Origin of the sequence: Leptolyngbya sp. GB1-A1 (assembly GCF_039962475.1) — a bacterium.
Lineage (GTDB): Bacteria > Cyanobacteriota > Cyanobacteriia > Elainellales > Elainellaceae > Leptolyngbya_A.
On sequence record NZ_JAMPLI010000003.1, the window covers coordinates 115,343 to 230,685 of the forward strand.

Consider the following 115,343-nt stretch of genomic DNA (forward strand, 5'->3'; position numbering starts at 1 on the left):
GGATGCAGTTTTTGCCGTTACCGATCGCCGGATTTGCCTGTGCGCTGCTGCTCAATCAGAATCTCTGGATGCGCGATGATATTGTTTCATCGACTCCTGTAGCGTTCATCTATCCGTTATTTCTGGCGTTCCTTTACTTTTTACTGCGTCGATCGCTTATCCCCTTAATCATTGTGATTGTTTTGCAGGGATTATTTTATCCCCAGAGCGTCTTTCTTTCTGCGGGGCTATTATTCATTCGCCTGTGGCAATTTCGCGGTGGAATTGGATTGAATCGATCGCATTTAAGATTATCGATCGCCGGATTAATTGCTGCTTTTTTGATTCTGCTGCCGTATGCACTGCAATCTTCTCCCTATTCACCGATAATTACCGCAGATCAAGCCAGGCCATTGCCTGCGTTTAGTGAAACAGGTTGGTCAAAGTTTTTCGTGAATCATTTCACTGACTTCTGGCTGTGCGGTAAACGAAGTGGCATGATGCCCACCGAATGGTGTGATTTAGCCAGAGAAGGCAATGCGTTGGGATGGCTAGGAATTCCGCAGCTTTGGCTCGTTGTATCGCTGCCTCTCCTTCTAAAATTTCGAAATCGGTTTCCTTTCGCCAATCAGGTTCGATCGCAAATTGTATTGCTGCCGCAGCTTCTCATCGTATCGTTGGGCTGGTTCCTTTTAGCGCATCTGGTTTTGTTTCGGCTGCATCTTCCCAATCGTTATACCGAGCATAGTTTTCGCATGATCGCTGCTTTAGCGGCCGGTGTAGCGATCGTCATTCTTTGGGATTCCCTAATGCGTGTTCTGCTGGCTCGTAAACCAATGAACAGTCGAGTTCAGGCTGCCGTAGTTTCTGGTTTGTCTGTCCTTGCTACCGGATTGCTCTTTTTGTATCCCTATACATTGCGAATTGATAGCGATGCGTTTCCCGTAACGGGATATATCACAGGTGAATTTCCAGAACTGTACCGTTTCTTTCAACAGCAGCCCAAAGAGATTCAAATCGCATCGCTCAGCGCTGAAGCCAATCAGCTTCCCAGTTTTGCTCAGCGATCGATTCTGGTTGGCGGTGAGGGCTATTTGCTGCCCTATCACGTCCAATATTTTGAGGAAATGAGTCAGCGCACAACCGATCTGATGCAGGCGCAATATAGCCCTGATCTGAATCAGGTAAAGAATTTTATTCAGAAATATGACGTGGATTTTTGGCTAGTTGAGCGATCGTCCTTTGAGCCAAAATACCTGGAGGAAAACTCAATCTTTCGTCAGTTTCCAGCAGTTTCTCAGCAGCTTCAACCCGGCAATGCTGCCCTGCAACAAACTGCACGAGCCTGCACAAAGGCGCGAATTCGCCGCTTTCGAATTTTGGATGCAAATTGCATTCAGCAGCAGTCTTAATTGGGGCAACAGCGAATGCAGAGAAGCGAACCCTTGAAGTAGAACTTGCTGGTTTGCAAGCTGCTGCCTCAATGATTCGCCTCAATTTGTTTGTGAGTTAGTTTGATTAGACTGATCGATCGCCGATCGAAGATAATCCCACGTTGATCGCTCAGCTAAATTGCCTACGGCATCGGGTGAAACAGCAGGTCAGGAAAGAAGCGATTGAACTCAATCACGCTGGCTGACAGAACGACCAGGGTGACCGTTAGTGCCACGGGTGCGAGAGAGAGGTACTTGACGAAGTTTTGCATAGGATAGCTCCAGAGGAACGGAAGAGAGAATCAGAAACTAGCGCGGTCCGACGGGAATTTTGTTGTCAGCCTCAACGAGTTCACCCGTGGTCAGCTCTTTCAGGGCAGCTAGGGGCCAGGCGAGGGCAGACACAACACATTTGACGGCGAGCGGCACATCAATCAGAACTTCCTTCATTTCGGGGTTCTTGGTCTTCCGCACGTTGATCAGATAGGAGCGACCCGACCAGCCGATCAAGCCTGCAATGTACAGGAACATGATGCCAGGAATCATAAATTCTCCGGCGTGGCTGAGACGACCATCTGCAATCAGGTGAGGTAGACCGTCAGGACCGCAGAGTACCTGGGAGTTAGCATAAGCCTCGAAGCGAGCCTTTGCCTGAGGAGTCCGAGCCTGGGCAGCCCGGGCCTGGAAAGCCTGAGATTCGCTGCAAGGGGTAAGTCCAGCGATATCAGCCGAAGCAGGGGGCACGAACCCAACCCACAGGAATAGAACGACAACGAGAGCAAACAATCTTCGCATGGAGTTGTTTCCCTTTATTACAAAAAACAAAGAAATTTGTACAAATTGTTAAGGAGTTTGTACAAAGAAGATTAGCGTTTCAGTGCAATCATACTCTTCCAGGGAAACCTCGTAAAGTTAAGCTTTTAAAAGAACTTTACGCCTAAATCAAACCGCTCAAACGATCGATCGAAAACCCTACTGCCGTTTAGCCATTCGCCTTCACTGCCTCGTCTTCAGCAATTTTCTGTCAACGTTAGTTTGCAATTTTTAACTCTATATGTTTTTTTCGGAGCACATTCAGATCGTAATAGGTTGATTAATTTTTGCAAACAGATTTCTGCTTGGCTGCAAATTGATTAGGAGGCTAGGGATAATCCTTCATAATTTAGTTTGAGGCATCGCTTCAGACGACAATCAAGCATCATCAAGAACTCTCGCAAGGCTATGGCAACCGTTCTGGCAATCGAAACAAGCTGTGATGAAACTTCTGTCGCGATCGTGCGCGATCGGGAGGTGCTGAGTAACATTGTCTCTTCGCAGATTAAACTGCATCAGCAGTATGGCGGCGTTGTGCCCGAACTGGCTTCGCGACAGCATCTTGAAACCGTTAATTGGGTGCTCGACGCAGCCTTGCAGCAGGCAAAACTGGACTGGCACGCCATTGATGGTGTTGCTGCGACCTGTGCCCCCGGTCTGGTTGGTGCGCTGTTGGTGGGTGTGACCGCAGGCAAAACGCTGGCAATGCTGCACCAAAAGCCGTTTCTGGGCGCTCATCACCTGGAGGGGCATATCTACGCTTCTTACTTAAGCGAGCCGGACCTTCAGCCGCCGTTTCTCTGTTTGCTCGTGTCAGGTGGGCACACAAGCCTAATTCATGTGAAAGACTGCGGACACTATGAAACGCTGGGGCAGACCCGCGACGATGCCGCCGGAGAAGCGTTTGATAAAGTAGCGCGGTTGCTCGATTTGGGCTATCCGGGTGGTCCCGTGATCGATCGCCTCGCCAAAGCAGGAAACCCCGCCGCGTTTGCCCTGCCCGAAGGCAAAATCTCTTTGCCCGAAGGCGGCTATCACCCTTATGATTCCAGCTTTAGCGGCTTAAAAACTGCCGTGCTGCGCCTGACCCAAACCGTTTCACCAACTGCTCTCTCTGTGCCTGATCTGGCTGCTAGCTTTCAGGCGGCGGTTGCTAAAGCCTTAACCAAAAGAACGATCGCTTGCGCGTTGGACAATGGGCTGAAAACGATCGCAGTTGGCGGAGGCGTTGCGGCGAATAGCGGTTTGCGCCATCACCTGCAATCGGCAGCGGAGGAACATGGTCTGCGTGTGTTGTTTCCACCCCTCAAATTTTGTACCGACAACGCAGCGATGATTGCTTGTGCGGCTGCCGAGCATCTCGATCGTGGTCACGTTTCCCCACTAACGCTAGGTGTTCAATCCCGGCTGTCGCTGGGGGCGGTAATGGATTTGTATAACGAAGCAAGCTAAGCCGAGTACTTTTCTAAAACTGCCCGAATTTCAGCAACCGTCACATCGGGCTGCTCAATCATGGCGAGATGACCGCAATCTGAAATTTCGCTGACATTGTGACCGCAAAACTCAAAAGAGGGATGAAAGCTTGCCAGATGGCGGACGTATTTCGGCTCCATCACCGTGTCTTTTTGTCCGGTAATAAAATGAACAGGCTGCTGAAGCTGAGCAACTACCTGGGGAAGCTGATGGACTTCGGCTTCGGTCGTCGAGTCGAGCAAGCTCCTGAGGGCAGCTTCTGCATTGGCTACCAGCAGGTCTTGCAGACGTTGCTTAGCCCACCGTCGGGCGATCGGACGATAAACATTAATTCGGGTCAGAAGCAGGTCGAGAAACGGCAGATAGGACAACCAGCGCGGACGAAACTTGACTAACTGTTCTCCCGCCAGGCGAAACCGCTCAAACTCTTCCTTCAGATAAATCCCGCCCCCTGCGTTCACGCAAACCACACCCTCGATTGTGTCAGGCGCGAGATGGGCTGCCCATAGTGCGATACTGCCACCCAACGAATGACCCACAATCCAGGCTTTTTTAATTTGCAGTTCCGCCAGCAGGTGAACGAGATCCTGAGCATAGGCAGCAGGGGTATAGCGATTTGAGCTTATCTCAGCCTGATCAGCCGCTGTCTGATCGGGTAGGGAAACCGGGACAGAACCGCTTGCCCCACTGCTTGCCTCACGATTTAATGTTGGGTGATCAATCGCTACTGAAGTGGGACTTGCCACACTAACGGCTGTTTTTTGAACCACGGTTTCAGGCACGGGTTCGGTTAAATCGAGTTCGGTTAAATTTTGAGGCAAGGCTTGGGCAGCAGGCGCGCTGTTAGGAAAATTTTGAGAATGACCGAAACCTCGCAGGTCATAAGCAAGGCATTGATAGTTTCCTGCTAGCTGCTCAATCACAGGCTGCCAATAAGCCCGGCTCAGTAGCCAACCATGCACAAACACCACAATTGGCATATCGGTGGGTGCATCGGTGGGCGCAAATAGCTCGTAGGCATGGGGAAACCCTAGAACATCAACAGTTTTGACCATACGATCGCAGTATCAATTGCCTTTTAGCACAGCAAACTGCCCAGAGCGATAACGCAGTCCGGCTTCGATTTGCTCTTCTGTCTCTATCATAGGTTTGCTGGGAGCCTGTTTCCAAGTTTTAGCTTCCCGCTCAAGTCAGAAATTACAGAAAGGAAGAGCGTTAATGCGGCGATCAGGAACCGAATACGCGGCTCGTCGGGTACGAACGATCGCGGTTTAAGCCTCCTCAGCCTGCCCGGAAGCTTTTGTCGAATCGACACTTGCCTTATAAGCTGCCCAGCCGCCCAAATGGGAAATATCGGGCCAACTGTACTGTTCAACAAGTTCATGGGGGTAAAGCATTGCCGTTACCACTGCTCCGCTCTCCAGCACAACATCGCCGGGATACATATTGGGCGGTTCGGTAGAAACCAGGTATTCATATTGCTCGGAGCTAAGTTCGTAAAGCTCCCCCGGTATAGAGATGCCTCCCTCTGCTACCTGATAAATGGCAGGATGCCAGCCGTTTTGTGCTGCATGAAGGCGATACAGGGGTTGAGTCTTCGCTTCACGGACGAAACGAGCAGACTGTAGATTTTGATGGTCTGGCTGTCCCCGCAGGGCAGAACCGCAAATGAAGACCTGTTTCGGCTCGGAGCTAGGTTGGGTCATGGATGGTTCAAAAACTGCTGATAAGCGTTGCAGCATTTAACCTAAACCGATCGCCTACCCTCTGGCAAGAACTAAATCGAAAGCGTTTTCCCAGGAGTGAGGGGCGAAAAACGGTTGTCTGAAGCCCGTTTCATCACGCTGCTTCTGCCTTCTCGCAGCACACGCAGAGGATAACTTCTCTCTTTCGATTTTGGCTGCAAATTTGTCTTATCCCCCAGGGGAGAGGCAGCATTCAAGCAACTTGTTTATCGTTATCACTTGAAAGGTGATTAACAAAAAATAAACACAAAAAACAATGGACAACATTCAAGACTTGATTGTAAAGGCAAAAGATAACCTGCCCGATGTTACCCCCACGCCCCCAGAATTTCATTCCCAAGCCACCGCTTATGAGCTGAAGTCTCGTTTAGAGTGGGGAGAGCCGGGTCTGACAATTCTGGACGTGCGGGACCACGACGCATTCAACGATTGCCGTATCTTGGGCGCAATGACAATGCCGATGGATAAAGTACCAGGATTGGCAGAATCAACCATCCGCAAAGAGCGGGATCTTTATGTTTATGGCAATGACGATGAGCAAAGCGCACAAGCGGCTCAACTGCTCCGTCAGGCAGGGTTCCAGCATGTTGCGGAACTAAAGGGCGGACTTAAGGCATGGCGCGAAATCGAAGGTTCGATTGAAGGAGTTGCATCAAACGAGTCTCCGGGTCCGGGTGCTTACAATGTGGTCGAGCGGCTGAAAGATTTCGCTCAGGAAAAGGCACACGAAAAGCCGATGCAATAATTGCTAAAAGCGCATTCCTGTCGCGGAGAAGGTTTGACTCGAAGTAATCTCATGATGTTGAGTACGCTTCTGGTCAAACTTTCTTTTAAGGCATATTCATTCAATTGATTCTCAATTTATTGATTGGTTGAGTTCTCATTCACCTGTGAGAGGCACGATCGCGTGTCTCTTTTTTTGCTCTGTCTTGTATGGTGTGTCCTGTCCTGCACCGAAGCTCTGCAAAGAAGGATTTTTGAAAAGTTGTAAGTTGTCGATGTTGCCCTGAATTTCCCATGCCTAAATCCCTGATTAAGGGGGGACTGTGATTAAGGGGAACTGTGACAACCGGAACCAAGCGAGGTTCTGCCAGAATGGCTACGGTGGACGAATTACGGCTCTGTAAGCAAAACGAGCTTGCCCATGAGCGAACCCATTTCCAGTAATCGATGGGCGGCAGCGGCTTCTGCAAGCGGAAACGTTCGATTCAGGTAAATCATGAGGTCCTTCTGGTCGATCAGGTGGGCACACTGCCGCAAAATTTTTGCCTGATCTTGCTGCGCCTGGGTCATGCCCCTCAGCATGGGGGTTAGCATCAGTTCGTAGCTCACGCGCAAATTTCGATCGCGAGCTGTTTTCCAATCGGTCTGAGAATCAGGGGCGAGAATTGTTACCACGTCTCCATAAACCGCAGTTTGGGCAAAGCTTTGAGACAGCACTTGACCGCCGATCGTATCAAAGGCTAAATCCACGCCTTCGCCGTTTGTCCAATTCAGCACTGCCTCGATTGAGTCAGTCTCCCGGTAAAAAATGACGTGATCTGCTCCAAGCTGCCGCACAAACTTTGCCTTTTCCGGCGTGCTGACCGTGGTACAAACTGTTGCCCCTGCCAGCTTTGCCAGTTGAATTGCCACATGACCTACACCTCCCGCCCCCGCATGGATCAAAACCTTGCGCCCTGCTTCCAACCGCGCCCGATCGTATAATGCTTCCCATGCTGTAATCAGCACCAGGGGAGCCGCTGCTGCCTCTGTAAAGCCGATCGAGCTGGGTTTTAGCGCGGCAAATCGCTCATCGACGATCGCAAATTCCGCATAGTTGCCAGGATGCCCTCCTAAGCCACCGTTGCAAAAATACACTTCATCGCCTACGCGAAACTGCTGTACACCAGAGCCAACTGCCTCGACAACTCCTGCTCCATCACAACCCAGAATGGCGGGCATTTGCTCTGGGTAGAAAGTGCCGCGCTGCCGCAGTTTGGTGTCGATCGGGTTGATGCCTGCTGCCTTGAGACGAATTAGCAGTTCCCGCGCTTGCCGAATTTGTGGCGGTGGTACGTCGTGTACCTGCAAGACTTCGGGACTACCAGGGGAAGTCATTAGAATGGCTTTCACAGCTTGTTTCTTACTCGTCCATTTCAGGATAACGGAGCCATTTTAGGTTTAGAGGAGTCCAATACAAATTTTTTGATGACGAATTTGTAATAAAACGAAGCTCTATTCAGTCTATTCGGTCAACAGATGAGATCTGAGTTGGGTCAAAATTGCTTGCGCTCGCGTCCAGAGAATTGAACCACCTGCTGCTGGCTCGACCGTATGCGAAGCTGTTGGTAAACGACGAGCCAAGGTCGTCCCAGAATCTGGGGAGTGAACGGTGCTGGTGTCTAAACCACCGTACCAAAGGTCTACGGGAATTTTAATCTCCTCTAGCTTCATCGTCCAGGGGCTGAGCGCATTGACCAGATCCCGTACATAACCTTGTGTTCCCTGTGCAAATCCCCCTTGCAAACAATGCTGATATGCTCTGCCAAATGAGTCACTGAGATAAAGCGATCGATCGCACGCTGCACTCATTTCAATAATGAGATGCCATAACCCTTCTGGAGTTGCGATTTGCGAAAAGTATTGCTCAAATGCTGCTGCATCCTGTTCAATTTCCGCAATCATTCGCGAAACATCAGAATGCAAAAGCGGTCTGATTTGGGGATGGGTTAGCTCATCCTGCCCTGATACGATCGCGATTGCCTCGACTAGCCCTGCTCCTGCCAGCGCAAATGCAAAAGGTGCGCCTTGAGAAAATCCTACGGCGGTAACGTTCATGAGGTGATGTGCCTCAATCAATTCCTGGATATCTGAAACCCACGACGATAGTGTTTTGGTGGGGTGAGCATCGGATGCACCTAAACCAGGACGATCAATGGCAATAAGTTTTAAACCAAGCTCTAGGAGATAATTTGTGCCAAATCCCAGTGATCCGCTCATCCCAGCTCCGGTGCAGAATAAGACAGGCAATCCTTCAGTCGCTCCCCATTCCGACCAGGCTAGTACACGACCATCGCGAAGCTGCATTCCGGTTTGCCGATCGGGAGGTGTAATCAATACGTTCATAACATTTACCCATACTTAGCGATATCAAACAGAAAGGTTATCTCATCGCTTTGTGTCGATCGTTCACGTTTAGCAGGGAAATTTGTCCTTAGACGCAATCAGGGCAGAGCGGCGAACCAACTCTACCCCGGTAGCGTGATCTGAAGCGAATTGGGAAAATTCTTGAACGTCAACGATGCGAAGCAGCTCCCCCTGTGGGGTAATCGAGACTGTGAAGACTGAGGGGAACCATCTCGCCGCTGGTCGTAAGTCCCAAAAGCATTGGCTCCTGGGGTTTAATGAATTGACCCGTGAGGGCACATCGTTCTTCCTGAGTGGCTTGCGCCTGCACTGTGATGCGAATGTCCGATCGCGATAAGACAGGCTGAGCATCGCCGGACTTCTGATGCACATAGTTCCACAAAATGTCGCGGATGAGGGCTTGATAACCCTGGTTGCCGGATAGTTCTTTCAGTTTGTCTTTCAGTTCGCGCTCTAGCCGAATGCTCGTCACTTCCATTTCTGTCGTTGCGGTGCGATTCAGCGTGTACATGCTTTTCTTCTCCAATTATGTAGACATCATCGTAATACAAGTGTAGTATGTTATCTGAAAGATGCAAGTTTTCCTCCTGCGAGGTTTAGCCATGATGAACGCATTGCTCTCGATCGCTCTGGTTCAGTCGCTCGTTTTCGCGGCAGAGATGCGGCTAGCTCTGCGTGGCGACGATTTCGATCGTGAATTTAATCATGGCGAGAACCTGGACGCACAGTATTGGCTCTATCCACTGTTCCTATCGGGGCTGCCCCTGCTGCGACTGCGACTCGCACTACGATTTGCACCACTATTTTTTACCCGATTTGAAGCAGGACTGCTGGAACAGCCAGAAAGTCATTTATTCAGGCAAAGCGGGAGGGCAAGATGGCAGTTATTTGCTGGATCAACACCCTGTTAAATCCTCAATCTGAGTTTTAATCCCCCGCTTCTTACGGATTTTTGGAGGCGGGGCTTGTTGCTGTCTAAATCGATTGCACTCATCAGTTGCCTCAATACCCCCCCATATCAATTCACTCAATCCAGTAAACCCGCAATTCCGAGTTACGAATTACGAATTGGTATTCCGTCTCCAGTTCTGCTGCAATTTCGATCTGCAATTTCGATCTGCAATTTCGCTGCTGAAGTTTTTGCTGAACTCTTGAACTGCCCCGGAGTCTTTTGGTCATGCTGAAATTGACCTATACCGAAACAGGATTGTACCTGGAACTTGTGCCGGAATCGATCGAGGAATGGCTACACCTGCGGCTGACGCTCTCCCTGCGAACCAGCCAGTGCTTTCACCTAGAGCCAGGAGCCGCCTCATTTCTGCTGCCCGCCAACCTGCAAGGATTAATCCGCTTGCATCGCCTGATCCACCGCACCGAGCAAGAAATTACTATCACGCCTGCTGACCATCGATCGGTCGAAATCAGCCTGCGGGGAATCTGGATTGCGTCTATAGCTCACGAAGCCGAAGGCGTTTTTGTGATAGCGATCGATCGGGCGATTGAATCGTTGTTGTTTGAACTATGGCAAATGTCAGAAATGGAAATCTCTCCGCTCAAATATTGAGAGGGATTTGAATCGTAGTTTTGTCTTGAATTTCTTTGATTGTCTACTGTGGAGGTGGCTTGAACTTTAGAAGTTAGAAATTTTAATTGATTAAGGGATTGTTTGAGAAATCTTAAAGGTTCTATATCGTTCTCTAAATCCCCTGGCTTTCGGGGGACTTTGAGAATCCTGAGGAGGGCTACGTTTCCCAGGGTTAGGGGGTTAGGGAGTGGTTCGCCTGATGAATGTTACTTCTCAAACATCCCTAACATTGATTAGATGCAAATCGCTCGTTTTCCCTAATGGCTGTTAGTATCTGTTCGTAGGCAATGTCTCCTACTTTCATCGGAAGTAATGCGTTTATTTCCTGGAAGTAGGACATTCAAGATGAAAGGTTTAATTCAGCGATCGCAATCTGCCGAAAAGTCAAATCATGCTTATATCAGCAGAGCCTTAACCCAGGAAGAATTTCCGCTTGCCCAAAGGCTAGTTTATCAAGTTTTTGTTGAGGAGATGGGTTGGGTTCCTGAGGTAAACAATCCCTCTGGAATTCGGTTTGGAACCTGGCAGAATGATCTAATTTTTGTGGATGACTATGACTCAGCTTCTCAGTGGTTTGGCACGTTTCATCACGATCGCCTGATTGCCTGCTGGCGGTTTTGTACTCCGTTAGACGATCGCTTTGAGCTAGAACGCTATCATGCAATTCCAGCTCTTCTAAAACAATCAAATAATCTAGAAGTGACCCGATTAGTCATTCATCCTCGCTATCGTCATACTTCAAGGATTTTGCTCCACCTTGCTCGTTCAACCTATCAGCAAATCTGCCAAACCTTTGACTATGTGTTGACGGCAGTTGCCTTTCCTGATCCCGGTAACCTTTATCTCAAATTGGGACTCAAAAAATTAGATTTACCCTCTTTCAAATATTCACCGTCTGATGTTTCCGAAGTTTCGCTGATCACGCTTGATTTAAAAGATAAGACCACATTAGTAAGTGGTCATTCTGATATTTATCAGTCCGATCGGTCGCACTCCTTAAACTGATCAAACTGATCTCCCTGTACTTTTCCAGGAGAAACCAATGCTAACCTTAACTGCTCGCCCCTATACTGGTCAGGCTGACCTTCAGCCCTTGACAAATTTGATTAACCAGTGCGAAGCCGCCGATCGCGAAGAGGAATTTTCCACGATCGAAGAAGTTAAGCAAGAGCTTGGTTCTCCTGGCTTCGACCCAAGGCGAGATATGCGCCTCTGGGAGGAATCAGGAGAAATTCTGGCAGTGGCTCAGATCTGGCTTCCCCAAGCAGACGATCCAAACCTGAGCGGCTACCTCTGTCTCTATGTGCATCCCGATCGTCGCTATCAGGGATTGGAGCCAGAAATGATCGCCTGGGCAGAAGCGCGAATGCGGCAGGTAGGGCAGATCCGCCAGCAGGAGTCGATTTTGCGATGCGGCAGCCAGGATATTTTTCACGATCGCATTGCGATTATCGAAACAGCTGGTTTTGTGCTGGAGCGGCAGTTCTTCACCATGCGGCGATCGTTGCTTGATCCCATTCCCGATCCGGTTTTTCCTGTCGGATATCAACTATTGGACGGGTGCGATGAGCTAGACGAGGCCGCTTCCGTGGAGCTGTACAACCAGACCTTTATCGACCACTGGAATTTTCATCCTTTAACGATCGAACAGTTGCAGCACTGGTTAGCAGAGCCAAACTATCGTCCTGAACTGGATCTCGTTGCCGTTGCCCCTGACGGAACCTATGCGGGCTTCTGCTTCTGCTCGTCTCAGTCCGAAGCGAACAAACACCAGCCACAGCCAATTAGCTGGGTTAACGCTCTGGGAACGCGGCGCGGCTTTCGCCGGATGGGGTTAGGACGTGCCCTGCTTCTTGCCGGACTGCATCGCTTGCGATCGATCGAAATGGAAATCGCTCATCTGGGCGTGGATCTAAACAACCCCAATCAGGCACTTTCGCTCTATGAGTCGATTGGCTTTGAACCAATTAAAACCTGGCTGACTTACAGCAAGGCGATTACCTAATTCTCAAACCTTTTCTCGATAAGACTAGAAACTAGAAGACGGCTCAAGCCGCTGCAGCGTGACTACAAACAAAGTCAGCAAACCGCTTCATCAAATCCGGGTTTCGCCAGCCCTTGCTGGTTTCCTGCATCATAATCTCCAGTGATTCTTGGGGACTAAAAGCGGGTTTGTAAGGGCGCTCATGCGTCAACGCGTCATAGATATCAATGAGTTGAAACACCTGCGCCAGAAAAGGAATCTCATCACCCCTTAACCGATCGGGATAGCCTGACCCGTCCCAGCGTTCATGATGATGGCGAATGATTGGCGTTACGCCCCGCATCGTCTGCAGCGGCTGGCAAATTTGCTCACCAATTAAAACGTGCTGTCGCATAATTTCCCATTCGGCGTCACTGAGCTTGCCAGCCTTCAGCAAGACTGCATCAGGAATACCGACTTTGCCAATGTCGTGCAGATAGGCTCCCCACGACAAGTCGCGCACTTCGTTGCGAGGAAGCCGCAAAAACTCACCAAAGGCTTTACCCTGCTGCACCAGTCGCTCGCAGTGGTCGCCCGTGTTAGGGTCGCGACTCTCGATCGTCCGGGCGATCGAAAACAGCACTTTTCCCGCATGATCCAGGTCTTCGTTGAGGCGTTTTTGATGAATCAGCGACTTCACTCGTGCAGATAGCTCTAGCTGATCAAAGGGTTTGGAGAGGAAATCATCTCCGCCTGCTTCAATACCTCGAAGCCGGGCGCGTCGATCGTTCAGAGCCGTCACAAAAATTACGGGGGTTAAGCGTGTATGCTCATCTTGCTTAAGCTGTCGGCACACTTCGTAGCCGTCCATTCCCGGCATCATCACGTCTAGGAGGATTAAATCGGGATTGGCTCCTGCAAGGCAATTGAGAGCAGCTTGCCCATTTTCAGCTTCTAAAACCTCGTAGCCTTCAACTGAGAGTAATGCAACCGCAGTCGTTCTGCTGGAGGGGTGATCGTCAACAACCAGAATCTTGGGTCTATCTGAATCGAAGCGGTTCACAGGAATGTCTCACTTACGAATATAAACAGTGAAGAGTGAGGGTAGACAACTTCTTCAGCGTTCTGAAACGCGAGTTGGTGCTGCACAAAATTTCTCTTAGCGTTTAGCGGCTTTAACTTTTGTATCTTCACCAGTATGTTCAATCAGGATAGGTAGAGGATCAGGTTTTTTACTGATATCGCAGTACCTCATGGACACCGTCAATCGGCATAACACTGAATCTCGTCTAATATCGATTCACATTGAGGATGATAGTCGTCGATTCAAGCCTACCTTTCCAAAAAACAAAAACTAATTCTCGCCTAACCTGTAGCTGAGGCAATCAGGCTGAACTAATTCGACGCAGACAAAACAAAATCAGGACAAAACGAAATCAGAACAAAGCAAACGATACTGCAGAAGCAGTTTAAGTCTTAAACCTATCAGATAAATTCTATCAAATAAGTAATTAACACTCCAACCGCTAAAGCCCGTTAGACTCCTGAGAGCAATAAATCTGCGTCAACCTTTGCATTTCTATTTCCCTCGCTGAGAGTACACAAGCAATCCTCAAACTAAACCTTCGTAACAGGCTGCTCCATGTCGAGCTTTATTGATAAAAGGGATGCAGAGTAGCTCTCCTTAAGCTTTGAAGTACCCTTTTAGAGTACCCTTCTAAGTACACTTCAACCAAACTGAAAACCCCTCAGATCAACGGACTCGGAGGGGCGATGTAAAACTTTTGAGGCTGATCAAACAACCTTATCAGACCAAAATTGGCGATCGTCCCAGAAGCAAGCTTAGAAGAAAGCAGGCTGATGACGGAGCAGGCTGAGGAATTCTTCGCGGGTCTTTGAATCTTCCTGAAAAACACCCAGCATCGCGCTTGTCACCGTCCAGGAACCGGGTTTTTGCACACCGCGCATCGACATGCACATATGAGTCGCTTCCATTACGATCGCTACGCCTTTGGGTTCGAGGATTTCCTGCACTGCTTCTGCGACCTGGCGCGTTAGACGCTCCTGCACCTGAAGCCGCCGCGAATACATTTCGACAATGCGGGCAAGCTTGCTCAGACCAACGACTTTCTGGTTTGGAATATAGGCAACGTGCGCTCTGCCCATAAACGGCAGCATATGGTGTTCGCACAGGCTAAAGAAATTAATGTCGCGCACCAGCACCATCTCATTGTGCCCTTCGTCAAAGATGGCTCCGTTCACCAGTTCTTCGAGCGATTGCTGGTAGCCGCTGGTGAGAAACCGCATTGCCTCAGCCACCCGCTTTGGCGTTTTCAGCAATCCTTCGCGCTCTGGGTCTTCGCCAACGCTGACCAGCATATCGTGCACCGCTGCCATCATTGTTTCTTGAGCACTTTCTGGGATCGGATACAGCTTTGCCTCTTCACCAGAGCGAGTGGTGCGATCGGGACGAGTCGTGACGCGAGTGACATTGTTAGCCGAATCCGCCACCGTTGAATCTTTTGCTTGGGGAGAGGGACCGCCGTTGAAACCGTTAGAAGAAGCAATAGTCATAGTTCAGTAAGGGTAGATCTCAGAATCAAATTAGATGTCAGAAACAAATCAAAAGGGGTGAAAGAGGTTTTACAAAGCTCCGCCACTGGGCATGACGGTGAGTTCCTCCACCACTGCACCGGGCGGCAGTAGGGCAGCATGCAGAATGGTTTGCGCCACCACATCGGGCGTGAGCATTTGGGTGCGATCGAAATCTGCCTGTACCGTCTCTGTATCCCAAATCGGCGTGTTGGTTGAACCTGGACAAACCGTGACGACCCGAAGCCCATTTGCCCGCTCTTCTGCCGCCAGGATTTTAGAGAGGGAAATCAGTCCCGCTTTGCTGACGCTGTATGCGCCCCATCCGGGAAACGCCTGATAGCCAGCGATCGATGCCACATTGATCACCATGCCCCCCCGACGCTGTCGCATTCCGGGCAGAATGGCTTGAATGCACTGGAACACGCTCGTCAAATTCAGGTTGATCACCTGCTGCCAGTCCGATAGAGGGGTATCGATCAGGTTTCCCGTATAGCCCATTCCAGCATTGTTAACCAGAATATCGATCGGCGTTTTGTGATCGATCGCTTCAAACTGAGCTTTAATCGAATCAATCGCTGCCAGATCGATCGAATAAGCGTCAGCCTGAACGCCCAGCTGAGTGACCTCATGGGCAACTGCATCTAAGGGACTCTGGGAGCGACTTACAAGCACCAGATCAATTCCGGCTTTGGCAAATAAAAGCGCAGTTGCTCTGCCAATGCCACTACTTGCGCCCGTGATTAAAGCACGTTGATGGGCACGTTCAGGAATTTGAGCGGTCATGAAATTTTCCAAATACTTGCAGAAGGAGCGAGCGAAAAATACCTGCTAGAGAAATATCTAGCGAAGCCGTGGCGGATAAACCCATTTTGGAGAAGAATCGGTTAACCCCAAGTCAGATGCGCTTATGCAAAAAGCCGATTGCCTTGAAAAAGCAGGTTCACAGATGGAACATTGAATCTGGGAGCTGGAAGAAGTACAGTGCTGCGCCAGAAATGGACGGGGGACAGAGACTAAACTGATAAAAGATCAAAGAGGTGCAGGCAGATCGCGATACTGCCTATCCTCCTAAGTTTGAACCAGTTAACCTGCGTCAGCAGCAAGGTTTTATGTAAACAAATGTTACATAAAAATTATAGCATTGGCGGTCGGGTGTTCGCAGATCGATCATCACTTTTCCTATGAATTCCTTCCGCAGGTAGGTGACTTTGAACGTTCATCGTTGATCTTAGACGATTCTTGCAGTGCAATTCCAGGTCGAGCAACTTTCGTCCGATAAATTTCCTGATATGTTTCACAGTTTTGCCTCAGCTAAGTGCTAGAACAAGGCTCAGGAATTGTGCTAACTCAGGTTGAGCATTGATCGCATTAGACAAATTAAGCCGATTCCTGAAATTGACCAATTTGGCGAAACTTTTGATAGCGGAGTTCACGTCGCTGATGCGGGGTCATTTGGCTTAGTGTTTGGAGATTATCCAGCAGAGCATGCTTCAGTGTGGCAGCGGCAGCAAGCGGGGCAGAATGCGCTCCCCCGATCGGTTCCGGCAAAATTACATCTAGAATGCCGAGTGCCTTCAGATCTGCTGCGGTAATCTTCAACGCTTCAGCTGCTTGGGGAGCTTTGCTGGCATCTTTCCAGAGAATCGCCGCGCAGGCTTCAGGACTGGCAACGGTATAGACCGAATGCTCAAACATCATGAGCCGATCGCCCACGCCAATGCCCAGCGCACCGCCTGATCCGCCTTCGCCAATCACTGTACAAACGATCGGTACTTCCAGGCGAAACATTTCTCGCAAATTGACGGCGATCGCTTCTCCCTGTCCCAGCCGTTCCGCTTCTAAGCCTGCATAAGCTCCAGGCGTATCGATAAAAGTAATAATCGGCATTCCAAATCGATTGGCGTGATCCATCAGGCGCAGTGCTTTGCGGTAGCCGCCTGGAGACGCCATGCCAAAGTTGCGGCTGACGTTATCTTTGGTGTCACGCCCTTTCTGGTGTCCCAGCATCACTACCGGACGACCTTCTAAGCGAGCAATGCCGCCTACCAGTGCGCGATCGTCGCTGCCTGTGGTTCGATCGCCATGTAGCTCCATCCACTCATCGCTGATTGCCTGAATGTAGTCCAGCGTACTGGGACGACGGGGATGACGTGCCACCTGAAGCCGCTGGGCGGGAGTTAGACTGCTAAAAATTTCCTGCCGAAGCTGCACCGCTCGTGCCTCAAGCTGAAGAATCTGATCAGACACATCGACATCATTTTCTTCTGCCAGTTCCCGAATCTGGGCAATTCGTGCGTCCAGTTCTACCAGGGGCTTTTCAAAATCGAGCAGGATGGGTTTGCGATCGGTGCTGACCATGTGAGGGAGAGGGGTGAAGGGGTGGGAAGATAGGGGGGTGAGAGGATAAGGGGCACTTCAGGAGGGAGTGCTTGCTAGAGCTTAGGGGAAGTTTTGCTGGAAATCTCTAAACAATAGTTTACCTTACGGTTCGCACCCTTCACGGCTCCAGTTTCAGTCGTTTGCCTCATGGTTTATTCAAGCGGCGTAGCTCTTTGAAGGCGCGATCGTCCAAGTGTGTAAAGCTAATGGAACGATAAGATCAAAACTGTTCATTCCCGATGGTTCAATTATGACGGCGGCGGTTGCACTCCATAGTGTTTATAAGGTCTACAACAACGTTCAGGTGGTGAACGATTTGTCTTTGACGATCGCACCTGGCGAAATTTTCGGCTTGCTCGGCCCCAACGGAGCCGGGAAGTCCACGACGATTCGGATGCTGACCACCCTGACGCAGCCCACTCAAGGCGATATTGTGGTGGCGGGCTATGATGTGGTGCGGCAGCCCTTTGGCGTGAAGAAACAGATTGGCGTGGTGCTGCAACAGCTCAGCGTTGATCAAGATTTGACCGTCTGGGAAAACATGGAATTTCATGCGCGCATGCACCATTTGTCTCCGGCAAAACGCAGGCAGGAAATCAGCCGCTGGCTGGACTACGTGGAGTTAGCCGATCGCCGTGATGCGATGGTAAAAACGCTATCAGGTGGAATGAAGCGCAGACTGCAAATTGCCAGGGCACTGCTGCACGAGCCGCAAATTTTATTTCTGGATGAACCCACGGTTGGACTCGACCCGCAAACGCGCCGCCGTCTCTGGGAAATCATCAAAGGACTAAATCAGCAGGGCATGACAATGCTGCTCACCACGCACTATATGGAGGAAGTCGAGTATTTGTGCGATCGCATTGGCATTATGGACAGCGGCAAGCTGATCGAGCTGGGTACGTTAGAAGAACTGCGACAGCGACACGGGGAAGGACTGGTGATGAAGCAAAATGGCGATCGCTGGGACTATCAGTTTTTCCCGACGCTGGACGAAGCGAAAACTTATCTAGAACACCAGCCCGACAAAACAGGGATGATGATTCGCCCCTCTAACCTGGAAGACATCTTCGTCGAACTCACCGGACGCAATCTCGACTAATTCACCACTCAAAAAACTAGCCATCCTCTCTTTATCTTTTACCTTCCGAGTCAGTTTTGGTCAGGGCACAATTTCTTTTGCTCATTTATCCCTTCACCCCACCCCTTCCTATCCCCTCACTCACCCTCTTGCCAGAATCCGCTATACTCATCAGGCAAAATCTGTTTCTCCTTGCGCCAGAATGCCTCGCCTTGCCGCACAAATAGAAGCGATTCTCTACCTGAAAGCTCAACCCCTAACGATTGCCAAAATCGCAGAATATTCTGGGTGCGATCGAGCACAGATCCAGGAAGGCATGATTGAGCTAATGGCGGACTACGCCCATCGAGACAGTGCGCTGGAAGTGGTTGAAACGCCAGACGGATACTGTCTTCAGCTCCGGGAAGCTTATCAAGGTTTGGTGCAAACGCTGATTCCGGTTGATTTAGGGCGGGGGGCACTGCGAACCCTGGCGGCGATCGCCCTCAAAGGTTCTATCAGTCAGCCCGATTTGGTCGAACTGCGAGGTTCAGGTGCTTATCAGCACGTTCAGGAATTAGTGGAGCTGGGCTTTGTGCGGAAGTGGAGACAGTCCGACGGCAGATCTTATTGGCTTCAAGTCACGGACAAGTTTTATCAGTATTTTCAGGTCGACCAGTTGCCCCCGCTCTCCGACTCTCTTTGATTCTTGGCTCCCTCTGCTTCCGGCCCCTTCTGCTTCCGGCCCCTCTCCAGATCCGTATTTCTTCCGGCAGGACTTAGCAAATCGAAAATGCTACCTTAAGACTACTAGGCACAGGAGCAGGTAACAATGGCACAATAGATCGACAAGACCGCAATAAATGTTCAAACAGTTGTAACTTAAAATTGAGGCTTGCTATGGTGTTTAACCCTGACGATTTTGAGTTCTTCGGTAGTGATACTGGAGAGGGTCAGGCGAATCAACTGTTGAAGTACCTTCAGCACCAATCTCCTGAGGTTCTGGCGCGAGTCGCTCGATCGGTTAGCCCAGAAATTAAGCAGATTATTTCTCAAAACGTCCAGGGCTTGGTTGGCGTTCTGCCTTCGGAAGCCTTCAACGTGCAGGTCACAACCGATCGCGACAACCTCGCAGGTCTGCTGGCATCGGCAATGATGACTGGGTACTTCCTGCGGCGTATGGAACAGCGCATGGAGCTAGAAGCCAGCATCAAAGGCTCAATTTCGATGGGACTTGACCTCGAAGACTAAGGCAAGACCCAATTTTCATGGGTTCGGAAAGGCGATCGGGCGAACCTGAATAGTTTTTGTTTCATTGCCACGCTTGACCTCAACCGAGACAGAGCCGCCGACTTGACTGGTCTCGATTTGTTGCTGCACGTCTGAAGATGTGGCAACGGGTACATTGTTCACTTTAAGGATCACGTCGCCCGGACGGATTCCTGCTGTCTCAGCAGGGGCGCTTTTCACGACCTGAATAATCATAACGCCCTGCGTATCGCTAATTTTTAGATTGAGTTCTGGGTCTTCGTTAATCCGATCGCGTAGATCTGATGTGAGATCCACCATTTGAATCCCCAAATAGGGGTGCTGAGCCTGTCCTTTGTCAAATAGCTGCTGAGCAATGCGCCAGCCTGTTTCGATCGGAATTGCAAACCCCAAGCCCTGCGCGTTTGCTCGAATTGCAGTATTGATGCCAATTACTTCGCCGCGATCGTTGAGCAAGGGTCCGCCAGAATTACCCGGATTGATTGCCGCATCAGTCTGAATAAATCGAACGCGCCGATCGGGAATGCCCACTTGAGAACTCGATCGCCCCGTTGCGCTGATAATGCCTGCTGTCACCGTATTGTCTAAACCCAGCGGGTTGCCAATGGCGATCGCCCACTGTCCCGGAATCAGGGTTTCTGACTTGCCCAGCGTCACCGTAGGTAGGCTTGCCGCATTGATTTTAATGGCTGCAACGTCAGTGACCGGATCGATGCCCACCACTTTGCCGTCAAGCGTGCGTCCGTCTTTCAGCGTGACCTTTACGGTGCTTGCCCCTTCAACCACGTGGGCATTGGTAATCACTCGCCCGTCTTGGCTGACAATAAAGCCCGACCCCGTGCCCTGTTCAATCCGATCCTGAGGCGGGATAGGAACGTCTTCGCCAAAGAATCGTTTGAAGAAGGGGTTTTGCAGCGCGTCGGGAAGCTGAGACTCGACCGATCGTTCAGAGTCAATCCGCACCACGGCAGGACCCACCTTTTGCACAGCATCGGCAATGAAGTTTTGATTGTTGCCAATCGGCAGGGGAACCTGAGCGACTGCCTGAGTTTCCTGAAACAGCACAGGTGAATGGGTTGGTGCTGGGGATGCAGCAGGTTCAGTCGGACGAGTGACCGATCGCATATAGTAGGCACTTGCCCAGCCTGCACTGCCCCCGATGGCCAGCAAGACGGCATAAAATCCCACGTTCTTCATTGACAAGCCCATATTTCGCTGTTTCGCAATCCGCACGGCTCATATTCTCCCCCAATACTAACCAGAATCGCTTGGGAATTGGTAATGGCAATTCAGCTAGCCGCAACCATAAGCAGAATTTGTCAGAATTGAGTCAAGCTTGTGTGGAAGGATAAGAAACTTTGGTGGGTGTCTTGTTTTTTAGGAATTGGTTGGCGATCGGGCGGCAATTCTCCTGGGACTGCGTCAAGCGATTACCCCTTTGGGGAACAGCGAAGCGACCGATTCCCTTTCAGGAGGAAGTGCTTCGCATTGGCTCGATCGGTATTTTTCTCACCGGGTGGCTCAGTGGGGGGGATACGTTAACTCAGCCTGTGAAAGCTCAAACCTTGACCGTTCCCACCCCTTCTGCTTCGACCTGTCCTGCACCTGCCCTATCGCAGCTCAACCGCCATCGCATCCAGTCCGGTGAAACGCTAGAGAGCATTGCTGCCCGATATAACCTGATTCCGGCGACGCTGATCGGCTTTAATCCCCGCCTGCGGAACGGCTCTGCCCCTGTCGGAACCGAAATTGTGATTCCGCCCTACAACGGCATTCGGGTTGATGTGCCTACCGGAACCAGCCTGCGCGACCTTGCCAGACGCTACAACGTGCGCCCGGATGTTTTGTTTGAAGTCAACGGCTGCCAGACTGCTCCCAGGACTGTCTTTGTGCCAGGGGTCAATTGGTCGCCTAATCCGGTTCCGACCACTGCCAATAGCCCGATCGATCGCTATCCTCTGCCATCGGTTGCGCCGATTTTGACTCGCTATGGGTGGCAGCTTAGTCCGGCAAGCGGCAGGGTGGTATTTCAGAGCGGCGTGAATTTAGAAGCGGCAGTGGGAACCCCGGTTTATGCGGCAGGATCTGGGACGATCGCCTTTGCGGGAAATCAGGCAGGCTATGGAAATCTGGTGGTGATTAATCACAGCCAGGGACTTCAAACCCGATACGCTCATCTGCAAAGGATGAATGTGCGCGTTGGTCAAACGGTTCGCGCAGGTACGACGATCGGTACGGTGGGGTATTCGAGCGGCAGCTCAGTCGGCAGCTCAGTTGGCAATTCGGGAAGCAATTCGGGGCAAAGCCAACCTTACCTCACCTTTGAAGTGCGATCGAATTCTGATTTAGGCTGGGTGGCGCAGGATCCGGGAAACTATCTGCGGCAGTTGCGATCGGGCGGAAGACGGTAATCTTCTGTAAAAAATAAAGCAACAAATCAAAAAGTAAGGTGAGCAATGCCACCCTATCCTTAAAAGCGTCCAATTAAAGAATTTCGCTAATCACTGAACTGATACATGCCGCCATTTAGATCACACAAATTAACCGCAGCATGTTCAATCGATTCGCTGTCCTCAAACACGCCCTTAATGCCGTATTCGCACTGAGTGCGATCGTCGGCGATCGTCACTATTATGCTTTTTCCTGACCCCAGGACATCAAGCCCCAGAATATCTTCCTCCCAGCTCTCCACATCGGTTGGAGACGCGTAAAATTCCATCAAGGTGTAGCTGGTAGCGTTGTTTAGCGTAAACTCACGTCTTCTGCCAGAGCACTTTTGGCACCGATCGCCACCAAGGGCAGTGCAAAAACCATTGCAGCAATTGCCTATATCTGAATTTTAGAAAGCACAGCAAATCTCCATTTGCTTAAAACGACTCTTGATTAGCTTTCCTCCAGGAGCGATTGGAGTCTGACGAAAACCGGATTCTCTCTACAAGTTCCAGGTAAAGTTTGAAACTTGAACTCTTGATCTGCTCAGCATATTTTCAGAAGAAACTTTTTTAGACCGCCTGCAAGAATGCTAGCTTTCCTTCTTGATCCCGCTCCCAGAACGATAGAGCAGCCTTGAGTTCCACGGACTTCTCGTCCTGCTCCCCTTTGCCTCCTCAATTCAATCGAGTGGGAGAAGAGGCTGCGGGATAGCGGAGGTCAGTTCAGGATGGCTACTTCGCTCTGCAATTTTTGCCGCAAAAAAGGGGCGGCTGCCCCTCGGCTTGTTATTGATTAACTGATTGTTCAATGATCTGCTGATTGATTGGTTAACCGATCGGTGTGACCGATTGCTAACCATTCGATCGTCCTACAGCGTCAACGACTGCGGATTAGTTTCGATTAGCTTTGCCAGGTCTTGCAGGAATGCGGCTGCGTGTGCGCCGTAGATAATCCGGTGATCACACGTTAGATTAACCTGCATTTGCGTCTTCATGCCAAATAGTCCATCCGATGTAGCGACCATTTGTGGACGAGAAGCCCCCACTGCCAAAATTGCTCCCTGTCCGGGTGGCAGGATGGCATCAAAGCGATCGACCCCAAACATCCCCAGATTAGAGATCGTGAAGCCGCCTGTGCTGTATTCGTCGGGCTGAAGCTGCTTTGAGCGCGAGCGATCGACCAGATCTTTCCACATCCGCGACAGCGAGTAGAGGTCAAGCTGATCGGCGTTTTGCAGCACGGGGGTAATCAGTCCACCATCGGCCATTGCCACTGCGATCGCGACGTTGATCGATGAGCGATAGTTGATACCCTGCTCGGTGTAAAAGGCAGTCATGATCGGGTGCTTTTGCAGCGTGACAGCAACCGCTTTTGCCAGCAGAGCCGTCATAGTAACGCCCTTCGATTTCACCTGCTTATAGAGCTTGTCTAAATTGTCTGTTGTGATGGTGTAGCCGACCCGGAAAACGGGCACTTGCAGGCTTGCCATCATGTTTCGCACCACAGCATTTTGCAGCGTGTTCAGCGGCACAACCTGGCCGGGCGCAGCAGGAGCGACAGGAGCGGGGGGCACGATCGAAGCTTTGGCGGCAGCGGGTGCGGGCGGAGCCATGGGTGCAGGAGCCACGGGTGCAGGAGCGACAGGTACAGGGGAAACTGGGGGAGCCGGAGGAACCGGAGCAGACGTTTTCCCGGCTGCCGCTTCGATATCTTCTGCCACAATCCGCCCATAGGGTCCGCTGCCTTGCAGTCCTGCCAGGTCGATCTTGAGTTCCTTGGCAAGTTTGCGGGCGCGGGGTGAGGCGATCGTGCGTCCGTTGCGGCTGGGCGTACCGTTGCCGTTTGCAGCTTCCAGCGGTGCAGGAGAAACTGCGGTTGCTGCTGCCATTTGCGCCGGAGCATCTGCCGTGGCTTCAGCCGGAGCAGCGTTTGCTGATCCTTGCTGTTTTGCCAGTTCGATTTCCGCTTCGGTTTCTGCAACCAGGGCGATCGCAGCTCCGACGGCGGCTGACTCTCCTGCCGGGACAACGATCGTAGCAAGGAAGCCCTCATAGAACGATTCCACGTCCATGTCTGCCTTATCTGACTCGACAATCACCACGGTTTCGCCTTTTTCGATCTTGTCGCCAGGGGATTTTACCCAGGACACAATCTTGCCTTCCGTCATCGTCGAACTGAGGGCAGGCATAAAAATTTCGTTAATCATGGCTATACGTCTCCGCGAATTTCCTCAACAATGCCGTCGCGCAGCAGCAGTTCAACCTGCATTTTGCGGATCAGGTTGTCGCCCGTTTCAACGCGGAAAAAGCCCTCAATTTGTCCGGTGCTGACTTCCTGATCCAGATCGAGCAATTGCACCTGCTGAAGTTGCTGCAAAATCTGGTTTTTCTTACCGAGCAGGTCGCTGCGCCGCTGATTGATTTGCACCTGCACGTTATTCACCTGCTGCACCACAACCGGGTCAGAAGGGTTAGTGCTTTGTCGCTGAATTTCACCGATCGTCCGCTGCCCGTCAATCTCCAATTGCTGAAGCTGACCATCTAGCTGATTGATCTGGGCTTGCAATTGCTGTTGGGTATCTTCCTTCCAGCGCGGCGTGACGACCACCTTCACATTAATAACTCGTTTTAGAAGCAGATGGGGTTTGGAGATTTCCATGAACGCAGGCTAGGAGAGTAGGTTTTTCAACAAGCTTTTACGCTAGAGCGGCTGTGCCGTCAGTCCTTCCTGTGACAACAGCCCATTGTTTATTTTCTATGAGAATGGACGCTTAGTGAAAACTTTGGGTAAAACCACCAAGCCGATCCTCTAGAAGCGCATCAATCAGGAGATGAATCACGTAATTTCTCAGGTACTTGTTGGTCAAGCCTGGTTGCCGCCGCCCGTCCTGAAAGCCCTGTCTCTTATTCTGCAATCTTAATTTTGCATTGTCCTCCACGAATGACAAGGAAGGAAGCAGGACACCGATGCGGCAGGACTTCCAGCTTGTTCTCTAGCAGAGGAACCACAAGAAGGATAAGTTTTCGTAAAGCTGTAGAAAACACCCAACCTGAATAATTTTTCAGACTGAAACCATTCCAAATTCTGATCTGCGTCCTGTTCTAAATTTCTAGTGTAAAATCGCACACCGAAGTCGTGAGACTACTGAAATCTTTTCTAGATGAGAGCTTCAAAAGGTTCTGCAGGAGCCATGAATTACGAGGGGCTGGGCTGCAACTGTACCTGAGCTGAATGAAATCTCGATGAAGTCTCTCGACAGACAAATTTAGAACCAGATACAAAGGGGTTAGTGTTTCTTCGCTACGGCTTCACAGCAGGGTGAAGTCATTTACTAAGTGTGACGTGACGTGCACTTTCAGTGGTTTCAGCCGGACTGCTGATGAGGCTAGCGTTAACCCTGTTTGAGAAGGCATTTACACCACCTCTTTGAGCTGAGAAAACAAGGCAGTCGGGAAAGTCTTAGCCATCAATATCACGACTAACTCTTAACTTTGCTTTAGTTCAGTGCAATCGCCCGGGAGCTTATGTTATGAACCACTCAATCAGCCCACTCAGCAAAGCCGCAATTATCTCAGCGATTCAAGAACTGGTGCCGCCCGGGTCGCCAGAGCTACAGGAGCCAGAAACTATCGCTACGCTACAAAGCCTAACTGCCCAGCTCATTAAGGCATACCAAGCCGATGGCATGCTGCAAGGTGATCCCTTTGCAGAAGTGTGGCAGCGCAGCATTTATCTGTATGAGGCAGAAGTGCGCGAGCGGCTAACGGGAAAAACGGTGCTGGTGACGGGGGGTGAGGGATGTGTCGGTGGAGCGTTAATTCAAAAACTGACGAGCCTGGGTGCAAAAAAGATTATTTCTGTAGACCATGCTCGCAAGGCTGGATGCTTGGTCAGCACTGAGCCGGAGCACGCGATCGCCACTGAAGTTCCGGTAGTTTACTATGTGGCTGACATTCGCAACCTGCCTGGCTTAGAAGCAATTTTTGCAGCCGAGCGTCCTGAAGTGGTGTTTCACCTGGCGGCTCAGCGGCTTCCCTGGTTGGCAGAAAAGCAAATCCGTGAAACGGTGACGACAAATATTCTCGGTTCACAAAATATCATTCAGCTCTGTGAACGATATGGCGTTAAACACTGCATTTATTCTTCAACCGGGAAGGGATCGCGATATTACACGGCCGAAGTCTACGCCGCCACCAAAAAAATGACGGAGTGGCAGTTTGCTAAGGCATCGCGAGAAGGGCATACCTGCTACGGGATGGTGCGGTTTACCCATATGCTGGACAACAGCTCGTTCTGCGAGTACTTTGACCAGAAACTTCAGCAGGATGCAATTGTCAAAGTTCATGCGCCGCACCGCTATGTGGTTGGTCAGAATGTGGGTGAAGCAGTCCATCTGCTGTTGAACGCGATCGCGCTATCGCAGCCCGATCGCCTGAAATTCTTCCTCTGTCGGAATCTGGGCTGGCCCGTCGAAACGCTCGAAGTTGCACTGCACAAAATTCTTCAGACGAGTCTTCAGTCTGGCAAAAAAATTCCGCTGTACTTTCAAGGGCTGGTCGCTGGATACGAAGAGCCGTTTTTTCGGGGTCAAGTAGATTGGAGCCAGCCTAGCGAGGTCAATACGCTGATCAATGTGATTGAGTGCCAATGGCGATCGATCGATGCCTCAGGAGACATGATTGTGTCAGAAATCGCTCCGTTTTCAGCTTCGATACTGGCAAAACATTTGCTGCTGCTGCGATCGCTAACAGACAATCTGGAAACCGCAGAAGCCGACCTGCGGCAAGGATTAGGCGACGCAATAAAAGCGATTGCCACTTCCACTTTCCAACAAGCTCCCCCTGCCCGATTGCTGAATATCTGGAAATGGGGCTTTGATCCCAGATATTGGTCGTCTGACAACAATCAAATCGATGCCTATCATCAAGACTTGCTCGATTTGCTGCTGAGCGGTCTGTTTCGACGACTCAACAAAATCGAAAATCTAACCCCCTGCGTTGATGCAATCACTCAATACATCGATCCTGAGGCACTCGAGCTGCCGTTTCGACTAGCTGCTTAGCCAATCAAGATACAGACCCACTGATGCCATGGGTGGCAATTAAACGAACATCTCGTCGATCGTCTTACGATAGCGATCGACCACCACGTTTCGGCGAATTTTGAGCGTTTGGGTTAGCATTCCGTTTTCGATCGTGAAAGGTTCCAACAGCAGGCGGAAGGGTCCGATGCGATCGTCTGCTCGATAGCCGGGGCGATTTTTGACTTCGCGGTTGAGTTCCTGCCGGAAGAGTTCCTGCACAGGTTTGCTGTCGAGATCGATTACCCCTTCTGGAGAGCTGTTTCGCATCGGTTCGCCTCCGCTTGTAGGGGATTCACTCGGAAGCTTGAGCGCGAGATTTTGATTGACTGCCCACAGATGCAGTGCGTCCAGGTTGGGCACGATCAGCGCACCCAGGACTTTTTGATCCTGTCCGACCAGCATCATCTGGTCGATATAAGGACTGCGAAGACAAACATCCTCGATCGGCTGTGGCTCAATATTCTCGCCGTTCGTGAGGACGATCGTATCTTTAGCGCGTCCGGTGATAATCAAATCGTCAAACTCTGTGACCACACCCAGATCGCCCGTGTCGAACCAGCCTTCTGAGTCGATCGCCTTTGCCGTTGCCTGGGGATTTTTGTAGTAGCCCTGCATCACCTGATGTCCACGAATGAGCACCAAGCCCTGTTGACCGATCGGCAGGATGTGGCGCGTTTCCGGATCAACAATGCGAGTTTCGGTATGGGGAAGCGGTTCTCCGTCTGCGCTGCGCAGATTGCGCCAGGGACGACGCACATGGGTAATCGGTGAAGTCTCCGTCAGCCCGTAGCCGCCCAGGATCGTAACGCCAATAATTTCGTAGAAGTCCTCCAGGTGTTCAGCGATCGATCCTCCGCCACTTACCAGGAAGTTGACTTCGCCACCCGTTGCCTCCCGAATTTTACGGTACACGAGTCGATCGCCTGCTTGATGCACGACCCAGAGAGCTGCCATTTGCAGTGAAGCTTTTAGCTTTTCTCCTATGGAAGGCTTCAGATTGTCGAGACACAAGCCCTGCACAAGGCGGCGGGCACGGATGAAGCGATCGCTTTTCTCCAGGAAAAACTTGACCAGATTTTGCTTTTTGATCGGCTGTTCGCGAAATTGCTTTTGCACGCCTTCGTAGATCGATTCCCACAGACGCGGTACCCCGACCATGTAATGGGGCTTCACATCTTTTAAGTCTTTTTTAACGGTGCGGATGCTGGTGTAGGTCTGAGTGCAGCCGTGAGACAGCACGAAATACTCAAAGGTGCGCTCGTAGCAGTGCCAGATCGGAAGAATGCTGAGGACTCGTTCGCCGGGTTGGGGCTGCGCGACCTGATAGGCTCCCATCACCTGCGACAAGAGATTGTGATGGCTGAGCATGACTCCCTTTGGCTGACCGGATGTGCCAGAGGTGTACATCAGGGTTGCCGTCATATCACGACTTAGGGCAACGGGCTGAAGCGGATGGGATTTGCCCATTTCGATCACTTCACTGAACGGAATCACCCGCAGATTTTCCAGCTCAAGCGTTTCGTCGGACAGCACAATCACAAACCGCAAAGGCAAATCTGGGAATCCTGCCGCAATTTTGCCTAGCGTCTCTTTGTCCTGCACGACCAGCGCAACGCTGTCGCTATGTTCCAGGATAAAAAGGAGTTCTTCGCGATCGGCTTGTGCCCCCCGAACGGCATTCACCACCCCTGCTAGCATCATGCCTTGATCAGCAACTAGCCAGCGTGGACTATTATCCGAGAACAGCGCGATATGATCGCGAGACTGAATTCCTAAAGACTGTAACCCTGCCGCAAACCACTGAATCTGCTGATACAGTTCCCCATAGGTTAACTCGATCGCAAGCTTGCCATGGGGATCTCGCAGTGCGATCGTTCGAGCAACATCGGGCGACTGGGTGACAATTGCCCAAATGTCAGGCAGAGCAGAAGCCTTGCTGTAGTCAAATCGGTCTTGAAATGTGGGTTGTATTGCAGCAGCTGTCATCGTCATCACCCTCCTGGGACATCGTTTCCCTAGCTTCTCTTTAATCTCCTATAATCGGCGAGAAATGTAGACAGAAACTCAGCTGCACATCAAGATTGACAATTGAGATGCCCCAGCAGCGCAATAGACTTGGCACAATAGATACAGCCAAAGCAATACATACAGCCAAAGCAATAACGGGAAAAGTTTGAGCGAAAGGAGTTTAAGATTATGCCCAAGGCAATTTGGAATGGTTCAGTTTTAGCGGAAAGCGATCGCTGCGAAAAGGTAGAAGGCAACTTTTACTTTCCACCCGACGCGATTAAGTCCGAATACTTCAAGTCGAGCAACACCCACACTACCTGTCCCTGGAAAGGCACTGCCAGCTATTACACGATCGAAGTAAACGGACAGGAAAACAAAGACGCTGCCTGGTACTACCCGCAAGCGAAGGATGCTGCAAAGAACATCGAGGGTTATGTGGCTTTTTGGCGCGGAGTCAAGGTCGAGGCATAGAGCCATCAGGACAAATAGAAGACGCAGGATGGGCTAGGCAAACTGTAGTAAATCTTTACTGAATTACACCGGCTCCGGTAGCCTTATCCTGTCTTCTATTCGCTTGCTATTTGCTTGAGAGACGGCAACATTGACCCTCGCTCTTAGATACCCTGCGAAAGCCAAAACACGGAACTATCGAGTTAATACTTTCGAGTTAATAATTGGCGTTTTGTGGAAAATCGTTCAATGCAATTGGTGCAGTAGCCTAGCAACGTGAGGAAGTCTGAGTGATGGATATCGAAATTGTTCCTTGCTCTGCTGAACACCTTGAGAAGCTGATTGAGGGGCCTGATGCGTTTCAAGCTGCTTACGGATTTCAGGTTGCCAATCGCTATTTACCTTTCGAGGGGGCACTTCAATACAGCCTTAACAGTATGCAGGCTTCAGAGATTTGGCATCCGTGGCTGCCGTATCTGTTTCTCTTTCAGCCTGAGCGGGTGTTAGTTGGGTTTGGCGGCTTTAAATCGGTTCCTGATGCTCACCGCACGGTTGAGATTGGCTACTCCGTTGCCCCAAGCTATCAGGGTAGAGGGTTTGCAACGTCTGCGGCGCGCCAACTTATTGAAATTGCGTTTGCCTCTGCTCTGGTTGACTGTGTTTGCGCTCATACCCTGGCAGAGCCTAATGCTTCAACAAGCGTATTAGAAAAGTGTGGAATGACCAAAGTTTCAGAGATTATCGATCCTGAGGACGGACCCTTATGGCGGTGGGAGATTCGCGAGAATAGTAATCCTGCTGCCCCTTGACTGTATGAAGCCGGGTTAAGCGGATGAGTTGAGACCGGATGGCGATTGGCAGGCATTGGATAAGGCGTTTCAACGGCTTGGTTGCGACACAAAAAAGGGCATAGCTAGCTACGCCCCAGATTATTTTATGAATTAACTTAGTAAGGCTAAGCCGTAACCAGTTCTGCTTGTGGACGCTTGCTGTTGCGAATCCCCTCGATCGCCTCAGCGTAGTCTTTTGCTCCGAATACCGCAGAACCCGCGACGATCGCATTGGCTCCGGCTTCTAGCACCTGCCAGGTATTGTTGCCTTTTAGACCACCATCGACTTCGATCCAGGGATTCAGGCCCCGCTCATCGCACATCTGACGCAACTTGCGGATTTTGGGCAGCACATCGGGAATAAAGCTTTGTCCGCCGAAGCCGGGGTTAACGCTCATGATCAGCACCAGGTCGCAAATTGGCAGCACATACTCGATCAGTTCGAGCGGCGTAGCGGGATTCAACACCACTCCGGCTTGCTTGCCCAGTTCGCGAATCTGACCCAGGGTGCGGTGCAGGTGGGGCGAAGCGTTGTGCTCGGCATGAACAGAGATGATGTCTGCGCCCGCTTTGGCAAAGTCAGCCACGTATTTTTCGGGTTCGACGATCATCAGGTGAACGTCCATCGGCTTTTGGGTGTAGGGGCGAATCGCTTCTACAATCAGGGGACCGATCGTGATATTTGGAACAAAGCGACCGTCCATTACATCGACGTGAATCCAGTCTGCGCCAGCGCGATCGACTGCCTGAATTTCTTCACCGAGCCGACTAAAATCTGCCGATAAAATCGAAGGGGCAATAACGGTTTGGCGGGGTGCGGTTTGGGTCATGGCTTGCTTTAGCTCTCTCCTGCGTCCGGTTTTGTACTCAGTTTAACAAAGCGTGTTCCCAGTCTTTTCATCTTTATTAAGTTGTTGAGGCATAAATTCATCACGGCTTCATCACATTCTGAGCCATGCAAAAGGCAAACTCGATCGAGGAAAGCGGTTCCGCGATCGAGCCTTAATCATCTGAGATGCACGTGAGTAGGCACGTAAAGAATAGGAATTCCATCAGCAGCCTTTCTTAGCAACCCTTCTTATGGAATGAGCAGGGTGCCCGACCGCTTCAGTTTCAGTAAGACGAATTCAGTAAGACGAAAGCTCTGTTATCGGGGTGAAGAAGAACGCCTGTGCCACAAAACGCCCATTGGCACTGGAACACTCAATCGATCGAATGTATCGTCCCTAGAATTTGTATTCCCTAACTGATGCGCTTTTCCAGATATTGACCGATCATCTGCTGCTCTCCCTCATGGGAAATGATCGTTTGGCGGGTGCGATACTGGCTGCCCACGAGTTTTAGCTCTTCCTCGAATTTGGAACCTTTGTATTCAGTGCGGAGGCAGAGCGTATTGGGGTTAATGAAGTGGTAGTCAGCAGTGACAGGCTTGGGGGTGGCAAAACCTCGATCGCGATACAGAATCGACCCGAGAGCGCCGAACAGCGTGTGACCTCTGGACTCTCTACGCCCGTTGGCTGAATTCGCTGCATCCCAGGAAACTTCTGCGCCGCAGATAAGGGCGGTTTCGTCGGCAAGCTGATGAAGCTGTGCAAGCTTTCGCAGTTCCGGGCAACCCTGCTCCAGGAAGCGAATTTGGATAATGCTGACCATCTCCTTTGTTTCTCCATCAGGCAAGGTGTAGTAGCGACGCTCCGATCGCCACTGTCCTACAGATTTGCTGAAAAACTCTGCAATCAGGGACTCGTCGATTGCCGATGAAGTCAGTAAGGAAGCAGTCACAGTATCACTCCTTGCAGCTTGAAATTAACCTGAGCCGGACGCGGGATGATGTAACACCCTTGTCACACTTCTTAATATAAATTAAGACAAGTTTACCTTGGTAGCTAGAAATACAAAATTCAACTCTGGGTAGGCAATGAGCATCAGCAAGCTTTTCAAAAACTCCCTAAATTGTGTTCGATCGCGCCCTAATCTAGAGGAGCCTGGTATGCCTGAATTTTTGCAGTCCTGTTTTTGCAGTCCTATTTTGGTTTTACCCGCTGGTTTTAGCAGCGACATCACTCTATGCGGGTATTCCTTTGGGGCATTAAATTCTTAGGTTAAATTCCACCGGTTTTTGCTGAATTTCTCCTGCTCAAATCAATCTGGCTTAAATACTGCTGCACCTGCTGGAGAATTTGCTTGCCCTGCTTAAACGACATTTGCTTAAGCGCGTCTTCGTAAGGAAGCCAGCAGTAGTTTTGAATTTCTTCCTGTTGGCGAATCACGGTCGTGGATTTTACCCAGGCGGGGAAATAGGTCACGGTTTTGTCGACTGGTTGTTTGTCCTTAAAAAAGCGGTACTGTTCTACAAACGAAACCGATTCGATCACTTCATAAGCCGAGATTCCTGTTTCTTCTTCAAACTCGCGGCGAGCAGCGGCGATCGCGGTTTCTTCGGCTTCGGCGTGTCCTTTTGGGAAGCCCCAGTGTCCGCCCCAGTGCTGAATCAAGAGAAATTGGTAGCCGTCTGGCTGCGGCAAAATGGGGACAATTCCAAAGGCGGCATCGGTGTGCGGTAGGTTGCTCATAGATTCGATCGGTGATGAACGAAGGGGATAAAAGAAGATTCTGTAAAGGGGTAATGCGTTAACTTTATTGTCGGTTTAGGGAAACATCATAAGATAGGAAAGGTCAGTAAATTTTGGGGTGCAGACGTTTCTATCGCCTCAATTCGTTAAGTTTTGACAGCGTTGACAGTAATTTTCATGACTTCGACCCGCCCCCACCGCTCTCAGCCAATTCAATATGCCTCGGCGACGATCGATCGTGCCGATCGTGCTTTGCGATGCTCTCCCTTCCGGCTCAAGCTGTTTGCCACTATGAAACATCAAAGTGTCGAACTGCGCGCCATTGCTGGACAATCAGGTGTTGAGCAAGGATACACCCGCCAGTCGATCGCTGAACTATCTGTCGAGAATAATTTGCTGTGGCTAATTCAAGTCGGGCTGCTGCGGCGCGAGGTAGATGGGCAAGGGTTAACCGATAGTTTTAGACTCACCCCACTCGGACATTTGCTGGCTGAAAAGTGGCAGGATCAGGGTGAAATTGCGCCTGCGAGCGGGGGCGATCGATTTATGAATATGGCTCAACGCTGGCTCCACCTACCCGACTGGCTGCGTTAGACGTTTCGGTTCGCGATTTTTCAGGTCTAAGATTGAGGCGATCGAAAAAATCTTGATTCTGGCTCAGCTCTCAGTTTCGTCTGCTTCCATTACTTTCCCTTTTACTGCCGGAGGTTCTCCATGAAAGCAATTATGGTTGTCGGAACTACATCCCATGCTGGGAAATCTATGCTGACAACCGCACTTTGCCGGATGCTGACGCGGCGCGGCTGGCGAGTGGCTCCCTTCAAGGGACAAAATATGGCGTTGAATGCCTACGTGACTCCGAGCGGCGGCGAAATTGGTCATGCGCAAGCCGTTCAAGCCTGGGCTGCGGGAATTGTGCCGCGAGTGGAGATGAATCCAATTTTGCTAAAGCCCCAGGGCGACATGACTTCTCAGGTCATTCTTAAGGGGCGAGTTGCCGGACGAGTGGGAGCCGCCGACTACTACGACCAGTTTTTTGAGGTGGGCTGGCAGGCGATCGAGGAGTCGCTTCAACGGTTGGGCGAGGAGTTTGACTTGATTGTGTGCGAGGGGGCGGGCAGTCCGGCAGAGGTGAACCTGAAGCATCGCGATCTGACGAATATGCGGGTTGCCAAATATCTCAATGCTTCGACCATTCTCGTGGTGGATATCGATCGTGGCGGAGCCTTTGCCCACATTATCGGTACGCTAGAACTACTGGAACCCGAAGAGCGAGCACTGATTCGTGGCATCGTAATCAACAAATTCCGCGGACAGCGGGAACTGCTGCAATCCGGCATTGACTGGCTGGAGAAGCGCACGGGCATTCCAGTGATGGGGGTGATTCCCTGGTTTGAAGAAGTGTTTCCGGCAGAAGATTCGTTGTCACTGCTGGATCGTCCCGCTCGGAACAGCAATGCTGATTTGATGGTGTCGGTGATTCGTTTGCCCCGAATCTCGAACTTCACAGATTTTGACCCGCTTGAATCGGAAAGCTCGGTGAATGTGAAATATGTGACGCTGAAAGAATCCCTTGGTTATCCCGATGCGGTGATTTTGCCTGGATCGAAAACGACGATCGCCGATTTGGTTGCAATGCAGCGCACTGGAATGGCAGAAGAAATCCAGAACTACGTCGCGGCAGGCGGCACGCTTTTGGGCATTTGCGGGGGCTTTCAGATGATGGGCAAACTGCTGGCAGACCCTGAAGGACTGGAAGGACAGGAAGGACGATACAAAGGCTTGGGACTTGTGCCGCTAAAGACGGTGATTACTGGACAAAAAGTAGCCCGTCAACGACTGGTCACGTCTAATTTTCCCCAGCCCGGACTGCCCGTAGCAGGCTACGAAATTCACCAGGGACGCAGCCACCTGGCAGAGTCAGACGGCGAAGGCAACGAACCCGTGTTTAAGCCGCTGTTTGAAGACCAAAATCTCGGTGTGGTTGATACCACCCAGTCGATCTGGGGCACTTACCTGCACGGCATTTTCGATAACGGTCCCTGGCGGCGAGCCTGGCTGAATCGACTCCGGCAGCAGCGCGGTCTAAAATCTCTGCCCACGGGCATTCCCAACTATCGGGAACAGCGAGAAGCGATGTTTGATACACTGGCGAGTGCAGTGGGTCAGCATCTTGACTTGAACCCGATTCTGCAACACCTCGACAAGTGATTATCCTAATTCTTGATCTTGGCAGTGTCTTTGCAGTGGAAGAGCCCTAATGAGCGTACAGGTGCGTTTCTTACCCGATGATGTAACCGTAGCCGCTGAGGTGGGAGAGCCGCTGCTTCAGGTTGCCGATCGCGCCGGACTGGTCATTCCCACAGGTTGCCTGATGGGGTCGTGCCATGCCTGCGAGGTTGAGCTAGAAGACGGTCAGCCCATTCGTGCCTGCATTAGCTCCGTGCCTCCGGGACGGGCAGAACTCACGATTAGTTTATTTGTTGATCCGACTTGGTAAGGGGTTTAGCAAGGAGAAAAGGAGAAATCATTGAGCGTTGGGCATCAAGCGGCGATCGGTTTAGGTAGCAATTTGGGCGATTCAGAAGCCACGCTGAAGGATGCCTTAAGCAAGCTTGACTTTATTCCGGGAATTCACGTCGCAGCTCGATCGCACCTGTACCAAACTGCGCCGATCGGTCCCCCTCAGCCCGACTATCTAAACGCCTGTGCCATCCTCTCCACCTCGCTTGCTCCCGAAACCCTGCTGCACACCCTGCTTAACATCGAAAAACAGTTTGGGCGAGTCCGCCGCGAACGTTGGGGCGCAAGAACCCTCGATATCGATTTACTGCTGTACGACAATCTGACCCTGACCCTCCCCCAACTGCAAATTCCCCATCCGCGTATGGCTGATCGCGCCTTTGTCCTGATTCCCCTCGCCGAAATCGCCCCTAACTGGATAGAACCTGTCTCTGGAAAGACGATCGCTACCCTCGCCCAGCAAGTCGATCGATCGGGCGTCCAGCAACTCGCATAACCCCTGCCAAAGCTCGACTCAATCAAAGGCAAGCCAAGCGCTGAACTCCCTTCCCACCCCCTCCCCATTCACTCACGCCTCCACCCCGATGCTCGAACCCCCCGATCGCCTGCAAGACAAACTCTTCTACCGTGGACGCAAGTTTAACTTTGAAGTAGCGCGGCTCAGGCTGCCCAATGGCGCGATCGGCGACTGGGAGTGCGTGCGGCATCCGGGCGGTGCGCTGGCAGTTCCCGTCACACCAGAGGGCAAACTGGTGCTGGTGCGGCAATATCGCTTTGCGGCAGAAGGCAGATTGCTTGAATTTCCAGCGGGCACGATCGAACCGAATGAAGATCCCTTCACCACGATTCAGCGAGAGATTGAAGAAGAAACGGGCTATCACGCCGATCGCTGGCAGAAACTGGGGCAGTTTTATCTGGCTCCGGGCTATTCCGACGAGATTATCTATGCGTTTCTGGCGCAGGATTTAAAAAAGCTCGAAACGCCGCCCAACCAGGACGAAGATGAAGACATCGAAACGGTGCTGATGTCGCCTGAGGAACTGGAGCAATCGATTTCAAACGGAGAACCGATCGACGCGAAATCAATTTGCAGCTTTTTCCTGGCGCGTCCCTTCCTGTCGGTCTAAGGTCTGCCCGCTAATCCCGTGCTATCATTCCTCGCATCTAGAATTTTGTTCTGTGGGTGGGGAAAGATGGGCATTGATTTACTGGGTCAGGTTGCGGTTTTAAGTGGGCTGGCGATCGTGCTCAGCAGTTTGCCAGGCGCTGCCATTGACCTGAATGAACGATCAAATCCGAAATCGTTCCAAATTGCCCAGGCAGGCGAGACCAACTGTCGCCAGACCAATACCGTTGCCGGAGTTTACCAGCAGCCCGACCCCATCAGCTTTTCGCAGGGAGTCCTTCCTGCCGGACAAACTGTGCGCCTGGAAGTTATCGGAACCGGAACGGGCTGGAGCCGCATTCGGGAACCGATCGTAGGTTGGGTCGAAGCCCGCTATCTCACGCCCCCGACTCCCTGTGCTTATCCCGTTTCGGCTCAGCCTGAGCGATCGGTTCCAGCCCGTGTGACGCAAGCCAGTGTCAATCCAACTTCATTCCCGCAAGTGAACCCAGCGCAGCCTGCTGCCACCCGATCGCCCGTTAATTCTGTCACCCCACCGAACTTCCCACAGCCCAACCTACCGCCTGGACGATCGCAAGTCACCGTCCCGCCCCTTTCTGCTGCTCCGCAGAGCTTTCCGCAGCCCCAGGCTTTTCCGCAGCCCACACCCCAACCGAATAACCAGTCCAATAATATTGCGGTTCGTCCCACGGTTCCGCCTCTGCCTGCGATCGTCTCTCCTCAGCCTGTTCCAACCGGGAGGGCGATCGTGACAACCACGTGCGATGTGCTGCCGCGTGAAGGTTTAGTGGTACGCCGACAGCCCGATCTGAACAGCACAGGTGTTTCAATTATTCCTGTGGGAACCTATAACTTTCAGTTTACGGGCGCAACCCAGACGATCGGCAGCCAGCGTTTAGCTTATATTGTGGCTCCAGCCGAAGGGTGGATTCAGGTACTTGCAGGAAATGGCGGTTCAACGCTGGGAGGCGGACGCTGTGGCTAATGCTTCTGGCTTAGCAGCTCCAAAAGTGGTCGTTGTGGGAGCAGGCTGGGCAGGTCTGGGCGCAACTTATCATTTGGCAAAACAGGGCTATGACATGACCTTGCTGGAAGCGGGAGCCTATCCGGGTGGACTGGTGGCAGGCTGGCAAACCCCCGGCGGGCGATCGGTTGAAGCCGGAATCCACGGGTTCTGGTATCCCTATCGCAATATTTTCTCGCTCGTCGATGAATTAGGCATTCAGCCGTTTACAGAGTGGACGCGATCGTCTCAGTATTCGCCTGCTGGGTTAGAAGTGGAATCGCCCATTTTTCAGCAGGAACCGCGACTGCCCACACCTTTGGGGACGTTTCTCTACACCAGGTTTAAGCGATTGCCGCTGGTCGATCGTCTGTCTGCGCTGCCCTTGCTTTATGCTCTGGTAGATTTTGATAACTCAGATGAAGCCTGGCGACGCTATGACGGCGTGACTGCCCGTGAACTGTTTAAGCAGTTTGGCGTGTCGGCGCGGCTATACAAAGAGTCATTTGAACCGATGCTGCTGGTGGGTTTGTTTGCCCCCGGAGAGCAGTGTTCGGCGGCGGCAGCGTTGGGAATGCTCTATTACTTCATCCTTGCGCACCAGCCCGATTTCGACGTGGTCTGGTGTCGCGGCACCGTGGGCACAACGATTTTTCGTCCGTGGATGGAGCGAATTCAGCAGGCGGGCGGCAGGGTGCTGACCAATCGACGGGTCAGTGATTTGATGCTAAACGAGGAATCAGATCAACCCAAGGTGAAGGGCATCATCTGCGGCGAAGAAACCTTTGAAGCCGATGCGGTGATTTTTGCCGTAGGCGTGACGGGAATGCAGAAAATTGTCAGCAACAGTGCAACTCTGCGACGCTTCCCGGAGTTTTGTAATTTGATGAATCTGGGAGCGATCGATGTCCTGGCAACCCGGCTTTGGTTCGATCGCAAAGTGAACGTACCGCTGCCCTCAAATGCCTGCTTTGGCTTTGACACAACCACAGGCTGGACATTTTTTGATCTAAACGCCCTGCACGACGAATTTCGGGACGAGCCAGGCAGCGTAATTGAGGCAGATTTTTACCACGCCAATCAGCTTTTGCCTCGCAGCGACGAGCAAATTATCGCCAAAGTGCAGCGCGACCTGGCAACCTGTGTGCCCGAATTTGCCCAGGCAAAGGTAATCGACAGCAGCGTGATTCGTCTGCCCAGAGCCGTCACCCACTTCGCCCCCGGAAGCTACCCGAATATGCTGCCCGTCACCACGCCGATCGCCAATCTCTATATGAGCGGTGACTGGATTGTGACGCGCCACGGCTCCTGGTCGCAGGAAAAGGCGTATGTCACCGGACTCGAAGCCGCCAATCAGGTAATCGATCGTTTTCGTCGCGGCACAGCGGCATCCATTCTACCTGTGGAACCGGACGAACCCCATATTCAGCTTGCGCGCAGCGTGAATCGATCGATCCGCGAGGTCAGTCAGTCTTTGCTGCCTCAGTTCTGGCTGCCTTAATTCTTGCTGTCTTATCGAGGAATCTAGAGTGGGGAGTCTAAGCCGCGACCGATCGAAGAGGCTGTTTCAAGACAATCGACTTACCCCTGCGAAACTGATGCTGGCTGAACGGCTTCCTGTTCCCACGATCGTCTTGCTTGAATTGCAAGCTGTTTTGCTCGAATCGTGCCGTATTTTTGAATCGAAAACTTGACGCTTTTGCGATCGGCTCCGCTGCCCCAGCACGCCTGCCAGTATTCGTATTCGTGTCCTTTGCGGAGCGAACTGGTTTTGCTTACGCCCACATAACCGCTTGTATTGCGAACGGTTTTTCGTCCGGCTTGAGAGACTGCGGGAAACTGCTCCAGCAATTCTTGATAGTAAGTTTGGGCGGCTTGCTGTGCTTTATTCTGTCCGCCATATTTACTGTCAGAAAAGAACTTTGCAACCTGTTTTCCCTGCCGTTTTAGCCTCACGTAATAGCCAAAATTATTTTTTTCAAACTGGTCGATCCGACTAATGCCCACCGTAACAATTTCACTTTTTAATAACACGTTTGCAGCTTTCATCCTATCGCATTGATCCAGGCCTTGTTGGGTTTGGCTGAGTGAGGCGTGAGCCAGAAGCAGAATGAGTTCGCGATCGCCTGACCTGTGTTGTTTAGCGATGGGATGCGTTGCAGTCTGTGCCTAACCTAGTTCGCTGTTTGAATCGAATTGTTGAATGGCAAGGTTTAATATCCCGCTCGGAAATCCAATCACTGCTGCCAGCAAAAACTCGCCTGCCACCCGCGCACCGCTTGCCAGCAAGCCATTATCAGATTCTCTTGCATAAACATCTGGATGCCTGAATTATCTGCGCGCCCCTTGAACCCTTGATCAGCAGCTTGAAACCATTCTCTAAACAATCACCTTGACTGCCCCAGCACAGGCTTTTGCCCGTTCTCTTGCCTGATCGATTGTTTCTCCCAGTGCCAGCGCAACTCCCATGCGGCGATTTTTGTGGCATTTCGGTTTGCCAAACAAACGTAGTTTGCTAGTCGGCACTTTCAGCGCATCCTGGACTCCGGTGAACTGAGGATTCTCGCCTGCGGTGTCTGCCAGAATCACGGCTGAGGCTCCGGGTTGAATTAGGTCGATCGATCCGATCGGCAATCCGGCAATGGCGCGAACGTGCAGCTCAAACTCCGAAAGATTCTGGCTGATCAGGGTGACCATGCCTGTGTCGTGCGGGCGCGGGCTGACTTCGCTGAAGTACACGATTTGTTCACCGCTTGGATCGCCTTCGATAAATAGCTCCACACCGAAGATGCCATAGCCGCCCAGGGCATCGGTAATTTTAGCGGCAATGTCCTGGCACTGTTTCAGCGTTGCTTCCGGCAATGGACAGGGCTGCCACGATTCGCGATAGTCGCCGCTAATTTGCAAATGACCGATCGGCGGACAAAAGTGAGTGCCATCGGTCGCCCGCACCGTGAGCAGCGTGATTTCGGTATGGAACTGAATAAAGCCTTCAACAATCACCCGTGCATTTTGGGTTCGTCCTCCCGCGTGGGCATATTCCCAGGCAGGGATAATTTCGGCTTCGGTGCGAATGGTGCTTTGTCCCTTACCTGAGGAACTCATTACGGGCTTCACCACACAGGGCAATCCCAGAGCGGCGATCGCGTCCTGATACTCGGCTTCGGTTTCGGCAAAGCGATAGGGAGAGGTGCGTAAGCCCAGGTCTTCTGCTGCCAGACGGCGAATGCCCTCCCGGTTCATGGTGAGATAAGTGGCTTTTGCGGTGGGAATGACGCGCCAGCCTTCCTGCTCCATCTCGATTAAAGTGGCGGTGGCGATCGCTTCAACTTCTGGCACAATCAAATCGGGCTGCTCCTGCTCGATGAGCTGACGAAGCTGATCACCGTCCAGCATCTTCATAACGTGCGATCGGTGGGCAATTTGCATTGCGGGGGCGTTCGCGTAGGCATCGACTGCAATGACCTCGATTCCCAGCCGCATCGCTTCGATCGCCACTTCTCGCCCCAGTTCTCCTGAACCCAGCAGCAGCAGGCGTTGAGCAGAGGGCGTGAGCGGTGTGCCCCAGGGTTGCCAGGGCAGAGCAGATGGGGATGGGCACATAGAAAATCTCGCGAAAGAAATTACAGATAATAAATGGCTCTATTAATCAATTTACAATTCCATTGGCAAGACTGAATCGAATTTCGAGATGTTGCCTGCAAAAAAATTGTTCAATTTCGTTCCACTTCTCAGAAATTGAGTTATCATCTCGCCAGAAGTTCTCTATATGTTGAGCCAAATTCCGGTTTGTAAAATCTGCGGTTTGAAACGTTATTAAATCGCTCAGGTAGCTTTACGGCGGAATTTGGGGTTTGCCGGGTCTAGTTTTCAGAACTTCACAAGTAGCGATCGAGTCCAAGAAGTCCAGAACAGGTCTTCCAGTTTCAAGGTTTTTATCTTGATAGGAGGATCAATTTCTGTCGTCATTCATTTTTCGCAAAGGATAGGACGATCTAAAGTGATTTAGATTGGGTATCCTGGATTAGCATAATGGTGGCTCAGAGTGGGTTGGACTGTTATCTAGTTTTGTCCTTGAGTTGACTTCAACTCATCCTCTCGGTATTTCTGCTTTCTTATTAAGCGATACGGATAGAAACGGTGGTTAGTAACCTCAAAAGTCTATTTTCCAAAAAAACAAAAGGAATCGGGGTCGAGTTAACGCCCGATCGCGTCAATGTTGCGCGGCTAAAGAAGAAGGGGCAGGGCTTTCAGCTAACCACCCTGGCTTCTGCAGAAGTGCCAGAGGGCGTGTTTCAAGAAGGACAAATTGTTGATTCGGCAGGCATGGCAGAAATTCTTCAGTCTTTGCTGGCAGAAAGCAAATTGAAAGTCAAACACGCTGCAACGGCAATTCCCAGCGGGCGGGACACGGTGACGCGCATCATTCCGGTTCCGGCTGAGCTGGACGATCGCGAACTGCGCGAAATGGTGTTGAACCAGGAAGCGGGATTGTATCTGCCGTTTCCCCGGGAGGAAGCTGACGTAGACTATCAAAAACTCGGCTTTTTCGTGGACGAAGATGGCATTGAGAAGGTGCAGGTCTTGCTGGTCGCAACCCGTAAAGAAGTAACTGATTCCTATCTCGATACCTTCCGGCAAGCGGGGCTAATTGTGGACGTGCTGGAAATCAGCAGCTTTTCGCTGATCCGCACGATTCGGCAGCAGTTGCGCCAGTTTTCGCCGCAGGAAGCCGCCGCGATCGTCGATATTCAGTTTGAAAACACCGAAATTTCGATCGTGGTAGATGGTGTACCGCAGTTTTCGCGCACTGTGCCGATCGGGACGTACCAAGTGCAAACGGCTCTGAGTCGGGCAATGAATCTGCCGCCGTCGCGCAATATCGATCTGCTTCAAGGCATGACGATTCCGATCGTGCCGATGGACAGTATGGGCACAACCGCTCCACCTAAGGGCGGTATGAATCCGGGTACGGCATCAATGCTGCGCGTTCTGGGCGAACTGGCAGACGAACTGCGCCGATCGATCGACTTTTATCACAACCAGGGCGAAAACATGGAAGTGGCTCAGCTCCTCCTGGCAGGACCAGGCGGGGCGATCGGGCAGCTTGATGAGTTTTTCTCCCAGCGGTTGAGTCTACCGACAAGCGCGGTTGATCCGGTGAATGCCCTATCGCTCGAAGTTGAGCAGGATATTCCGCTAATGCAGCGCGTGGGGCTGGGGGTCGTTCTGGGTTTGAGCTTACGGGAGGCGTGGTAAATGTATAGTCTCGATATCAACTTTCTTAGCGATCGCTCCGAGCGGCAGGCGGTCAAAGGTGTCCAGCGACGGGCAGTCGTGCGGGATGATCCGCGTCCAATCTACATTGGGGCAGCAGTCGGCGTTGCGTTGCTGGCACTCACGGGTGGAGCCTGGCTGCTGCTGCAAAACCAAAACCGTACCCTGGAACAACAGTCTGCTGAACTCGACAATCAGCTCGCCGCCCTTCGGGTGCAGCAGGGGGAAGTCAACAGCATTAATCAGCAGGTGCAAGCAATCGAGGCACAGAACCAAGCGCTCGCGACTGTGTTTGACCAGATTCGTCCCTGGTCTGCCATCTTGCAGGATGTTCGCTCACGGGTTCCTGGCAATGTGCAGATTCAGGCGATCGAGCAGCTTGAACCCGCACCCCCTCCGGCTGCCCCTGCGCCCAGTCCGAGTCCGGTAGCCAGCCCAAGTCCGGGAGCCAGTCCACAAGCCAGCCCTGTGCCTCAGGCAGCACCGCCCCCTGCTTCGGTTGGCGTGCCCAGAGTGCGAATTACTGGACAGGCGCGATCGTTTAATGATGTGAATGACTTTGTGCTGACGCTGCAACGATCGCCCTTTTTGGACAGCGAAGATGTGCGGCTAGTTGGTTCGCGGCTAATAGACAACGCGACGCAAATCGAGTTTTCGGGTCAGGGCGGCGGAGCGGTTACTGTGGAGCTACCGCAAGTGGTGGAATACACAATAGAGAGCAATCTGACCAGTTTGCCTGCGTCAGAGCTGCTGCGCGATTTGGAACGCACGCTGTCTGTAGGACTGGCTTCAAGAATTCAGGCACTTCGGGATAGAGGAGTTTTGAAACCATGACCGTTGGCGGAGATTTTATTCCTACAGAAGGTCGCGATCTGGAAGGACCGTCGTACCCCAAGGTGTTTGGCATTAGCCTCACGCCTACGGTCGGCGGTATTGCGCTGGCAGTTGCGGGAGCAGTCGGGGCTTATTTGCTCTGGGCGAATCTGGTGCAGCCTACGCTCGATCGTAACCAGCAGCTTCAGACCGATATTCAAAGTAAGCAGCAGGAACTTGCCAACTTGGGCGATGCTCAGCAGCAGATTGCTCAGGCGAGAGAACGGCTGCGATCGGCTCAGCAGCTTCAGGCAGATGTGCTGGGGCTATTTGCCACCGAGGAAAGCCTGGATACGCTTTTGCTGGATGTGAACGAGCGGGTGCAGTCTGTGAATGCGGGAATTCAAGACCCGGATCGACGGGCAAGACTTTCTCGGTTTAATTTTTTGCCCGATGCTTCCGGTCCGGTCACAGATGGCTCCCTCGGTGCAGCGGTGAATAACCAGCTCGAACGGCGGGTGTATGATGTCCAGGTTTTGGGGTCGTTCCCGCAGACGCAGTCGGTGATTCGCAACATCGAGCGGCTTCAGCCCTTGCTGGTCGTGGATAACTTCAGGTCCGAACTCGATCGCAGCACCCAGCGAATTGTGCTGAGTCCGCAAGGGCAAATTGTCCCGGCAGGGCAGCCCGAAACCCGCGTGGAGACTGGCTTCCGGCTGGAGGCTTTAGTGCCGATTAACCCACCTGGAGCCGCAAGAACTGCTCCGGCAGCGGCAAGCCCTCCAGCGCAGTAAAGGCTGTTTCCATTGCAAGAGCCTGAGGTGAAGTATCCAGATTAAAGGAAGTCGTTCCTAGAGGATGGTTAAGGAGTATGAGCGGTGCTGCATTGTCCCTAAATTTCCCTTCGGTGGGGGCTTTGAGAGTTGGGAGGAAGTCGGGTTTTCCCAAAATTAAAGGTCTGGGGGCAGCTTGAACCGCAAGCATGACTTTTCAAATCAAATATCCTCCGGGTCTGTCGGCAAGTTTAAGTGGATTTGCTTGCTATTGTGCGGGTTCGATTGTGTGTTTGATTGTGTGTGTTTGACCAGGGCATGACAGTTTTGTTTTCTTTCCAGTTGACCCATTGCCCGAAGGAGGAGTGAATCGTGAATCGGCATTATCAGTTTGGTGGAATTTTGGGGGGAAGCCTCCTGACAGGGGCAGCGATAATTTGCGTCTCGGCTCAGCCCGCTCGTGCGGCGGCAACCCAGATTACAAATGTACAGGTGAATCAAACCGATCGCGGAATGCAGGTAGTGCTGCAAACCCGTCAGGGCGATCGACCTCAGGTATTCACTGTGAATCGTGGCAATGCCCTGATCGCAGACTTAATTAATACTCAGCTCAGCCTGCCCGACAACAGCGGCTTTGTGCAAAACAATCCGGCTCCCGGGATCAGCTCGGTCAGCGTTGCCCAGCTTGACACAAACAGTGTGCGAGTTACCGTCAACGGCGGCAGCGGCACCCCCAATGGACAGATCAATCAGGGACAGCGTGGCATTGTGCTCAATGTCAATGGGGTTTCCGAAGGCAGCTCAGCCAATGACACCAGCAGCTCAACAGCGACGGCAATTCCCGTTCCTGCGCCTGAGGTGGCTCAAGCTCCGGCTGCTCCGGCTCCAGCTGCTCCGGCAGTTCCTCTCCCGAATGCGCCTGCGCCTGATGTGCTGGTTCCCAATCCTCAAGTGACGATCGAGGGAGTTCCGGTGGTGCAGCCCTCGCGTGAAGCAGCCCCGCCTTTGCTACCCAGAGCGGTTGCGCCGCCATTAGGCGATATTTCGGTTTCCAGTACAGATGCTGCCCCCGAAGAAATCAATCTGGGCACATCCGAAATTGTGCCGCGTCTGGTGCTGCGCGATGCTCCGGCACGGGAAGTTTTATCACTGCTGGCAAGGGCTGCGGGACTCAACGTAGCTTATCTTGATCAGGCAGTTCAAGCGCAAGGGCCGGGGCAAGCTGCGGCTCCAGCCGAAGGAGGGGGCGCACCGCAAGATGTGCGGATTTCCCTCGATATTGAAAATGAGCCAGTCCAGAATGTGTTCAACTACGTGCTGCGCGTCGCGAACCTACAAGCTAACCGTAGCGGCAGAACCATTTTTGTGGGAACGCTGCTTCCGGCATCTGCCCGAAACAACATTATTCGTACGCTGCGCCTGAATCAGGTCACAGCTGCCGCTGCTGCTTCTTTCCTCAGTGCTCAGGGTGCAGAAACCCAGCGGGTGGTTGAGTCCACGACTCGGACCGTGCAGGGTGAAGGCGCAAACCAGATTGTCACAAACAACACAACAACTCAGATTATTCCTCTGGCAGCAACGGCGGGGGCAGGTCCACTCCTGCTGAGAGGGTTATCGGTACTAACTGATGAACGGCTTCAGGCTGTCACGCTGGTGGGGACGCCCCAGCAGGTACAAGTCGCCGGGTCACTGCTGTCTCAGCTTGATTTGCGCCAGCGTCAGGTGGCAGTCAACATCAAAATTGTGGATGTCAACCTGGCAGCAACGGATAACCTCAACACCAGCTTCTCGTTTGGCGTGGGCGATACCTTTGTCTTGAGTGACGGGGGCAATGCCTTTATCAACTACGGCGGCAACAATCCGCCTAATGCAGCAACCGCAGGCAGCAACGTGCTGAGTCCACCCGCGATTCCTAACCCGTTTGCGGGCGGCAATACGTTCCTTGATGTTGATCAACCGGGTATCCGCATTCCGGGAACGACACCGGGAACAATTATCATTGATGAGCGAAACGGAACTGTGCGCCGTGTAGCAGCCGCAGCCGCAGCCGAGTTTTTGCGTCGTGTTGGCGGGGTTTCGACTGATCCCTTCGAGACTGGAATCACCGATGTTGAACTGGCAGAAGATACGGTGATTACAATCGACGAAGACGGCAACGCCAACGTTGAGCGAGGCGAAGTAGGAACTGCCGAATCGGGATTACCGTCGTTCTTCCGCTATCCGACGCGATTCCTGGCGAGCTTGCAAGCACAGGTTGTCAGCGGCAATGCCAAAATCCTGACCGATCCAACGCTGGTAATCCAGGAAGGACAGCAAGCCACCGTCAACCTGGGACAGGAAGTAATTTCCGAAACTGAAATTGAGCGTGTGGACACGCCCAGCGGCACAAGGGAACAGGTCAACATTATAAAAGCCGTCGCAGGACTCCAGCTCCAGGTAAATGTCAGCCGTATTGACGATAACGGGTTTGTCACCCTGGCGATCGCTCCTACTGTTTCGGCTCCAGTTGAAACGCGGCAAGTTGGAGATGGGGAGGTAACGCTACTCTCAGTACGGCAATTAACCTCCGGTCAGGTACGAATTCGAGACGGGCAAACCTTGATCTTGTCCGGTATTATTCAGGAAACCGATCGTACTTCCGTCAGCAAAGTACCAATTCTGGGCGATATTCCGATCCTGGGTGCGCTGTTCAGACGAACCAACCGCAACAACACGCGTCAGGAAGTGATCGTGCTGCTGACTCCACGTGTGCTCGATGATTCAGACTTCTCTTCTTTTGGCTATCGCTATACGCCTAGCCCAGAAGCCGATGAGATTTTACGCCGACAGGGGGTTCAGCTTCCCTAAGGCAACTCCGTTTCCCTTGAATTGAGAGTTAGGGGCGGTTCGGGCAACAGTCGTAACCGCTCAAACATCCTCTAAACGATCACGAGTTGATTTTCTGCCTCCGGTAACGGATCGATCGACTCGTGATTTTCAATCAGAAAGGATTAAAAGGATAAGGTCGATCGGTGTAATTCCTTCTCGAAATGATGCAAAACTTATTCCGCTCTGTTTTTGCTCAGGAGTGAGCAGCACGGGCTTCGCAAGACTTCTTCCTGATGGTAAAAACGTGAATTTCATAAGTATTTGTACACAGTTTTGCAGCTTTCTGCTGTCATAACCCCGTCGATCGGCAGGAATTTTTTAAAAAGTGCTTCAAATCTACATAAATTAAAGGTTTGATCGATCCATATTGGGGATCTTGCATTTAGAATAAAGCATTGAAAATTCGAGTTAACAAGGGTTTCAGCGATCGCTGTCTGATTTCCTTCTCGAATTCCACCGATTAGATCAACGATGCTAATTCGTGAGAGTCTAATCATTAACTTCGCTGATTACCATTGCAAGGAGATAACCATGAACAAAGGCGAACTAGTGGACAAGGTTGCAGAAAAAGCAAACGTCACCAAAAAGCAAGCTGATGCAGTTTTAACGGCTGCGATCGACTCCATTATGGAAGCAGTTTCCCACGGCGACAAAGTCACGCTAGTCGGCTTCGGTTCCTTTGAGCCACGTGAGCGCAAAGAGCGGGAAGGTCGCAACCCGAAAACCGGAGAAGCGATGCAAATCCCGGCAACGAAAGTGCCAGCATTCTCGGCTGGTAAACTGTTTAAGGAAATGGTGGGCAAATAACCCCACAAGCCGCGAACATCGTGCAACCATCACGCCGGATACCCGGACACGGGGGGAACTTAACCTGGGCAGCATCCCTGGCAGGCTGTTCCCCTTCTGAGATTTTGGATTTTTCTGCCAGCATTAATCCGCTCGGTCCACCTCAGTCTGCGATCGTCGCCATCCAGTCCAGCCTCCGCGATCTCTGCCACTATCCCGATCCGGGCTACACCTCCTTGCGGCAAGCTCTCGCAGCCACCCACGGCCTTTCCCCCGATTGGGTTCTCCCCGGCAACGGCTCTGCCGAGTTGCTGACCTGGGCAAGCCGCGAACTGGCAGAACTCAACGCCACCCATTTGCTCACCCCTGCCTTTGGCGACTACCTGCGGGCACTCCGGGCATTCGACGCCAAAATCGTCCCCTGTCCCATCGTCCTTCCCTCGTCCTCCGAACCAAGCAAGTCTGGCAAAGCGTTTTTGCTCAAAATCCAGAACGAACAGCAAACCTCGCCTCTACCGCCTACCCCCTCATCCCCTCTTCCCCTCACGCCTTCACTCCCCCATTCCTCCACCGGGCTTCTCCTCAACAACCCTCACAACCCCACTGGGCAACTGTTCGACCAACAATCCCTGCTGCCCCTGCTGGAACATTACGCGCTGGTCGTTGTGGATGAAGCGTTTATGGACTTTTTACCGCCGGACGAACAGCAAAGCCTGATCGATCGCATCACCGACTTTCCCAATCTGGTCATCCTTCGATCGCTCACCAAGTTTTACAGCTTTCCGGGACTGCGATTTGGCTATGTGATTGCTCACCCCGATCGCCTCGATCGCTGGCAGCAGTGGCGCGATCCCTGGTCGGTGAATACGCTAGCGGCGGTAGCAGCCGAGGCAGTTGTAACGGATGTTGCATTTCAGCAGCAAACCCTCGACTGGCTCCCGATCGCCCGAAACCAGCTTTATCGAGGACTGGCTGACCTGCCCGGTTTGTCTCCGCTGCCCGGTGCGGCAAATTTTTTGCTGGTCTGGTTCCAGGGGTCTACGATCGAATTGCAGCGCCAGCTTCTTCAGCAGCACAGAATCCTGATTCGCGACTGTACAAGTTTTCCTGAACTGGGCGATCGCTTCTTTCGCGTTGCGGTTCGCACCGAGTCTGAGAATAGACGATTGCTCGATGCCCTGGCTCAAGTGCTGCCTCATTCTATTTAGAAGTAACTGGTTTAGAAGTAACCGGTTTAGAAGTAACTGTCGTTCTGCCCCATCCTGCATCTTGATCTGCTCATGGCTGTAGACTATGACCTTGTGATTTTGGGCGGTACGACCGTTGCCCGATCGGTTGCCGCGCTTGCCTGTCGATTTCAGGCGCAGGTTGCTTTAGTGGAGCCACAGCCGCCTCGAGGGACTGATAATTTTCGGATGCTGTTGAGCGAATGGGCAAACCTGAGCTATCGGATAGAGCAGTTGCCCCGATCACAAGAAATGCCCCACCCTGCTCGGCTCACCTCCCCCCCCGAACTGCTCAACCTTGCTGCTCAAACTGCTCCAATACTGACCGAAACGCGAATGATCCAGCAGCAGCAGTCCCTCGATCAGCTTGCGGCGGCAGGAGTAGACGTAATTGTGGGGCAGGGTGAGTTTCACCGACTACCGCGCCTGGGCTACCGGGTGAACGGACGATCGCTCTCATCGCGGGCCTACCTGCTGGCACTGCCCGGTCTACCGATCTATCCTGCAATTCTTGGACTGGACGGAGCTACTGTTTTAACGCTGGATGCACTGGCTGAGTTTAAGGGAGAAACGCTGCCCAAACGAATTACAATTCTGGGAGACGACCCGCAGGCGATCGAATTCGCCCAGATCCTTCAGCGGCTTGGCGTACAGGTGACGCTGATTCAATCACGGTTTTTGCCCCAATTTGATCCGCAAGCAGTCCGGCTCATCCAGGCGCAGCTTGAAGCCGAAGGAGTTTCGCTCTTTACCGGAGTCAGCATCGAACAGGTTCAGACAACGAACTCTGGCATTCGGCTCTATGGACAGGATGCAAGTGGAAAAGCGCACTGCATTGAAGCAAATCTGCTATTGCTAGCAACAGCAAGACGGCTCGATCTGGCGCACCTGAAGCTAGAAGCGATCGGGGTGAAGTGGGCTCCAGACGGGGTAACAGTTAACCGTAGACTCCAGACGACCCATCCGCGTGTTTATGCCTGCGGCGAAACTCTAGGCGGATTCGCGCTGCCCCAGCTGGTTCGGGAAGAAGCCGATCTCGTTCTGCATAATGCGCTGTTTCTATCGCCGCGAAAGGTTCAGTCTCACCTTGTGCCCCGGACGCTGTTTACTGATCCGCAGATTGCTCAGGTGGGCATGAATCAGATAAAAGCCAGACGAACTTACGGCAAAGCGGTGCGGATCTTGACGACTTCGACCCAGACGATCACCAGAGCTTATCTTCAAGAAGAAATGGCTGGCTTCTGCACACTTATCCTGCGGCAGGACGGTAAAATTCTGGGGGCAACGATCGTTTCACCTCAGGCAAGTGAATGGATCAGTATTCTGACGCTGGCAATGCAGCAAAACTTGTCGATGGCGCAATTGGCGCAGCTGCCGATTCCATCCCCCACGTTTGCAGAGATGCTTCATGCCCTGACTTATACCTGGCGATACCAGAGATTAACGACCGGACAGCGCACCTGGCTCGATCGCTATTTTGATCTCCGTCGTTCCTGGTCTTCATAAGTCATTTTTTGAGTCACATCAACGGATTTTTCTCAACCCCTTCAACGGCGTCATCGCTTCGCCACACGTATAAAGGAACAACCTGCTCACACGTACTTCGAATAGCAGCATAGTGGGTATTGTGTTTCGGGCTCGGCTAAGTTTCTATCTGGCTAAAGTAATGCGATCAGCGCAAAACTAAAGCTCAGCTTCTTTTCTAGAGAATCAGCCTATTTTTTTCTGAATATTGATTAGTTCTTTCAATTAAAACGGCTTGAAATCTATACCTAAAATTCTCTGATGAAGTGAGAGTATCAGTTCTGCGAATCCCACTGAAAAAGTAGTCTAAGAGTTCAGCATATTTGCCGCTTTACGTCCTGTACCAAAAGGTAGAGAATGATAGATAAGCTTCCCTAACTGGGGGAGTAATTTAGTCATCAGTATGGCTACCTTAGAGTAGTCACCGTACCGCAATCCAGTCCACCTGATGAATCTTCACGAAACCCCGATGGCGCAGTTACTTGGTCAGCTTCAGCAATGGGAAACCCGCCGTACAGAGGCAAACGCCTTCTACAAGCAGGGAAAATATAAAGAATATCTCGATCTTTCCAGACAAAATCTCCGCCTTTCTAGAGAGATGCAAGACCGCACCAGAGAAGGTCATGCGCTCAACGATGTTGGCTTAGCCTACATTCACTGCTGGCAGCCTCAAAAGGCCCTTGAATTCTTCTATCAGGGACTTTCACGCACTCAGGAACTGGGCGATAACCAGGGCGAAGCAACGAGCTACTGCAATCTTGGCTCCTCCTACAATCATCTCGGACAGCTATCGTTGGCTCTAGAATTTTTTAGCCGAGCACTGCCTATTTTCAAGAGCCTGGGAGACACGCAGGGCGAAATCTCGACGTTGAACAATATTGCTCTGATTCATACTAAGTTGGATGAGCCGAAGCGTGCCCTGCTGTTGCATTATCAAATTCTGGCAATGCGTCGAATGTTGAGCGACTTCTCTGGTGAAGCGACTACCCTCAACGGCATTGGTTTTGCCTACACGGCAATGGGCAAGTCAGAGCAAGCCCTGGGCTTTTTCCAGGAGGCTCTATCGATCCAGCGGGCAATCAAAAACCTTTCGGGCGAGGCGACTACTCTCAACAACATTGCCTCGATCTACAGCGATATGGGTCAACCGAAAGAAGCACTGCTGTTGTATCACCAGATTCTGCTGACTCGCAAAGAAATGCGCGATCGATCGGGCGAGGCAAATACGCTGCACAACATCGGCTTTACCTACAGTCTGCTGGGCGAACGCAAGCAAGCACTCAGCTTCTATAACAAAGCCATTAACCGCTTCCGGGATTTGGGTGACTGTTTGGGCGAAATCTCAACCCTACTCAACATTGGCTCGGTTTATGCCACGATGAACCAGAAAGAATGGGCACAGTCCTACTACAAAGATGCTCGTAAGTTGAGCGAACAAATTGAGCACAAGCCTCTTGTTGAGCGGGTTAAACGCTTAATGGATGCGCTCTAAGGGCTGGAATCTCTTCAGGGTAGACGCGGTCTACCTTACCTAAACTTCTGATTCGTTATTAGTTTCATAAAATTCGTCTCATCGAGGTAGGTTTTGAGCCTACCTTTTTTGTTTTATCTCAGAGTTTTATCTCACAGTTCTGTTTCACACTTTTGATTCACGTTTGGTTTGGCTCACGGTTTGTATCCTGACGATCGCCTACGCTTCAGTTCCTCGATCGCGTTTATGCAGCCCGATTTATCCGTGTACTGACAGACTTTTTGCTACAAGCCCTCTCGCGTCCTTAGTAGTTCTGTGGCCAACCAGTGGTTCTGCGGCAAACTGCACTCAACTGCGAAACCTGTTCCTCTGGGGTAATTGCGTCTTGAACGCTAGCATTCTCGTATTGCCGTAGTTCCGCTGAGATAGTTAATTTAGTCTTGATAAAAATAACATTAACCAGGCGCATCCCTAGATTGGGGTAATGGGCATTCTAATGCTGTCAGTCTGCATCTTAATTCCTTGCTTGTATCCCGCGCATGATTCCCGTTTCTTCTGTTTCGACAGTTCCTACTTCCGGTCATGCCAGTGAAGCTGAGGCAACTAAAGTATTGCAAGCTTTAGCGCAAGACTCACAAAGCCTCCGGTTCAAAAAGCTGCTGATTTATAGCTGCACTGGAACCTGGGAGAGTGACACAGCTCGATTAGAGGCAGTTCAGTTTTCCGATTTGCTTCACACCCTGCGATCGCTGGCTCCCACTTGGCAGGAACTGCAAACCCGTCTAACAGAGGCAGCACATCATCTCAACAGACCAGCAGAGTATATCCTGGTTGCCCATACCCTCCTCGGCTTGCTGAAACCCATTTATCTGGACGCCGTGCTCATTCCTACGGTAGATCCTCAAATTTACGAGGCGATTGCCCAACAGCTCACGATCGATCCAGAGCCACTGCGCCTGAAGAAACTGCTCATCCTCGCCTGTACTCATCAGTGGGAGTCCGATCGAAAAACAATAGAGCAAACACCGCTTCTGCCGCTTATCCAAACGCTGCACAGCCTGACGCCAACCAAAACAGTTCTTTGTGTTCTGCTTGAGAACGTAGTGAAAACGCTGAGCAAATCCGCCCAATATCGCTTGCTTGCCGATCGTTTGATTCAAGCTTTCCAGCCTCTTTATTTCGACTCTGAAACCGTCGCAGCAGAACCAACGGTTTTGGAGGACACTCAGGCGGAGTGCTTTGAGGAGGACGCAACGAGCAGCTTGAATTCTCGCTCTGGTAGCACAAAATTTTCGACTATTGCAGAAGCAACAGCCGCACTCTCCGCGTTACTGCATGAACAAAACAAGCGATCGAATGGTGGATCTTCTGCGATCGCAGGCAAAACCCTGGCTTCCTCTAAGGGAAGTGACTTGCAGGGAAGTGACTTGAAGCCATCGAACCTGAGGTTGAGTGAACGATTTAGTCTGCGACAGAGCGTTGTGCAGGCAAGCAATCCACTTCGCACAAAAATTTTGCTGTTTTCTTTGCTGCACGAACCCTTTCAGCTACAGCAGCACGAAGGCATCCTGAAAGACTACGATCTCGATGACCTCCTGAAAATGACAATGCAGACCTATCGTCAGGCGGCTTACCTCAACACTGCGCTGGGTCAAATTGTTAAACAATTGCCTAATCCCCAGGCTTATCAGCCATCAATCGATGCATTGCTACAAGCAGTCCAACAGTTTTCGTCTGGCTCATCTGCTCTGCCTGCGAATGGTGATGCCTCAGGAGCCACTCAGCCGGAGTTTTCCCAGCTTACCAGTCCCCTGCCCCATACTGCGGCTCCCACTCAGACTGCTCCCACTCCATCTCCATCTCCATCTCCATCTGTCTTCCCTGACGGCGATCGGCTGAGATGATCAACCCTATCACCGAACCAACCTATGAATGAAGCTATCAAAGCAGCCGATCTGCTCAGGCAGTATGGTGTAGGCAAAACGAACTTTAATGGGGTACGGCTGGCACTATCGGATTTGGCTGAAGCGGATTTGATTGGGATTGATCTCAGCCAGGCAGACCTCCAGCGTACCGTTTTGCGATTTGCCTATCTCAACCGAGCGAAGCTGAGCAAGGCAAACCTGACTGCCAGTAAGCTGAGCGGCGCAAACCTGACCCAAGCAGAACTTACAGGCGCGATTCTCAAAGACGCTGACCTGCATGGAGCCATTCTTGCAGGAGCAGACCTTCGCAGTGCGGATTTATCGCTGGCTAACCTGCTGGATGCGAATCTACAGAATGCAGATCTACGAAATGCTCAGCTTGGCGGCGCAAATTTAACCGGAGTCTGTTTGCGCGGGGCAAACCTGCGCCAAGAGAATCATCGCTACACGGTGAACCTACGCGGAGCTACGCTGAGAAAAGCTGATTTGCGCGGCGCAAACCTGACCGGAGCGGATTTGTCGCGAGTTGATCTGCGCGGCGCAGATTTAAGTGAGGCAATCCTGCGCGGAGTTGATTTGAGCAATGCTGACCTGACTGAGGCAAATCTACACAATGCTTCTCTGACCGAAGCCAATCTGACGCGATCGATTCTACGAGGTGCATCGCTGATTAATGCCCGTCTGGAGCGATCGATCCTGGTTGAGGCAGATATGGCAAGCGTCAGCCTGCAAGGGGCATTGCTAGCAGATACCAAACTGACCAACGCTCATCTGGCAAAAGCAAATCTCACTGCCGCCCGTCTACCTCGCGCCGACCTGAGCCGTACTAATTTCTGGCAGGCAATCTTGTGCGAGGCCCAGCTTGTGGACGCCTACCTTGCCAGAGCGAATCTGATGCAGGCGAATTTAGCAAATGCCAACCTGACCAGAGCCGAGTTAAGCAGCACCAATTTGCAAGGGGCAATTTTACAGGGGGCAACAATGCCGGACGGTAGCCCTCATCCCTGACATTATTTATCACCCAACTTTCGGGAATGGGTATTAAACTTCTACAATTACTTAGCTTAAGGAAAAGTCTATGGATTTAGTACACTAGATCTATAGATAAACAAATCACTCCAGTTAAAAATATGGTTGCTTATACCCTTCCAGAACGCCCCGATCTAATCTTTTCTGTTCGTGGCAAAGATTCCGAGAAATCCCGTCAGCAGGCGATGGAGCAGCTTCACCACCGGATTGAGAACGAAGAGATCCCGGCTGATGCGTTCCCCAATGGGGTAGATCCTTCGGACTTTATTGAAGTTGATAGCAGTAAAATGAACCAGCCGCAAGCCTTAGACGAAAACAACGAAGTGCTGCAAGCCGTCCAAACCCTTTCTAATCTGGCACTGCTTAAGATTGACCTGGAAAAAGACCGGCAGGCTGCGCTCGAAGTGTACGACGTGATCAATCGCTTACTGTTTGGCAGCGAACCCGTTGAGGAAGAAGAGATTGATAGCCTGAAGCAGGGCTTCAAAACGCTGAAAGTTTTTGCACAAAATCACATTAAGCTGCAATCTTCTCTTCCTCAGGCAGAAGCGGCCCGCGATTTGCTGAACCAGGCGCTCTACGGCGAATCTGCTACTGTCGAAAAGTCAAATCCCAAGACGGCTAAAGCAGATAAAGCAGCGGATAAAGCAGATAAAGCAAAAGGCGACAATAGTCGAACTTAAGCAAGGATGAACTCTCTTTGACCCATACGGCAGCAGAAAAACGGGCATTGCTTGCCCAAATTGCTTACCAAGAAGGAAAGGTAGGGCGGCAGGGCAATGAACAAAAAGCTGGAGCAGAAATCGAGCGATACCTGAATGTTTTTCGAGCAGAATTCAACGCGATCGCTTGCACCACAAAATATTCTGACAAGACGATCGGTTTTGATTGGTGCTGTGCTTTTGTTTACTACTGCTGTCTTCAGTCAGGCTTTTCTCCGCCGATTCAGCCCATTCTCGATCGTCGTTCAACGCTGGGATTTGTCAGCCTGTGGTACGAATGGGCAAACTTTCTCGAAAATCAGTTCTATTGCTCAGCAAACCGCTCTGACTTTGAACCCAAATCAGGCGATATTGTGCTGTTCGATCGCCTGCTTGAACCCGTTGCGCTCGATCACATTGGGATTGTGGTAAAGCGATCGGGAGAAATCATAACTGCTGAAGGCAATGTGAATAATCGATCGGGGATTTTTCACCGACCTTTTGATCAGCATATCAACGGATACATTCGGCTAATTTAGCGCTGATGGTTTTTAGCGCTGATGGTTAAGGATTAGGCGGCACAATCTCCGTTACCACTCGCCCACCGCTGACCACCACTGTCCGGTTTTGCAATCGACCTACTGCTCTTGGACCACGTACCGTAGCAGGTGGATCTGCCTGGTTGTAAACGACATTGCCTTCTGCCACGAGCTGCTGGGTGGGGATCGTCCAGACCAGGGTATCGGATGCCAGATCAGAGTCATTGCGCTGCCCGATCGCCCGAACATTACCCGTAAAGCGAGCCACTCTTGGTTCTAAGTCCATTCTGGCGCGATCGGCAGTCAGGGTAGTTTGCTCCTGCTGATGCACCACGGTCACGGGCTGATCGGCTTCGATCGTTTGCCGTTTCAGATTCCAGATCAGCGAGTTGCCTGTTACCAGCAGGGGCGGATCGACGGTGAGCACACGGGCATTTTTGCGAAGGGTAGCGACACGGCTGCCGATTAGCACTTCTGCGGTGTCTCCGTTTGCCTGATCGGTAACTTGTGTATTATTGGCAATGCGCTGCGCCTGGACGGGGCGATCGCTCACCAGCCGATCCTGCTGCATTAGCCATACCATCTTCTCTCCCTGAAGCTTGAGCTTCGGTTCGTCGCGTGTTTCCGCAAAAATATTGCCCGATAGCTCAACGCGCTGCTGTCGTCGCTGAACTCTGCCCTCATTTGCGCTGAGGATCAACTTTGGATGGGTTCCGCGCAGGTTGCCGCGCACAATCATCAGATCTTGTTTGGGTCGCCACTCCAGCTCGTTACCGCGCATCACTGCTCCACTCTCAACATCGGTTGCAACGACATCGCCGCGCAGAAAAATGCGGTTGCCATCCTGTCGAATTTCCCCTTCTTTTGCCTGAATCTTGTAGGCAGGTTTGCCATCTTGATACAGTTCACCGCTCGGACTCTGAACTTTTGCGAGCTGCTTATCGGGCGTATAGACTGCCTGTTTTGCCCTCACCTTCCAGAGGGTTTGTCCTTTTTCATCGGGCTGCTCCAGCGTAATGTTGTTAAACGTGAGGTTGGGATCAACTTGCTGCGCGGCGGCTGTGTCTTCTGCCAACCGGTTTGCGCCGCGGCTCTCCTGCCGACAGCTTCCCAGCCCAAGCAACACCAGCAGCACACAAGGCAGCCCGATCGTCTTTATCCAGCCCATGCTTTTTTGATCCCAGACTTTGTTTTGATCCCAGGCTTTGATCTCAGGCGGCATTGCTTATGCCATCCAGCATCTTGCCCTGGCAATCTGAATGTAGCAGACGCTTGTCCCGGGAAAAAGCTCCCAGAATTCTCGTGCTACGGCTCAAACGATGGCTTGTCTTCTGGCTCCTCAACCAAGCCAATGCCACTGAGCGGACGATAGGTATAGCCCTGGCGCGGCGTTTTTTGAATGTCTTCTTTGATCGAGTCAAGGTCAATATAGCGATCGGCAACGTTAATCAAACTGTCGCTGGTCATCGATCGCAGGCTCACTACCTCAACTCGCACTCCCCGATAGCTCACCGCATCCACGGCATACGCCAGATCGCCATCGCCGCTCACCAGAACCGCCGTATCGTAGGAACCCACCAATGCCATCATATCAACGGCTATCTCGACGTCTAAATTTGCCTTCTTGGAGCCATCTGGAAGCTGCACCAGATCTTTAGAAATCACGCGATAGCCGTTGCGCCGCATCCACAGGAGAAATCCCTGCTGTTTTTCATTTGTACGATCGACCCCGGTGTAGAAAAACGATCGCAGCAGCCGTGATCCCGCCGTCAAACGACAAAGCAGCTTGGTGTAATCAATCTCAATGCCAAGCTGGAGAGCGGCATAGAACAGATTAGAACCATCGATAAAGATAGCAACTCTTCCCCGATTTTCTAGAACCTGTTCCGGTGTGAATATAGAATTGTTTTCGCCATGATGGTTATTGTTACTGAACATGATTTGTTAAACCTCAAAAATTTTATTAAGGGGAAATTAAATCAGCTAAATTCTTAATAAGTTACCTGTAAACAGGCGATCGTTCCTATCCTAAAACAGAAAAATCAAACAGCGTTCTCAGGCAGCTCTAACCGCTGAAAAACAGGTTGCGCTGCACCAAGCTCCTGCCCTGGCGATAAAATGCCCCATTGAGAATGCACCGCAAAAGGCACAACGGTTCCAGTGTCTTTTTGATTGAAATCAACCTGGTAGCCAAGCTGCTGATAAATCGCGTTGCTCAATCCTGGAATAATCGGTGACAGCAAGTAGGCACTAAGGCGAACTGTTTCCAGAACGCTATAAAGTACCTGCTCAACTTCGGCTTGTTTGCCCTGCTTGTAGAGCGTCCAGGGAGCCTGCTCGTCAATGAACTTGTTGCTCACGCGAACCAGCATTAGAACGGCTTCGCACCCCTGACTAAAGCCCAGCCTTTCAAAGGCTTCCTGCACTTGCTGTCCTAACCCCTCACCCTTCGATCGCAGCAGGTTATCTTCTGGAATAGCGGCGGGATCAAGTTTAGGGATCTGTCCATGGCAGTATTTTTGTGCCATTTTCAGCGTCCGATTGAGCAAATTGCCCAGGTCGTTTGCCAGATCTGCATTCAGGATGTTGATAAAGCGCGTTTCGTTGAAGTCGCCGTCGCGTCCAAACTCGATCTCCTTCAGGAAGTAATAGCGCACGGCATCAGAGCCATAGCGATCGGTTAGGGCAACAGGGTCGATCGTATTCCCCAGGCTCTTGCCCATCTTTTGCCCGTCCTTAGTAAGGAAGCCGTGCCCAAATACCCGATGGGGAACCTCTAGCCCTGCCGCCATGAGCATCGCAGGCCAGTAGACCGCATGAAAGCGCAGAATATCTTTGCCGATTAAATGGGTATTGATGGGCCACCATTTTGCCAGCGCGTTTGCCAGCGTCGGCGCGTCTTCGGGTTGTAAGAGTGCGGTCACATAACCCAGCAGCGCGTCAAACCAGACGTAAATCACATGGCTAGGGTCTTCAGGAATCGGAAAGCCCCAGTCAAAGTTGACCCGCGAGATAGAAAAGTCTTGCAAGCCGCGCTCGACAAAGGCAAAGACCTCGTTGCGCCGACTCTCAGGCTGAATAAATTCGGGACGATCGCGGTAAAGCTGCTCTAGCTTACCCTGATAACTGGACAACCGGAAGAAATAGTTTTGTTCGTCCCGCCATTCGGCTTCTTTATTGGTATGGATGGCGCAACGATGACCCTCCAGCAGCTCTCGCTCCTCTTTAAACTCCTCACAGGAAACGCAGTACCAGCCCTGCTGCCGCCCCAAGTAAATGTCACCCTGATCCCAGACGCGCTGAAAGAACTCTTTGACGATCGCCTCATGCTTGGGGGAGGTTGTGCGAATAAAGCGATCGACCTGAATATTAAGCCGTTCCCATAGGGAAAGGAAGCTTTCAACAATTAAATCGCAGTGTTCTTGAGGCGATCGTCCGGCGGCTTCTGCGGTGCGCTGGATTTTCTGCCCGTGTTCATCCGTTCCTGTAATGAGCAAGACAGGCTTGCCTAGGAGTCGCTGAAACCGAACTGCAACATCGGCAGCGATCGTTGTATAAGCACTGCCTATATGAGGAACATCATTGACATAATAAAGCGGAGTTGTAATGGCAAAGGGAGCCTGAGGGTTTGTATTAAAGGTCATAAATTAAAGAATACCCTGAAAATATTTATCAAATATACCCGACGGTTGTTGTGATTCATCCCTAATTAAGGGAAAGCTGCTTGAGTCTTCTCAGCAGGTCAAGATCTTTGACTAAAGTTAAGCCTACAAGTAACAATTCCTGCTTAAAGTTCTACTTTTACTAAAAGTCGTAAATCAAATGTATGTTACTTCTACAATTGAACAATTAATGTTTCATCGGTCTTAAAGGGCATTTTTCCTGAGTAAAGAGCCGTTATTTTGGATATGAATTGTTTTTCATCTTTTCAGTTCCAATACCGTTATTTTCCTCAGAGAATATTAACTGCTAGCCTTTAACTTGCAGATGGGAAAATTCCAGGAAGATTCTGCATAAATCGATCGATCGAATCTAAGCGTCTGATTAAGCGAGTCTGATTGAGCCATGTAAGGGCTGCCCGAACCGTTCCCTAAATTCCTCAACCTTGAGAGGTGAACGAAGTAGCGGTTTGGTAGCCTGTCTTAAGTTGGAATTGGGAAAATGTAGTACGGTTGATCCTTCTAAAACAATTTCTAAGCCAGGTCACGATACCAAGGTAGCATTTGCTGTTCACATAAGTTTACTCAATCCTTAATCATTTAAGATTTGTTCGCTGACTCAAATAGAAACCTGCCCTTGACGAGCTGCTCCGGTTTAAGCAGTTTTTCAATCTATCTCCTGTGCATTGCAAGGTGTAAAGCAAGCTGTGCTGCTCCGCTTGATCGAACTGCATTCATCCTCTAGAAGTCGCTCATTAGGCTGAATCGCGATCGGCGAAATCCGTCCCCTAGTTGAGGGCATTAGCTCATAGGTTGCGTCAGGATATGAATTACAGAAGCTGCTTTTTGCCAAAGTGGTCGCGGTGGGCAGCACCGCTCTTTCTTTAGTTGCTTAATATTACAAGAGTTAAATCAAGTCCTCCTGGAGCATGATGTTTAACAACCCACTGCTGATCTCTCAACAGCTGCTCAATATGCTGGGGACACGCGTCTTCTTTTACCATCGCGATCGTGTTCCGCAAAATAGTGCTGTTCTCGTCGTCAGCAATCATCGTAGTTTTCTAGACGCCCCTCTGCTGATGGCAACGCTAGATCGATCGGTCCGGTTTGCCTGCCATCACTATATGGGTCAGGTTCCCTTGATGCGTGAGTTTGTGACACGGTTAGGATGCTTTCCCCTTGATGCCCCCGATCACCGTCAGCAAGGCTTTTTTCACCAGGCAATTCAACTACTTCAGTCTCAGCAGGCAATCGGCATCTTCCCCGAAGGAACTGAACCAATGGTGCAGCACACTGATCCACATCAGGTGGGTAACTTTCAGCGCGGATTCGCCCATCTTGCCCTGCGTGCTCCAATTCAAGATTTAGCCATTCTGCCTGTGGCGATCGCCTCTCAAGACGAAACCAATAACGTTGCAGTCCCGCTGAAGCTGCTGAGCTGGTTCGATCCATCGGAACCGCTGTTTGACCAACCTGGATGGCATCCAATGGTGATTTATCAAAAAGTAGATGTGATTGTGGGGCGTCCCATGTGGGTGACTCCTGCTCAGCGGGAAAGCTACCAGGGAAAACAGGCGAAAACTGTTGTCGCTGATTTGACCCAATACTGCCGTGAAGAAATCGATCGCCTGTTGCACTAATTTGCTGCATTAGCTTAATGTCGCCTATGACGGACACTCAGCCCCACGCCTATTTCCGTACACCGACTCGACTTAATCCCAGCGCACCCCTATTTATCTTTCTACCCGGCATGGATGGAACCGGACAGCTTTTCCGCGCTCAGGTGGCTGGGGTTGAGAAAGCGTTTGACATTCGGTGTTTATCAATCCCCGGTGATGATTTGACAGGATGGGAACAGCTCGCGGAACAAGTCGTCACGCTGGTGAAAGCGGAGAGAGAGCGAAAGCCAAATCAGCCTGTTTATCTTTGCGGCGAGTCGTTTGGCGGCTGTTTAGCGATTAAAACGATTCTGCGTGCGCCTCATTTATTCGATCGGCTCATTCTGGTCAATCCAGCTTCTTCGTTTAATCGGCGTCCATGGGTGTACTGGGGTTCTTACCTGAGTCACTTGCTGCCTGAACACACCTATCAGCTCTCGACGCTGAGTTTTTTAACAATCTTGGCATCGCTCGACCGAATTCTGCCTGAAGACCGGAAGGCGTTGCTGGATGCAGTGCGATTTGTGACGCAACAATCGTCCATTTGGCGACAGTCGCTACTGCGCGATTTTTACGTGAGTGAATATCAGTTTCGTGGCATTATGCTACCAACGCTTGTCGTTGCCAGTGCCCAAGATAAGCTATTTCCCTCGGTCTCAGAAGCCCGTCGCTTAGTCAATCTGCTGCCCAATGCGGAAATGATTGTGCTGCCGGATAGCGGTCACGCTTGCCTGCTCGAAAAAGATGTGAATCTCTATGAGCTGATGCAGTCTTCTCGACTCATACAGCCTCCCCAACCGACGCTTTCGAGTTAAAAACTCAAGCTAGAGGTTAAGCTCAAGCTAAAACCTAGTCTGGAACTACAGCTCTGCAAACCGATCGCTTGCTTCAAGCAGCGCATGGCAAATACCAGGTTCCGTCATGGAATGCCCGGCATCGGGAATCATGATTAGCTCGGATTCAGGTAGTGCTTGATGCAAATCCCAAGCAGACATTGGCGGACAAACCACGTCATAGCGTCCCTGCACAATCACAACTGGCAGATGTCGAATTCGATCGCACTGATCTAAAAGCTGGTTTTCCTGTTCAAAAAAACCCTTATTCACAAAGTAGTGGCACTCGATTCGGGCAAAGGCATCGGCAAACTGATTCTCGCCAAATCGCTGCTGCAAGCCCACATCGGGCAATAGCTTACTGGTCGAAGCTTCCCACACTGACCAAGCACGGGCTGCCTGCTGGCGAATCTCGCGATCGTCGCTGGTGAGCCGCTCATAGTATGCCGTGATGAGATTGTGACGCTCTGTGGGGGAAATTGGCTTCAGGTAAGCTTCCCAGGCATCAGGAAAAAAGTAACTTGCACCCTCCTGATAAAACCAGGACAGCTCCTTTTGTCGCAACAGAAAGATACCTCGCAGGATCAACCCCTTACAGGCTTCAGGATGAGTTTGACTATAGGCAAGCGATAGCGTACTGCCCCAACTGCCGCCAAACACTACCCAGCGATCGATGCTGAGATGCTGCCGCAGTCGCTCAATGTCGCTCACTAAATGCCAGGTTGTATTCTCACGGAGTTCTGCATGGGGCACACTGCGTCCACAGCCTCGCTGATCAAACAGCACCACGCGCCATTTCTGAGGATTAAAAAACCGACGGTGAATTGGATCAATACCGCCCCCCGGACCGCCGTGTAGAAAGACAATCGGCTTACCGTTAGGGTTGCCTACTTCTTCGTAATAAAGAGTGTGCAGGTCAGAAACCTGGAGTGTGCCAGTTGTGTATGGCTCGATCGCAGCATACAGTTCACGCATTGTTCCCTCTGATCAACCCATACGGCTAGTCTACCGGAAGACATTAGCCTGTTTGTAGAACTTCAAAACTTCATGATTTGCAATCGCTCGCCCTGCTAAAGGTTCAGCCACAATTCCCTTAAGGCAAAGCAGTGCAATAATAAACCTTGAGCGATCGACCGATGCGCCTGCTGCTACCCTTTGCCTGCTGCCTTCTTGAACTTCGACGCAGCCCTGAGAGTATGTTTAGAATCAGAGTATGTGCTACTCGCCCCAACGCTGCCCAATGCAGATCTTCCTTTGACCGCAGCCTATGAGCTTTGTTGAGTATCAACCGCATCAAATCGTGTTTCTGGAGTGTGAAGAAAAGCGTCTGTATGCAGAGGTGATTCAAACGGTGATCGATCGACAGCTCTGCTGGGCACGTCCTTTGGTTATACTTAGCCGAGGCTTCAGTGATGCAGAACACCCCCTCTGGGACAATTGGCAGACAAGCGAAATTGCCTTGGAAATGCTGGTTGACCTGCGGCAGGAATCTGATCTGCTGCTGCCCCTGTCCTGGTTTCAGATGGCAGTGGATACTGAGGTGATTCCAGTTCTGGCAAAGCTCAGCGGGTTAAAACCTAAACCTTATTCAGCCTCGGATGAAGCGATTGTGCAGCATCACTATCCTTCCGCCCAAGAACAGCTTCAGCAATTTATTCGGGCACTTTGCCTTGCAAATCAGAATCATGCAAATCCCGATCGGGAAGAAACAAACAAGCAATAGACTGCGGATATGGCAACCCTCAGAACGACTTGCTTTGCAAACCAGTTGAATACAAGGCGATGACCTGAGGAGCAGGCAGCCTCTGCTAAGGGCTCGGAACCAACCGCACCCTTCCAGCATCCATCTCCGCCATTAACAGCTCCAGTGCTTCATAGTCCACATCAGAGATGTAGCCCAGACGAGTTAACTCGTAGTTAATCTCATTTTCAATATCGGGAGTGAGCTGCTTAATGTGCAATGCCTTTGCAACAAGCTGGCGAATTACGTGGGTTGTTTTCATTATTAGAAAGTCCTGCGTTAAGTAGGAAAAACCAACCTCTGGACTTCATTGTCATGAAACGCCGCTGCAACTTCGATGATCCAACGCTGTCCACTTTGTGATTTAAATCACGATATGCTCTTTTGCAAAGCACTATACCAGGAGAATAACAGATAAATATTTATTCTGTTATTTGGGCTAAGGTATCAAGTTTGTTTAAGTGAGTAATCTTCCTGTTGGTAGATGTACCTTTAACCACTTCCAAATTAGTAACTATGGTTACTTCTAAAGTTCTTTATCTGCTGGAATACACCTAATCGATCTTCATCCACTATTAAGTCGTGATGAAGCTAGCCTGGCTAACAAACAGCTTGGCTTAATTTCCCATTTCCTGATTCTCCCTTAAGCGGCATTTCTCAACCCTTCCACAGGTGTTGGGTGTTGAGTTGCACCAGATGTTCTTGGTGTGACAAGTAATGTTACAAAGGGAGAGTCAAGATAAAGTACGGACAGCTTTTGTAACTATCAATACATCAGCACAAGCGTGATTCTATCAGGATTTAATCTGAAATCCTGTCAGTTAAAGATTCTGCAAATTTCTCCTTCCAGGCTAGTATGCAAGAAATTTTCAAGGTTATGGTCTAGTACATTCCAAGAGCCAGCTTCGAGTCTCAATTCAACCATCTGTAGTCAGACAGGATCGAATGATGCACAGCACCCTTACATACTCTCGACAGGTAGTTGTTCAGCCCAGTGGCGACATCAACGTCAACAATGCTGAATCCTTGCAGAAGCAGCTTGCAGCAACCGTAACCGCAATCGAATATTCACACTTGTTAGTTGATATGACTGGCGTTAAATCCCTTGATAGCGCAGGGCTCATGGTTTTTGTTTCGACCCTGACCCTAGCGCAGCAGCTTGGTAAGCAGCTTATCCTATTTGGGATTTCTCCCTCTGTACGGATTGTTTTTGAGTTAACCCAGCTCGATCGCGTTTTTGAAATTTTGGACGGACAATCCTTGGTCGAGTTGACGGCTGCCTGATAAAGCGGTTTGAGGTTAAACGATCGTTAAGTTTGCCATTCACAAGCCCTTCTATCCTTCGTGCATCTCCGGTCACCTGCAAGTCAGTTTGTCATTCGCAGATTGAGTCGTTCGATTTTTGTTATAACGATTTCTGCTAAACGACTTCTGTTAGACGACGAGCTAAGCCTGAATCCGGTATAGTGAACAGGAAGAGAAGGTCGATGCGAAGCAGTTCCCCTTTTGGGGTGACGCGCAGCGATTTTCTCAATTTCTCGATCGTCACTCCTTGTCTTTACCGTGGCAGTTGCAGTTGAACAGCTATTAACGCCCGAAATCCTAAAGCCCGCTCGCTACCTGGGCAATGAGCTGGGAGCGGTTCACAAACCTTGGGAAGCCGCAGCAGTCCGATGGGTGCTTACCTACCCGGAAATTTATGAGGTTGGTGCTTCTAACCTAGGTCACATCATTCTCTACAGCATTCTCAATGCTCAGCCTCGGCAACTCTGCGATCGTTCCTATCTACCTGCGCCCGATCTGGCAGCAAAACTGCGCTCTACTCAAACCCCGCTATTTGCAGTCGAGTCACGCCGATCGCTGACCGATTTCGATGTCTTGGGCTTTAGCCTCAGCTATGAGCTGGGAGCAACCAACATCCTGGAAATGTTGGATTTAGTAGGCATCCCTCTCACCTGGAAAGAGCGATTACCTTCTCGGGGAACTGCGAAGCAACCTGCTAATCAGAACCGATGGAATGTGGAGCAGGGCAGCTATCCGCTTATCTTTGCGGGCGGACAAACGGCAACCTCAAACCCGGAACCTTACGCTGACTTTTTTGACTTCATTGCGCTGGGCGACGGGGAGGAACTGCTGCCGGAGATCGGTCTGGTACTGGAAGAAGGTAAGGCTGCGGGACTGAACCGCGAAGAAATCTTGTTGGATCTGGCACAGGTTCCCGGTGTGTACGTGCCGCAGTTTTACGATATGGCAGCCGATGGCTCGGTGCATCCCAGCCGTCCTGATGTGCCCGACCGGGTTTTGCGGCGGGTGGCAACGCCTTTGCCTGCCTACTCGATTGGTTTAGTGCCCTACATTGAAACGGTTCACGATCGTCTGACGATCGAAATCCGGAGGGGCTGTACACGGGGTTGTCGCTTTTGTCAGCCGGGGATGCTTACCCGTCCAGCCAGGGATGTAGAGCCGGAGCAGGTCATAGAGGCGATCGAGCAGGGAATGCGGGCAACCGGATACAACGAGTTCTCGCTGCTGTCTTTGAGCTGTTCTGACTATCTGGCACTGCCCGCGGTGGGCGTTGAGATTAAAAATCGGTTGCAGGGTGAAAATATTTCGCTGTCACTGCCTAGTCAGAGAGTCGATCGCTTTGATGAAAATATCGCCAATATTCTGGGCGGAACGCGGCAATCGGGGCTAACTTTCGCGCCGGAAGCAGGCACGCAGCGAATGCGAGATATTATTAATAAAGGGCTAACTAACGAAGAACTGCTGCGCGGGGTTAGAACTGCCTACGAGCAGGGTTGGGATCGGGTTAAGCTCTACTTTATGATTGGCCTACCGGGCGAAACCGACGCAGATGTTTTGGGCATTGCTGAAACGATGCGTTGGCTTCAGCAAAAGTGTCAGATTAAGGGTAGAAAGCCGCTTGGCTTTAATGTCACCATCTCAAACTTCACACCGAAACCTCACACGCCTTTTCAGTGGCACTCGGTCGCAACGGCTGAACTCATCCGAAAGCAGAAACTCCTTCAGCAAGAGTTCCGCACCATTCGGGGAGTAAAAGCTAACTTCACTGACGTTCGCATCTCGGCAATGGAGGACTTTGTCGGGCGAGGCGACCGGCGTTTGGCGGCAGTAATTCGTCATGCCTGGGAGTTAGGAGCCGGGATGGACGCTTGGTGGGAAAGTCTCGATCGGGCTTTTGCTGCCTGGACGCAGGCGATTGCTGCTTCTGAACTCACCTGGAAATATCGCCAGGTCGAAAACGGGGAGTGGAACGTTTTTGGGGATGCGGGTTCATTGCAGGCTGAGCAGACGCTGAATCAGCCGCTTCCCTGGGATCATTTGGATTCAGGGATTGATAAGCAGTGGTTGAAAGAAGACCTTCAGCGGGCATTGGAAGCTGCGATCGTTCCAGACTGCTCGTTTGAGGGCTGCTCCCACTGCGGTGTCTGCGGTCTAGACTTTGGACACAACATTGTCGTGCCGCCGCCGCCCATTCCCGCCTTTCAGGGGCAATTTGTGCCGAATCAGGAGCGGGCGCAGCGAATGCGCGTTCAGTTTGGCAAACTGGGCGACATGACGCTGGTAAGCCATTTAGACCTTGTGCGTTTATTCGATCGCGCTGTGCGGCGGGCTGCGATTCCGGTTTCTTTTACGGGCGGGTTTCATCCGGGTCCGCGTATCTCGATCGCCAGTGCGTTACCGCTAGGTGCAAGCAGTCTGGGGGAAATTGTGGATTTCGACCTGACCGAAGCCATGAACCCGGCAGAGTTTCAGCAAAAGTTCGGTGCTCAACTGCCTGCGGAGGTGCCTGTATTTAGCGTTGAGTCAATCGCCCTCAATGCGCCTGCGGCAACTCATGCAATGGAGCAAGCAGAATACTGGATCGCGGTTGTGCCTCTCTTTGAAGAAGCTGAAACACAGCCTGGGGGAGCGTCTGACTGGCACGGCTGGATTCGAGCTGTTTTGGAAGCGGAAAGTTTGTGGGTCGAACAAACCACGAAATCAGGTAAGCAAAAGTCAGTTAATCTGCGGGAACGGCTCTTTGAACTCGAATTGCTCGATCGATCGATTCCGGGACTGCGGCGGGAACAATCCCTTGAGGATGCTGTAATCCTGCGTTTTGTGGGAAGCTGCCGCAATGATGGAATTCTGCTGCGTCCAGAACATCTGGTGCAAATGCTGGAGCAGGTAACTCAACAATCGTTTCGGCTTTTGCACATTCATCGGTGTCAGCTTTTCTTGATGGATGGTTGAAAGGTTAAGGATTTCTTGACTTTTGCAATCCTGCGTACAGCAGTTGATCGAAGACCGCGGATTCAATCGACCGCGTGTTGGGTTTCCTCAACTGCCGGAAAAAGCCTATTTTGCAAGAAGGACTGCTAGTTAAATTCTCATTCCAGAGAAATCTTCCCTTTTTGCAACTTCCGCCCTTTTCCATTTCCTAAGCTGAGTATTTTCCAAAAAACGTTGAACATACTGATGCGTGCATTGACGATCGCGCTATAATGCGTAACTAAGAGAAGCCGTAGCGAATCGAAACCTCTTAGGGTTAAACTCAGGGTTAAAAACGATTCGAGCGGCACCAGACCCAGAGTAAAGTCTGCTTCTGTAAAGCTTTTCACTCCCTTGCTCACGTAAGATCCTGCTCCTTTCAAGCAGATTCTTCCGTACAGACACCTTTCACTCAGGTTTCTTCTATTCAGGCATTCAAGATCGGTTGTTAGTTCTCCAACTGATTGGGTGTGCTGATTTCTCATCAAGGCTTCTCCTGTCAAATCGATCGCTTTTGGCAGGAACTTCATAGGTATTTTGCAGAACGGCTGCTTGCTGACGCGGCGTTCTTTGATTTATTCCAGCGAAAGTAGCATGACGGAGCCAGTGCTGCCAAGCTGCCAGACTTTGAGGAAATTGAATGTCAAAACAAATTGTTATCGCTGAGCAGCACCGCATTGCTGCTGTCTTTTCAGAAGATCAGATTCAAGAATTAATCGTTGCAAAGGGAACCCATCAGGTTGGCGATATTTACCTAGGTGTTGTGGAAAATGTGCTGCCAGGAATTGATGCAGCCTTTGTCAACATTGGTGATAGTGAACGCAACGGGTTTATCCATGTTTCCGATTTAGGTCCGCTACGGCTTCGTAAGGCGGCAGGCTCGATCACAGAGCTGCTTGCGCCTCAGCAGAAAGTGCTGGTTCAGATTATGAAAGAGCCGACTGGAAACAAGGGTCCACGGCTGACCGGAAATATTAGCCTTCCAGGGCGCTATCTGGTACTAATGCCGTTTGGTCGAGGCGTCAACCTTTCCCGACGCATTCGCAACGAAGCAGAACGGAATCGGCTTCGCGCATTAGCAATTCTCATTAAGCCCGCAGGAATGGGGCTACTGGTGCGAACTGAAGCTGAAGGAATGCCCGAAGAAGCAATTTTAGAAGACCTGGAAGCTCTGCAAAAACAGTGGGAAAGCATCCAACAAGAAGCGTTGTCCTCTCGTCCACCCTGCTTGCTTAACCGAGATGATGACTTTATTCAGCGGGTGCTGCGAGATGTGTACAGCGCAGATGTAAACCGAATTGTTGTCGATTCGCATACCGGGCTGAAGCGTGTTAAGCAACACCTGACGAACTGGAATGGAGGACGATCGCCGCAAGGGATTTTGATTGACCATCACCGTGAACGTACCTCAATTTTGGAATACTTCCGAGTCAATGCGGCAATTCGGGAGGCTCTGAAGCCAAGGGTCGATTTGCCCTCCGGTGGCTATATTATTATCGAACGTACTGAAGCCCTAACGGTAATTGACGTGAACTCTGGCTCGTTTACCCGATCGGCGACCGCAAGAGAAACGGTTCTTTGGACGAACAGTGAAGCGGCAACTGAGATTGCACGACAGCTCCGCCTTCGCAACATTGCTGGAGTCATTATTGTCGATTTCATCGACATGGATTCGCGTCGCGATCAGTTGCAGGTGCTTGAACAGTTTAATAAGGCACTGCGAGCAGACAAAGCCCGTCCTCAAATTGCTCAGCTCTCGGAACTGGGACTGGTCGAACTAACGCGTAAACGTCAAGGACAAAATATCTACGAACTGTTTGGGCGCACCTGTTCTCAGTGCGGTGGCTTGGGTCATACTGTTCATCTACCTGGCGAAACAGAAGTTGCGCTGTCTGATCCGCTCGATCCGGTGCGAATTCCTGCGACAGCCGAATCCCGTCCAGTCGCCCGCGATACCTGGGAGCGATCGGCTGATGATTCCGATTTAGATCCAGCTGCCGATTTGCAGGAACTAAACTTAACTAATCATCCTGACTATCGGGAGCGAAGCCGCAGCGATCGGGGTGATCGTAATGACCGCAATGACCGGGGCGATCGAGGAGATAATCGCCGTCGTCGTCGGGGTGGGCGAGTCAAGGTCGGTGAACCAACGTTGAAGCCAACCGTTGGACGGGTCGAGCCGGAGCTAGATCTGGAGCCTGCTCCTTTGGAAGAAGTGATCGCAACGCCGATTCTAAATAGCCGAGACAGTCGGGACGGTCGGGAAAACCGAGATAGTCGGGAAAACCGAGAGAGCCGGGAAAACCGAGATAGCCGAGATAGTCGGGACGGTCGAGAAAACCGAGATAGTCGGGAAAACCGAGAAAATCGCGGCGTGCGAGAGCGGGACAATCGCTCGGAAAAACTCGATCGCAGTCGGGTTTCGCGCCGGGAAAGACCCTTGGCAGAACCACCCCAGGTAATCTCAGTCGAAATGACCCCTGAGGAACAGGACGTTTATGCTCTAATGGGCATCTCGCCCCTAGTACTTTCAACTGAGACGGTGAAAGATCTAAAGTCTACGGTCGTTGCAGTCACACTGCCTGGACAGCGAGTTCGTCAGGACCCCGCTAGCTTACGCGAAGTCAGTTTGCCGGAGCAACCAACGATTCCTGAAGCGGTAGCTCCACCAGCAGAGCAAGTTTCGGCTGATTTGGACGAGTTGCCAGCAGTACCAGAAGCCTCGGTTTCAGAAGTTGAGTCGAATGGATACACGGCTGAGTCGGCTGAATCTGACGAAGGGGGGTATTCTGATCTCAGCCTGGATTCAACTCGTCGCCGCCGTCGCCGTCGCTCTTCCCTGGTTGCGACTGATGACCCAAGTTCGGATGTCGGCTAATTCTCTAGAGAGTTCTGCACTACAGCTCAATCTACTGCTGCCAGACTTGGAGGCTGCTTCTGCTCTGGGTCTGGTTGCAGGGGTGGATGAGGTTGGGCGAGGAGCTTTATTTGGTCCTGTAGTGGCAGCAGCTGTAATTCTCCCGACTGATCAGCTCGATCGCCTTTCAGCAGCAGGGGTCACAGACAGCAAGCAACTGTCTGCCTTTCAGCGACAGGAACTTGCAGTGCAAATTAGAGCGGTGGCAATTGATTGTCGAATTGGGATTGCCTCAGTGCAAGAAATCGATCGACTCAACATTTTGCAGGCGACGTTTCTCGCGATGCGTCGCGCAGTCGATCGGCTCAGTCCGCAACCTGACTTGTGCCTGATCGACGGAAATCACTGTGTGCCGCAGCTTGTTTTACCGCAGCAGGCGATCGTTAAAGGGGATCAAAGATCGCTTGCAATTGCCGCAGCCAGTATTGTGGCAAAAGTCTGGCGGGACACACTGATCCTACGCCTTGCCGCAAAATATTCCGGCTATGACCTCGCATCTAATAAAGGTTATGGCACCGTTAAGCATCGGCTTGCGCTTCAGCAGAAAGGCGCATCGCGTCAGCATCGACGATCGTTTAGCCCTTGTGCTGCATCAAATCTATCCTTGGAGCAACTTTAGGGCTAACGTATCGTAATCACTAAGAGACAGAATTTTCGCGTTGCCTCAAGCTTATCCCAATTCAGGCTTGCTGCCGGCCATGGGAAATGGTTCTCCGTTGGGAGCCAGAGAATTAGGCGAGTTGTGCCAAGTTTCCCTGCCTTGCTGCGCTGCCCATTCCCGATAGTCCACTAAAAGCTGATGCATTAGACGCTGTTTCACAGTTAGCAGAACGCTGTGAAGCAGACCATTTCCAGTTGCTTCTAGGATAGGCTGGGGGGTAAGCATCAACGGCGGCGGTACATCCACCTGTACTTGCAGATTAGCTCTGCCCCGTAGATAAGTCACTTCGCCGTCCTGTTCGGGAATCAGCACTCCAGTAAGATTCAGGCTGAATCGCTGGTTGATGTATTCAATCCCACGAATTTCGCAAGCGATCGATTGCACCCGAATACTGCCATCTGGTTCTGCCCAAACTTGCAGGTCTACCGTAGGCTGGAGCGTTAGCATCAGAAAGCTTAAAGGACGCATTTTCAGCCGAAAGCAATCTTGCCTCAACATTTGAATTCGGCTTGGATCAACCAGAGCACGAACAAGTCGCTGCGGCTGACGCAGATAATGCTGAAGCGGCACGGGTTGGTTAGGAACAGCTAACTCAACCGATTGAGAATCAGAAAAACGGGCAAACATGGGGGATAGATGGGTAGACGAGGGAGTGAGGATAAGCTGTGACCGTTACTTTACTAAAGTTTAAAGTTCTTCCCGAAAAGCAACCTTGCTCTTAGGCAGTATATGACGTAGCAATGGTCATTCTGGAATTGCCTAAGTGAATGTAATGAGATTACTTTAACTTTCTTTACTAAATAGCGCTGAGGAACTCATACTGTTCTCGACTTCAGCGATTAAGATCAGCAAGATTTGCACGTAGCTCAGTTAGAATCCATGCAACACAAAAGAGGGCACAGCGAGCGCACCCTCCTTGATGAATAACTAGATTCAGGTCGTCGGCTTAGTGAGGCACCTCTTCGCCGTTAAGCGTTTCTTCGCCCCTTTTGAGCCTTGCTGTAACTCATCGCTTAGCCCTTGCCTTAACGAAAGACTTAAGACTTGGGTGTCCTTAGCCTCCTGCCACTGCTGGAACGATGCTGACTTCATCACCCGTTTGCAGCGAGGTGTTCTGTCCATCCAGGAACCGAATATCTTCGCTGTTGACGTAGAAGTTAATAAAGCGACGCAAATTACCCTGCTCGTCACAGAGCCGGGTTTTGATGCCGGGAAAGCTCTGCTCCAAAGAGTCAAGCAGTTCGGCGATCGTTTGTCCTTCACATTCGATCGTGGCTTGGTCGGCAGTAAATTTTTGCAGCGGAGTCGGGATCAGAACTTTAACAGCCATAGTTATTTTCAAAAATCTCAGAAATCAAGGTCAATCATAAGCCTTTATTATCAGGCAAAACTAGACAAGAACCTGCTGCCATTCCAGGCGATCGAGGGTTCGAGACCGCTCCAGTGCCCGCTCGAAACTATCCAGCTTGGGTTCGATCGTCAGCGGCTCACCAATGTAGCCCTGTACCGCTTCCTGAGTCTTCAGACCGTTGCCCGTAATGTAAACCACCGTGGTTTCTTCGGAGTCAATTTTGCCTGCTTCGACCAGCTTTTTCAAGGTAGCGATCGTTGTGCCACCTGCGGTTTCAGTGAAGATGCCTTCGGTTTCTGCCAGAAGCTTGATGCCTTCTACGACTTCCTGATCATTCACCGATTCAATATTGCCATTCGTCTTGCGGGCGATATCCAGCGCGTACACGCCATCTGCCGGATTGCCGATCGCGATTGATTTAGCAATGGTGTTGGGCTTCACCGGGGTAATAAAGTCGCGCTCCTCGCGGAATGCTTGGGCGATTGGAGAGCAGCCTTCAGCCTGGGCACCGCTAAACCGGACAGTCTTATCTTCGACCAGTCCCAGCTTGACGAATTCCTGGAAGCCCTTATAAATCTTAGTGAAGAGTGAACCAGATGCCAGAGGGGCAACAATGTGATCGGGCAACTGCCAGCCCAACTGTTCAGCGACCTCATAGCCCAGCGTCTTGGAACCTTCAGAGTAGTAGGGGCGTAGGTTGATGTTTACGAAGCCCCAGCCATGGGTATTTGCAACTTCCGAGCAGAGGCGATTCACCTGATCGTAATTGCCGTGAACTGCTATCACCGTAGGACCATAGATCAGCGTACCCAGCACTTTTCCAGCTTCCAGGTCGGAGGGGATGAACACACAGCAGTCAAGTCCGGCATGAGCGGCGATCGCTGCCGTCGAGTTTGCCAAATTTCCGGTGCTGGCACAGGAAACGGTCGTAAAGCCCAGTTCACGCGCACGAGTTAGCGCAACCGATACCACCCGGTCTTTGAAGCTCAGAGTGGGCATATTCACGGCATCATTTTTGATGTAGAGGTTTTTGATGCCCAAACGACGTGCTAGACGGTTTGCTTTCACCAGCGGAGTAAAGCCAGTGCCTACATCAATCGGGTTGTCAGTAGCGACGGGCAGCAGGGGACGATACCGCCAGATAGATTTAGGTCCGGCTTCGATTGATTGCCGCGTCACAAGCCGGCTCAGCGCACTGTAGTCATAGGCGACCTCCAGTGGACCAAAGCAATATTCGCAAACGTGGAGTGCTTTAGGTTCGTACTCTGCACCGCACTCTTTACACTTCAGAGCCGTAAAGGTAGCAGCGGTTTGGGTGGGGTCGATCGCCTGGGTCATGAACTTCTTCCTCTCTAAATGCGCTCTCTTGAGTCAACTCAGCAGATCAATAAACCGTTAGCCAATCAAACCCTGTCGCGTTTTCTGACCAACTAAAACGGATGCTATCACAGGCGAAAAATACCGTCAAATATACCCGACTATTTTTGTCGGGTTTGATTTGGGATAATTCAGGATTGCTTCGGGATTGATAAAGCGATATTTAACCCCCACTTACGGGCGGAATGAGGACAAGTTCGTCGCCTTCCTGCAAAACGGTCTCCGGTTCCACAAACTGAAGATTTACGCCGAAGCGAGTCAGACTGCGCCACTGTTCTAATTCAAAGTGTTCGCTGATGAGTCGATCGCGAACCTGCGCTACGGTTGACTCTGTTGGAAGTTGCAGCACCAGTTCCGAGGTTCCATAGGCTTCTTGATAGGCAGCAAAGAGCTTGACGATTACTGTAATTGAGGTGCGATCGTTCATTGATATCTGGTCTCCAACTTGATTTCAACCCTGGCATACTGAATAAAGTATCCTGCAAGCTTCTAACAAAAAGCTCTTATGCTCGGCTCCTTTCAGCAAAGTACACTGCGGATTGAACTCGATGCCTCAGCGCAGCAAATCCACGACAGTCTGCTCCTTCCGGCTCAGTTTCGTCGCTGGCTTTCTCCCCAAACGTTTTCACAGGGGTTGCCTGAAACGCTGCATTCAGGACTTTCGTTTACAAGCTGGATTGGTCCAGTTGTGATTCAGCATCAGGTTGATCGGGCAGCCCCTAATAGTCTGCGCTTTTTGCTAAGCCAGGGGATTGATGGTTATCACGAATGGTATTGGGGGGAGGGCTGGGTGCAGTCGCGCCTTGAGGGAGTTTCGCTGCTGCCGCTGAATTTGGGACAAACGTTAAGCCTGCTGCGCCTAAAACAGTTTCTTGCAAGCTGAATTCACGCTTCAGGTCAGCAAAGGAAACTATCTCGGCTTAACGACCAGTACCGAGCAACTTGCCTCTTCAACGACCTGGTTGCTCACCGAGCCTTTGAGAATGCGCGTCATTCCTGTCAAACCTCGACTGCCAATGACAATCAAATCAGCGTGATGGATATTGGCTAAGCGCACAATCTCTTCCGCAGGTTCGCCGCGCACAATTTCGATTTCGCTTTTGCAGGGCAGATCTGCTTGATAAGCCTGCAATTTTTCTAGCGAATGATAAGAAATTTCTTCCGCGTCAACCGGGGGGCGATCGGCTGCGATGTCAGGATTTGCGTCAGAGTTCACTAAAACATGCGCCAGAACAACATGAGCATCCTGCGGTAGGGAAAGCTGATGAAGTGCTTTAATGACCAGTTCCGATAAGTCTGAACTATCGAGCGCAACTAGAATTTTGTTCAGCATGATTCTTCAGCCTGGAATTTCCCAGAACGATCGCTTGCCTGTCCAGTGTCGCGGGTTCAGCCTGAAAATTCAATCAACTTTGACCAAAATCAACTTTGACCAGAATAAAGCTTAAGCGTCCCGTGCTCCTATCTACCCTTCCTGATCGCCTGCATCCTTTTGAACTCTGAATCGTACTGAGTCTGCGTGCGAAGGCAGCCCTTCGGCAGTTGCCAGCGCATCGATCGCCCCTGCCACGTTCTGGAGTGCCTGCGGCGAGTATTGAATCAAGCTGGAATGCTTCAGGAAGGTTTCGACGCTGAGAGCAGAGGCATAGCGGGCAGAACCGGAAGTTGGCAAAGTGTGATTGGGTCCAGCAAGATAATCGCCAACGGCTTCAGGGGTAGAATTGCCCAAGAAAATTGCTCCCGCATGGCGAATATACTCCAATAGGCTCCAGGGGTTTTCGACTTCCAGTTCCAGGTGTTCTGGAGCGAATTCATTAGATAGTTCGGCGGCTTGTTCGAGGGAGTCTACGACAACGACCAGACCGTAGTGAGCGATCGCCTTTTCGGTTAGCAATCGGCGCGGGTGGTTGAGCAACTGCTGCTTCACTTCGACCACAACATTCATTGCCAGATCAGTATCAGTCGTGAGCAGAATTGCTGCTGCCATTGGATCGTGTTCTGCCTGCGCCAGCATATCGACTGCGACGTGGACTGGATTGGCGTGACCATCGGCAATGATCAGGACTTCAGAGGGACCCGCGAGGGAGTCGATACCAACCGTGCCGTAAACCAGCTTTTTCGCCAACGTCACGTAAATATTGCCCGGCCCCGTAATCACGTCCACTTTGGGAATTGTTTCGGTTCCGTATGCCAGTGCGCCGATCGCCTGTGCCCCTCCAACACGATAAATTTCCTGTACCCCGGCTTCCTGTGCTGCTACCAGAACGGCAGGGTTAATCGTCTTATCTGGGCGAGGCGGAGTCACCATTGCGATGCGGGGAACCTGCGCGACCTTCGCCGGAATGGCGTTCATAATCACCGTGCTAGGATAGGAAGCCCGTCCCCCCGGCACATACAGCCCCGCACGATCGACCGGCGTGTAGCGTTTGCCTAAAACGACCTCATTTTCGCCAAACTGCACCCAGCTTTTGGGCACTCGCTGGCGGTGAAAGGCTTCGACCTGACGACAGGCAAGCTGGATTGCTTCCAGCAACTCTTTGGAAACCTGCTGATAAGCAGCTTCTAGCTCCGAGCCTGTGACCCGCAACTCTCCTGGCTCTAGCATGAGTTGGTCAAATTCTTCGGTGTAGTGCAGCAATGCCCGGTCACCCTGCCGTTTCACTGCCTGCAAGACTTCTCGAACGGTTGCCTCTTTATGAACGACCTGATCATCATGAGTGCGATCGCAGATCCGTCGCAGTTCGGTGAGTGCTTCAGCCCGCTGATGAATGATTCGCAGCATCGCCACAATGGGTAAGGATAGAAAGCCTGGAACTGCCTGAGGTTGACACGGTGGGTTTGCGATCCCCAGAGAACCGCAGATGCAACCGCGAACCTGACTGAACCGATTATGTCTTCTAGCTTAACCGGATTTTTAGAGGATATGTGTCTAGAAAGATGCGAGTTTAGCCTATGTTTATGGCAAATGCTTTGCTAAGATGGTAGATCGCTGGAATGATGCCCGCCTGAGATTCTTGGTCTCAAATTTGTACTGTCTAGAAGTTGAAGTGGTAGATAGCTGTGGCAAATATTAAGTCTGCAATTAAGCGCGTCGAAATCGCGGAGCGCAACCGCCTGCGGAACAAGTCCTATAAATCCGCTGTAAAAACCCTGACGAAGCGTTATATCGAGGCTGTGAACAAGTACACGGTGGATCCAACGCCTGAAGCAAAACAGGAAGTGCAGCAGCGGATGTCGGCTGCCTACAGCAAAATTGACAAAGCCGTCAAGCACGGTATCTTGCATCCCAACAATGGCGCACGTAAGAAGGCGCGTCTGTCGAGAGTGTTCAAAGCAAAAGCAATGGCATCGACCGCGCCAGCCACCGCATCGACTGCATCGGCTTCCTGAATTTAGAAGGGCAATTACCTTAATTTAGAAGGGCAATTACCTTTCGGGGGCGGCGGAGCGATCGGCAAAAAGCCAAATAGTGCTACTGAATTGCGGCATGGCTGTCTTGGGGCGGCGAGCTAGATACAGTGAGCTAGATACAGCAAGCTAAATTATCAGTGACTCTTGGGGAATGGGCTCCCGTCTGTTCAGTCCTACAGAGGGATACCTATTGCACGGAGCGGGTAAGGACATCTACCCCATAAAAAGGGTTACTGGTTGCAACTGCTGTTCTTTAAGATCAAAATTTTGCCCTCATTTTGTCGCTCGGCAACACCCAACAGGTCAAAAGTTGACAGGTTAAAAGTTGGAGCCAATCAGGTTATTGAATCATGCAGTTAATCGACACCCATGTTCACCTTAACTTTGATAGCTTCCAGCCTGACTTAGAGGAAGTCGCCCAAAACTGGCGCAAGGTAGGCGTTGCCCAACTGGTTCACTCCTGTGTAGAGCCTGCGGAATTTGAGCAGATTCGGAGTATTGCGGATCGCTTTCCCGAGCTCTCGTTTGCAGTGGGTTTGCATCCATTGGATATGGACAAATGGACTCCCGACACAGCCGATCAAATTCGGTCGCTAGCTCAATCTGACCCCCGCGTAGTTGCCATTGGCGAAACCGGGCTAGATTTCTACAAGGCAGACGATCGATCGCAGCAGGAGCTTGCATTTCAGGAACAGTTAGTGATCGCCCGCGAACTCGAGTTGCCGGTGATTGTTCACTGTCGTGATGCAGCTGCTCCAATGACAGATTTGCTGCGCGAGTGGGCAAAGTCGGGGACGATGAAAGGGGTGATGCACTGCTGGGGCGGAACGCCAGAGGAAACGAAGTGGTTTCTCGATCTGGGGTTTTACATTAGCTTTAGCGGCATTGTTACCTTTAAGAATGCGACCCAGGTGCAGGAGTCGGCTCAGCTGGTGCCGAACGATCGCATTTTGGTTGAAACCGACTGTCCGTTTCTGTCTCCGGTTCCGAAGCGGGGCGAACGCCGGAATCAGCCCGCCAATGTGCGGTATGTAGCGGAGCAAGTTGCCCGGTTGCGAGGGGTGTCCCTGGAGACGATCGCTGCCCAAACCACTGAAAATGCTCGTCGTCTGTTTAAGCTGCCCATCCTTGAATCTTCGGCGCAAGTTCCCATCGTTATGTCATGATTAGAAAATTTTGTGGGATTCTCAGAAAGAGTACACAAAATGATATAGATCAGCCATAATGGTGTTTGGGACATTAGCGCAATTGAGGTTTAAGGTCAATCCCAGAGCTACGGTTTTTAGTCCTTCTAAAGTTAATTTTCTGGCTAAGCCCGTCTTCTGATTGTTTCAATTATCGAACCCATTGTTTCGAGTTGTTTCGAGCCACTCTGTTGCTAGCAGTTGACGAACTCCATTGTTTAAGTTATACTTCCCCTGCCTTAAAGCGCAGTCTTTTCATCTCCCAGGATTGAACCTCCGCTGGAACTCTACACAATTCATCAATCAATATCGACTCAAGTGAGTGTCGTTCAGTCTTCGGTTTGAGGACTGAAGTTTTTTCGTTAATAGCTTTGCTCAAGTACCGCTGTGCTAGGGGCAATCCCGGCCGCGACCCATCTGAGGAGACGCATGAGTAACCTGACCCAAACTGCACCCACCTTTACCCTACCAGACCTGATCGAAATTCAACGGGCGAGCTTCCGCTGGTTCCTGGAAGAGGGTTTAATCGAAGAGCTGGACAGCTTTTCACCAATTACAGACTATACCGGGAAGCTAGAGCTACACTTCCTCGGCAAGGACTATAAGCTGCGTCGTCCCAAGTATGACGTAGATGAGGCGAAGCGTCGAGATGCGAGCTATGCAGTGCAAATGTATGTGCCGACGCGCCTAATTAATAAAGAAACGGGCGAAATTAAGGAGCAAGAGGTTTTCATCGGCGATTTGCCCCTGATGACCGATCGCGGAACCTTTATTATCAATGGGGCTGAACGGGTCATTGTTAACCAGATCGTTCGTAGCCCTGGTGTTTACTATAAGAAAGAGATCGACAAGAACGGTCGCAGTACCTTCAATGCCAGCCTGATTCCCAACCGGGGCGCATGGCTGAAGTTTGAAACCGACAAGAATGACCTGGTGTGGGTGCGAATTGACAAGACCCGCAAACTGTCGGCGCAAGTTCTGCTGAAGGCACTTGGACTTTCGACCAACGAAATCTTCGATGCGCTGCGTCACCCTGAGTATTTTCAGAAGACGATCGATAAAGAGGGCGACTTTAGCGAAGAAGAAGCTCTGATGGAGCTGTATCGCAAGCTGCGTCCGGGTGAGCCTCCCACCGTGTCTGGCGGTCAGCAGTTGCTCGACTCTCGCTTTTTTGACCCCAAACGCTATGACCTGGGACGAGTCGGACGCTACAAGCTGAACCGTAAGCTGCGCCTGAGTGTGCCGGAAGCGACCCGGGTTCTCACTGCTCAAGACATTCTGGCGGCAGTGGATTATCTAATCAACCTGGAGTTTGACACCGGGAATACCGATGATATTGACCACCTGGGCAATCGTCGGGTGCGATCGGTGGGTGAACTGCTGCAAAACCAGGTGCGCGTCGGCTTGAACCGTCTGGAGCGGATTATTCGAGAAAGAATGACCGTTTCCGATGCAGATGCCCTTACGCCTGCCTCGCTGGTGAACCCAAAGCCGCTGGTGGCTGCAATCAAAGAGTTCTTTGGCTCGTCTCAGCTTTCGCAGTTTATGGATCAAACCAATCCGCTGGCTGAGTTGACCCATAAGCGCCGTCTGAGTGCCCTTGGTCCGGGTGGTCTGACTCGTGAACGGGCAGGCTTTGCGGTGCGCGACATTCACCCGTCGCACTACGGTCGGATTTGCCCGATCGAAACGCCAGAAGGTCCGAACGCAGGTCTGATTGGTTCGCTGGCAACCCACGCTCGCGTCAATGCCTATGGCTTTATCGAAACGCCGTTTATGCGTGTGGAGAACGGTCGTGTCCGTCGTGATATTGCTGCGCTCTACATGACCGCTGATGAAGAAGATGATCTGCGGGTCGCTCCAGGCGATATTCCGGTAGACGAAGATGGCTACATTCTGGGTGAGCAGGTTCCGGTGCGCTATCGTCAGGTGTTCACAGAAACAACGCCCGATGAAGTGGATTATGTGGCGGTTTCCCCGGTGCAGATCATTTCTGTGGCAACCTCGCTGATTCCCTTCCTGGAGCACGACGACGCAAACCGCGCCCTGATGGGTTCAAACATGCAGCGTCAGGCAGTACCCCTGCTGCACCCAGAACGCCCCTTGGTTGGAACTGGACTGGAAGCGCAGGCAGCCCGCGACTCTGGAATGGTAATCATCAGCCGCGTGGATGGCGAAGTGGTGTATGTGGATGCCAACAGAATCCGCGTTCGCGCTGCCAGCAATGGTAGAGAGCATGAGCATACCCTGCAAAAGTACCAGCGATCGAACCAGGACACCTGTTTGAACCAGCGTCCGATCGTGTTTGTGGGCGATCGAGTTGTTGCAGGGCAGATTCTCGCTGATGGTTCTGCTACCGAGAAGGGCGAACTGGCACTGGGACAAAACGTCACCGTTGCCTATATGCCTTGGGAAGGCTATAACTACGAGGACGCGATCCTGATCAGCGAACGCCTGGTCTACGACGATGTCTACACTTCGATCCACATTGAGAAATACGAGATCGAAGCACGGCAAACCAAGCTCGGACCCGAAGAAATTACGCGGGAAATTCCGAACGTGGGTGAAGATGCTCTGCGTCAGCTCGACGAGACGGGAATCATTCGGATTGGAGCCTGGGTAGAAGCCGGAGACATCCTCGTCGGTAAAGTTACACCTAAGGGTGAATCGGATCAGCCGCCGGAAGAAAAGCTGCTGCGAGCTATCTTCGGTGAAAAGGCGCGGGATGTGCGGGATAACTCGTTGCGCGTGCCAAACGGTGAAAAAGGTCGTGTGGTAGACGTGCGTGTGTTTACCCGTGAGCAGGGCGATGAGCTTCCTCCGGGCGCAAACATGGTCGTGCGGGTTTATGTGGCGCAGAAGCGCAAGATCCAGGTGGGCGACAAGATGGCAGGTCGTCACGGCAACAAGGGGATTATTTCCCGGATTCTGCCGAAGGAAGACATGCCTTACCTACCCGACGGTAGTCCGGTAGATATCGTGCTGAACCCGCTTGGTGTGCCATCGCGTATGAACGTGGGTCAGGTGTTTGAGTGTCTGCTCGGCTGGGCAGGTCATAACCTGGGGTCACGATTCAAGATGATTCCGTTCGACGAAATGCACGGCGAAGAAGCATCGCGTTTAACCACCCACGGCAAGCTGAGCGAAGCCCGCGAAGTCACCGGACAGGATTGGGTCTACGACCCAGAGAACCCCGGCAAGATCCAGGTGTTCGACGGACGCACAGGTGAGCCGTTCGATCGCCCCATTACCGTCGGCAAGGCGTATATGCTGAAGCTGGTGCACCTGGTAGACGACAAGATCCACGCTCGTTCCACGGGTCCGTACTCGCTGGTGACGCAGCAGCCTCTTGGCGGAAAAGCGCAGCAGGGCGGTCAGCGATTTGGAGAAATGGAGGTGTGGGCACTCGAAGCGTTTGGCTCTGCCTACATCCTGCAAGAGCTGCTGACCGTGAAGTCCGACGATATGCAGGGACGCAACGAAGCTCTAAATGCGATCGTCAAAGGGAAGGCAATTCCGCGTCCGGGCACCCCCGAATCGTTCAAGGTGTTAATGCGCGAGCTGCAATCGCTTTGTCTTGACATTGCGGCGCACAAGCTGCAAACCCAGGAGGACGGAACTAGCCGCGACGTAGAAGTGGATCTGATGGCAGATGTCGGCAATCGCCGCACCCCGTCCCGCCCCACCTACGAATCGATTTCGCGCGACGAAATGGAAGAAGTCGAGGAGTAAGGTGTCTGGGGCATAGCGTGGGGGCAGTAGGTGAAGGAATCGATATACAGGTTCGACACCGAACTGCCCTTATGCCTCGCTTATCTGTTGAAGAAGTGCCAGAAGCACAAGCAATAAATCTAAGAGGAAGGAATAGCGATGCCAAAGCTAGAGCAGCGATTTGACTATGTGAAAATCGGTCTGGCATCTCCAGAAAGGATTCGTCAATGGGGCGAGCGCACGCTTCCGAACGGCATGGTCGTCGGAGAAGTAACCAAGCCCGAAACCATCAACTACCGGACACTAAAGCCGGAAATGGATGGTCTGTTTTGCGAACGGATTTTTGGTCCGGCGAAGGACTGGGAATGTCACTGCGGTAAGTATAAGCGGGTGCGTCACCGGGGCATTGTGTGTGAGCGATGCGGCGTAGAAGTCACTGAGTCACGCGTTCGTCGTCACCGCATGGGCTACATCAAGCTGGCAGCTCCCGTAGCTCACGTTTGGTATCTGAAGGGCATTCCTAGCTATATGTCGATTCTGCTAGATATGCCGCTGCGGGACGTGGAGCAGATTGTTTACTTTAATTCCTATGTGGTGCTGAACGCAGGCAACGCAGAGAACCTGAGCTACAAACAGCTTTTGACGGAAGATCAGTGGATTGAGATCGAAGATCAGCTTTACAGCGAAGATTCTCAGCTCACCGGAATTGAAGTCGGCATCGGGGCAGAAGCACTCCAGCAGCTTTTGCAGGATCTCGAGCTGGAGAAAGAAGCGGAACAGCTTCGCGAAGAAATTGCCAATTCGAAAGGGCAAAAGCGTGCCAAGCTAATCAAGCGACTGCGGGTAATCGACAACTTCATTGCTACCCAGTCGAAGCCGGAGTGGATGATTCTCTCCGTGATTCCGGTAATTCCGCCCGACCTGCGCCCGATGGTGCAGCTAGACGGTGGACGCTTCGCGACCTCTGACCTGAACGATCTGTATCGTCGTGTAATCAACCGGAACAACCGTCTTGCCCGTCTGCAAGAAATCCTTGCGCCGGAAATCATTGTCCGAAACGAGAAGCGGATGCTGCAAGAAGCGGTGGACGCGCTAATTGATAACGGACGACGCGGACGCACAGTTGTGGGCGCAAACAACCGTCCTTTGAAATCCCTGTCGGACATTATTGAAGGGAAGCAGGGTCGTTTCCGCCAAAACCTGCTCGGTAAGCGGGTGGACTACTCTGGACGATCGGTAATCGTAGTGGGTCCTAAGCTCAAGATCCACCAATGTGGTCTGCCGCGTGAAATGGCGATCGAGCTATTCCAGCCGTTTGTGATTCATCGCCTGATCAAACAGGGTCTGGTGAACAACATCAAAGCCGCGAAGAAGCTGATCCAGCGCAACGATCCGCAAATCTGGGACGTTCTGGAAGAAGTGATCGACGGACACCCCGTGATGCTGAACCGCGCTCCAACGCTGCACCGTTTGGGGATTCAGGCATTTGAGCCGATCCTGGTAGAAGGACGCGCCATTCAGATTCACCCACTTGTTTGTCCTGCCTTTAACGCAGACTTTGACGGCGACCAGATGGCAGTTCACGTTCCCCTCTCACTAGAGTCTCAGGCAGAAGCACGGCTGCTGATGCTGGCTTCCAACAACATTCTGTCTCCGGCAACCGGTAGACCGATCGTGCTGCCAAGCCAAGACATGGTATTAGGCTGCTATTACCTCACTGCAGAGAACCCGAATGCCGTACTGGGAGTGGGTCGCTACTTCTCCAGCATGGATGACGTGATCATCGCCTATGAGCAAAAGGTCGTCGATCTGCACTCCTATATCTGGTTGCGATTTGACGGCGACGTTGAGGATGACGGCAAAGACCGGGAGCCGCAGGAAATTCATCGTGGTGAAGACGGTTCAGTTACCGAACTGTATACAGATCGGCGCGTGCGGAAAGATGCAGAGGGCAATTTGCTTTCGCAGTATGTTCGCACTACACCCGGGCGAGTGATTTACAACAAGACGATTCACGATGCGCTCGTGAGCTAGCAGCAAGCTTGAGCAAATTAGCAGCAAGCAAACAGCGAATTCATCATTACAAAGGTAATCGCAAATGACGGCAGAGCAGCAGGGAAACAAACAGTCTGGTAAGGGGATGCTATTTCGCAACCGCGTGGTGAATAAGAAGCAGCTTAAAAACCTGGTTGCCTGGGCATTCACTCACTATGGGACTGCCCGCACCGCAACAATGGCGGATGAACTCAAGGACCTCGGATTCCGCTTTGCGACCAGAGCTGGGGTATCGATTAGCGTAGATGACCTGATGGTTCCGCCCAGCAAGCGGGATCTGTTGGAAGCAGCAGAAGAACAGGTGCGTGACACCGAAGAGCGGTATACCCGCGGCGAAATTACTGAAGTTGAGCGTTCCCAAAAGGTAATCGATACCTGGAACGGAACTAGCGAAGAGCTGAAAGACGAAGTAATTCGCCACTTTGAAGCCAGTGACCCGCTCAACTCGGTCTACATGATGGCGTTCTCCGGTGCGCGAGGCAATATCTCTCAGGTGCGTCAGCTTGTAGGAATGCGCGGTCTAATGGCAGATCCGCAGGGACAGATCATCGACTTGCCGATCAAGACCAACTTCCGGGAAGGTCTGACTGTAACGGAGTACATCATCTCTTCCTACGGGGCACGGAAAGGTCTGGTAGATACCGCACTTCGAACAGCGGACTCTGGTTATTTGACCCGCCGACTGGTAGACGTTTCTCAGGATGTGATCATTCGGGAAATCGACTGCGGCACCGATCGCGGGATCGTTGTTCGCAGCATGACCGACGGTGAGCGTGTCTTGATTCCCCTTGCCGATCGCCTCTTGGGTCGAGTTGCCGCACGGGACATCGTTCACCCCGAAACGGGCGAAGTGATCATCCCGCGCAACGAGCCGATCTCGGACGACATGGCAAAGCTAGTCGGCAAGGCAAAAGTCGAAGAAGTCATGGCTCGATCGCCCCTCACCTGTGAGGCAACCCGATCGGTCTGTCAGTCTTGCTACGGCTGGAGTCTGGCGCACGCAACTCCGGTAGATATGGGCGAAGCGGTTGGCATTATCGCGGCGCAGTCGATCGGGGAACCGGGAACCCAGCTCACGATGAGAACCTTCCACACGGGAGGAACTTTTACCGGGGAAGTCGCTCCCCAGATTCGTGCCAGCTTTGACGGCACAGTGAGAACCAAGCCGAAGCAGTTCCGCGCTCGTGCCTTCCGCACCCGTCACGGGGAAGACGCACAAATCTCTGAAGTGAACGTCGATATCACTGTGGAATCGGGCGATCGCAAGGAAGTCCACCAGGTCCCTTCGGGTTCGATTATCTTTGTGCGCGATGGTGACAGCGTGAAAGCGAACCAGATGATGGTGGAAATGCCCAGCACGGGTCGCGTTCGCAAAGTCACGGAAAAAGCGACCAAGGACGTGGCTTCGGACATGGCAGGCGAAGTTCGCTTTGCCGATGTTGTGCCGGAAGAAAAGAAAGACCGTCAGGGTAACACGACCCGAATTGCCCAAAGAGGCGGACTAATCTGGATTCTCTCCGGTGAGGTGTACAACCTGCCGCCGGGTGCAGAACCCGTGGTGCGAAACGGCGATCGCGTCGAGCCGAACAGCATTATGGCGGAAACCAAGCTCGTCACCGAAAATGGCGGCGTGGTGCGAATCCCGCAGGAAAGCGAAGGCAAAGGCGGACGGGAGATTGAAATCATCACCGCGTCGGTGCTGTTAGACGAAGCGCAGGTGATCGCCGAAAGCCAGCAGGGTCGGGAACATTATCTGATCGAAACCCAGTACGGACAGCGATTCTCTCTGATCGCCACTCCGGGCACGAAGGTGACGAATGGTCAGGTGGTTGCAGAACTGATTGACGATCGGTACCGGACGCATACGGGCGGCATCATCAAGTTCTCCGGCATCGAAGTGGCTAAGAAGGGCAAAGCAAAGCTGGGCTATGAAGTCGTTCAGGGCGGCACGATCCTGTGGATTCCTGAAGAGGCTCACGAAGTCAACAAAGACATCTCGCTGCTGATGGTGGAAGACGGTCAATACGTCGAAGCCGGAACGGAAGTCGTGAAGGACATCTTCTGTCAAAGCAGTGGTGTGGTCGAAGTGACGCAGAAAAATGACATTCTGCGCGAGATCGTGATCAAGCCTGGTGAACTGCATCTGGCAGACAATCCAGAAGCGGTGATGTCGAAGGATGGCACGATCGTCAATCCTGGGCAGGAAGTGATGCCTGGACTAACGGTGGATGAGCTGCGCTACATGGAATATGTGGAGTCGCCTGAAGGTCCCGCGTTGCTGCTGCGCCCTGTCACCGAATACCAGGTTCCCGATCAGCCTTCGGTTCCCAGCCAGGAGTCCAATAATGAAGAATCGGGTCGATCGATCAAACTGCGGGCAATCCAGCGCATTGCCTATAAAGACAGTGAGCGGGTGAAGTCTGTGGAAGGATTAGATCTGCTGCGGACTCAGCTTGTGCTGGAAATTGAGAAAGATGCGCCTCAGCTTGCGGCAGATATCGAACTAGTTCCCGACGAGAAGAGCGCGGACATTCTGCGGCTTCAGCTTGTAATTCTGGAATCGCTGGTCATTCGTCGCGACATCGCTGCGGATCAAACCCAGGGCCGTACCAATACTCGTTTGCTGGTGAAGGATGGCGACCAAATCACACCAGGAGCAGTCGTGGCGCGTACCGAGATTCTCTGTAAAGAAGCCGGAGAAATTCGTGGGATTCGCGATATAGGAGAAGCCGTTCGCCGAGTTCTGGTCGTGCGGCAGGCGGATCTGGTGTCGTTGGATACCCAGGGACAGGCTCCCAAGGTGAAAGTTGGCGATCTGATCGTGGCAGGAACCGAAGTCGCAGGCGGCGTCAGAAGCGAAGAGTCTGGACAGGTGATTGCGGCATCGGATGGAGAAGTCGTACTGCGATCGGCTCGCCCCTACCGGGTATCTGCCGGAGCGGTACTGCATATTGATGACAGCGACCTGGTACAGCGAGGCGACAACCTGGTGTTGTTGGTGTACGAGCGATCGAAAACCGGAGACATCATTCAGGGTCTACCGAGAATTGAGGAACTGCTCGAAGCCCGGAAGCCGAAGGAAGCCTGTGTGCTGTCGCGTCGTCCCGGAACGGCTCAAGTAATTTACAGTGATGATGAGTCCGTCGAGGTCAAAGTGATCGAATCGGATGGAGTTACAACCGAGTATCCCTTGCTGCCGGGTCAAAACGTTCTGGTCATTGATGGCCAGGAAGTTCGTGCCGGGGAACCGCTCACCGATGGTCCTGCCAATCCCCACGAGATTCTGGAAATCTTCTTCTCCTATTACCGCGAAACGATGGGAACTCACGAAGCTTCGTTACGGAGCTTGCAGGAGGTTCAAACGTTCCTGGTGAACGAGGTGCAGTCCGTGTACAACTCGCAGGGCATTGAAATTTCCGACAAGCACATTGAAGTGATCGTGCGCCAGATGACCTCGAAAGGCAGAATCGAAGACGGTGGCGACACCACGATGCTGCCGGGAGAACTTGTCGAACTGCGCCAGATTGAGCAGGTCAATGAGGCAATGTCAATCACAGGGGGTGCACCCGCAGACTATGTGCCGATCCTGTTGGGTATTACCAAGGCATCCCTCAACACCGACAGCTTTATCTCGGCAGCCAGCTTCCAGGAAACGACTCGCGTTCTAACGGAAGCGGCGATTGAGGGCAAGTCGGACTGGTTGCGCGGTTTAAAGGAAAACGTGATTATTGGTCGTCTGATTCCTGCCGGAACCGGATTTAATGCTTACGAAGACAACGCTGCTGCCGTCGAGATCGATCCAATCTACGAAAACAGTTTGTTTGAAGAAGATATCGATCTGAGCGACGTGGTACTAGACGATCGCACTGCCCGTACCTTCGAGCGCGAAGCCGGATTCGATGTATTCCCGGTACGCGAGCGAGCAGAAGGCGGCGACTACGGCGCAAGCTATGTCGATGATGACTACGGCTCTGTGCTGGACGATGATGACGGCGTGGATGAGGACGGCGACGATGATGAAGAATAACTAAGCGGAAAGGAGGGCTAAATCTTTCGACTTGCCCTCCCGACTGAATCTTATGCTTAAGCAAATTTGAACAGTTTCCTCTGAGTGATTCGTTCAATCATTTAGAGGAAATTTTTTATGGCACAACACTCACTGGAGTCCCGAGTGCCACCATCTCAAATAACCTTTGCACATCCCGGTCGAACATCCGAATGCAGCCGTGGGAAGCCGGAGTGCCAACCGATTCTTCGTTGGGCGTGCCGTGAAACCCAATATAGTTATTACCGTCCGTCCAGAAGCCGATCCAGCGGGTTCCTAGCGGATTTTCTCGTCCGGACGGAATAACTTCTCCCGTAAACGGATTTTGCCAGGCAGGATTTTGGATCATTTGCAGGACGTGATAGTTTCCTGTCGGAGTCTCCCAGCCAGGTCTGCCGACCGCAACCGGAAAGCTGGTTTTCACGCGATCGTTTTCATACACATAAACCCGCCGTGCCCCCAAGCGAATGACTAAACGCATTTGGGGCTGGGGCTTTGGCAAAAAGCGATCAGGAGTTCCCAGCGAGGGCAGATCGGGAGTGGTAATAATCGCCAGTTGCTCGACCGATAAGTTAGGGGCAGAAGGGGTAGGAGTAGGGTTCGTTGGACGAACGGACTGAGCAGGACGAGCAGCAGGGGAACTGCCGGGAACGGATGCCGCAATCGCTGCAGGAACCATGACAAAAGGCAGCGCGATCGACAGCAATAGCCTTTTGCACCGAATCGAGTTTCTCTGACTTGCTGAAATCTTGCTTTTTACCATCGACATATTCTTATGCAGTAACTCATGACGATCGACTTTGCTCGATACTATTTATCCCATTTTATTCCCAGCAAATTTATCCTCCCTCTGACTATTTTTAGCAGGGCGGATTTAATTGTCTCGAAGACTTTGTTGCCCTCGACCCTAGACTCAATGAGCCATACTAGGTTCCCGTACTATTTTGCTAGCAATGAGGCTGCGTATCAGGAAAAAAGCTTTACTCAGTTGGGCGATCTGGAGAAGCCGATTGGGTAATTTGCGCGAGTGCCTCCCGAACCCGGGGCAGGGCAAAAAAGGTTTTGGCATCTGTTAGAAGTCGATCGCCCCACAGGTTTTCCTGCAAAAAATTCACGTCGGCATAGCGATCGTCTAATCGCAGGGCAATCCCCGCTTTCTGAACTGCCTGGTCGGTCTGTCCCTGAGTAAATAAGGCAACCGCTAGCGCAAGCTGAGGCTCTGCCTGATTCTGATCGATCGCAATTGCCCGCTGCCACTCGCGCACTGCCGAAGCCACATCGCCCCGCTCATACAGCACTAAGCCCATATTGTTAATGGCAGGCCAGAATTTTGCATCCAGATCGATCGCCTTGCGATATTCGGCAATTGCCTGGTCGTATTGCTTTAGCTTGTAATAAGCGTTGCCCAGGTCAAACCGTGCTCCGGGCGTATTGGGTCGCAGCCGCAACCCAGACTGAAAATACTGAATTGCCGATCGATAATTTTCCTGCTGAAAGTAGGCAGAGCCGATCGCAAAAAAAACTGCGGCATTCTGCGGGTCGAGCGTCCTTGCCTTCAGTAAAGCAGCGATTGCAGGTTCAGGCTCTTCAAGCTGAAGATGTAGACTGCCCAGCAGTGCCCAAACCTGAGCATTGTCAGGAACAAGCTGAGAGGCCAGCTGTGCCCTTGCAAGAGCCAAACCGTATTGCTGAAACTGCGCCAGTTGAGCGGCTTCCTGGGCTAATCCTAAACCTTCTTGTCTAATTTGCTCATCATCAAGCTGAACAAAGTGAGGAATGAGTGCTTGGGCGTAAACAGGCTGACTGACTCCCCAAGATCCAATAACTAGGAGAAAGGCAAGAAAAGAGAGACGTTTCGGCACAGCTACCTTTGAGGACGAAGACTTTGAGAAACGCGATCGACTAGCGAATTCGCTTCTTAAGATTAGACGATTTGCGATCGATCGTCGCAACAATCTTTGCAAATCCCTGGTCGATGCTTCAGGCAAACTGCTTCAAATCAGCCCAGATTGCGGGAATTCATCCTTCGCCTTAAATCCTTTGCACTGGGTAAGCTCTTGCCCCAAATGCCGGATTGCTGCCCTAATAAATTCTAGAAACAAGACTGCGGTGGGAGAATCCCAAGAGTGTGGTACACTTGTATTAGCAAATATCAGACTGTTGATTTAGGAAGGGCTAGAACAGCGATCGAAACCTGTCTCGTGGTCTGGCTTTGGGCATTGTCTTAGCGTACAGTATCAACTCTAGACAGTATTAACTCTAGAGAAGAATACCCGCGCAAAGCGTTGTCACAGGACTCGTCACGCAGCATAGGAATATCGATCGTTGGGCAGTTCGCCTGGATCGATCGTCTGTTCCTTGCATAACCGACTCCTCAAAACAGTCAGGGTACCCTGTTTTCTTTAATTTGCTTTCGTTAACCGATTGATTCCGCGGTTAACCCCGATTCCTTATCGTGATTTCTGATCATGTAGTTTCTTGTAAAGTGTCTTCATGCGTCTGATCGAAGCGCAACTCGATCGATCGCGACTCCCAGTCGAGCCAGCGTCGCTGAATCTGCAATTCCACTAATGGCTAGACGGTTTGCCTGCTGAAATGCGATGACTGCCTGCTCGGTCTGGGCAGCATACACGCCGTCGATCGTGCCCCGGTAGAAGCCAGTATTTTGCAGGGCAAGCTGAAGCCTTACGACATCCTCTCCCCGATCGCCAATTTGCAATCGATTGACTCCGGGCTGCGGCACTGGCGTGGGAGAAGGTGTGGGGGAAACCGGACGATAACCCTGCAACGCAGTAAGAGTCTCTTCTCCGACAATGCCATCCACAGGCAATCCCCGATCGCGCTGAAATGCTTTCACGCCAGCTTCGGTCAGCGTGGCATAAAACCCAGTCGAAGCCGCATCAAAATAGCCTGCCGATCGCAAAAGATTTTGAATTCGAGTAACTTCTGAACCTGAATCGCCTCGGCGTAGAAAGACTCCAGTTGAGGAACCTGGACGAACTGCAATGAATGTATTGTTAGAACTTGCTCCTGCGACCGGACGCTCAATTGTTGAATTGTTAATTGGAACAACGCCGGCAGAATTCCTGTTTCCGCAGGCTGCGCTGCATAGGGCATTGGCACAATTCGCAGGAACCGTCCGGTTGGTCTCGGTTGCTGGCGCGATCGGCAGATAAGTTGAATCCGCAACACCTGCTCGAAAACCAGGATTATATTCTTCGACTGCCAGTGCAGTTCCTGACAGGAGGGTTGACCAGGCAGCAGTAATGGTAAGCAAGATTCTCAGCGTTGTCGGATTTGCATTGGCGATGGGAAGCAGTTTTCCCTCTGGAGTTATCGAAGCGTCATCGAAGCGATCGGCTAAATTAATCCAATCGTCAGCACCAGACTCCTCATAAGCCTGAGCGATTTGCAGATGGGCAAAAAGTTCCATGCAAAATTCTCCTCATCATGGTGAAAGCAGCGTTACTGAGTAAAAAGGGGACTCAGTAAAAAAAATTTCCTGAGTACATCTTAAAGAGAGGCAATCGAGATGCGCCTGAATAAAAAGGTTGACTCGCAGCAAAAAACTACGAGCCAACTCAACCTGCACTTACTCAGTAACACCTATCGCGGACTCACAAAGGCTAGCCTAAAACTAGCCCAAGATTGATGCCGTTGCCGAACCATAAATGCCATCCGCTACTAGACCGTTTGCCCGCTGAAATGCAGTCAGAGCTGCCTCGGTTGCTGCACCAAAGTAGCCTGTATTCAGTCCCGCTGCGAGAAAACCGCGATCGATCAGCAGGTTTTGCAAACGGGTAACGGAAGCCCCACTGTCACCAAACCGGAGACTGCCGACCGGTTGAGGGTTAACCGGAACAAAGCCAATCAGCGCGCCTAGCGTTGCCGGGCCTGCAATCCCATCCGCCACTAGACCGCTTGCCCTCTGGAAGCTGATAACCGCACTCTCGGTTTGAGAACCGAAGTAGCCTGTCGCTGGAACCGAATAGCCTGCATCAGTGAGGGCATTTTGTAAACGAGTAACTTCGGCACCAGAGCTGCCAAAGCGAAGGTTACCGCTGCTGCCGGGATCGGGCTGAACCGGAACAAAGTTATTCAGTGCTGCAAAGGTTGCCGGACCTGCAACTCCGTCTACGGTCAAACCATTTGCGCGCTGGAAGCGAATGACCGCATCCTCAGTTTGAGAACCAAAGTATGACGTTGTCGCACCAGAAAAGTAGCCAGCATTCGCCAACAAAATTTGCAGATCTCCCACCCTGGCTCCAGAATCGCCGAAGCGAAATGTGCCGGTTCTGCCGCCGGAATCGGGTTCAACCGGAATAAAGCCCTCTAGTGCGTTTAAAGTTGCCGAACCGACGATCGCATCGGCACCTAGACCTCTAGCCGCTTGGAAACTTGTAACAGCACTTTCGGTCAGCGAACCGTAATAACCTGTTGCCGGGACGGAATAGCCCGCACTCGTCAGCAGATTTTGCACATAGGTTACATCAGGACCGCTATCGCCGGGATAGAGCGGAAATGCTTGAGCCTCTCCGGTAGAACCGAGAACAGCAGCAGAGCAAGCTGCCCCCGCCACTACTGCCATCATCTGACCAGAAATTTTAAAGTCCGGAACAGAAGGTAGCCCATTTTGCACACAAACCAAAGCTCTGCTTTCAGAGCTTTCATACTCTTCAGAAGTTTGGAGATATCCAAAAGTCTCCATATTTACTTTCTCCTCAAAACGTGAACTGCAAGGTAATCCCTCTTCAAAGAAGGCAATTCTGGAACTGAGTCGCTCAACTCTGCAAAATGTCCCCTGCCCTGCTTAACGAAGCAGCCCCAAGAGTTAAATCTGCTTTCCCAGAAACACTCTTAGAAGAGATGCTAAATCTGAGTGTATTCATTTATTCTACGAATATCATAATTTTGTCTATTCTGCAACGTTTTAAGCAACTTCTTGCACTGAATTTCCTGAGCAGAAACAGCCCTGATTGCAACTTTGGAATTCATGCTTTGAGGACATTTATTTTGGAGAAAAATACTTTTCTATCAAAAAGTAATTCCGGAGCACCGATACAGATTTCACTTGTTTTTTTCGCTGGTTAGAACACCGTCAGATTGCTCTTTGTAGCTTGCAGGAGCAAACCGCAGTAATTCAGACGAAGCTGTTTCCTGATTGGAAGCTGTTTACAGTTAAATTTCTCCCGGCTTACCTGGCTTTTGAGCAGCCTGCTGTACTCTGAAAGCGATCGGCTGCCTCCTTATCTTCAAGTGCGCTTGCCTGCTTCGATCGCTGAAGGAATACGAGATTGTGATTGAAAAACGAAACAACTCTAGAAAAAGTACACACCAGGGGTAGAGACAAACGGTACACATCAGATTACGGGAAGAACCGGAGTGAATTAAAGTTAAACCTAACGATTCACCCTTTCGAGTGGTGCGCTGGCTAAAATTCTGATGTAAGTGGCACTACATTTAGAGAACAACGGTGAGGTTATAAGTTTTCCTAAGTTATGTCTTAAATTGAGTGTCTTGATAATTTCTTTGGCTTGCTTCGCTGCAAGTTTCTCTTAAGAAGATGATTACCTGCCTTTTATGTCTCGACGAAATCACCCTTACTAAGAACTGAGAATTTAGAGAAAACCGCTCTAAAACGATCGGGCGCTGCTCCTGCCTTCAGGCAATTCTTTTTGTTTGTTGCTAAATCATGAAAAGTCCGCAGGATACCCGTGCTCATTCCTTTCAATCCTGCAACTTTAATCAACCTGCCGATCGGCAAAGGGCGATCGAGTTTATTCTAGCTAGAGAAAAGCTTAAGGTTGATCGAATCAGGCAGTATGGAAAATACTTACGGAGTTTATCTCGCGAACGATCTAAAATTTTTGATGACCAAGTTTGCCAACATGAGAACAAAGTAAAACAGGCAAATTGCTTTCAACGCATACAGTGACAGAGCAGTGCTGGCTCGCCTGATCCGATTTTTGATTGGTTCAGTGCTAATATTGTTGGCTCAGAGGACTAAGCTTTGACTCGTCAGCTAGCAGCAACTCGCAAATGGACTAGTTCTCATTCCACGACAAATTGACCTGCACGATTTTTACAGCAGTCCCTGCTAGAAACTGCGCTCGAAATTCACTCAGATCCTTGAGCAGTAATCTGAAATTAAGATATAGTTTGAGGAAATAGTACCTAAGTACTAGGAGCTTTCCTCCCCCATGAAAGAACCGCAGGCAGAAGTTAGGGCAATTGCTGCACAGCTTCACGTTGCACAAAGCAAATTGCCAGTTCAATCCGCTCAGTCCGCTAGCCGTTTTGATTCAGAAATGCAGCGGCTCTGGCAACGGCTCGAAGACCAGATGCACTACGTCAATCAGCTTGCAGCCGACCAGGAAGCTGCCATTTTGCGGCTCAAAGCGATCGTCCAGCAGATTAAGCGCGATCGAGACAGGGTTTCTGGTTCTACCCAATCGATTGATATTCGGCGACTTTTTGAGGCTGGTTATCTTGAGCCAAATAATCTTGAGCCTAGTGAGCTTAAGCCGAATGCTCTGAGGGGTGATTTGGAGCAGAGCCAGGAGACGATCGCAATTCCTTATGTCGAAAAAACGGAGGCAGGCGAACTGCGAATCGGCACGCGATCAATTGATTTAAGCTGGCAAACCGATTGCGATCGAACCAAGTCTCAGGCGACAGGAGGGCAAGTTTTCTGCGATCGAGCCGCATCTAGCCAAGTGCAATTGGCACAGTCATGGGGGATGGTTTTAAGCCAGGGGGCTAAATGGGGAGCAATGACTTTTCTGCCATTGATTCTAATGGGCGTTCGGGCGATCGTTTGGCTCTTGCAGGCAATGGTTCAGTTTGGCATTACGGCTTGTGTTCAGCTCAACCTCAAAACTGCTCAATCTGCGCGTCGATCAAAACCATTTCGCAATCAGACCTTTAACCGCCAGCACGTCAAACAGCCATCGATCGACTCAGCCGAAATTTTTCCCTCTGCTCAGGCAGCCCTGACCCTCACGCTCGGAGCCGCCCTGCTACGAATTTTGCTTGACCGAGTGAGCCAGCTTTATCCGGCCCTTTCGCTGATGAGTATCCTGCTGATGTTGGCTCCTGCCGCCGTTGCGATTTATCGATCGACTGTTGCTCCCCAGTCTGGTTTTCTTTGGGGCTGCCGTCTAACGCTGATTATGATTGGGCTGCTGCTTGGGGGCAAAGTATGAAGCCGATCGTGATGGTGATCTGTGGGGTAGTTTTGCTTTTGTCTCAAACAGGCTGTGCTCCTGAGCGATCGTCGCTGCCGCTGACCCGCATGATTCAGATTCAGCAAACCTGGCAGCTTCAGCCTGGCGACGCGATCGCAAATCATTCTGTCGTTGCTGGATTGGGCGATATTTCCATTCGGCTCAACGGTGATTCTGTTTACGCGCCCTTTGATGGACAGGTGCAGCAGAATGTCGCCGGCTGCATCTTGTTTTCCAGCCCCGATGTGCCTGCCTATCTGTTTCGCCTTTGTGGGCTGAAGCAGCCGAAGCTCGGAACGGTGCAGCAAGGAGAGACGATCGGCTCAGGGGACTATGTTCATATTGCTACACTGCGTAAGCAGCCCGAAGGAACCTGGGCAATGGTAGAACCCGCGAAAGACATCCTCGAAAAACTGCTGAATCGACAGTAGGCACTTTAAAGATTTTCTTTTTGGCTTGTCGCCTAGCAGTGCTGATTGGGACGATCGCCATTAAACCGTGGTAGGTTCTGTGCCGTTTGTTTCACCGATAGATTTCGCTTCATTAATTACCGTAGCGATATTAAAGAGCGAATGCAGCGCGAACTTCCGACCAAAGGCTATTGTAAGACTGTGCTGCCCCGCCTATTTACTAACCAAGTTGGCGATAGCAATAAATAGGCAGAACAAAGATATCGATTCGCTTTGACATATTAAAGTTTAAGTAAAAATACGGAACCTGTAAAAACCAAAAATACAGGTTCTTTGCAAAGGCTTTTGGCAAACTTCCTCTAATTTGCAGGCTAATGACGTGAAGTGCAGGGTGGGAAACCTGGCCCAATTCGATCGTCCCTTGTCGCATCAGGCGATCGAACGTTCAACCTGGTTAGGACAGCTAATACAAAACCAAGATTGTTCCGCGATCGAGCGGGTGCCTTGCCTAGCATTTGTTTTTCCAATTTGAAACACCTGCGATAGCTTCAGAAAGTAAAAAAATGTGAAAATTAGTATGAAGTTTTGATAAAGTTAAAACTGGTGGAAAACAATTAGAAGTCAGGCAGAACAAGTGTTTGACCGAATTTCCTTATATGAAGTTATTGTAAAGATGTGGCGGTTCGGAAACTGTCCCTGATCCCCAGAGCAAAAACTTCGTGTTAGTCTGTTGCAGTTGCGTAGCCAGGAGTGAACACGTAACGAGTATGAGTTAGACCGGAAACCTGCTGACCCTTGTTAGCCTTTTTGTTTCCCAAATCGCTGGCTCACTCTCCATGTACCATTCACGATGGACGTATGAACCATAAAATTTTGAGCGGTCTGACTGCCGCTACCCTGTTGGTAACCGCGCTAGGAGCAGTTCCTTTAAGCCAAATTATTCAACAGCCTGCGGTTGCAGACGAAACCTCAGAAGCAGATGTTCCTACTACAACGTCGTTTGCTCAGGAGGCATCGACTTCTACCCCGACCGAACCTGCGACTACTGTGGCAGCCGCTCCAGTTCAAGAAGCAGTCAAGATTGGGGAATACCAGTCCCAGGACACTGCTGAAGCAGATGCGACAATTGCCCGCATCCATGCTCATGAGCTAAACGGACAGCAAGCAGCAACAGTCTATGTTCGCAATATTCCTGTCCTAACGTTCCTTGGCTCTGATTCGGTTAATTCGCCTGTCGATTCGGCAGCTTCTAATCCGATGGCTGATCCTGGGGTTAAAATTGCTAGCGTTCAAAGCCAGCATGAAACCACCAGCCCAAGTTCACAAAACACCCAACAAAATGCTCAATTGACTCAAGCAGCGGTCATGACGGACGGTTCGGCTGAAGCTTCGGTCAACCCCAATGACCCCGTCTGGCAAGCGACCACGATCGCAGCCCGCCTCAATCAGCTTTACCGTGACAACTTCAACGCTAGCGACCTCACTGCTGCCTGGGATGACGATCGGCAGCGATACGAGATTCGAGCAGGCAATGAAGAACTGGTTGAAATCGGTGAAACTGCAATTTTGCCTGACACCACTCGCGATCCTGCAGAAGACACCTTGCAGGCGACCAATCGTCTCCGCCGTCAAATTGGTAATGCACCCCCAATCGATCGAATTTCCGGCGACCCACGCACCCAAGCCCGTCGGCTTTCGTTTGGTGCGATTCAGATGGCATTTAGCGGGTTGGCATCCTGGTATGGTCCTGGGTTTAACGGTAATCGGAGTGCAAGCGGTGAAGTGTTTAACCAAGAAGCACTCACAGCAGCTCACCCCTCTCTTCCGTTTGGGACCCAGGTGCGCGTCACCAACATCGACACCGGGCTTTCGGTTGTTGTTCGCATTAACGATCGCGGTCCCTATGCTCATGGGCGCGTGATTGATCTTTCGGCAGGAGCCGCACGAGTCATTGGATTGATAAGTTCAGGGGTTGCCCCCGTTAGCCTTCAGGTAATGGGCACAGCAACTGCTGCAAATCCTCGATAACAAGCTGTTGCGGGCTTGGACAGTTAACGCTAAACGCAACTTCACTCCTGGTTTATTTGTCCGAGCTATCCGTATCGCTTAGAACGAATCATACGCAATCAGTAAAGCGTTTTCACCTACCTTTTGCTAGAGGGTATTGGTAGAAAGTAGATTTTGGGGCAACAGTGCCCCTTTTTAGTCTTTTGATCTTTAGTCTTTTGATCAACTTTCCTTAGAGATGCCCTGCGATCGAAGGTACTGCTGCTCGTGTAAGCGTTTTGATGCTGCCGCGATCGTGCAATTCAGAGCGAGCGCAGCCTGACATTCCAGCATAAAGAACTAGACCCTACCCTTCTCGCATAATTTGCTTCTGGGTCTGCTCTCTCAATTTGGCATCTTCGTCGTTAAAGAAGAAAGAAAGCAGCACAAATCGCCGTCCTTTGGTCACTGGAGTTGCCTCATGCAGCAGTGAACAGGAAAAAATCAGTGCATCCCCGATGCCCGGACTGTATTGTGCAGTGCTGTATTCGGGAAAGTGGAGACTGCCGCCTTCGTATTCGCCTGTGTTGAGATTCAGCGTCATGGCAAAGCGTCGGTGCGCGGAACCCATTGTTGTATTGTCCCGGTGGGCGCGAAAAAAGCCTTGATTTCCCGCTTCGTAGCAGGCGACGGTGTATCGTTCGTAGCGGGTCACTTTAAACTGAAAGGCTTTCTCAATTTCCGGCTGAATTCGTCGCCAAATCAGCGAATTAATATGACTTTGTAGGGCAGCATCCGTCAGGATCAGATCGCGTCGCCGTTTGACTTGGGGATTCATAACGATCGCCGTCTTTTCCCCATCCTGCTGCATAAATCCCGAATCTGTCCCGCCATCTGCTTCATAAAGCTGGATCAAATGACGGCAAAAATTGGGTGAGAACACCTGGGGAATTTGCAAGACAGGCGCGTGACGTTGAGCAAGCTGGGGGGAAGCGATCGGCGGTAGAGTCTGAACTGCCTGCAAAATTTGGGCGACGTGGTTTTTGTTCGTTACCAGGGGAATCACCTGCACCACGCGCAAATTCTCATCCAATATAAAGGATGTCGGATCATAGGTAATGCCGTTTTTGTCGCTGCCTAAAACCCCATAGCGCATACTGAGATCGCCCTGAAAATCCCAGAGTAATCGGAATTTATCGTTCGTTTGAATTCGACCCTCTAGCTCTTTGTCGCGTGGGTCAATGCTCACGCCAAAAAAGGAAAATCCTGCCGCCGCAAGCTGATTTTGCGCTGCCGCTAATCCGGTTAATACCTGCTGAATTTGCGGATTTTGCGCTGTGCCACCGAAAAAGAACAGCACCGATCGATACCCGCCCATCAACACATCGGCATGGGAGGGCAATACAAACCAGGGAGCATGATCGCCAGCAGTGAGGGTAGGCATCGCGTTAAGAGAGTTCATCGATCGCATTCTTCGTCATTTTAATGTTTGGGATAGGTGATCGGGCGATTCATCAAATCCATACTCCACTACAAATGATGCGGCGATCGAAACCAGAACATCTTTTAGTAGCACAAAGACTAGTAGCACAAAGACTAGTAGCACAAGGACAATCGCCCCACTCTGCTATGAACCAATCCCTAAACCAGAAACTCTATAAAAGGATAAGTGTTTGACTCAGACGATTAGGCTAAATTAGCTAGATATTTATTGCAAAAGAGATTTTCCAGGAGTCGATCGCCTATGAATCTGCAATCTTTCACTCGGCAAGTCCTGGTCTGGAGCGTTGGGTTTTTGTGGGTGCTGCTGGGCTGGAGCTTGCCCGCTTTTGCAGATGGAGCTTCTGCTGAAGCCATTTTTCGAGAAGCTTATGGACATCGCTATACCTGGAATGAGACGTTTCCCGGCTATTCGGCACAGGTGAAAATGCGGGACGGCGAGGAGCAGTTTGAGGGAGAAGCACATTTACTGCCCAACTATGCTGTAACGGTGCAGAATTCTGGCAGTGATAATCTGCGGCAAATTGTCGCCGCCCAACTTCAAATGACTGCCACGCACTTGACCCGATCGCCCTTCGAGCAGTTTCATGCACACAGCCAGTTTGAGCAAACCGGACAGGACGAAACCGGAGCCGTCAGAATCGAAGAACTGGGCGACCAGACCGACTCTTACTACAAAGTGAAGGATCAGCAGATTGTTCAGGTGAACCGTACGCTGGGCGATCTAAAGGTTGAGGTGAATACGATCGACTCGATGCAAACTACCGAAGGCTATCTTCCCACTCACTTTCAGGTAGTTTTTCGCGATGCCGAATCCGGGTCAGTCATCGAGCGAGACGATATTCGCGACAGCTATCAAAAAGTGGGCGACTACTATCTGCTGAGCAAGCGAGAAATTCGATCGGGCATAGAGGAGCGATCGGTGAATAAGCTGCTGCCGGATACGGTGGTAGAGTTTAACCAGCTCAAACTCGATACCTGAAATCTAGCTGCCTGAAATCTAGCTGCCTGAAATCTAGCTGATGTTTGACCACCGATCACCGTCACTCGACTAACGATCCAATTACTGATCAATTACTGATCAGGAGTGCCGCCCTGGTCAGGCGGGTCTGGAATGTCCAGGGCTTTTTTGCTCTGCTTAAGCTGCTTGTACAGCTTCCTGATTTCTTCATACGCTTCACCCGGAGAAATTTTGCCATTGGTTTCCAGGTTGCATAGATACTCAATGCGCTGGGCAAACTCCTGAAGATTGGCGTTAAAGACAAGATGCTGCGGCGTAAATTCTCCCCGGTAGCGGCTGCGGGAGTAGAGAAACCTGTTTTTTGGATCTGCATCATCCGGCATTGCGCTTGCTCCTGTTTGTAATGCTCTTAACAATTCTTTGACGATCGCAGAGAAATTCCTCTCCTAATCTATCGAAAGAAACCCATTCAGGGTAAATAAGATCAAGTTCAATAAAACCGACAATTCCCTCGTCTGCCTCTTTTCTCGATCGCCCTTTTCCCTTAAAGAATAGAGAAGGAACTAACGCCCGGAAAGTATGGTTTACGCGATCGATTTTGGCACAAGTAATACGGTGGTCGTGCGCTGGAACCCGGTGACGCAGCAGCCTGAAACGCTGACCCTGCCGGAACGCTCCCAGCGTCTAGCAAATAATCCGCCTTTGATTCCCAGTCTGCTTTATGTCGAAGATGCCAGTCAAAGCAAGCTGATTGCAGGACAGGCAGTGCGCGATCGGGGTTTAGATTTGAGCAGCGATTCGCGGTTTTTTCGCAACTTCAAGCGCGGCATCGGCGCAGACATTCAGGGATTTCTACCAGAGCTCGACGGGCGCATTGTCACCTTTGAGCAGGTGGGGCAATGGTTTCTGAGCGATGTAATTCAGCACTTGCAGCAGGTCGATCCTAATCTGGATTCGATCGTGTTTACGGTTCCGGTGGATAGCTTTGAGACATATCGGCTATGGCTGACGCAGGTGTGTCATACCCTCAAGGTCGAGCAGGTTCGCATTCTCGATGAGCCAACAGCGGCAGCGCTGGGCTACGGTTTGCAAAATCAGGGCACGGTTCTGGTCATCGACTTTGGCGGCGGCACGCTCGATCTTTCCCTGGTGCGGCTCGAAGGTGACAAGCGCAACCCCGACAAGAAGCCGCTCGGTTTTCTGCTGAAGTGGGGACAAAAGGTGCTCGAAGAGTCGGCGCAGCGTCCGAAACTGGCGCGGGTTTTAGCGAAAGCAGGGCAGAGTCTGGGCGGGGCAGATCTGGATAACTGGATTGTTGATTATTTCACGCAGACTCAGGAAATTGCCGCTAGTCCTTTAACGCTGCGATTGGCGGAGCGACTCAAGATTCAGCTTTCTCAGCAGCCCGAGGCAACCGAGGTTTACTTCAATGATGAAACGTTCGACAGCTACGAGCTGCACCTGAGCCGCGATCGATTCGAGCAAATTTTGCAAGAGCAGGGCTTTTTCGATCGCCTCGACCAGTCGATGAACCAGGTTTTGCAGCAGGCACAGCGACAGGGTTTGATCCTCGAAGAAATTGACGCAGTTTTGCTAGTGGGCGGCACAGCCCAAATTCCCGCCGTAAAAGCCTGGGTCGAGCAGTACTTTCCGCCAGAAAAAAATCGATCGGATAAACCGTTTGAGGCGATCGCCCTGGGCGCGCTTCAGCTTCAGCAGGGCATGGAGGTGAAGGACTACCTTTATCACAGCTATGGCATCCGCTTTTGGGATCGGCGCAACAACTGCCACGGCTGGCATCCTTTAATCAAACAGGGACAACCCTACCCCATGGAGCAGCCCGTTGAACTTTTTCTGGGAGCCTCGATCGAAAATCAGCCCAGCATTGAGCTGGTGATCGGCGAACTGGGACAGGAAACAGGCGCAACCGAAGTCTTTTTTGATGGCGATCGACTTGTCACTCGCGCCGTCAGCGGCGGCAAACCAACCGTGAAACCCCTTAACGATCAAGACAGTGCCCGCACGATTGCCCAACTAGCTCCTCCCGGATATCCGGGAAGCGATCGGGTCAAGGTGCTGTTTCGCGTAGACGAGGCGCGATTTTTGCGAATTACAGTTGAGGATATTCTGACGACTCAGACTTTGGTGGATGATCGTCCGGTGGTGCAGTTGAGTTAGGGGTGAGGGAATGAGGGGATGAAAGGAAGACGAGGTGAGGGGGTTAGCGATGCACGACTACAGGGGTTCCTATCCTTGCCCAGTGAAATAGCCATTGAGCATGATTGACCGCGACGTTGACGCAGCCGTGGCTGACCGGAGTGCCAAAGCGACGATGCCAGTATGCGCCGTGAATGGCATAGCTGCCGTCGTAGTACAGGGTGTAGGGCACATCGGGAATGTCGTAGTCGTCGCCCTGCATCCGGGTTTGCCGATGTCTGGATTGAATTGCAAACACTCCCGGTAATGTGGGATGCGCTGCGGTTCCGGTGGAAACAACTACGGCATAAACGGGCGTGCGTCCTTCCCAGGCAATGAGCCGCTGACGCGATAGATTAACTTCGATCCAGCCCACATTCGATCGCTTGAGGGCAGCAATTTCCTGGGCGATCGGCGTGTGTGCCTGTGCGGGAAGAGGAGCGATACCCGGCAGTTTTTCGATCGGGGAAATCGGCATCAGGGCGATCGCACCGCTCACCATCAGAATGCTGGCTGCGATGCTAACGGTTTTTTGCCTTTGAGCTAACGATCGAACCCAGGGATGCACCTTGACCGACGAAGCAATCCAAACCTGCAACGGTCTGCCATTCTGCCAAACCATGACAAAACGCCTCCTGAGATGATGCCTATGGTTTAAGAATAAACTCTGTTTACTGAAAATTTGCAAACTTGTAAACCAGGACTGCAATGATCGGGGGAATGACCTGATAATGCAAAGAATTTGTGAAGCGAAGAAGGATTTGTCCTGTCAATCCCTGGTAGATCCGCTGAACAGATAGATGCCCTTTTGAGCGATCGTCGCACTTCAGGATCACTACAAGGGCTGTGACCTGGATTCCAGATTGGTTGCTGCAACCTACAAAAAGAGCAATGACTTCAATAAATCAACTGCGAGGTTACGGACATTAACGAGGAAATCATTGGAATTTTCAATCTGAAATCATTAGTTTGTTTGTTTTCCTAAATCCCTATCTCGACAGGTACACTTCTGCAGGGGACGATGAACAAGCTCAACAAATTTGGTTGAATTTACGGATTATCTTCATCGCAACTTCATCCTAAAGTTAGTGTGTTCCGTTGAATCCTGTCCTAATCCCAGGTAAGCCATAGATGAACTAACGCAAGACCAAAGTTAGACCATCTTTGTAAACTACAAAAACCTAAACGCAAAACCGCGGAAGTTGCCCAGTTCCGGATTTGAGGAGTGCCTGTTGTTTTGTTGAGCGAAATGAGTGCATCAGTGCGTGTCGAGTGAGTGTAAGCGAGTGCATAGTCGGTAAGTGCATTAAGCACAGTGGCAGATCTGTTGAATTTGCTCAGTTCATCTACCCTGAGCGATGCTGCCTAAAATCAGAATATTTCAGCTTTTTCTAAAGCTTATGTTTCGCAGTTGATTGCATTGCCGCAGTTCGCAATGAGCCGAGAGCTGATTCTTGTCTGTCTCATGTATTCAATTGGTGAGTTCAAAGTGTTTTTCAAACAGTTCGATCGTGTCCAGGCAACGCCATTTCTCGGTTCGTTGTTTTGTTGAGAAAGCCTGCCTAAATACAACTCACTACCGCTGTTTTGAAATTTTTTCTGCACCTTTGCTGTAACAGAGTAGTTCTAAGAATGGCTACTTTTTGACGCGCTGACTTGTCTTTACGCGCTGATCTGTCTGGTTAAATTTCTGGTTAAATTTGCCGAAGTTTGCACAGAAGGCATTCCTGCTTGACTTAGCAAGGGCAGGGTGCTAATCAGCCATGTGCTTGGCTTTTCAAATCTACCGATTCGATCGCTCATTCAGGCTGAGTTTAACCTGAGGGCTTTACCCCAAATAAAAACTGAGGCTGGCACACCTGTAGCAGCAGGTTTTACCGTGTCGAACCTCAGTCGATCTTTGCTTACTACTTGGAACGAATTTTACCATGTCTACATCAATTACAGAGGCGCGCTCTCTGGGAATTGGGCTAAGTGGAATTGCTGATTTTTCAACGCAGATTCCTTTTCTAGATGCGTTTAAATCTGCTCGCGCCTGGATTCCGCAAAGCTCCACTCAATGGGACACCGGAGAAGCGGCTCAGCTAAATCTTGATCCTCAAGGCTGGGTGCAATCAGTTCCGGCAACGAATGCTCCGGCAGCTTACGATCGCGTCAGTACCCTGATGCTTTGGGATGTGCCTTATGAGTCAGGGCAGTATCGTGTGCTGTATGACGGTACTGGAACGATGCAGTACGGCTTGGATGCCAGCAAGCTAAGTTCGAGCCCAGGAATGGATCTGGTTCAGGCAGATAGCCTTAAGGCAGGCGGCATTCATCTGCAAATTATGGCAACAGACCCCAATCAAACGGGCGACTATCTTCGCAATATTCGTGTTTATAGCGAGAAAGATCTGCCGCTGGTTGAGCTGGGAATGCGCTTTAATCCTGAGTTTCTCGATCGCATCAAGAATTTCGGCATGCTCCGCTACATGGATTGGATGTCCACAAACAACTCGCGGCAGCAGGACTGGTCAAATCGCCCCCTGATGAGCGATGCAACTTGGTCGCGCAAGGGAGTTCCGATCGAGCTAATGGTGCAGCTTGCCAACGAAACGGGAACCAATCCCTGGTTCAATATGCCCCACAGCGCAACAGATGACTATATTCGCCGTTTTGCAACTTATGTGCGCGATCATCTTGATCCAAAGCTCAAGGCATACGTGGAATACTCCAACGAAGTTTGGAATTGGCAGTTTTCTCAGGCGGGCTATGCCGAAGCCCAGGCAAAACAGCGATGGGGCGAAAGTCCAGCAGGCTGGGGCGGCTGGATGCAGTGGTACGGAATGCGGGCAGCGCAAACCGCAGATATCTGGAAGTCGGTTTATAGCAGCGAAAGTCCGAGTCGGCTGGTTAGGGTGATTGCTACGCACACAGGCTGGAAAGGGCTAGAGGCTGCCATTCTCAATCCGCCTGCTTGGATTGCAGAGGGACAGCAGCCTGTTTATCAATCATTTGATGCCTACGCAGTGACAGGCTACTTCGGCGGTTCTCTGGGTCAACCCGACCATGCAAGTACGGTGCGATCGTGGCTTAGTGATCCCGATGGTGGATTTAGCAAGGCCTTTCAGCAGTTGCGCCAGGGTAATTCACTTCCTAGCAAAGACTCGATTCAACAAACGATCGACAGCTTTCGCTATCAGGCAGATGTGGCAAAGCAACACGGGCTACAGCTTGTTGCCTACGAGGGTGGACAGCACATTGTCGGCATCAATGGGGTACAAAATGACGCGCAGCTTACCAACTTCTTTATTGAGCTGAACCGTCACCCAGAGATGCAGGCGATTTATCAAGATCTTTTAAATGGCTGGAGGGCTGCCGGGGGCACCCAATTTAACCAGTACAGCGACATCGGCGCACCCAATCGGTGGGGAAGCTGGGGTGCTCTGGAGAATCTGGATCAAGCCAGTTCGCCCAAGTACAAAGCGCTAGAAACCTTTATGGCAAACAACGCGCCCTGGTGGAACGCAGGAGGTTCTTCAACGCGAATTGGACTTTATGAGCGTAGCACCGCAGCCGACAACTCGCTTGTAGGCACAGAGTACAATGACATCTTCCTGGGCGGCGCAGGCAGTGACTCGATCAAGGGCGGCGCAGGAGCTGATCGTCTGCATGGAGGAGATGGCAATGATGCAATGGAAGGTAATGCGGGAGCCGATCGCCTTGCCGGAGGGCCAGGCAGTGACTCGATCAAGGGCGGTAATGAGAATGACCTGCTAACGGGCGGGGCGGGCAATGACCAGCTGAGTGGAGACGCTGGTAGCGATGCCTATGTGTTTGATAGCTGGGCTCCCTCTGAGTCTGCCAATCTTGGCGTCGATACGCTCAACTTTCAGCCGGGGGACAAGATTGCACTCAGCCGCTATACCTTTGCTGCCGGAACTCGGTTTTCGATCGCCGCTACCGATGCTAATGCTGCGACTCGCGATGCTCAAATAACCTACAGCCGAGCCACAGGCAACCTGTTCTATAACCCCAACGGCAAAGCACCGGGATTCGGTATAGGTGGACGATTCGCCGTTATTTCCGGTAAGCCTGTGCTTAGCGACAGCGACTTTATAAGAATCAACGGACGCTTTGATCCCAACGATTCGATCGATCTCAGTCGCGCTCAAACGAGAGCCTTAAAAGCGCCAGGCAATATAGAACTGCACGCTAACTATCAGCCTAGACATCGCTCTCAGGACAATCAGAGTCTTGATATATCGGGCGGCGATCGTTTGCTTGGGTTGGAGGACAGGCTCACAGGCAGGATGGAGAGCGATCATCTCATGGCAGGAACCGAGGCAATTCAGCTCGACGATGACCACAAGCTTGCGATCAAGCGACCCACTGCGCTATTTAATGCAGGCGTCATTAATTTGCCTTCAAAACAGGGCGTGATTGCAGCAATGCGGGCTGCGTTTCGAGACAAAAATATTGTGCAGTCTGGCAATCAAGTGCTTCAAGCGGGGGAAGCTGTTTTATTTCGATCGTCGAATCAGACCTATCTTGCCGTAAACAGCGCAAAACCCAGTTTGAATCTGGGGCAGGATTTGCTGATTGATGTGACCGGAACGCGACTGGCGATCGGAGACGCAGGTGCTGAAACGCTGGATGTTTCCCGCTATTTCGCTTAGCTCAACGGATTCAAAGTTCCCCGATTCAGGAAGAATTTAGGGGTGGGGTAATGCAGGGGCTAGATGGCAGCCTTCATCCCGCTATCCCGCCATACTTAAGCCCTCTGCCTGGATGAAAATAGCTAAGCAAAAAGGGCGGATGAACCGCCCCCAACTCACTCTACAGATAATAACGATCGATCTCCGTGTTCCGGACGATCGAAAACACAGTCAACCTTAACTGGCAAGATAACCGCGCACATTCGCCTTACGACGACGCAGGTGATCGAGAGCCTGACGCTCAAGCTGCCTGACGCGCTCCCGACTGATATTCATGCGCTGCCCGACCTTTGCCAAAGACAGTTCATTGCCGTCCGACAAACCAAACCGCAGGGTCAGAACCTCGCGCTGCTGAGGGGTTAGCTCAGAGAGCATTCCTTCCAGGTCTTGCCGCAAGGATTCCGCAGTCGCAAAGCTCTCTGGCGAAGCACTCTCGCTCTCATCTTCGAGCAAGTCCTGCAACTCGGTGTCCTGGTTATCGCCCACGCGCAGTTCAAGGGAAACAGGCTGACGCGACATCAGCAGATACTCGCGAATTTGAGAAGGCTCCAACTCCAGGGCTTCGGCGATCTCTGCCGGATTCGGGCTGCGACCAAGGGACTGGGTCAGCTCACGCTGGACTTTCTTGATCTTGTTCAGCTTCTCGGTAATGTGAATCGGCAGACGAATTGTGCGGGCTTGCTGAGCAATGGCGCGAGTGATCGCCTGACGAATCCACCAGTACGCATAGGTCGAGAATTTGTAGCCGCGAGTGGGATCAAACTTCTCGACGCCGCGCTCTAACCCCAGCGTGCCTTCCTGGATCAGGTCTAGAAACTCCAGGTTACGCTTCTGATACTTCTTAGCGATCGCCACGACCAGACGCAGGTTGGCTTCGATCATCTTCTGCTTAGCACGCTGACCGAGGCGCAGGGTCTTCCGCAGCTCGTCTTCGCTAACCTTGGCGTAGGCAGCCCACTCAGCATCGGTTGGCTCGTATCCCAGCTTCTTGGTTTGCTTCTCTTTGGCTTCCAGGAGATTCATCATCTGCTGGACTTGCTTACCATACACAATCTCTTGCTCGTGAGTCAGCAGAGGTACTCGCCCAATTTCGTGCAGATAGGTCCGAACCATGTCTGCCGAAAACATGGACTTGTCCGCTTTCTCTTTAGGGGACTTGACTTCGTTCTCTTCTACAAATGCCATGAATCGTTGAACTCCAACAACAGTGCTGCAAACGAAATAAAAGGAATACGATCTCTGGGAAACCGAGGGTTTCCGAATACTGACGGCGAATGAACAGTAAAGGAAAGGTGAATGAAATGGGCAGCTTTGCTAGTCCCTATGGGATCGCCTCAGACCCGGTGAAGTGCGAGTAAACGAAATAAAAACGGCTAGGGTCGCTTTGTCGCAGGTGAAGGGCAATTAGCAGGTAAACCTCAAAGCAGGATTGTCTCTAATCCTCGTGAGTCTAAAATGCTAGCTCACAGCCTGAGAAATGCTCATACAGTGGAAAGTAAGAAACGGAGGGGTAACAATCAGGGCAGAACTTCACAAGTCCTAGCCCGAAGTCATTATGAGTTTGTCTAACTAAGATAGTAATACAAATTTAACGCTAGGTAAAGGGAGGAGGATTCATCCGACTGGATGAACTTGAAGAGGGAATAAACAAGGGGTAAAAATTGTAGCATTTGCCTTGCCTACAGCGCACTCTGAGCAATTCAAAATCCCAACTTAGCCAACCTCATAAACCATAGATAAACAAATGCCCTCAATCTTTATAATGCACCTTCTCTCCTTCCTTAGGGGTACGGCTTACCGAGGCAGAAAACCGTACCTTGTCCTGGAATACGAGTGCATGGCAGGGCTTTAAGGGCGATGCGAAGCAGTTTCCCTTTGAGGCGATCGAGTCTCAAGTATAGTTGCTTGGTTCCTAAAATCCTAGATCGGCTTTTGCAGCTTCTGCGGCTTGGAGAATTTCGGTTTCGGGCAGGTCTTCCCAAGGCGTTTCGCCAATCTGGGCATAAAAGGTTTCGTCGTAGGGGCGAGTCCGAATCACAACGGGCATCGGTACAGCATGACCGAGAATCAGTGCTTGCTGCTTCGAGTCCAGTTTCGCAAGAACCGATCGCAACGCCTGTCCACCGGATACCCCTGTGAAAATCGCTTCGATATCTTTCTCATCATTTAATAGTGCGGTAATCCGCGTTCCTACCTGAGACATCACCTCGTTATCAATCCCCGACGGCCGCTGATCCACCACCAACAACGTCACAAAGTATTTCCGCATCTCGCGGGCGATCGTGCCAAAAATGGTTTGGCGGACGGTTGCTGAATCCAAAAAACGATGCGCTTCTTCGATCGTGATGACTAGAGGTTGAGGGCGATCGATCGGGTTTTTGGTTTGCAGGAATTTTTCGGCTTTGTGGACGTAGGCATGGTGAATCCGGCGGGCAATTACGTTTGTTGCCAGCATATAAGAGAGCAGGTTGGACTGAGAGCCGAACTCAATTACAACGTGCTTTCCGGCATCGAGCGATTCAAGAATTTGACCGACATAGTTTTTGGGGCAAGTTTGCCGCAGATACTTCAAATCATCCAGACGGGTCAGCTTGCGCTGAAGTGCCATGATCGAGGACTTGCTGCCCATCTTGACTTCGCAAAATTCTTGAATTTCCTCATTGCTCATCGACAGCAAACGGCTGATCCAGGCTTTGCCAAACTCATTGCGAAGAATAATCGCGTTTTCCAGGCTGGCCTCGGACAGATTTAGTTCGCCCCGCACCAGCATTAGATCTTCGACATCAATCTGGTCATAGCTAATGTAAAGCTCTTGGGCATCGCGCACACCCCGCCGTCGCGTGGACTCTACATCTAATGTATAGATCTGCACTTGGCTTGGGAAAAGCTGACGCAAGCCTTTTACGGTGCTGAACTGCTTGCCTTCTCGCGTGGCTTCCCAGCCGTACTCCGAGTGCATATCAAAGATGAGATTCACTGCGGCTCGTCTGCGAATAATTCCAGACAGCAATAGTCTCGTTAGGAAAGATTTTCCTGTCCCCGACTTACCAAACACCCCGTTACTCCGCTCCACGAATCGATCGAGATCCAGGCAGATTGGCACATTCATATCGATCGGTTCCCCGATCGCAAAATTCCGCCGATGGGGATCATCCTCCCAGCCGAACACCGCCCGAAAGTCCCGCTCCGATGCGTCGTAGACCTGACTAAAGTGAGCCGGAATGGTTTTAACGGGCAGCAGCTCCACATCATTCGTATTCGCTTCGTAGGAAGCAAGGGAGTCTGAGGCTTTCGATCGCGTCTTCGTTCTACGAGGCTCGCTTTCTGCCTTCGGTGTAAACATTAGCATCGGCGACAGGTTGATCGTGCCGTAGGTTCCGGTTCCTGCCAGCACTTCTTGCAAAAACGTATTCGCTGGATCGGGCGGGTTCGCCAAGATTCGCTGTGTCGCAGTTCCCAGGGCAACGTCCGTCAGCATGCAGAAAAAGCGCGATCGTACCCCTTGCACGACCAGGAATTTCCCGACCCGCATATCCTCAACGGAGACATCGGCATGCAAACGCACTTCTAGCCCCTGACTCAAGGAACCCTGTATCACCGAACCCAGCGGATTTTCTGCGGTCATGCCAACCCCGCTAATACGATCGTTCTATTATCGAGGAATACACATGTTTTAGGCAAGTCGGCTAGGGTTTGCAACTCCCTAAATCCTCCACCAGTGGGGGACTTTCAATGGGGGACTTTGAATTGTTGGCTCCACTCCGCCGTTTCAAACACGGTTGTGCCGTTTCAAACACACCTTCATGCGGGCATGATTCCAAAGTATTTTAGCCCTTCGATAATTCCAGCAGCATAGTGGGCTTGGGCTAAGTATCAATGACCGCTAAGGGGGAACTGCTGCGCATTGCCCTCAAAATTATCCTGATGCCACTGAAGTAATTTCCTTCTCGCATTGCCAACAATAATGCCAATCTGGTTGGCGGCAAATAGGGCAATGTCGTTGCCAGAATCACCACAGACTACTGTTTGTTCTGCTGTAAATTTAAAGGCTTGACGAATATAGGTAACAGCACTGCCCTTATTGATTTTACGCGGCACGATATCAAGGTCATGTCCATGACTGTAAATCAGTTCAGCCTCCAGTCCTTGAGCAATGAGTTGAGCTTCCAGTTCTGATAAAACAGAGGCGTCTTCTTCATCAAGCACAAAGCTTAGCTTGAAGGGACGCTGTTCGCTTCCAGGCTGAGCAACCAGTTGGGAAAGCTGTTCGACGACCACTGCAATGCTTGCTCGATCCCAATTTTGGGAAGACAGGCTAGACCAGTTTTCATCCAATTCGTTGCCTGGATAATAAATTTCAGTCCCGACAGAAGCAATTAGTACATCGGGTTCTGGCAGCGCAGTGTGAGAAATCAATCGCTCATAAGACTTCAACGATCGCCCGGTAGCATAAACCAATTTTGAGCCATAAGTTTGGCGATGTTGTTTGAACCAACTGTTCAGACGCTGGAGCGCGTCATTGTCGCCAACCAGGGTGCTGTCGAGATCTGTTACCAGCAAAAACTTTGACACAGTTGCGATTGTCCTCTCATTCACCTCAAAGCAACCCTCCGACCGTTCTCACTGCCTTCTTGTTCCTGCCCGTTGTCGTAAAATGTCCAACAATTTCGTTATGTGCGGCGGTACAGGAGCCGTCACCTCGATCGCCTTACCCGTCACCGGATGCTGAAGCGTTAGCCGATAGGCATGAAGTGCCTGCCCTGGCAAATTGACCCCGATTGATCGCCCTGACCCATAAAGCGGATCGCCCACGATCGGATGACCAATGGCTGCGCTATGAACCCGAATCTGATGCGTCCGTCCTGTCTCAAGCTGAAACCGCATCAGCGTAAAGTTGCCCAACCGCTCCTCGACCGTCCAGTGCGTCATAGCTCGTCTGCCACCCTTCTCTTCAGGGACAATTGCCTGCTTTTTGCGATCGATCGGATGCCTGCCAATTGGTGCGTCGATCGTGCCCTTCACAGTTGCCGGTGCGCCATACACCACGCCCAGATATTCTCGCCGCGCCGTCTTGGTTTTGAACTGTTCCTGAAGCTGCTGATGGGCAAGGTCAGTTTTAGCGATCGCGATTGCTCCGCTCGTATCCTTATCTAGTCGATGCACAATTCCCGGACGCTGCACCCCCCCAATTCCGGCAAGCTGATTGCCGCAATGAGCTAAGAGTGCATTCACTAGCGTTCCACCTTGGTGTCCAGGCGCAGGATGAACCACCAGATCCACAGGCTTATTCAAAATCAGCAGATGCTCATCCTCGTAAAGGACGTCGAGGGGAATGTCCTCGGCCTCCAGGTCAAGTGGCTCTGCATCAGGAATGCTGACCTCAATCCGATCGCCCTCCTGCACAGTGACTTTCTTAGAAGTACAAACCTTGTCATTAATCCAAACCTGTCCGTCTTCGATCAATTTCTGGATGCGCGATCGAGATAAATCACGGAGCTGTGCGGATAGGAAGCGATCGAGGCGGGGTTCAGTCGGGTGGTCAACGTGAAGAGAGATTAGTTCAGTCAATTTTTAAAATCAGGCACGCTTTACTTTTTATTATCGCGTGACGACTTAGCAGCGTGAGCAAGTCTGAAAACCCAACGGTTTTGATGGGATACGTTAGAATCACCGCTTCGGGAAAAGACTGTGATTCACAGGGTAAGTCAGAATTCTCGGAAGTGGAGGCAATCTCTCATCGAAATAGCGGCAGTTCTTTCGCTTGCTTACCTGTCAACCTGCCTATTTCTATTCTTTCGACAGCTCGGCTTCTCTGTCCTAGGGGGAGCAATGCAAACCGTAGGATATTGCTCAAATCTTTTCTAATATTAATAATTCAATTAAGAAAAACGAAGAAATTCGATCGTCAATGGCATTAATAGAAAATCCTAGAGGTTAACTTAATATCCTGATTATTCTCTCGCTTCCAACATCTATTTCAGCCTCTACAAGATGAAGATGTAGGGTAGCACGATCGCAGCAAGATTGTATAACTTTTATCGAACATTTCAATTTGTAAAGATTCCTCAATGAATCGCATATTATCTGCTGATGGTCTCCCTCGGAACGTAGGTAAATCAATGCTTCTACATCTTGAATTATTGTTAACCTCGCTTAAAGTCTGTGAGATTCCAGTTCTATAATGCTGCAAGTACCTCCCCATGGAACTGGGATCGCTCATTGGGCTGATATTCAATGTGTGGTTGCAGTTCACCTCTTCTAGGCACGGGTCATTTCTGGCTTCGACGCTCCTACCCAAGTCGGTTATGTGCCTGTCTGCTGATGTTACGAAGAGAGATGCTGTCATTTGGCAGCTTGGGGGCTGGTCGCTCAACTCGTTCCTTTGTCTAGAGAGGAGAGTCTCGAATGACAACTTCCCCACGGGAGCGGGAGGCAACCAAACAGGTGCGAGTGGTCGTCGATAAAGATCCAGTGAAAACTTCCTTCGAGAAGTGGGCACAGCCGGGTCATTTCGATCGTACCCTCGCTAAGGGTCCCAAGACCACAACCTGGATTTGGAACCTTCATGCCGACGCTCACGATTTCGATAGCCATACCAGTGACCTAGAAGATATTTCTCGTAAAATCTTCAGCGCACACTTCGGTCACCTTGCTGTAGTGTTCGTCTGGCTCAGTGGAATGTTCTTCCACGGCGCAAAATTCTCTAATTACTCTGGTTGGATGGCTGACCCCCTGAACGTGAAGCCTAGTGCTCAGGTAGTTTGGCCCATCTTTGGTCAAGAGATTTTAAACGGTGACGTGGGCGGTGGATTCCACGGCATTCAAATCACATCTGGATTTTTCCAAATCTGGCGTGCTGCCGGGATTACAAATGAATTTCAGCTCTATGTAACGGCGATCGGCGGTCTGGTAGCGGCTGCTCTGATGCTGTTTGCAGGCTGGTTCCACTATCACAAGCGCGCTCCGAAACTGGAATGGTTCCAGAATGTGGAGTCGATGCTGAACCACCACCTGGCTGGTTTGCTGGGTCTGGGCTGTCTCTCCTGGGCAGGTCACCAGATTCACGTTGCCCTGCCGATTAACAAAATGCTGGATGCTGGGGT

Annotated in this window: 97 protein-coding genes (2 of these 97 running past the window's edge); 53 read left to right on the forward strand and 44 right to left on the reverse strand. The window is 51.3% G+C overall.

Features of this window, described 5'->3' with window-relative positions; all coding sequences use genetic code 11:
* A protein-coding gene (locus NDI45_RS04340) for a hypothetical protein (RefSeq protein ID WP_348246543.1) crosses the window boundary here: on the forward strand, window positions 1-1,391 show its 3' portion. The gene continues 358 nt to the left of window position 1, outside the view; the window shows 1,391 of its 1,749 coding nt (coding positions 359-1,749); the start codon falls outside the window, past its left edge; its stop codon occupies window positions 1,389-1,391.
* A gap of 164 nt (window positions 1,392-1,555) precedes the next feature.
* Here NDI45_RS04340 and NDI45_RS04345 read toward each other — a convergent pair whose 3' ends face one another.
* Together NDI45_RS04345 and NDI45_RS04350 are read right to left on the reverse strand one after the other, a co-directional pair.
* Window positions 1,556-1,684 (reverse strand): photosystem I reaction center subunit IX, encoded by a 129-nt coding sequence (locus tag NDI45_RS04345; RefSeq protein WP_190789810.1) that lies wholly within the window; start codon window positions 1,682-1,684, stop codon window positions 1,556-1,558.
* 37 nt (window positions 1,685-1,721) lie between these two features.
* Window positions 1,722-2,207: a Photosystem I reaction center subunit III gene (locus tag NDI45_RS04350; protein ID WP_190789811.1), complete on the reverse strand. Its 486-nt coding sequence runs from the start codon at window positions 2,205-2,207 to the stop codon at window positions 1,722-1,724.
* Between the two features lie 426 nt (window positions 2,208-2,633).
* Between NDI45_RS04350 and tsaD the strand changes: the two genes are divergently transcribed.
* Window positions 2,634-3,677: a tRNA (adenosine(37)-N6)-threonylcarbamoyltransferase complex transferase subunit TsaD gene (gene tsaD, locus NDI45_RS04355; protein WP_348246546.1), complete on the forward strand. Its 1,044-nt coding sequence runs from the start codon at window positions 2,634-2,636 to the stop codon at window positions 3,675-3,677.
* On the opposite strand, the gene NDI45_RS04360 is transcribed toward tsaD, so the two are convergent.
* Both NDI45_RS04360 and NDI45_RS04365 read right to left on the reverse strand, forming a co-directional pair.
* Window positions 3,674-4,753 (reverse strand): alpha/beta hydrolase, encoded by a 1,080-nt coding sequence (locus NDI45_RS04360; RefSeq protein ID WP_348246548.1) that lies wholly within the window; start codon window positions 4,751-4,753, stop codon window positions 3,674-3,676. The genes tsaD and NDI45_RS04360 overlap by 4 nt on opposite strands.
* A 216-nt stretch (window positions 4,754-4,969) precedes the next feature.
* Complete coding sequence (locus NDI45_RS04365) at window positions 4,970-5,404, reverse strand: gamma-glutamylcyclotransferase (protein ID WP_190794073.1); 435 nt, start codon at window positions 5,402-5,404, stop codon at window positions 4,970-4,972.
* A 295-nt stretch (window positions 5,405-5,699) separates the two neighbouring features.
* On the opposite strand from NDI45_RS04365, the gene NDI45_RS04370 reads away from it, so the two are divergent.
* Window positions 5,700-6,188 carry a rhodanese-like domain-containing protein gene (locus tag NDI45_RS04370; RefSeq protein WP_190794072.1) on the forward strand — a complete coding sequence of 163 codons (489 nt, stop codon included), beginning with the start codon at window positions 5,700-5,702 and terminating at the stop codon, window positions 6,186-6,188.
* A gap of 368 nt (window positions 6,189-6,556) precedes the next feature.
* On the opposite strand, the gene NDI45_RS04375 is transcribed toward NDI45_RS04370, so the two are convergent.
* The 3 genes from NDI45_RS04375 to NDI45_RS04385 form a co-directional block, all read right to left on the reverse strand.
* Entirely contained in the window at window positions 6,557-7,558 is a 1,002-nt protein-coding gene (locus tag NDI45_RS04375; RefSeq protein ID WP_348246551.1) for a zinc-dependent alcohol dehydrogenase family protein, read from the reverse strand.
* A gap of 111 nt (window positions 7,559-7,669) precedes the next feature.
* Entirely contained in the window at window positions 7,670-8,551 is an 882-nt protein-coding gene (locus NDI45_RS04380; protein ID WP_348246553.1) for an alpha/beta hydrolase, read from the reverse strand.
* Window positions 8,552-8,720: 169 nt separating this feature from the next.
* A complete protein-coding gene (locus tag NDI45_RS04385; RefSeq protein ID WP_190794070.1) occupies window positions 8,721-9,083 on the reverse strand; it encodes a hypothetical protein in 363 nt (120 codons plus the stop codon).
* A gap of 91 nt (window positions 9,084-9,174) precedes the next feature.
* On the opposite strand from NDI45_RS04385, the gene NDI45_RS04390 reads away from it, so the two are divergent.
* The 4 genes from NDI45_RS04390 (at window position 9,175) to NDI45_RS04405 (ending at window position 12,162) form a co-directional block, all read left to right on the forward strand.
* Entirely contained in the window at window positions 9,175-9,483 is a 309-nt protein-coding gene (locus NDI45_RS04390; RefSeq protein ID WP_190794069.1) for a hypothetical protein, read from the forward strand.
* Between the two features lie 266 nt (window positions 9,484-9,749).
* Window positions 9,750-10,136, forward strand: a complete 387-nt coding sequence (locus tag NDI45_RS04395) for an alr0857 family protein (RefSeq protein WP_348246556.1) — start codon at window positions 9,750-9,752, stop codon at window positions 10,134-10,136.
* Window positions 10,137-10,502: 366 nt separating this feature from the next.
* A complete protein-coding gene (locus NDI45_RS04400) occupies window positions 10,503-11,162 on the forward strand; it encodes a GNAT family N-acyltransferase (RefSeq protein WP_190794067.1) in 660 nt (219 codons plus the stop codon).
* Window positions 11,163-11,199: 37 nt separating this feature from the next.
* Window positions 11,200-12,162 (forward strand): GNAT family N-acetyltransferase, encoded by a 963-nt coding sequence (locus tag NDI45_RS04405; protein ID WP_348246558.1) that lies wholly within the window; start codon window positions 11,200-11,202, stop codon window positions 12,160-12,162.
* 43 nt (window positions 12,163-12,205) lie between these two features.
* Here the strand turns inward: NDI45_RS04405 and NDI45_RS04410 are convergent, their stop codons facing one another.
* The 4 genes from NDI45_RS04410 to accA form a co-directional block, all read right to left on the reverse strand.
* Window positions 12,206-13,183: an HD domain-containing phosphohydrolase gene (locus tag NDI45_RS04410; RefSeq protein ID WP_190794065.1), complete on the reverse strand. Its 978-nt coding sequence runs from the start codon at window positions 13,181-13,183 to the stop codon at window positions 12,206-12,208.
* A 779-nt stretch (window positions 13,184-13,962) separates the two neighbouring features.
* Window positions 13,963-14,694, reverse strand: a complete 732-nt coding sequence (folE, locus tag NDI45_RS04415; RefSeq protein WP_190794064.1) for a GTP cyclohydrolase I FolE — start codon at window positions 14,692-14,694, stop codon at window positions 13,963-13,965.
* Between the two features lie 69 nt (window positions 14,695-14,763).
* Window positions 14,764-15,498 carry an SDR family oxidoreductase gene (locus NDI45_RS04420; protein WP_348246561.1) on the reverse strand — a complete coding sequence of 245 codons (735 nt, stop codon included), beginning with the start codon at window positions 15,496-15,498 and terminating at the stop codon, window positions 14,764-14,766.
* 594 nt (window positions 15,499-16,092) lie between these two features.
* Window positions 16,093-17,073: an acetyl-CoA carboxylase carboxyl transferase subunit alpha gene (gene accA / locus NDI45_RS04425; RefSeq protein ID WP_190792999.1), complete on the reverse strand. Its 981-nt coding sequence runs from the start codon at window positions 17,071-17,073 to the stop codon at window positions 16,093-16,095.
* 271 nt (window positions 17,074-17,344) lie between these two features.
* Between accA and NDI45_RS04430 the strand changes: the two genes are divergently transcribed.
* The 3 genes from NDI45_RS04430 (at window position 17,345) to NDI45_RS04440 (ending at window position 19,405) form a co-directional block, all read left to right on the forward strand.
* Window positions 17,345-18,196, forward strand: a complete 852-nt coding sequence (locus NDI45_RS04430; RefSeq protein ID WP_190793000.1) for an ABC transporter ATP-binding protein — start codon at window positions 17,345-17,347, stop codon at window positions 18,194-18,196.
* 181 nt (window positions 18,197-18,377) lie between these two features.
* Window positions 18,378-18,860 (forward strand): SMC-Scp complex subunit ScpB, encoded by a 483-nt coding sequence (gene scpB, locus NDI45_RS04435; protein WP_348246563.1) that lies wholly within the window; start codon window positions 18,378-18,380, stop codon window positions 18,858-18,860.
* Window positions 18,861-19,054: 194 nt separating this feature from the next.
* Window positions 19,055-19,405, forward strand: a complete 351-nt coding sequence (locus NDI45_RS04440) for a DUF760 domain-containing protein (RefSeq protein ID WP_190793002.1) — start codon at window positions 19,055-19,057, stop codon at window positions 19,403-19,405.
* Between the two features lie 15 nt (window positions 19,406-19,420).
* Here the strand turns inward: NDI45_RS04440 and NDI45_RS04445 are convergent, their stop codons facing one another.
* Complete coding sequence (locus NDI45_RS04445) at window positions 19,421-20,632, reverse strand: HhoA/HhoB/HtrA family serine endopeptidase (protein WP_348246722.1); 1,212 nt, start codon at window positions 20,630-20,632, stop codon at window positions 19,421-19,423.
* A gap of 152 nt (window positions 20,633-20,784) precedes the next feature.
* Between NDI45_RS04445 and NDI45_RS04450 the strand changes: the two genes are divergently transcribed.
* Window positions 20,785-21,834, forward strand: a complete 1,050-nt coding sequence (locus tag NDI45_RS04450) for a M23 family metallopeptidase (RefSeq protein WP_348246565.1) — start codon at window positions 20,785-20,787, stop codon at window positions 21,832-21,834.
* Window positions 21,835-21,920: 86 nt separating this feature from the next.
* Here the strand turns inward: NDI45_RS04450 and NDI45_RS04455 are convergent, their stop codons facing one another.
* The 3 genes from NDI45_RS04455 to NDI45_RS04465 all read right to left on the reverse strand — a co-directional run bounded on the left by NDI45_RS04455 (window position 21,921) and on the right by NDI45_RS04465 (window position 24,514).
* The gene (locus NDI45_RS04455) at window positions 21,921-22,142 is read right to left on the reverse strand and encodes a hypothetical protein (protein WP_348246567.1); all 222 of its coding nucleotides are present in this window, start codon (window positions 22,140-22,142) and stop codon (window positions 21,921-21,923) included.
* A 582-nt stretch (window positions 22,143-22,724) separates the two neighbouring features.
* Complete coding sequence (locus NDI45_RS04460; RefSeq protein WP_190793003.1) at window positions 22,725-24,062, reverse strand: dihydrolipoamide acetyltransferase family protein; 1,338 nt, start codon at window positions 24,060-24,062, stop codon at window positions 22,725-22,727.
* A gap of 2 nt (window positions 24,063-24,064) precedes the next feature.
* On the reverse strand, window positions 24,065-24,514 hold the full coding sequence (locus NDI45_RS04465; RefSeq protein ID WP_190793004.1) for a YlqD family protein: 450 nt from the start codon (window positions 24,512-24,514) through the stop codon (window positions 24,065-24,067).
* Window positions 24,515-25,385: 871 nt separating this feature from the next.
* On the opposite strand from NDI45_RS04465, the gene NDI45_RS04470 reads away from it, so the two are divergent.
* Window positions 25,386-26,918 carry a polysaccharide biosynthesis protein gene (locus NDI45_RS04470; RefSeq protein ID WP_348246570.1) on the forward strand — a complete coding sequence of 511 codons (1,533 nt, stop codon included), beginning with the start codon at window positions 25,386-25,388 and terminating at the stop codon, window positions 26,916-26,918.
* Window positions 26,919-26,957: 39 nt separating this feature from the next.
* Here NDI45_RS04470 and NDI45_RS04475 read toward each other — a convergent pair whose 3' ends face one another.
* Window positions 26,958-28,925, reverse strand: coding sequence for an AMP-binding protein (locus NDI45_RS04475; protein ID WP_199296671.1), 1,968 nt, complete (start codon window positions 28,923-28,925; stop codon window positions 26,958-26,960).
* A 210-nt stretch (window positions 28,926-29,135) separates the two neighbouring features.
* On the opposite strand from NDI45_RS04475, the gene NDI45_RS04480 reads away from it, so the two are divergent.
* Together NDI45_RS04480 and NDI45_RS04485 are read left to right on the forward strand one after the other, a co-directional pair.
* Complete coding sequence (locus NDI45_RS04480) at window positions 29,136-29,420, forward strand: DUF427 domain-containing protein (RefSeq protein ID WP_190793007.1); 285 nt, start codon at window positions 29,136-29,138, stop codon at window positions 29,418-29,420.
* Between the two features lie 272 nt (window positions 29,421-29,692).
* The gene (locus tag NDI45_RS04485) at window positions 29,693-30,208 is read left to right on the forward strand and encodes a GNAT family N-acetyltransferase (protein ID WP_348246573.1); all 516 of its coding nucleotides are present in this window, start codon (window positions 29,693-29,695) and stop codon (window positions 30,206-30,208) included.
* A 146-nt stretch (window positions 30,209-30,354) separates the two neighbouring features.
* Here NDI45_RS04485 and rpe read toward each other — a convergent pair whose 3' ends face one another.
* The 3 genes from rpe to NDI45_RS04500 form a co-directional block, all read right to left on the reverse strand.
* A complete protein-coding gene (rpe, locus tag NDI45_RS04490; RefSeq protein WP_190793009.1) occupies window positions 30,355-31,059 on the reverse strand; it encodes a ribulose-phosphate 3-epimerase in 705 nt (234 codons plus the stop codon).
* Window positions 31,060-31,471: 412 nt separating this feature from the next.
* Window positions 31,472-32,011, reverse strand: coding sequence for a phycobiliprotein lyase (locus tag NDI45_RS04495; protein ID WP_348246575.1), 540 nt, complete (start codon window positions 32,009-32,011; stop codon window positions 31,472-31,474).
* Window positions 32,012-32,331: 320 nt separating this feature from the next.
* Window positions 32,332-32,802, reverse strand: coding sequence for an NUDIX domain-containing protein (locus NDI45_RS04500; protein WP_348246577.1), 471 nt, complete (start codon window positions 32,800-32,802; stop codon window positions 32,332-32,334).
* Window positions 32,803-32,979: 177 nt separating this feature from the next.
* Between NDI45_RS04500 and NDI45_RS04505 the strand changes: the two genes are divergently transcribed.
* The 7 genes from NDI45_RS04505 to NDI45_RS04535 all read left to right on the forward strand — a co-directional run bounded on the left by NDI45_RS04505 (window position 32,980) and on the right by NDI45_RS04535 (window position 38,955).
* Window positions 32,980-33,396 (forward strand): Npun_F0494 family protein, encoded by a 417-nt coding sequence (locus tag NDI45_RS04505; protein WP_348246579.1) that lies wholly within the window; start codon window positions 32,980-32,982, stop codon window positions 33,394-33,396.
* 120 nt (window positions 33,397-33,516) lie between these two features.
* Window positions 33,517-35,013 (forward strand): cobyric acid synthase CobQ, encoded by a 1,497-nt coding sequence (gene cobQ, locus NDI45_RS04510; RefSeq protein ID WP_348246581.1) that lies wholly within the window; start codon window positions 33,517-33,519, stop codon window positions 35,011-35,013.
* A 49-nt stretch (window positions 35,014-35,062) separates the two neighbouring features.
* Window positions 35,063-35,302 carry a 2Fe-2S iron-sulfur cluster-binding protein gene (locus tag NDI45_RS04515; protein ID WP_190791391.1) on the forward strand — a complete coding sequence of 80 codons (240 nt, stop codon included), beginning with the start codon at window positions 35,063-35,065 and terminating at the stop codon, window positions 35,300-35,302.
* 30 nt (window positions 35,303-35,332) lie between these two features.
* Window positions 35,333-35,821, forward strand: coding sequence for a 2-amino-4-hydroxy-6-hydroxymethyldihydropteridine diphosphokinase (folK, locus tag NDI45_RS04520; protein WP_190791392.1), 489 nt, complete (start codon window positions 35,333-35,335; stop codon window positions 35,819-35,821).
* A gap of 88 nt (window positions 35,822-35,909) precedes the next feature.
* Window positions 35,910-36,452 (forward strand): NUDIX hydrolase, encoded by a 543-nt coding sequence (locus NDI45_RS04525; protein ID WP_190791393.1) that lies wholly within the window; start codon window positions 35,910-35,912, stop codon window positions 36,450-36,452.
* A gap of 66 nt (window positions 36,453-36,518) precedes the next feature.
* On the forward strand, window positions 36,519-37,436 hold the full coding sequence (locus NDI45_RS04530) for a hypothetical protein (RefSeq protein WP_348246584.1): 918 nt from the start codon (window positions 36,519-36,521) through the stop codon (window positions 37,434-37,436).
* Complete coding sequence (locus NDI45_RS04535) at window positions 37,399-38,955, forward strand: FAD-dependent oxidoreductase (protein ID WP_348246586.1); 1,557 nt, start codon at window positions 37,399-37,401, stop codon at window positions 38,953-38,955. The genes NDI45_RS04530 and NDI45_RS04535 overlap by 38 nt, the downstream gene beginning before the upstream one ends.
* Before the next feature lie 80 nt (window positions 38,956-39,035).
* Here the strand turns inward: NDI45_RS04535 and NDI45_RS04540 are convergent, their stop codons facing one another.
* Together NDI45_RS04540 and purT are read right to left on the reverse strand one after the other, a co-directional pair.
* Window positions 39,036-39,503 carry an AP2/ERF family transcription factor gene (locus NDI45_RS04540; protein WP_190791396.1) on the reverse strand — a complete coding sequence of 156 codons (468 nt, stop codon included), beginning with the start codon at window positions 39,501-39,503 and terminating at the stop codon, window positions 39,036-39,038.
* Window positions 39,504-39,833: 330 nt separating this feature from the next.
* Window positions 39,834-41,057 carry a formate-dependent phosphoribosylglycinamide formyltransferase gene (gene purT, locus NDI45_RS04545; protein ID WP_190791397.1) on the reverse strand — a complete coding sequence of 408 codons (1,224 nt, stop codon included), beginning with the start codon at window positions 41,055-41,057 and terminating at the stop codon, window positions 39,834-39,836.
* A 537-nt stretch (window positions 41,058-41,594) separates the two neighbouring features.
* Between purT and pilM the strand changes: the two genes are divergently transcribed.
* The 12 genes from pilM to NDI45_RS04605 all read left to right on the forward strand — a co-directional run bounded on the left by pilM (window position 41,595) and on the right by NDI45_RS04605 (window position 56,386).
* On the forward strand, window positions 41,595-42,713 hold the full coding sequence (gene pilM / locus NDI45_RS04550; protein ID WP_190791398.1) for a type IV pilus assembly protein PilM: 1,119 nt from the start codon (window positions 41,595-41,597) through the stop codon (window positions 42,711-42,713).
* A complete protein-coding gene (locus NDI45_RS04555) occupies window positions 42,714-43,565 on the forward strand; it encodes a PilN domain-containing protein (protein ID WP_190791399.1) in 852 nt (283 codons plus the stop codon).
* Window positions 43,562-44,338 carry a pilus assembly protein PilO gene (locus tag NDI45_RS04560; protein ID WP_190791400.1) on the forward strand — a complete coding sequence of 259 codons (777 nt, stop codon included), beginning with the start codon at window positions 43,562-43,564 and terminating at the stop codon, window positions 44,336-44,338. The genes NDI45_RS04555 and NDI45_RS04560 overlap by 4 nt, the downstream gene beginning before the upstream one ends.
* Before the next feature lie 351 nt (window positions 44,339-44,689).
* Window positions 44,690-47,164 carry an AMIN domain-containing protein gene (locus NDI45_RS04565; protein WP_348246590.1) on the forward strand — a complete coding sequence of 825 codons (2,475 nt, stop codon included), beginning with the start codon at window positions 44,690-44,692 and terminating at the stop codon, window positions 47,162-47,164.
* 552 nt (window positions 47,165-47,716) lie between these two features.
* Window positions 47,717-47,992 (forward strand): HU family DNA-binding protein, encoded by a 276-nt coding sequence (locus NDI45_RS04570; protein WP_190791402.1) that lies wholly within the window; start codon window positions 47,717-47,719, stop codon window positions 47,990-47,992.
* 20 nt (window positions 47,993-48,012) lie between these two features.
* On the forward strand, window positions 48,013-49,179 hold the full coding sequence (gene cobD, locus NDI45_RS04575; protein ID WP_190791403.1) for a threonine-phosphate decarboxylase CobD: 1,167 nt from the start codon (window positions 48,013-48,015) through the stop codon (window positions 49,177-49,179).
* 72 nt (window positions 49,180-49,251) lie between these two features.
* Window positions 49,252-50,703, forward strand: coding sequence for an NAD(P)/FAD-dependent oxidoreductase (locus tag NDI45_RS04580; protein WP_348246593.1), 1,452 nt, complete (start codon window positions 49,252-49,254; stop codon window positions 50,701-50,703).
* 487 nt (window positions 50,704-51,190) lie between these two features.
* Window positions 51,191-52,213 carry a tetratricopeptide repeat protein gene (locus tag NDI45_RS04585; RefSeq protein WP_190791405.1) on the forward strand — a complete coding sequence of 341 codons (1,023 nt, stop codon included), beginning with the start codon at window positions 51,191-51,193 and terminating at the stop codon, window positions 52,211-52,213.
* 518 nt (window positions 52,214-52,731) lie between these two features.
* Window positions 52,732-54,096 (forward strand): hypothetical protein, encoded by a 1,365-nt coding sequence (locus tag NDI45_RS04590; protein ID WP_348246596.1) that lies wholly within the window; start codon window positions 52,732-52,734, stop codon window positions 54,094-54,096.
* 24 nt (window positions 54,097-54,120) lie between these two features.
* Window positions 54,121-55,125, forward strand: a complete 1,005-nt coding sequence (locus NDI45_RS04595; RefSeq protein WP_199296480.1) for a pentapeptide repeat-containing protein — start codon at window positions 54,121-54,123, stop codon at window positions 55,123-55,125.
* Window positions 55,126-55,247: 122 nt separating this feature from the next.
* Window positions 55,248-55,829, forward strand: a complete 582-nt coding sequence (locus NDI45_RS04600) for a hypothetical protein (protein ID WP_348246599.1) — start codon at window positions 55,248-55,250, stop codon at window positions 55,827-55,829.
* 17 nt (window positions 55,830-55,846) lie between these two features.
* On the forward strand, window positions 55,847-56,386 hold the full coding sequence (locus NDI45_RS04605; protein ID WP_348246601.1) for a CHAP domain-containing protein: 540 nt from the start codon (window positions 55,847-55,849) through the stop codon (window positions 56,384-56,386).
* A gap of 25 nt (window positions 56,387-56,411) precedes the next feature.
* Here the strand turns inward: NDI45_RS04605 and lptC are convergent, their stop codons facing one another.
* The 3 genes from lptC to metG form a co-directional block, all read right to left on the reverse strand.
* A complete protein-coding gene (lptC, locus tag NDI45_RS04610) occupies window positions 56,412-57,608 on the reverse strand; it encodes an LPS export ABC transporter periplasmic protein LptC (protein WP_348246603.1) in 1,197 nt (398 codons plus the stop codon).
* 83 nt (window positions 57,609-57,691) lie between these two features.
* Window positions 57,692-58,324: an NYN domain-containing protein gene (locus tag NDI45_RS04615; protein ID WP_348246605.1), complete on the reverse strand. Its 633-nt coding sequence runs from the start codon at window positions 58,322-58,324 to the stop codon at window positions 57,692-57,694.
* Between the two features lie 104 nt (window positions 58,325-58,428).
* A complete protein-coding gene (metG, locus tag NDI45_RS04620; RefSeq protein WP_348246607.1) occupies window positions 58,429-60,030 on the reverse strand; it encodes a methionine--tRNA ligase in 1,602 nt (533 codons plus the stop codon).
* Between the two features lie 944 nt (window positions 60,031-60,974).
* Between metG and NDI45_RS04625 the strand changes: the two genes are divergently transcribed.
* Both NDI45_RS04625 and NDI45_RS04630 read left to right on the forward strand, forming a co-directional pair.
* Entirely contained in the window at window positions 60,975-61,685 is a 711-nt protein-coding gene (locus NDI45_RS04625; RefSeq protein WP_190793876.1) for a lysophospholipid acyltransferase family protein, read from the forward strand.
* Between the two features lie 26 nt (window positions 61,686-61,711).
* On the forward strand, window positions 61,712-62,518 hold the full coding sequence (locus NDI45_RS04630; RefSeq protein WP_199296769.1) for an alpha/beta fold hydrolase: 807 nt from the start codon (window positions 61,712-61,714) through the stop codon (window positions 62,516-62,518).
* A 45-nt stretch (window positions 62,519-62,563) separates the two neighbouring features.
* Here NDI45_RS04630 and pip read toward each other — a convergent pair whose 3' ends face one another.
* Window positions 62,564-63,511, reverse strand: coding sequence for a prolyl aminopeptidase (gene pip / locus NDI45_RS04635; protein WP_348246610.1), 948 nt, complete (start codon window positions 63,509-63,511; stop codon window positions 62,564-62,566).
* A gap of 292 nt (window positions 63,512-63,803) precedes the next feature.
* Here pip and NDI45_RS04640 point away from each other — a divergent pair, with 292 nt between their 5' ends.
* On the forward strand, window positions 63,804-64,259 hold the full coding sequence (locus tag NDI45_RS04640) for a hypothetical protein (protein WP_348246612.1): 456 nt from the start codon (window positions 63,804-63,806) through the stop codon (window positions 64,257-64,259).
* Window positions 64,260-64,344: 85 nt separating this feature from the next.
* Here the strand turns inward: NDI45_RS04640 and NDI45_RS04645 are convergent, their stop codons facing one another.
* On the reverse strand, window positions 64,345-64,539 hold the full coding sequence (locus NDI45_RS04645) for a hypothetical protein (protein WP_190793880.1): 195 nt from the start codon (window positions 64,537-64,539) through the stop codon (window positions 64,345-64,347).
* A 686-nt stretch (window positions 64,540-65,225) separates the two neighbouring features.
* On the opposite strand from NDI45_RS04645, the gene NDI45_RS04650 reads away from it, so the two are divergent.
* Both NDI45_RS04650 and NDI45_RS04655 read left to right on the forward strand, forming a co-directional pair.
* Window positions 65,226-65,561 carry an STAS domain-containing protein gene (locus NDI45_RS04650; protein ID WP_190793881.1) on the forward strand — a complete coding sequence of 112 codons (336 nt, stop codon included), beginning with the start codon at window positions 65,226-65,228 and terminating at the stop codon, window positions 65,559-65,561.
* Between the two features lie 279 nt (window positions 65,562-65,840).
* Window positions 65,841-68,534 carry a TIGR03960 family B12-binding radical SAM protein gene (locus NDI45_RS04655; RefSeq protein WP_348246615.1) on the forward strand — a complete coding sequence of 898 codons (2,694 nt, stop codon included), beginning with the start codon at window positions 65,841-65,843 and terminating at the stop codon, window positions 68,532-68,534.
* A 137-nt stretch (window positions 68,535-68,671) separates the two neighbouring features.
* On the opposite strand, the gene NDI45_RS04660 is transcribed toward NDI45_RS04655, so the two are convergent.
* A complete protein-coding gene (locus NDI45_RS04660) occupies window positions 68,672-69,082 on the reverse strand; it encodes a hypothetical protein (protein ID WP_190793807.1) in 411 nt (136 codons plus the stop codon).
* Between the two features lie 110 nt (window positions 69,083-69,192).
* Here NDI45_RS04660 and NDI45_RS04665 point away from each other — a divergent pair, with 110 nt between their 5' ends.
* Together NDI45_RS04665 and NDI45_RS04670 are read left to right on the forward strand one after the other, a co-directional pair.
* Window positions 69,193-71,430, forward strand: coding sequence for an Rne/Rng family ribonuclease (locus NDI45_RS04665; protein ID WP_190793808.1), 2,238 nt, complete (start codon window positions 69,193-69,195; stop codon window positions 71,428-71,430).
* Entirely contained in the window at window positions 71,405-72,088 is a 684-nt protein-coding gene (locus NDI45_RS04670; RefSeq protein ID WP_190793809.1) for a ribonuclease HII, read from the forward strand. The genes NDI45_RS04665 and NDI45_RS04670 overlap by 26 nt, the downstream gene beginning before the upstream one ends.
* A 51-nt stretch (window positions 72,089-72,139) precedes the next feature.
* Here NDI45_RS04670 and NDI45_RS04675 read toward each other — a convergent pair whose 3' ends face one another.
* The 4 genes from NDI45_RS04675 to NDI45_RS04690 form a co-directional block, all read right to left on the reverse strand.
* Window positions 72,140-72,757, reverse strand: coding sequence for a DUF1997 domain-containing protein (locus NDI45_RS04675; protein ID WP_348246618.1), 618 nt, complete (start codon window positions 72,755-72,757; stop codon window positions 72,140-72,142).
* 427 nt (window positions 72,758-73,184) lie between these two features.
* Entirely contained in the window at window positions 73,185-73,460 is a 276-nt protein-coding gene (locus NDI45_RS04680; RefSeq protein WP_190789776.1) for a MoaD/ThiS family protein, read from the reverse strand.
* 60 nt (window positions 73,461-73,520) lie between these two features.
* Window positions 73,521-74,819, reverse strand: a complete 1,299-nt coding sequence (thrC, locus tag NDI45_RS04685) for a threonine synthase (RefSeq protein ID WP_348246620.1) — start codon at window positions 74,817-74,819, stop codon at window positions 73,521-73,523.
* Window positions 74,820-75,021: 202 nt separating this feature from the next.
* Window positions 75,022-75,285, reverse strand: coding sequence for a MoaD/ThiS family protein (locus NDI45_RS04690; RefSeq protein ID WP_190789774.1), 264 nt, complete (start codon window positions 75,283-75,285; stop codon window positions 75,022-75,024).
* Between the two features lie 78 nt (window positions 75,286-75,363).
* On the opposite strand from NDI45_RS04690, the gene NDI45_RS04695 reads away from it, so the two are divergent.
* Window positions 75,364-75,741: a hypothetical protein gene (locus tag NDI45_RS04695; protein ID WP_190789773.1), complete on the forward strand. Its 378-nt coding sequence runs from the start codon at window positions 75,364-75,366 to the stop codon at window positions 75,739-75,741.
* Between the two features lie 27 nt (window positions 75,742-75,768).
* Here NDI45_RS04695 and NDI45_RS04700 read toward each other — a convergent pair whose 3' ends face one another.
* Both NDI45_RS04700 and hisD read right to left on the reverse strand, forming a co-directional pair.
* Entirely contained in the window at window positions 75,769-76,191 is a 423-nt protein-coding gene (locus tag NDI45_RS04700) for a universal stress protein (protein ID WP_190789772.1), read from the reverse strand.
* Between the two features lie 132 nt (window positions 76,192-76,323).
* Window positions 76,324-77,640, reverse strand: coding sequence for a histidinol dehydrogenase (hisD, locus tag NDI45_RS04705; RefSeq protein ID WP_348246623.1), 1,317 nt, complete (start codon window positions 77,638-77,640; stop codon window positions 76,324-76,326).
* 278 nt (window positions 77,641-77,918) lie between these two features.
* Between hisD and rpsT the strand changes: the two genes are divergently transcribed.
* From rpsT to NDI45_RS04730, 5 genes are all read left to right on the forward strand, one after another.
* Complete coding sequence (gene rpsT / locus NDI45_RS04710) at window positions 77,919-78,248, forward strand: 30S ribosomal protein S20 (protein WP_348246625.1); 330 nt, start codon at window positions 77,919-77,921, stop codon at window positions 78,246-78,248.
* Between the two features lie 371 nt (window positions 78,249-78,619).
* On the forward strand, window positions 78,620-79,435 hold the full coding sequence (locus NDI45_RS04715; RefSeq protein ID WP_348246627.1) for a TatD family hydrolase: 816 nt from the start codon (window positions 78,620-78,622) through the stop codon (window positions 79,433-79,435).
* Between the two features lie 447 nt (window positions 79,436-79,882).
* On the forward strand, window positions 79,883-83,185 hold the full coding sequence (gene rpoB / locus NDI45_RS04720) for a DNA-directed RNA polymerase subunit beta (RefSeq protein WP_348246629.1): 3,303 nt from the start codon (window positions 79,883-79,885) through the stop codon (window positions 83,183-83,185).
* 138 nt (window positions 83,186-83,323) lie between these two features.
* Window positions 83,324-85,198: a DNA-directed RNA polymerase subunit gamma gene (locus NDI45_RS04725; protein WP_348246631.1), complete on the forward strand. Its 1,875-nt coding sequence runs from the start codon at window positions 83,324-83,326 to the stop codon at window positions 85,196-85,198.
* A gap of 64 nt (window positions 85,199-85,262) precedes the next feature.
* Window positions 85,263-89,246, forward strand: coding sequence for a DNA-directed RNA polymerase subunit beta' (locus NDI45_RS04730; protein WP_348246633.1), 3,984 nt, complete (start codon window positions 85,263-85,265; stop codon window positions 89,244-89,246).
* Window positions 89,247-89,361: 115 nt separating this feature from the next.
* On the opposite strand, the gene NDI45_RS04735 is transcribed toward NDI45_RS04730, so the two are convergent.
* The 4 genes from NDI45_RS04735 to NDI45_RS04750 all read right to left on the reverse strand — a co-directional run bounded on the left by NDI45_RS04735 (window position 89,362) and on the right by NDI45_RS04750 (window position 93,972).
* On the reverse strand, window positions 89,362-89,943 hold the full coding sequence (locus NDI45_RS04735; RefSeq protein WP_190792952.1) for a L,D-transpeptidase: 582 nt from the start codon (window positions 89,941-89,943) through the stop codon (window positions 89,362-89,364).
* 301 nt (window positions 89,944-90,244) lie between these two features.
* The gene (locus tag NDI45_RS04740; RefSeq protein WP_190792953.1) at window positions 90,245-91,126 is read right to left on the reverse strand and encodes a tetratricopeptide repeat protein; all 882 of its coding nucleotides are present in this window, start codon (window positions 91,124-91,126) and stop codon (window positions 90,245-90,247) included.
* A 629-nt stretch (window positions 91,127-91,755) separates the two neighbouring features.
* Window positions 91,756-92,697, reverse strand: coding sequence for a peptidoglycan-binding protein (locus NDI45_RS04745; RefSeq protein WP_348246636.1), 942 nt, complete (start codon window positions 92,695-92,697; stop codon window positions 91,756-91,758).
* A 204-nt stretch (window positions 92,698-92,901) separates the two neighbouring features.
* Window positions 92,902-93,972: a peptidoglycan-binding protein gene (locus tag NDI45_RS04750; RefSeq protein WP_190792955.1), complete on the reverse strand. Its 1,071-nt coding sequence runs from the start codon at window positions 93,970-93,972 to the stop codon at window positions 92,902-92,904.
* A 1,492-nt stretch (window positions 93,973-95,464) separates the two neighbouring features.
* Between NDI45_RS04750 and NDI45_RS04755 the strand changes: the two genes are divergently transcribed.
* The 3 genes from NDI45_RS04755 (at window position 95,465) to NDI45_RS04765 (ending at window position 98,928) form a co-directional block, all read left to right on the forward strand.
* The gene (locus NDI45_RS04755; protein ID WP_348246639.1) at window positions 95,465-96,469 is read left to right on the forward strand and encodes a hypothetical protein; all 1,005 of its coding nucleotides are present in this window, start codon (window positions 95,465-95,467) and stop codon (window positions 96,467-96,469) included.
* Window positions 96,466-96,921 (forward strand): hypothetical protein, encoded by a 456-nt coding sequence (locus NDI45_RS04760; RefSeq protein ID WP_190792957.1) that lies wholly within the window; start codon window positions 96,466-96,468, stop codon window positions 96,919-96,921. The genes NDI45_RS04755 and NDI45_RS04760 overlap by 4 nt, the downstream gene beginning before the upstream one ends.
* An 837-nt stretch (window positions 96,922-97,758) precedes the next feature.
* Window positions 97,759-98,928 carry a septal ring lytic transglycosylase RlpA family protein gene (locus NDI45_RS04765; RefSeq protein WP_348246641.1) on the forward strand — a complete coding sequence of 390 codons (1,170 nt, stop codon included), beginning with the start codon at window positions 97,759-97,761 and terminating at the stop codon, window positions 98,926-98,928.
* A gap of 325 nt (window positions 98,929-99,253) precedes the next feature.
* On the opposite strand, the gene NDI45_RS04770 is transcribed toward NDI45_RS04765, so the two are convergent.
* On the reverse strand, window positions 99,254-100,348 hold the full coding sequence (locus tag NDI45_RS04770) for a 2OG-Fe(II) oxygenase (protein ID WP_348246643.1): 1,095 nt from the start codon (window positions 100,346-100,348) through the stop codon (window positions 99,254-99,256).
* Window positions 100,349-100,630: 282 nt separating this feature from the next.
* Here NDI45_RS04770 and NDI45_RS04775 point away from each other — a divergent pair, with 282 nt between their 5' ends.
* Window positions 100,631-101,368, forward strand: coding sequence for a DUF3386 family protein (locus NDI45_RS04775; protein WP_190792960.1), 738 nt, complete (start codon window positions 100,631-100,633; stop codon window positions 101,366-101,368).
* Window positions 101,369-101,460: 92 nt separating this feature from the next.
* Here NDI45_RS04775 and NDI45_RS04780 read toward each other — a convergent pair whose 3' ends face one another.
* The gene (locus NDI45_RS04780) at window positions 101,461-101,730 is read right to left on the reverse strand and encodes a hypothetical protein (protein WP_190792961.1); all 270 of its coding nucleotides are present in this window, start codon (window positions 101,728-101,730) and stop codon (window positions 101,461-101,463) included.
* Between the two features lie 196 nt (window positions 101,731-101,926).
* Between NDI45_RS04780 and NDI45_RS04785 the strand changes: the two genes are divergently transcribed.
* Window positions 101,927-103,525 carry an Hsp70 family protein gene (locus NDI45_RS04785; RefSeq protein WP_348246646.1) on the forward strand — a complete coding sequence of 533 codons (1,599 nt, stop codon included), beginning with the start codon at window positions 101,927-101,929 and terminating at the stop codon, window positions 103,523-103,525.
* A gap of 43 nt (window positions 103,526-103,568) precedes the next feature.
* Here NDI45_RS04785 and NDI45_RS04790 read toward each other — a convergent pair whose 3' ends face one another.
* Entirely contained in the window at window positions 103,569-104,021 is a 453-nt protein-coding gene (locus tag NDI45_RS04790; protein WP_347277897.1) for a L,D-transpeptidase, read from the reverse strand.
* Between the two features lie 1,450 nt (window positions 104,022-105,471).
* Between NDI45_RS04790 and NDI45_RS04795 the strand changes: the two genes are divergently transcribed.
* Window positions 105,472-108,201, forward strand: a complete 2,730-nt coding sequence (locus NDI45_RS04795; RefSeq protein ID WP_348246647.1) for a calcium-binding protein — start codon at window positions 105,472-105,474, stop codon at window positions 108,199-108,201.
* Between the two features lie 216 nt (window positions 108,202-108,417).
* Here the strand turns inward: NDI45_RS04795 and NDI45_RS04800 are convergent, their stop codons facing one another.
* The 4 genes from NDI45_RS04800 to NDI45_RS04815 form a co-directional block, all read right to left on the reverse strand.
* A complete protein-coding gene (locus NDI45_RS04800; protein WP_348246648.1) occupies window positions 108,418-109,425 on the reverse strand; it encodes an RNA polymerase sigma factor, RpoD/SigA family in 1,008 nt (335 codons plus the stop codon).
* Between the two features lie 727 nt (window positions 109,426-110,152).
* Entirely contained in the window at window positions 110,153-111,865 is a 1,713-nt protein-coding gene (locus NDI45_RS04805; RefSeq protein WP_348246649.1) for an ATP-binding protein, read from the reverse strand.
* A 248-nt stretch (window positions 111,866-112,113) separates the two neighbouring features.
* Window positions 112,114-112,812, reverse strand: a complete 699-nt coding sequence (locus NDI45_RS04810; protein ID WP_348246650.1) for a sucrose-phosphate phosphatase — start codon at window positions 112,810-112,812, stop codon at window positions 112,114-112,116.
* Between the two features lie 48 nt (window positions 112,813-112,860).
* Window positions 112,861-113,808, reverse strand: a complete 948-nt coding sequence (locus tag NDI45_RS04815) for an RluA family pseudouridine synthase (protein ID WP_348246651.1) — start codon at window positions 113,806-113,808, stop codon at window positions 112,861-112,863.
* 837 nt (window positions 113,809-114,645) lie between these two features.
* On the opposite strand from NDI45_RS04815, the gene psaA reads away from it, so the two are divergent.
* Window positions 114,646-115,343 carry the beginning of a photosystem I core protein PsaA gene (gene psaA, locus NDI45_RS04820; protein ID WP_190792056.1) on the forward strand. 1,570 nt of this gene lie beyond the right edge of the window, so the window shows 698 of its 2,268 coding nt (coding positions 1-698); the start codon lies at window positions 114,646-114,648; its stop codon lies beyond the right edge, outside the window.

Bases quoted from the DNA above. Each gene is read 5' to 3' on its own strand.
- NDI45_RS04345 (WP_190789810.1), bottom strand. From the start codon at position 1,684: ATGCAAAACTTCGTCAAGTACCTCTCTCTCGCACCCGTGGCACTAACG.
- NDI45_RS04350 (WP_190789811.1), bottom strand. From the start codon at position 2,207: ATGCGAAGATTGTTTGCTCTCGTTGTCGTTCTATTCCTGTGGGTTGGG.
- tsaD (WP_348246546.1), top strand. From the start codon at position 2,634: ATGGCAACCGTTCTGGCAATCGAAACAAGCTGTGATGAAACTTCTGTC.
- NDI45_RS04360 (WP_348246548.1), bottom strand. From the start codon at position 4,753: ATGGTCAAAACTGTTGATGTTCTAGGGTTTCCCCATGCCTACGAGCTA.
- NDI45_RS04365 (WP_190794073.1), bottom strand. From the start codon at position 5,404: ATGACCCAACCTAGCTCCGAGCCGAAACAGGTCTTCATTTGCGGTTCT.
- NDI45_RS04370 (WP_190794072.1), top strand. From the start codon at position 5,700: ATGGACAACATTCAAGACTTGATTGTAAAGGCAAAAGATAACCTGCCC.
- NDI45_RS04380 (WP_348246553.1), bottom strand. From the start codon at position 8,551: ATGAACGTATTGATTACACCTCCCGATCGGCAAACCGGAATGCAGCTT.
- NDI45_RS04385 (WP_190794070.1), bottom strand. From the start codon at position 9,083: ATGTACACGCTGAATCGCACCGCAACGACAGAAATGGAAGTGACGAGC.
- NDI45_RS04390 (WP_190794069.1), top strand. From the start codon at position 9,175: ATGATGAACGCATTGCTCTCGATCGCTCTGGTTCAGTCGCTCGTTTTC.
- NDI45_RS04395 (WP_348246556.1), top strand. From the start codon at position 9,750: ATGCTGAAATTGACCTATACCGAAACAGGATTGTACCTGGAACTTGTG.
- NDI45_RS04400 (WP_190794067.1), top strand. From the start codon at position 10,503: ATGAAAGGTTTAATTCAGCGATCGCAATCTGCCGAAAAGTCAAATCAT.
- NDI45_RS04405 (WP_348246558.1), top strand. From the start codon at position 11,200: ATGCTAACCTTAACTGCTCGCCCCTATACTGGTCAGGCTGACCTTCAG.
- folE (WP_190794064.1), bottom strand. From the start codon at position 14,694: ATGACTATTGCTTCTTCTAACGGTTTCAACGGCGGTCCCTCTCCCCAA.
- NDI45_RS04420 (WP_348246561.1), bottom strand. From the start codon at position 15,498: ATGACCGCTCAAATTCCTGAACGTGCCCATCAACGTGCTTTAATCACG.
- accA (WP_190792999.1), bottom strand. From the start codon at position 17,073: ATGGTCAGCACCGATCGCAAACCCATCCTGCTCGATTTTGAAAAGCCC.
- NDI45_RS04430 (WP_190793000.1), top strand. From the start codon at position 17,345: ATGACGGCGGCGGTTGCACTCCATAGTGTTTATAAGGTCTACAACAAC.
- scpB (WP_348246563.1), top strand. From the start codon at position 18,378: ATGCCTCGCCTTGCCGCACAAATAGAAGCGATTCTCTACCTGAAAGCT.
- NDI45_RS04440 (WP_190793002.1), top strand. From the start codon at position 19,055: ATGGTGTTTAACCCTGACGATTTTGAGTTCTTCGGTAGTGATACTGGA.
- NDI45_RS04445 (WP_348246722.1), bottom strand. From the start codon at position 20,632: ATGGGCTTGTCAATGAAGAACGTGGGATTTTATGCCGTCTTGCTGGCC.
- NDI45_RS04455 (WP_348246567.1), bottom strand. From the start codon at position 22,142: ATGGAATTTTACGCGTCTCCAACCGATGTGGAGAGCTGGGAGGAAGAT.
- NDI45_RS04460 (WP_190793003.1), bottom strand. From the start codon at position 24,062: ATGATTAACGAAATTTTTATGCCTGCCCTCAGTTCGACGATGACGGAA.
- NDI45_RS04465 (WP_190793004.1), bottom strand. From the start codon at position 24,514: ATGGAAATCTCCAAACCCCATCTGCTTCTAAAACGAGTTATTAATGTG.
- NDI45_RS04470 (WP_348246570.1), top strand. From the start codon at position 25,386: ATGAACCACTCAATCAGCCCACTCAGCAAAGCCGCAATTATCTCAGCG.
- NDI45_RS04475 (WP_199296671.1), bottom strand. From the start codon at position 28,925: ATGACAGCTGCTGCAATACAACCCACATTTCAAGACCGATTTGACTAC.
- NDI45_RS04480 (WP_190793007.1), top strand. From the start codon at position 29,136: ATGCCCAAGGCAATTTGGAATGGTTCAGTTTTAGCGGAAAGCGATCGC.
- NDI45_RS04485 (WP_348246573.1), top strand. From the start codon at position 29,693: ATGGATATCGAAATTGTTCCTTGCTCTGCTGAACACCTTGAGAAGCTG.
- rpe (WP_190793009.1), bottom strand. From the start codon at position 31,059: ATGACCCAAACCGCACCCCGCCAAACCGTTATTGCCCCTTCGATTTTA.
- NDI45_RS04500 (WP_348246577.1), bottom strand. From the start codon at position 32,802: ATGAGCAACCTACCGCACACCGATGCCGCCTTTGGAATTGTCCCCATT.
- NDI45_RS04505 (WP_348246579.1), top strand. From the start codon at position 32,980: ATGACTTCGACCCGCCCCCACCGCTCTCAGCCAATTCAATATGCCTCG.
- cobQ (WP_348246581.1), top strand. From the start codon at position 33,517: ATGAAAGCAATTATGGTTGTCGGAACTACATCCCATGCTGGGAAATCT.
- NDI45_RS04515 (WP_190791391.1), top strand. From the start codon at position 35,063: ATGAGCGTACAGGTGCGTTTCTTACCCGATGATGTAACCGTAGCCGCT.
- NDI45_RS04525 (WP_190791393.1), top strand. From the start codon at position 35,910: ATGCTCGAACCCCCCGATCGCCTGCAAGACAAACTCTTCTACCGTGGA.
- NDI45_RS04530 (WP_348246584.1), top strand. From the start codon at position 36,519: ATGGGCATTGATTTACTGGGTCAGGTTGCGGTTTTAAGTGGGCTGGCG.
- NDI45_RS04535 (WP_348246586.1), top strand. From the start codon at position 37,399: ATGGCGGTTCAACGCTGGGAGGCGGACGCTGTGGCTAATGCTTCTGGC.
- NDI45_RS04540 (WP_190791396.1), bottom strand. From the start codon at position 39,503: ATGAAAGCTGCAAACGTGTTATTAAAAAGTGAAATTGTTACGGTGGGC.
- purT (WP_190791397.1), bottom strand. From the start codon at position 41,057: ATGTGCCCATCCCCATCTGCTCTGCCCTGGCAACCCTGGGGCACACCG.
- NDI45_RS04555 (WP_190791399.1), top strand. From the start codon at position 42,714: ATGTATAGTCTCGATATCAACTTTCTTAGCGATCGCTCCGAGCGGCAG.
- NDI45_RS04560 (WP_190791400.1), top strand. From the start codon at position 43,562: ATGACCGTTGGCGGAGATTTTATTCCTACAGAAGGTCGCGATCTGGAA.
- NDI45_RS04570 (WP_190791402.1), top strand. From the start codon at position 47,717: ATGAACAAAGGCGAACTAGTGGACAAGGTTGCAGAAAAAGCAAACGTC.
- NDI45_RS04580 (WP_348246593.1), top strand. From the start codon at position 49,252: ATGGCTGTAGACTATGACCTTGTGATTTTGGGCGGTACGACCGTTGCC.
- NDI45_RS04585 (WP_190791405.1), top strand. From the start codon at position 51,191: ATGGCGCAGTTACTTGGTCAGCTTCAGCAATGGGAAACCCGCCGTACA.
- NDI45_RS04590 (WP_348246596.1), top strand. From the start codon at position 52,732: ATGATTCCCGTTTCTTCTGTTTCGACAGTTCCTACTTCCGGTCATGCC.
- NDI45_RS04595 (WP_199296480.1), top strand. From the start codon at position 54,121: ATGAATGAAGCTATCAAAGCAGCCGATCTGCTCAGGCAGTATGGTGTA.
- NDI45_RS04600 (WP_348246599.1), top strand. From the start codon at position 55,248: ATGGTTGCTTATACCCTTCCAGAACGCCCCGATCTAATCTTTTCTGTT.
- lptC (WP_348246603.1), bottom strand. From the start codon at position 57,608: ATGCCGCCTGAGATCAAAGCCTGGGATCAAAACAAAGTCTGGGATCAA.
- NDI45_RS04615 (WP_348246605.1), bottom strand. From the start codon at position 58,324: ATGTTCAGTAACAATAACCATCATGGCGAAAACAATTCTATATTCACA.
- metG (WP_348246607.1), bottom strand. From the start codon at position 60,030: ATGACCTTTAATACAAACCCTCAGGCTCCCTTTGCCATTACAACTCCG.
- NDI45_RS04625 (WP_190793876.1), top strand. From the start codon at position 60,975: ATGATGTTTAACAACCCACTGCTGATCTCTCAACAGCTGCTCAATATG.
- NDI45_RS04630 (WP_199296769.1), top strand. From the start codon at position 61,712: ATGACGGACACTCAGCCCCACGCCTATTTCCGTACACCGACTCGACTT.
- pip (WP_348246610.1), bottom strand. From the start codon at position 63,511: ATGCGTGAACTGTATGCTGCGATCGAGCCATACACAACTGGCACACTC.
- NDI45_RS04640 (WP_348246612.1), top strand. From the start codon at position 63,804: ATGAGCTTTGTTGAGTATCAACCGCATCAAATCGTGTTTCTGGAGTGT.
- NDI45_RS04645 (WP_190793880.1), bottom strand. From the start codon at position 64,539: ATGAAAACAACCCACGTAATTCGCCAGCTTGTTGCAAAGGCATTGCAC.
- NDI45_RS04650 (WP_190793881.1), top strand. From the start codon at position 65,226: ATGCACAGCACCCTTACATACTCTCGACAGGTAGTTGTTCAGCCCAGT.
- NDI45_RS04660 (WP_190793807.1), bottom strand. From the start codon at position 69,082: ATGAAGTTCCTGCCAAAAGCGATCGATTTGACAGGAGAAGCCTTGATG.
- NDI45_RS04665 (WP_190793808.1), top strand. From the start codon at position 69,193: ATGTCAAAACAAATTGTTATCGCTGAGCAGCACCGCATTGCTGCTGTC.
- NDI45_RS04670 (WP_190793809.1), top strand. From the start codon at position 71,405: ATGACCCAAGTTCGGATGTCGGCTAATTCTCTAGAGAGTTCTGCACTA.
- NDI45_RS04675 (WP_348246618.1), bottom strand. From the start codon at position 72,757: ATGTTTGCCCGTTTTTCTGATTCTCAATCGGTTGAGTTAGCTGTTCCT.
- NDI45_RS04680 (WP_190789776.1), bottom strand. From the start codon at position 73,460: ATGGCTGTTAAAGTTCTGATCCCGACTCCGCTGCAAAAATTTACTGCC.
- thrC (WP_348246620.1), bottom strand. From the start codon at position 74,819: ATGACCCAGGCGATCGACCCCACCCAAACCGCTGCTACCTTTACGGCT.
- NDI45_RS04690 (WP_190789774.1), bottom strand. From the start codon at position 75,285: ATGAACGATCGCACCTCAATTACAGTAATCGTCAAGCTCTTTGCTGCC.
- NDI45_RS04695 (WP_190789773.1), top strand. From the start codon at position 75,364: ATGCTCGGCTCCTTTCAGCAAAGTACACTGCGGATTGAACTCGATGCC.
- NDI45_RS04700 (WP_190789772.1), bottom strand. From the start codon at position 76,191: ATGCTGAACAAAATTCTAGTTGCGCTCGATAGTTCAGACTTATCGGAA.
- hisD (WP_348246623.1), bottom strand. From the start codon at position 77,640: ATGCTGCGAATCATTCATCAGCGGGCTGAAGCACTCACCGAACTGCGA.
- NDI45_RS04715 (WP_348246627.1), top strand. From the start codon at position 78,620: ATGCAGTTAATCGACACCCATGTTCACCTTAACTTTGATAGCTTCCAG.
- rpoB (WP_348246629.1), top strand. From the start codon at position 79,883: ATGAGTAACCTGACCCAAACTGCACCCACCTTTACCCTACCAGACCTG.
- NDI45_RS04725 (WP_348246631.1), top strand. From the start codon at position 83,324: ATGCCAAAGCTAGAGCAGCGATTTGACTATGTGAAAATCGGTCTGGCA.
- NDI45_RS04730 (WP_348246633.1), top strand. From the start codon at position 85,263: ATGACGGCAGAGCAGCAGGGAAACAAACAGTCTGGTAAGGGGATGCTA.
- NDI45_RS04735 (WP_190792952.1), bottom strand. From the start codon at position 89,943: ATGGTTCCTGCAGCGATTGCGGCATCCGTTCCCGGCAGTTCCCCTGCT.
- NDI45_RS04745 (WP_348246636.1), bottom strand. From the start codon at position 92,697: ATGGAACTTTTTGCCCATCTGCAAATCGCTCAGGCTTATGAGGAGTCT.
- NDI45_RS04750 (WP_190792955.1), bottom strand. From the start codon at position 93,972: ATGGAGACTTTTGGATATCTCCAAACTTCTGAAGAGTATGAAAGCTCT.
- NDI45_RS04755 (WP_348246639.1), top strand. From the start codon at position 95,465: ATGAAAGAACCGCAGGCAGAAGTTAGGGCAATTGCTGCACAGCTTCAC.
- NDI45_RS04760 (WP_190792957.1), top strand. From the start codon at position 96,466: ATGAAGCCGATCGTGATGGTGATCTGTGGGGTAGTTTTGCTTTTGTCT.
- NDI45_RS04765 (WP_348246641.1), top strand. From the start codon at position 97,759: ATGAACCATAAAATTTTGAGCGGTCTGACTGCCGCTACCCTGTTGGTA.
- NDI45_RS04770 (WP_348246643.1), bottom strand. From the start codon at position 100,348: ATGAACTCTCTTAACGCGATGCCTACCCTCACTGCTGGCGATCATGCT.
- NDI45_RS04775 (WP_190792960.1), top strand. From the start codon at position 100,631: ATGAATCTGCAATCTTTCACTCGGCAAGTCCTGGTCTGGAGCGTTGGG.
- NDI45_RS04780 (WP_190792961.1), bottom strand. From the start codon at position 101,730: ATGCCGGATGATGCAGATCCAAAAAACAGGTTTCTCTACTCCCGCAGC.
- NDI45_RS04785 (WP_348246646.1), top strand. From the start codon at position 101,927: ATGGTTTACGCGATCGATTTTGGCACAAGTAATACGGTGGTCGTGCGC.
- NDI45_RS04790 (WP_347277897.1), bottom strand. From the start codon at position 104,021: ATGCCGATTTCCCCGATCGAAAAACTGCCGGGTATCGCTCCTCTTCCC.
- NDI45_RS04795 (WP_348246647.1), top strand. From the start codon at position 105,472: ATGTCTACATCAATTACAGAGGCGCGCTCTCTGGGAATTGGGCTAAGT.
- NDI45_RS04800 (WP_348246648.1), bottom strand. From the start codon at position 109,425: ATGGCATTTGTAGAAGAGAACGAAGTCAAGTCCCCTAAAGAGAAAGCG.
- NDI45_RS04805 (WP_348246649.1), bottom strand. From the start codon at position 111,865: ATGACCGCAGAAAATCCGCTGGGTTCGGTGATACAGGGTTCCTTGAGT.